The 115,343-nt window shown below is 70.6% G+C and carries 101 protein-coding genes (1 of these 101 only partly in view); 35 read left to right on the top strand and 66 right to left on the bottom strand.

All coding sequences use genetic code 11. The features are described 5' to 3' along the window. The 5 genes from ASE01_RS08325 to nrdR form a co-directional block, all read right to left on the bottom strand. Nucleotides 1-476 carry the 5' end (the start) of a Z1 domain-containing protein gene (locus ASE01_RS08325; protein WP_157537184.1) on the bottom strand. It extends 2,167 nt beyond the left edge of the window, so only the first 476 of its 2,643 coding nucleotides appear in the window; it begins with the start codon at nt 474-476; its stop codon lies off the left edge, out of view. 121 nt (nt 477-597) lie between these two features. Beyond that, complete coding sequence (locus tag ASE01_RS08320; protein WP_268788665.1) at nt 598-984, bottom strand: very short patch repair endonuclease; 387 nt, start codon at nt 982-984, stop codon at nt 598-600. A gap of 37 nt (nt 985-1,021) precedes the next feature. Next, the gene (locus tag ASE01_RS08315; RefSeq protein ID WP_200958782.1) at nt 1,022-2,533 is read right to left on the bottom strand and encodes a DNA cytosine methyltransferase; all 1,512 of its coding nucleotides are present in this window, start codon (nt 2,531-2,533) and stop codon (nt 1,022-1,024) included. Nucleotides 2,534-2,748: 215 nt separating this feature from the next. Next, nucleotides 2,749-5,643: a vitamin B12-dependent ribonucleotide reductase gene (locus ASE01_RS08310; RefSeq protein WP_056749702.1), complete on the bottom strand. Its 2,895-nt coding sequence runs from the start codon at nt 5,641-5,643 to the stop codon at nt 2,749-2,751. A 126-nt stretch (nt 5,644-5,769) separates the two neighbouring features. Then, nucleotides 5,770-6,252, bottom strand: a complete 483-nt coding sequence (nrdR, locus tag ASE01_RS08305) for a transcriptional regulator NrdR (RefSeq protein WP_056749701.1) — start codon at nt 6,250-6,252, stop codon at nt 5,770-5,772. A 369-nt stretch (nt 6,253-6,621) separates the two neighbouring features. On the opposite strand from nrdR, the gene ASE01_RS08300 reads away from it, so the two are divergent. Then, complete coding sequence (locus ASE01_RS08300) at nt 6,622-7,107, top strand: hypothetical protein (protein WP_056749700.1); 486 nt, start codon at nt 6,622-6,624, stop codon at nt 7,105-7,107. A gap of 79 nt (nt 7,108-7,186) precedes the next feature. Continuing rightward, nucleotides 7,187-7,516: a hypothetical protein gene (locus tag ASE01_RS08295; RefSeq protein ID WP_157537182.1), complete on the top strand. Its 330-nt coding sequence runs from the start codon at nt 7,187-7,189 to the stop codon at nt 7,514-7,516. Nucleotides 7,517-7,602: 86 nt separating this feature from the next. Here ASE01_RS08295 and ASE01_RS08290 read toward each other — a convergent pair whose 3' ends face one another. Next, on the bottom strand, nt 7,603-8,010 hold the full coding sequence (locus tag ASE01_RS08290; protein WP_056749698.1) for a LysM peptidoglycan-binding domain-containing protein: 408 nt from the start codon (nt 8,008-8,010) through the stop codon (nt 7,603-7,605). Nucleotides 8,011-8,274: 264 nt separating this feature from the next. On the opposite strand from ASE01_RS08290, the gene lexA reads away from it, so the two are divergent. The 3 genes from lexA to ASE01_RS08275 are packed head-to-tail and all read left to right on the top strand — an operon-like array spanning nt 8,275 to nt 12,139. Further along, entirely contained in the window at nt 8,275-9,009 is a 735-nt protein-coding gene (lexA, locus tag ASE01_RS08285; RefSeq protein WP_056749697.1) for a transcriptional repressor LexA, read from the top strand. A 43-nt stretch (nt 9,010-9,052) separates the two neighbouring features. Next, a complete protein-coding gene (locus tag ASE01_RS08280) occupies nt 9,053-10,696 on the top strand; it encodes an MXAN_6640 family putative metalloprotease (RefSeq protein WP_056749696.1) in 1,644 nt (547 codons plus the stop codon). Nucleotides 10,697-10,744: 48 nt separating this feature from the next. Then, entirely contained in the window at nt 10,745-12,139 is a 1,395-nt protein-coding gene (locus tag ASE01_RS08275) for an MXAN_6640 family putative metalloprotease (RefSeq protein ID WP_157537180.1), read from the top strand. Here ASE01_RS08275 and ASE01_RS08270 read toward each other — a convergent pair. Together ASE01_RS08270 and ASE01_RS08265 are read right to left on the bottom strand one after the other, a co-directional pair. After that, nucleotides 12,117-14,078 carry an ATP-dependent DNA helicase gene (locus ASE01_RS08270; RefSeq protein WP_056749694.1) on the bottom strand — a complete coding sequence of 654 codons (1,962 nt, stop codon included), beginning with the start codon at nt 14,076-14,078 and terminating at the stop codon, nt 12,117-12,119. The two genes, ASE01_RS08275 and ASE01_RS08270, sit on opposite strands and share 23 nt — an antisense overlap. A 53-nt stretch (nt 14,079-14,131) precedes the next feature. After that, nucleotides 14,132-14,806, bottom strand: a complete 675-nt coding sequence (locus ASE01_RS08265; protein ID WP_162260281.1) for an SGNH/GDSL hydrolase family protein — start codon at nt 14,804-14,806, stop codon at nt 14,132-14,134. A 132-nt stretch (nt 14,807-14,938) separates the two neighbouring features. On the opposite strand from ASE01_RS08265, the gene ASE01_RS08260 reads away from it, so the two are divergent. After that, nucleotides 14,939-15,973 (top strand): hypothetical protein, encoded by a 1,035-nt coding sequence (locus ASE01_RS08260; RefSeq protein WP_235535914.1) that lies wholly within the window; start codon nt 14,939-14,941, stop codon nt 15,971-15,973. A 57-nt stretch (nt 15,974-16,030) separates the two neighbouring features. Here the strand turns inward: ASE01_RS08260 and hflX are convergent, their stop codons facing one another. Next, nucleotides 16,031-17,539, bottom strand: coding sequence for a GTPase HflX (hflX, locus tag ASE01_RS08255; RefSeq protein ID WP_056749692.1), 1,509 nt, complete (start codon nt 17,537-17,539; stop codon nt 16,031-16,033). Between the two features lie 128 nt (nt 17,540-17,667). On the opposite strand from hflX, the gene ASE01_RS08250 reads away from it, so the two are divergent. Both ASE01_RS08250 and ASE01_RS08245 read left to right on the top strand, forming a co-directional pair. Then, entirely contained in the window at nt 17,668-18,075 is a 408-nt protein-coding gene (locus ASE01_RS08250) for a hypothetical protein (protein WP_056749691.1), read from the top strand. A gap of 33 nt (nt 18,076-18,108) precedes the next feature. Continuing rightward, nucleotides 18,109-18,759 (top strand): vWA domain-containing protein, encoded by a 651-nt coding sequence (locus ASE01_RS08245; RefSeq protein WP_056749690.1) that lies wholly within the window; start codon nt 18,109-18,111, stop codon nt 18,757-18,759. A 3-nt stretch (nt 18,760-18,762) separates the two neighbouring features. Here the strand turns inward: ASE01_RS08245 and ASE01_RS08240 are convergent, their stop codons facing one another. The 8 genes from ASE01_RS08240 to ASE01_RS08205 form a co-directional block, all read right to left on the bottom strand. Beyond that, on the bottom strand, nt 18,763-20,358 hold the full coding sequence (locus ASE01_RS08240) for an alkaline phosphatase D family protein (RefSeq protein WP_200958781.1): 1,596 nt from the start codon (nt 20,356-20,358) through the stop codon (nt 18,763-18,765). A gap of 93 nt (nt 20,359-20,451) precedes the next feature. Then, nucleotides 20,452-21,228, bottom strand: coding sequence for an SDR family NAD(P)-dependent oxidoreductase (locus tag ASE01_RS08235; protein WP_056750138.1), 777 nt, complete (start codon nt 21,226-21,228; stop codon nt 20,452-20,454). 73 nt (nt 21,229-21,301) lie between these two features. Then, nucleotides 21,302-22,138, bottom strand: a complete 837-nt coding sequence (gene dapF / locus ASE01_RS08230; protein WP_056749688.1) for a diaminopimelate epimerase — start codon at nt 22,136-22,138, stop codon at nt 21,302-21,304. Beyond that, nucleotides 22,125-22,757, bottom strand: a complete 633-nt coding sequence (locus ASE01_RS08225) for a pyridoxamine 5'-phosphate oxidase family protein (RefSeq protein ID WP_056749687.1) — start codon at nt 22,755-22,757, stop codon at nt 22,125-22,127. Before ASE01_RS08225 ends, dapF begins: the two co-directional genes overlap by 14 nt. 138 nt (nt 22,758-22,895) lie before the next feature. Further along, entirely contained in the window at nt 22,896-23,240 is a 345-nt protein-coding gene (locus ASE01_RS08220; RefSeq protein ID WP_056749686.1) for a GIY-YIG nuclease family protein, read from the bottom strand. A gap of 402 nt (nt 23,241-23,642) precedes the next feature. Next, on the bottom strand, nt 23,643-24,197 hold the full coding sequence (locus ASE01_RS08215; protein WP_056749685.1) for a dihydrofolate reductase family protein: 555 nt from the start codon (nt 24,195-24,197) through the stop codon (nt 23,643-23,645). Next, complete coding sequence (locus ASE01_RS08210; protein ID WP_056749684.1) at nt 24,194-25,090, bottom strand: helix-turn-helix transcriptional regulator; 897 nt, start codon at nt 25,088-25,090, stop codon at nt 24,194-24,196. The genes ASE01_RS08215 and ASE01_RS08210 overlap by 4 nt, the downstream gene beginning before the upstream one ends. A 19-nt stretch (nt 25,091-25,109) precedes the next feature. Then, nucleotides 25,110-26,390 (bottom strand): PucR family transcriptional regulator, encoded by a 1,281-nt coding sequence (locus ASE01_RS08205; protein WP_056749683.1) that lies wholly within the window; start codon nt 26,388-26,390, stop codon nt 25,110-25,112. A gap of 175 nt (nt 26,391-26,565) precedes the next feature. Between ASE01_RS08205 and ASE01_RS08200 the strand changes: the two genes are divergently transcribed. From ASE01_RS08200 to ASE01_RS08190, 3 genes are read left to right on the top strand one after another with little or no spacing between them, the layout of a single operon-like run. Beyond that, the gene (locus ASE01_RS08200) at nt 26,566-28,056 is read left to right on the top strand and encodes a class I adenylate-forming enzyme family protein (RefSeq protein ID WP_056749682.1); all 1,491 of its coding nucleotides are present in this window, start codon (nt 26,566-26,568) and stop codon (nt 28,054-28,056) included. A 3-nt stretch (nt 28,057-28,059) separates the two neighbouring features. Continuing rightward, nucleotides 28,060-29,919 (top strand): DUF3556 domain-containing protein, encoded by a 1,860-nt coding sequence (locus ASE01_RS08195; protein ID WP_056749681.1) that lies wholly within the window; start codon nt 28,060-28,062, stop codon nt 29,917-29,919. Continuing rightward, on the top strand, nt 29,916-31,340 hold the full coding sequence (locus tag ASE01_RS08190) for a phytoene desaturase family protein (protein ID WP_056749680.1): 1,425 nt from the start codon (nt 29,916-29,918) through the stop codon (nt 31,338-31,340). Before ASE01_RS08195 ends, ASE01_RS08190 begins: the two co-directional genes overlap by 4 nt. Nucleotides 31,341-31,501: 161 nt before the next feature. Here ASE01_RS08190 and miaA read toward each other — a convergent pair whose 3' ends face one another. Beyond that, on the bottom strand, nt 31,502-32,422 hold the full coding sequence (gene miaA / locus ASE01_RS08185; protein WP_056749679.1) for a tRNA (adenosine(37)-N6)-dimethylallyltransferase MiaA: 921 nt from the start codon (nt 32,420-32,422) through the stop codon (nt 31,502-31,504). Nucleotides 32,423-32,493: 71 nt separating this feature from the next. On the opposite strand from miaA, the gene ASE01_RS08180 reads away from it, so the two are divergent. The 3 genes from ASE01_RS08180 to ASE01_RS08170 all read left to right on the top strand — a co-directional run bounded on the left by ASE01_RS08180 (nt 32,494) and on the right by ASE01_RS08170 (nt 33,505). Continuing rightward, nucleotides 32,494-32,697: an antitoxin gene (locus tag ASE01_RS08180; RefSeq protein WP_056749678.1), complete on the top strand. Its 204-nt coding sequence runs from the start codon at nt 32,494-32,496 to the stop codon at nt 32,695-32,697. Between the two features lie 7 nt (nt 32,698-32,704). Further along, on the top strand, nt 32,705-33,187 hold the full coding sequence (locus ASE01_RS08175) for an NUDIX hydrolase (protein WP_056750135.1): 483 nt from the start codon (nt 32,705-32,707) through the stop codon (nt 33,185-33,187). Between the two features lie 63 nt (nt 33,188-33,250). Next, on the top strand, nt 33,251-33,505 hold the full coding sequence (locus ASE01_RS08170; protein ID WP_056749677.1) for a hypothetical protein: 255 nt from the start codon (nt 33,251-33,253) through the stop codon (nt 33,503-33,505). A gap of 19 nt (nt 33,506-33,524) precedes the next feature. On the opposite strand, the gene ASE01_RS08165 is transcribed toward ASE01_RS08170, so the two are convergent. Further along, nucleotides 33,525-34,256, bottom strand: a complete 732-nt coding sequence (locus ASE01_RS08165) for a peptidase E (protein WP_056749676.1) — start codon at nt 34,254-34,256, stop codon at nt 33,525-33,527. A gap of 27 nt (nt 34,257-34,283) precedes the next feature. Next, the gene (gene miaB, locus ASE01_RS08160; RefSeq protein WP_056749675.1) at nt 34,284-35,783 is read right to left on the bottom strand and encodes a tRNA (N6-isopentenyl adenosine(37)-C2)-methylthiotransferase MiaB; all 1,500 of its coding nucleotides are present in this window, start codon (nt 35,781-35,783) and stop codon (nt 34,284-34,286) included. Nucleotides 35,784-35,854: 71 nt separating this feature from the next. On the opposite strand from miaB, the gene ASE01_RS08155 reads away from it, so the two are divergent. The 6 genes from ASE01_RS08155 (at nt 35,855) to ASE01_RS08130 (ending at nt 43,606) form a co-directional block, all read left to right on the top strand. Next, the gene (locus ASE01_RS08155) at nt 35,855-36,244 is read left to right on the top strand and encodes a hypothetical protein (RefSeq protein ID WP_056749674.1); all 390 of its coding nucleotides are present in this window, start codon (nt 35,855-35,857) and stop codon (nt 36,242-36,244) included. Between the two features lie 79 nt (nt 36,245-36,323). Further along, nucleotides 36,324-37,064: an amino acid ABC transporter ATP-binding protein gene (locus tag ASE01_RS08150; RefSeq protein WP_056749673.1), complete on the top strand. Its 741-nt coding sequence runs from the start codon at nt 36,324-36,326 to the stop codon at nt 37,062-37,064. Nucleotides 37,065-37,101: 37 nt separating this feature from the next. Next, nucleotides 37,102-37,995: a glutamate ABC transporter substrate-binding protein gene (locus tag ASE01_RS08145; protein WP_056749672.1), complete on the top strand. Its 894-nt coding sequence runs from the start codon at nt 37,102-37,104 to the stop codon at nt 37,993-37,995. A gap of 119 nt (nt 37,996-38,114) precedes the next feature. After that, entirely contained in the window at nt 38,115-38,798 is a 684-nt protein-coding gene (locus ASE01_RS08140; RefSeq protein ID WP_056749671.1) for an amino acid ABC transporter permease, read from the top strand. After that, complete coding sequence (locus tag ASE01_RS08135; RefSeq protein WP_157537175.1) at nt 38,795-39,664, top strand: amino acid ABC transporter permease; 870 nt, start codon at nt 38,795-38,797, stop codon at nt 39,662-39,664. Before ASE01_RS08140 ends, ASE01_RS08135 begins: the two co-directional genes overlap by 4 nt. A gap of 171 nt (nt 39,665-39,835) precedes the next feature. Further along, the gene (locus ASE01_RS08130) at nt 39,836-43,606 is read left to right on the top strand and encodes an Ig-like domain-containing protein (RefSeq protein WP_082605909.1); all 3,771 of its coding nucleotides are present in this window, start codon (nt 39,836-39,838) and stop codon (nt 43,604-43,606) included. Nucleotides 43,607-43,682: 76 nt separating this feature from the next. Here ASE01_RS08130 and ASE01_RS08125 read toward each other — a convergent pair whose 3' ends face one another. Genes ASE01_RS08125 through ASE01_RS08110 form a run of 4 tightly spaced genes read right to left on the bottom strand, consistent with a single transcriptional unit; the run spans nt 43,683 to nt 46,276 of the window. Beyond that, nucleotides 43,683-44,162 (bottom strand): hotdog fold domain-containing protein, encoded by a 480-nt coding sequence (locus tag ASE01_RS08125; protein WP_056749668.1) that lies wholly within the window; start codon nt 44,160-44,162, stop codon nt 43,683-43,685. A gap of 10 nt (nt 44,163-44,172) precedes the next feature. Beyond that, nucleotides 44,173-44,595 (bottom strand): VOC family protein, encoded by a 423-nt coding sequence (locus ASE01_RS08120; RefSeq protein ID WP_056749667.1) that lies wholly within the window; start codon nt 44,593-44,595, stop codon nt 44,173-44,175. Next, nucleotides 44,592-45,368, bottom strand: coding sequence for a methyltransferase domain-containing protein (locus tag ASE01_RS08115; RefSeq protein WP_056749666.1), 777 nt, complete (start codon nt 45,366-45,368; stop codon nt 44,592-44,594). The genes ASE01_RS08120 and ASE01_RS08115 overlap by 4 nt, the downstream gene beginning before the upstream one ends. Beyond that, nucleotides 45,365-46,276 carry an alpha/beta fold hydrolase gene (locus ASE01_RS08110; RefSeq protein ID WP_056749665.1) on the bottom strand — a complete coding sequence of 304 codons (912 nt, stop codon included), beginning with the start codon at nt 46,274-46,276 and terminating at the stop codon, nt 45,365-45,367. Before ASE01_RS08110 ends, ASE01_RS08115 begins: the two co-directional genes overlap by 4 nt. A 66-nt stretch (nt 46,277-46,342) precedes the next feature. On the opposite strand from ASE01_RS08110, the gene ASE01_RS08105 reads away from it, so the two are divergent. Further along, nucleotides 46,343-46,831 carry a MarR family winged helix-turn-helix transcriptional regulator gene (locus tag ASE01_RS08105; RefSeq protein ID WP_056749664.1) on the top strand — a complete coding sequence of 163 codons (489 nt, stop codon included), beginning with the start codon at nt 46,343-46,345 and terminating at the stop codon, nt 46,829-46,831. 42 nt (nt 46,832-46,873) lie between these two features. Here the strand turns inward: ASE01_RS08105 and ASE01_RS08100 are convergent, their stop codons facing one another. The 6 genes from ASE01_RS08100 to rsmI all read right to left on the bottom strand — a co-directional run bounded on the left by ASE01_RS08100 (nt 46,874) and on the right by rsmI (nt 53,644). After that, nucleotides 46,874-48,694 (bottom strand): ABC-F family ATP-binding cassette domain-containing protein, encoded by a 1,821-nt coding sequence (locus ASE01_RS08100; RefSeq protein ID WP_056749663.1) that lies wholly within the window; start codon nt 48,692-48,694, stop codon nt 46,874-46,876. Continuing rightward, on the bottom strand, nt 48,687-49,604 hold the full coding sequence (locus tag ASE01_RS08095; protein ID WP_056749662.1) for a 4-(cytidine 5'-diphospho)-2-C-methyl-D-erythritol kinase: 918 nt from the start codon (nt 49,602-49,604) through the stop codon (nt 48,687-48,689). The genes ASE01_RS08100 and ASE01_RS08095 overlap by 8 nt, the downstream gene beginning before the upstream one ends. Beyond that, complete coding sequence (rsmA, locus tag ASE01_RS08090) at nt 49,597-50,475, bottom strand: 16S rRNA (adenine(1518)-N(6)/adenine(1519)-N(6))-dimethyltransferase RsmA (RefSeq protein ID WP_056749661.1); 879 nt, start codon at nt 50,473-50,475, stop codon at nt 49,597-49,599. The genes ASE01_RS08095 and rsmA overlap by 8 nt, the downstream gene beginning before the upstream one ends. A 75-nt stretch (nt 50,476-50,550) precedes the next feature. Next, the gene (locus ASE01_RS25235) at nt 50,551-51,711 is read right to left on the bottom strand and encodes a transglycosylase family protein (RefSeq protein WP_321164120.1); all 1,161 of its coding nucleotides are present in this window, start codon (nt 51,709-51,711) and stop codon (nt 50,551-50,553) included. Between the two features lie 225 nt (nt 51,712-51,936). After that, nucleotides 51,937-52,815 carry a TatD family hydrolase gene (locus ASE01_RS08080; protein ID WP_056749660.1) on the bottom strand — a complete coding sequence of 293 codons (879 nt, stop codon included), beginning with the start codon at nt 52,813-52,815 and terminating at the stop codon, nt 51,937-51,939. Further along, nucleotides 52,808-53,644, bottom strand: a complete 837-nt coding sequence (gene rsmI, locus ASE01_RS08075) for a 16S rRNA (cytidine(1402)-2'-O)-methyltransferase (protein WP_056749659.1) — start codon at nt 53,642-53,644, stop codon at nt 52,808-52,810. Before rsmI ends, ASE01_RS08080 begins: the two co-directional genes overlap by 8 nt. Before the next feature lie 45 nt (nt 53,645-53,689). Here rsmI and ASE01_RS08070 point away from each other — a divergent pair, with 45 nt between their 5' ends. Beyond that, a complete protein-coding gene (locus tag ASE01_RS08070) occupies nt 53,690-55,465 on the top strand; it encodes a dolichyl-phosphate-mannose--protein mannosyltransferase (RefSeq protein WP_235535913.1) in 1,776 nt (591 codons plus the stop codon). A 19-nt stretch (nt 55,466-55,484) separates the two neighbouring features. Here the strand turns inward: ASE01_RS08070 and ASE01_RS08065 are convergent, their stop codons facing one another. From ASE01_RS08065 to ASE01_RS08030, 9 genes are read right to left on the bottom strand one after another with little or no spacing between them, the layout of a single operon-like run. Next, entirely contained in the window at nt 55,485-55,754 is a 270-nt protein-coding gene (locus ASE01_RS08065) for a hypothetical protein (protein ID WP_056749658.1), read from the bottom strand. A gap of 37 nt (nt 55,755-55,791) precedes the next feature. Then, nucleotides 55,792-56,469: a hypothetical protein gene (locus ASE01_RS08060; RefSeq protein WP_056749657.1), complete on the bottom strand. Its 678-nt coding sequence runs from the start codon at nt 56,467-56,469 to the stop codon at nt 55,792-55,794. Then, nucleotides 56,469-57,701: an NRAMP family divalent metal transporter gene (locus ASE01_RS08055; RefSeq protein ID WP_056749656.1), complete on the bottom strand. Its 1,233-nt coding sequence runs from the start codon at nt 57,699-57,701 to the stop codon at nt 56,469-56,471. The genes ASE01_RS08060 and ASE01_RS08055 overlap by 1 nt, the downstream gene beginning before the upstream one ends. A gap of 3 nt (nt 57,702-57,704) precedes the next feature. After that, nucleotides 57,705-58,160 carry a hypothetical protein gene (locus tag ASE01_RS08050; protein WP_157537173.1) on the bottom strand — a complete coding sequence of 152 codons (456 nt, stop codon included), beginning with the start codon at nt 58,158-58,160 and terminating at the stop codon, nt 57,705-57,707. A gap of 3 nt (nt 58,161-58,163) precedes the next feature. Continuing rightward, nucleotides 58,164-58,631, bottom strand: a complete 468-nt coding sequence (locus ASE01_RS08045) for a DUF6328 family protein (RefSeq protein WP_056749654.1) — start codon at nt 58,629-58,631, stop codon at nt 58,164-58,166. Further along, nucleotides 58,628-58,786, bottom strand: coding sequence for a hypothetical protein (locus ASE01_RS24355; RefSeq protein ID WP_157537171.1), 159 nt, complete (start codon nt 58,784-58,786; stop codon nt 58,628-58,630). Before ASE01_RS24355 ends, ASE01_RS08045 begins: the two co-directional genes overlap by 4 nt. A 23-nt stretch (nt 58,787-58,809) precedes the next feature. Further along, complete coding sequence (locus ASE01_RS08040) at nt 58,810-59,049, bottom strand: hypothetical protein (protein ID WP_056749653.1); 240 nt, start codon at nt 59,047-59,049, stop codon at nt 58,810-58,812. 35 nt (nt 59,050-59,084) lie between these two features. Then, complete coding sequence (locus ASE01_RS08035) at nt 59,085-59,948, bottom strand: glucose 1-dehydrogenase (RefSeq protein WP_056749652.1); 864 nt, start codon at nt 59,946-59,948, stop codon at nt 59,085-59,087. A gap of 56 nt (nt 59,949-60,004) precedes the next feature. Beyond that, nucleotides 60,005-60,670, bottom strand: a complete 666-nt coding sequence (locus ASE01_RS08030; protein ID WP_157537169.1) for a PAS and ANTAR domain-containing protein — start codon at nt 60,668-60,670, stop codon at nt 60,005-60,007. A gap of 258 nt (nt 60,671-60,928) precedes the next feature. Between ASE01_RS08030 and ASE01_RS08025 the strand changes: the two genes are divergently transcribed. From ASE01_RS08025 to ASE01_RS08015, 3 genes are read left to right on the top strand one after another with little or no spacing between them, the layout of a single operon-like run. Continuing rightward, entirely contained in the window at nt 60,929-61,969 is a 1,041-nt protein-coding gene (locus tag ASE01_RS08025) for an iron-containing redox enzyme family protein (protein WP_056749650.1), read from the top strand. Continuing rightward, on the top strand, nt 61,966-62,211 hold the full coding sequence (locus ASE01_RS08020; RefSeq protein WP_056749649.1) for a CDGSH iron-sulfur domain-containing protein: 246 nt from the start codon (nt 61,966-61,968) through the stop codon (nt 62,209-62,211). The genes ASE01_RS08025 and ASE01_RS08020 overlap by 4 nt, the downstream gene beginning before the upstream one ends. A gap of 1 nt (nt 62,212) precedes the next feature. Beyond that, the gene (locus ASE01_RS08015) at nt 62,213-63,388 is read left to right on the top strand and encodes an alcohol dehydrogenase catalytic domain-containing protein (protein ID WP_056749648.1); all 1,176 of its coding nucleotides are present in this window, start codon (nt 62,213-62,215) and stop codon (nt 63,386-63,388) included. A gap of 56 nt (nt 63,389-63,444) precedes the next feature. Here ASE01_RS08015 and ASE01_RS08010 read toward each other — a convergent pair whose 3' ends face one another. Then, entirely contained in the window at nt 63,445-64,281 is an 837-nt protein-coding gene (locus ASE01_RS08010) for a sigma-70 family RNA polymerase sigma factor (protein ID WP_235535912.1), read from the bottom strand. Nucleotides 64,282-64,509: 228 nt separating this feature from the next. On the opposite strand from ASE01_RS08010, the gene ASE01_RS08005 reads away from it, so the two are divergent. Beyond that, nucleotides 64,510-64,869, top strand: coding sequence for a hypothetical protein (locus tag ASE01_RS08005; RefSeq protein WP_056749646.1), 360 nt, complete (start codon nt 64,510-64,512; stop codon nt 64,867-64,869). A gap of 111 nt (nt 64,870-64,980) precedes the next feature. After that, nucleotides 64,981-65,676, top strand: a complete 696-nt coding sequence (locus tag ASE01_RS08000) for a response regulator (RefSeq protein WP_082605908.1) — start codon at nt 64,981-64,983, stop codon at nt 65,674-65,676. A 141-nt stretch (nt 65,677-65,817) separates the two neighbouring features. On the opposite strand, the gene ASE01_RS07995 is transcribed toward ASE01_RS08000, so the two are convergent. From ASE01_RS07995 to rplM, 9 genes are all read right to left on the bottom strand, one after another. Beyond that, nucleotides 65,818-67,785 carry a methyl-accepting chemotaxis protein gene (locus ASE01_RS07995; RefSeq protein WP_235535911.1) on the bottom strand — a complete coding sequence of 656 codons (1,968 nt, stop codon included), beginning with the start codon at nt 67,783-67,785 and terminating at the stop codon, nt 65,818-65,820. Then, nucleotides 67,782-68,270, bottom strand: a complete 489-nt coding sequence (locus tag ASE01_RS07990) for a chemotaxis protein CheW (protein ID WP_056749645.1) — start codon at nt 68,268-68,270, stop codon at nt 67,782-67,784. The genes ASE01_RS07995 and ASE01_RS07990 overlap by 4 nt, the downstream gene beginning before the upstream one ends. After that, nucleotides 68,267-70,543 (bottom strand): chemotaxis protein CheA, encoded by a 2,277-nt coding sequence (locus ASE01_RS07985; RefSeq protein ID WP_056749644.1) that lies wholly within the window; start codon nt 70,541-70,543, stop codon nt 68,267-68,269. The genes ASE01_RS07990 and ASE01_RS07985 overlap by 4 nt, the downstream gene beginning before the upstream one ends. Nucleotides 70,544-70,704: 161 nt before the next feature. Continuing rightward, the gene (locus tag ASE01_RS07980; protein WP_056749643.1) at nt 70,705-71,763 is read right to left on the bottom strand and encodes an HNH endonuclease signature motif containing protein; all 1,059 of its coding nucleotides are present in this window, start codon (nt 71,761-71,763) and stop codon (nt 70,705-70,707) included. Between the two features lie 645 nt (nt 71,764-72,408). Further along, nucleotides 72,409-74,109 (bottom strand): serine/threonine-protein kinase, encoded by a 1,701-nt coding sequence (locus tag ASE01_RS07975; RefSeq protein WP_056749642.1) that lies wholly within the window; start codon nt 74,107-74,109, stop codon nt 72,409-72,411. A 10-nt stretch (nt 74,110-74,119) separates the two neighbouring features. Beyond that, complete coding sequence (locus tag ASE01_RS07970; protein ID WP_157537167.1) at nt 74,120-76,276, bottom strand: hypothetical protein; 2,157 nt, start codon at nt 76,274-76,276, stop codon at nt 74,120-74,122. A gap of 96 nt (nt 76,277-76,372) precedes the next feature. Then, nucleotides 76,373-77,734, bottom strand: a complete 1,362-nt coding sequence (gene glmM, locus ASE01_RS07965; RefSeq protein WP_056749640.1) for a phosphoglucosamine mutase — start codon at nt 77,732-77,734, stop codon at nt 76,373-76,375. Nucleotides 77,735-77,834: 100 nt separating this feature from the next. Beyond that, nucleotides 77,835-78,335, bottom strand: a complete 501-nt coding sequence (rpsI, locus tag ASE01_RS07960; RefSeq protein ID WP_056749639.1) for a 30S ribosomal protein S9 — start codon at nt 78,333-78,335, stop codon at nt 77,835-77,837. A 32-nt stretch (nt 78,336-78,367) separates the two neighbouring features. Continuing rightward, nucleotides 78,368-78,811, bottom strand: a complete 444-nt coding sequence (gene rplM / locus ASE01_RS07955; protein ID WP_056749638.1) for a 50S ribosomal protein L13 — start codon at nt 78,809-78,811, stop codon at nt 78,368-78,370. Between the two features lie 325 nt (nt 78,812-79,136). On the opposite strand from rplM, the gene ASE01_RS07950 reads away from it, so the two are divergent. Genes ASE01_RS07950 through ASE01_RS07940 form a run of 3 tightly spaced genes read left to right on the top strand, consistent with a single transcriptional unit; the run spans nt 79,137 to nt 82,572 of the window. Beyond that, nucleotides 79,137-80,027 carry a bile acid:sodium symporter family protein gene (locus ASE01_RS07950; protein ID WP_056749637.1) on the top strand — a complete coding sequence of 297 codons (891 nt, stop codon included), beginning with the start codon at nt 79,137-79,139 and terminating at the stop codon, nt 80,025-80,027. Between the two features lie 22 nt (nt 80,028-80,049). Next, nucleotides 80,050-81,339 (top strand): citrate synthase, encoded by a 1,290-nt coding sequence (locus ASE01_RS07945; protein WP_056749636.1) that lies wholly within the window; start codon nt 80,050-80,052, stop codon nt 81,337-81,339. A gap of 33 nt (nt 81,340-81,372) precedes the next feature. Continuing rightward, nucleotides 81,373-82,572, top strand: coding sequence for an FAD-dependent oxidoreductase (locus ASE01_RS07940; protein ID WP_056749635.1), 1,200 nt, complete (start codon nt 81,373-81,375; stop codon nt 82,570-82,572). Between the two features lie 14 nt (nt 82,573-82,586). On the opposite strand, the gene ASE01_RS07935 is transcribed toward ASE01_RS07940, so the two are convergent. The 3 genes from ASE01_RS07935 to ASE01_RS07925 form a co-directional block, all read right to left on the bottom strand. Continuing rightward, on the bottom strand, nt 82,587-83,663 hold the full coding sequence (locus tag ASE01_RS07935) for a GDSL-type esterase/lipase family protein (RefSeq protein WP_056749634.1): 1,077 nt from the start codon (nt 83,661-83,663) through the stop codon (nt 82,587-82,589). Nucleotides 83,664-83,777: 114 nt separating this feature from the next. Beyond that, complete coding sequence (locus tag ASE01_RS07930) at nt 83,778-85,085, bottom strand: M1 family metallopeptidase (RefSeq protein WP_056749633.1); 1,308 nt, start codon at nt 85,083-85,085, stop codon at nt 83,778-83,780. Between the two features lie 10 nt (nt 85,086-85,095). After that, nucleotides 85,096-88,962: a Pls/PosA family non-ribosomal peptide synthetase gene (locus ASE01_RS07925; RefSeq protein WP_157537165.1), complete on the bottom strand. Its 3,867-nt coding sequence runs from the start codon at nt 88,960-88,962 to the stop codon at nt 85,096-85,098. 92 nt (nt 88,963-89,054) lie between these two features. Here ASE01_RS07925 and ASE01_RS07920 point away from each other — a divergent pair, with 92 nt between their 5' ends. Then, entirely contained in the window at nt 89,055-90,680 is a 1,626-nt protein-coding gene (locus ASE01_RS07920) for a long-chain-fatty-acid--CoA ligase (RefSeq protein WP_056749632.1), read from the top strand. On the opposite strand, the gene ASE01_RS07915 is transcribed toward ASE01_RS07920, so the two are convergent. After that, a complete protein-coding gene (locus ASE01_RS07915; RefSeq protein ID WP_056749631.1) occupies nt 90,677-91,843 on the bottom strand; it encodes an ATP-grasp fold amidoligase family protein in 1,167 nt (388 codons plus the stop codon). The genes ASE01_RS07920 and ASE01_RS07915 overlap by 4 nt on opposite strands. A 157-nt stretch (nt 91,844-92,000) precedes the next feature. On the opposite strand from ASE01_RS07915, the gene ASE01_RS07910 reads away from it, so the two are divergent. Next, nucleotides 92,001-94,589, top strand: a complete 2,589-nt coding sequence (locus ASE01_RS07910) for a tetratricopeptide repeat protein (RefSeq protein WP_056749630.1) — start codon at nt 92,001-92,003, stop codon at nt 94,587-94,589. A 24-nt stretch (nt 94,590-94,613) separates the two neighbouring features. Here the strand turns inward: ASE01_RS07910 and ASE01_RS07905 are convergent, their stop codons facing one another. Together ASE01_RS07905 and pseF are read right to left on the bottom strand one after the other, a co-directional pair. Then, a complete protein-coding gene (locus ASE01_RS07905; protein ID WP_056749629.1) occupies nt 94,614-95,699 on the bottom strand; it encodes a putative sugar O-methyltransferase in 1,086 nt (361 codons plus the stop codon). Continuing rightward, the gene (gene pseF / locus ASE01_RS07900) at nt 95,696-96,424 is read right to left on the bottom strand and encodes a pseudaminic acid cytidylyltransferase (RefSeq protein WP_200958779.1); all 729 of its coding nucleotides are present in this window, start codon (nt 96,422-96,424) and stop codon (nt 95,696-95,698) included. The genes ASE01_RS07905 and pseF overlap by 4 nt, the downstream gene beginning before the upstream one ends. Nucleotides 96,425-96,553: 129 nt before the next feature. Between pseF and ASE01_RS07895 the strand changes: the two genes are divergently transcribed. Next, nucleotides 96,554-99,133: a tetratricopeptide repeat protein gene (locus tag ASE01_RS07895; RefSeq protein ID WP_056749627.1), complete on the top strand. Its 2,580-nt coding sequence runs from the start codon at nt 96,554-96,556 to the stop codon at nt 99,131-99,133. A gap of 2,151 nt (nt 99,134-101,284) precedes the next feature. Here the strand turns inward: ASE01_RS07895 and pseI are convergent. Genes pseI through ASE01_RS07845 form a run of 8 tightly spaced genes read right to left on the bottom strand, consistent with a single transcriptional unit; the run spans nt 101,285 to nt 109,459 of the window. Further along, entirely contained in the window at nt 101,285-102,337 is a 1,053-nt protein-coding gene (gene pseI, locus ASE01_RS07880; RefSeq protein WP_056749624.1) for a pseudaminic acid synthase, read from the bottom strand. Further along, nucleotides 102,289-103,437: an acyltransferase family protein gene (locus tag ASE01_RS07875; protein ID WP_056749623.1), complete on the bottom strand. Its 1,149-nt coding sequence runs from the start codon at nt 103,435-103,437 to the stop codon at nt 102,289-102,291. The genes pseI and ASE01_RS07875 overlap by 49 nt, the downstream gene beginning before the upstream one ends. Beyond that, complete coding sequence (locus tag ASE01_RS07870) at nt 103,430-104,308, bottom strand: NAD-dependent epimerase/dehydratase family protein (protein WP_056749622.1); 879 nt, start codon at nt 104,306-104,308, stop codon at nt 103,430-103,432. The genes ASE01_RS07875 and ASE01_RS07870 overlap by 8 nt, the downstream gene beginning before the upstream one ends. Next, nucleotides 104,305-105,429 carry an ATP-grasp domain-containing protein gene (locus ASE01_RS07865; RefSeq protein WP_056749621.1) on the bottom strand — a complete coding sequence of 375 codons (1,125 nt, stop codon included), beginning with the start codon at nt 105,427-105,429 and terminating at the stop codon, nt 104,305-104,307. The genes ASE01_RS07870 and ASE01_RS07865 overlap by 4 nt, the downstream gene beginning before the upstream one ends. A 51-nt stretch (nt 105,430-105,480) precedes the next feature. Then, complete coding sequence (pseG, locus tag ASE01_RS07860; RefSeq protein WP_056749620.1) at nt 105,481-106,734, bottom strand: UDP-2,4-diacetamido-2,4,6-trideoxy-beta-L-altropyranose hydrolase; 1,254 nt, start codon at nt 106,732-106,734, stop codon at nt 105,481-105,483. A gap of 58 nt (nt 106,735-106,792) precedes the next feature. After that, the gene (locus ASE01_RS07855; RefSeq protein WP_056749619.1) at nt 106,793-107,557 is read right to left on the bottom strand and encodes an ABC transporter ATP-binding protein; all 765 of its coding nucleotides are present in this window, start codon (nt 107,555-107,557) and stop codon (nt 106,793-106,795) included. A 10-nt stretch (nt 107,558-107,567) separates the two neighbouring features. Continuing rightward, nucleotides 107,568-108,620 carry an ABC transporter substrate-binding protein gene (locus ASE01_RS07850; RefSeq protein ID WP_082605906.1) on the bottom strand — a complete coding sequence of 351 codons (1,053 nt, stop codon included), beginning with the start codon at nt 108,618-108,620 and terminating at the stop codon, nt 107,568-107,570. Nucleotides 108,621-108,625: 5 nt separating this feature from the next. After that, entirely contained in the window at nt 108,626-109,459 is an 834-nt protein-coding gene (locus ASE01_RS07845; RefSeq protein ID WP_235535910.1) for an ABC transporter permease, read from the bottom strand. Between the two features lie 141 nt (nt 109,460-109,600). Between ASE01_RS07845 and ASE01_RS07840 the strand changes: the two genes are divergently transcribed. Beyond that, on the top strand, nt 109,601-110,818 hold the full coding sequence (locus tag ASE01_RS07840; protein WP_056749617.1) for a S1C family serine protease: 1,218 nt from the start codon (nt 109,601-109,603) through the stop codon (nt 110,816-110,818). Between the two features lies 1 nt (nt 110,819). Here the strand turns inward: ASE01_RS07840 and ASE01_RS07835 are convergent, their stop codons facing one another. The 3 genes from ASE01_RS07835 to ASE01_RS07825 all read right to left on the bottom strand — a co-directional run bounded on the left by ASE01_RS07835 (nt 110,820) and on the right by ASE01_RS07825 (nt 113,805). Continuing rightward, nucleotides 110,820-111,002, bottom strand: coding sequence for a DUF5302 domain-containing protein (locus ASE01_RS07835; protein ID WP_056749616.1), 183 nt, complete (start codon nt 111,000-111,002; stop codon nt 110,820-110,822). Between the two features lie 65 nt (nt 111,003-111,067). After that, entirely contained in the window at nt 111,068-112,108 is a 1,041-nt protein-coding gene (locus tag ASE01_RS07830; RefSeq protein ID WP_056749615.1) for a GNAT family N-acetyltransferase, read from the bottom strand. Beyond that, nucleotides 112,105-113,805, bottom strand: coding sequence for an ABC-F family ATP-binding cassette domain-containing protein (locus ASE01_RS07825; protein ID WP_056749614.1), 1,701 nt, complete (start codon nt 113,803-113,805; stop codon nt 112,105-112,107). Before ASE01_RS07825 ends, ASE01_RS07830 begins: the two co-directional genes overlap by 4 nt. Nucleotides 113,806-114,400: 595 nt before the next feature. Between ASE01_RS07825 and ASE01_RS07820 the strand changes: the two genes are divergently transcribed. Then, nucleotides 114,401-115,343: hypothetical protein (locus ASE01_RS07820; protein WP_082605905.1), on the top strand; the 943-nt coding region annotated here is incomplete at its 3' end.

Raw genomic sequence — 115,343 nt, 5'->3', positions numbered from 1 at the left:
GAAAGCACGATGACCATGCGATAGCCGACGTCAGCAGCTTTCGCGGCCACGGACATGAAGCTGGTCGTCTTGCCGCTCTGGACGTGCCCGAGGACCAGGCCACGCGTGCGGATCGGTGACGCACCCGGCGGCCTCAGCAGACCGACGACCCTGGTGGACGACCGGTCGATCTCCCTGAGCGCCTCGTCGGGAAGGCCCTTCGCCAACTTTGCCTCCAACGCGGGCCAAAGGACGTGCTCCGGCGAGGGCCCGGCGTACCACTTGCCCTCAACCACCTCCCTGTCGACCAGCGCGCCCGGATCTTTGAGTTCGATGATCTGGTTGACAGCCACCAAGTACTGCCGGCGAGCTTCGTCGACGATCTCAGCGGGCGCCCCCAGCGACTTCAGGTCCCGAACAGCTCCATCGATTGAGCCGCCACCCGCGACATTCCGCTCGATGTTCCGCTTGGCCATTGCAACGGCGTCAGTGTTCATTTCACTCCCCAGATCGACCTCTCGCCCGAAGTGAACCACCTGCGTGACGGGTCATCGATGAAATCTTCGGATTGGTCACCAGAAACCGAGCCGAGGTTGACCTGGAGGTCCGACGGATCCCTCACCCGCGCTCGGCCCAGGCGGCCGAGACGCGTTCCGCGGCCGTGCGGACGGGTTCGTGCTCCCAGACCCTCAGGACGAGCCAGCCGTCTGATTCCAAGACGGCTGAGGTCTCGGCGTCCCGAGCCACGTTGCCGTCGAGCTTCGCAGCCCACCAAGAAGCGTTGTTCTTCGCCGGAACCGAGTGCACAGGACAGCGATGCCAGAAGCAGCCATCGACAAAGACCGCGACCTTTCGGGCCGGAAATGCAATGTCGATCGTCCTCCGGGGCCGACCGGGGACCCTCAGCCCGACGCGGTACCGCAGGCCGCGACGATGCAGTTCTCGCCTCAACTCCAGCTCGGGAGCGGTGTCTGAGCGCGCTTGGGATCGCATCCGCGCACGCACATGTTCTGACGGCTCCTGCACGGCACCTCCGACGGACCTACAAGCGCTGGGTGTCCACCTTTCGGCCAAACATACGGGCCACGACCTCACCGAGCTGCCGAGCAAGGAGCGGTGGCACGGCGTTGCCCACCTGGTGGTACTGCTGGGTCCGCCCACCGACGAAGAAGTAGTCGTCGGGGAAGGTCTGAAGTCTCGCTGCCTCACGCACGGACAGACTTCGCATCTGCACAGGGTCCGGGTGGATGTAGTAGTGGCCATCCTTGGAGATGTGAGAGACGACCGTGGTGCTCGCCTGACCAGAGACCTGAACCCGGAAGCGATCCGTGAATGGGGCGTTCACGTCACGTGCGTTTTTGTGATTGGGGACGAGCTCGTCAGGCAGATCACCGAGCTTCGGCCGCTCACCCATGACTGCCTTCTGCGCCAGGTATCCGTACCTCATGAGGTCCTTCGTCATGTGAGCTCGGCTCTCGTGGAGAGTGACCCCGCCAAGTCGGTCATCGAGGAGCCAATCGCCCAGCTCCCCCACGATGTCGCCCGCAGGCTCGTCAAGGTAGGCGGCGCCAATGTCCGGAGTCGGCGCAGTCCTGCCGCCGCTGCGGCCGGCGATCAACCATGCCGTGTCCCGGGCTCGTCGCCACTCGACCTCGGAGTCCCGATTCCGGGGACTGACCATGGAGCGGATCCGCGGAAGTCCGCCGATCGCCTGCTCCACTGTCACGGGCGCCATCGCCTCTTCGAGCACGCCTGCAGAATCCAGAGTCGTGCCATGTCGGACTCCGAGCAGGATGACGCGATGACGCCGTTGCGGGATGCCGTAATTCTCCGACCGGATGATGAAGTCCGACGGCGAAGGGTCGGACCCTGGAATGACGAAGGACCTGAGGTCGTAACCGGCCGATGAGAGGTCGTCACGGATCGATTGGAAGATCGCCCCGCCCGCATGCTTCGAACTGAGCATGCCCTTGACATTTTCCATGACGAACACAGAAGGCCGGAAGCGCTCAAGGATTGCCAGGTACTCCTTGTAGAGCACATGCTTGTGATCGTCGGCGAAAGTGGGATCACCCTTGCGTCGTGAGCGCCCGGCAAGCGAGTAGGCCTGACAGGGCGGGCCGCCAATCAGCACCCAATCGTCCTTGCCGCCGTGGCGCTGGAGCGCACTCTCGATGATGTGGTCGGACTCAGGTCGCGTCTGAGGTCCGAGGGCCATGCAGACCACCTCGGACTCCGCCTCCTTGAAACCAACCGCCATCTCGGAGTGCACCTTGAGGTCGGCCAGTCCTCGACCGCCGCTTCGCAGGAACTCGTAGTACGAAGACGGGGCGACCCGGTCAATCCGTCGGTAATGACGAACAGCGGACCTCAGCTTCAGGGTCTCGCATGCCCACGGATCCAATTCGAAGGACGCCACGGTCTGGAAAATCGGCTCGCCAGCAGCGTCGATGAGCGAGGAAAAGCCCTCGTTCAGGCCGCCCGGACCCGCAAACACATCGATCAAAGGGATGGGCATCGCTGATGGCTCCTTGGGCGTCGTGTCCTGCAACATCGGCGGCGGATTCTCGCCAGGTTACCAGGCAGCATCGACACAATCGGCGCGAATCGCTGGACGCTTGGCGGCGGGAACGGACCGCCGACGGCCCGGTGCCTCCGAAGAGGAACCGGGCCGTCGTACGTTGCCTCGGTCTCGATACGCCCTCGCCTGGCGGCTCGGACTACTCGACCAGCGGCGGTCGACCAGCGGCGGTCGACGCGGCAGGTGGATCAGCTGCAGCCGCTGGTGCTTCCGCAGCCCTCGCACACGTAGCACGAGCCGGCGGGCCGCATCTTCGTCCCGCACGTCATGCACAGGGGCGAGTCGACGGCAGTGCCGGTGAGCTTCTCGAGGAGCTCGGCGGTGGTCTTGGCGACCTTGGGAGCACCGGCGAGCGGGTCCTCGGTGACCTCGGCCTCGACGACGTCCTCGACCACCGGGGCGGCCTTGGCGACGGGCGTCGCGATGTCGAGCAGCTCGGAGGCGTTGCCGGTCTCCTCCATGGGCTCGTAGGAACCCGTCTCGAGGTGGCGCTGGCGCTCCTCGGCGGAGTAGATGCCCAGGGCGGAGCGGTCGTCGAAGGACAGGTAGTCCAGCGCCAGGCGGCGGAAGACGTAGTCCATGATCGACTGCGCCATGCGGACGTCCGGGTCGTCGGTGAGACCGGCGGGCTCGAAGCGCAGGTTGGTGAACTTCGAGACGTAGGTCTCCAGCGGGACGCCGTACTGCAGGCCGATCGAAACCGCGATCGAGAACGCATCCATCACGCCGGCCAGGGTCGAGCCCTGCTTGCCGAGCTTGAGGAAGATCTCGCCGAGCTCGTTGTCGTCGTGGGCACCGGAGGTCATGTAGCCCTCGGCGCCGGCCACTGAGAACGAGGTGGTGCGGGCCTGGCGGGACTTCGGCAGGCGCTTGCGGGTAGGCGCGTAGACGACCTTCTCGACGACCTTCTCCACGACCTTGGCTGCGTCAGCAGCATCGGCAGCGTCGGCGGCGTCCTTCTTGGCCTTGCCGCCACCGTCGGCCAGCGGCTGGCCGACCTTGCAGTTGTCGCGGTAGATCGCGGTCGCCTTGAGGCCGAGCTTCCACGACTCCAGGTAGATCTCCTCGATCTCCTCGACCGTGGCCGTCTCCGGCAGGTTGACCGTCTTGGAGATCGCGCCCGAGAGGAACGGCTGGCAGGCCGCCATCATGTTGACGTGGCCCATCGGCTTGAGCGAGCGCTCGCCCATGGCGGTGTCGAAGATCTCGTAGTGCTCCGGCTTGAGGCCGGGGGCGTCGACGACGTGACCGTGCTCGCCGATGTAGGCGACGATCGCCTCGACCTTCTCGGCGTCGTAGCCGAGCTTGCGCAGCGCGCGCGGGATCGTCTGGTTGACGATCTGCATGGAGCCGCCGCCGACGAGCTTCTTGAACTTCACCAGGGAGAAGTCGGGCTCGATGCCGGTGGTGTCGCAGTCCATCATGAAGCCGATGGTGCCGGTCGGCGCGAGCACCGAGGCCTGCGCGTTGCGGAAGCCGTTGGTCTTGCCGAGCTCGACGACCTGCGCCCACTCGGCGGTGGCCAGCTTGTGGACCTCGCCGTCGGCGATGTGCAGGGTGCGCACGTCGTCGTTGGCCGCCTGGTGCTTGCGCATCACGCGGTTGTGGGCCTCGGCGTTGCGGGCGTAGCCGGCGTACGGACCGACGATCGCGGCGAGCTCGGCCGAACGGCGGTACGACGTGCCGGTCATCAGCGAGGTGACGGTCGCCGCCATCGCGCGGCCGCCGTCGGAGTCGTAGCCCAGGCCCATCGCCATCAGCAGGGCGCCGAGGTTGGCGTAGCCGATGCCGAGCTGGCGGTAGTCGCGGGTGGTCTGGGCGATCGGCTCGGTCGGGAAGTCGGCGAAGCAGATCGAGATGTCCATCGCGGTGATGATGAACTCGACGGCCTTGGCGAACAGCGGGGCGTCGAACGAGTCGTCGTCGCGCAGGAACTTCATCAGGTTGAGCGAGGCGAGGTTGCACGAGGAGTTGTCGAGCGACATGTACTCCGAGCACGGGTTGGACGCGGTGATCCGGCCCGTCTCCGGGTTGGTGTGCCAGTCGTTGATCGTGTCGTCGTACTGCAGGCCCGGGTCGGCGCAGGCCCAGGCAGCCTCGCTGATCTTGCGGAACAGGCCACGGGCGTCGACGGTCTCGATGACCTCGCCGGTGGAACGGGCGCGCAGGCCGAACTGGCCACCGGCCTCGACGGCCTTCATGAACTCGTCGTTGACGCGCACCGAGTTGTTGGCGTTCTGGTACTGCACGGACGTGATGTCCTTGCCGCCCAGGTCCATGTCGAAGCCGGCGTCACGCAGGGCGCGGATCTTGTCCTCCTCGCGCCACTTCGTCTCGACGAACTCCTCGATGTCGGGGTGGTCGACGTCCAGCACGACCATCTTGGCCGCTCGACGCGTGGCGCCGCCCGACTTGATGGTGCCGGCCGACGCGTCCGCGCCGCGCATGAAGGAGACCGGGCCCGAGGCGGTGCCACCGGACTTGAGGAGCTCCTTGGAGGAACGGATCCGGGAGAGGTTCAGGCCGGCACCGGAGCCGCCCTTGAAGATGAAGCCCTCCTCCTTGTACCAGTTGAGGATCGAGTCCATCGAGTCATCCACCGACAGGATGAAGCAGGCCGACACCTGCTGGGGGGACTGCGTACCGACGTTGAACCACACCGGGGAGTTGAAGGAGAAGTACTGGTTGACCAGGAGCCAGGTCAGCTCGTGCTCGAAGAGCTCGGCGTCCGCAGCGGTGGCGAAGTAGCCGTGGGTGGCACCGGCATCGACGTAGCGCGACACCACGCGGTCGATCAGCTGACGCAGGCCCGTCTCCCGCTGCGGCGTCCCGACAGCGCCGCGGAAGTACTTGGTGGTGACGATCGTGGAGGCGTTGAGCGACCAGAAGTCGGGGAACTCCACACCGAGCTGCTCGAAGACGACCGCGCCGGTCTTCCAGTTGGTCTGGACGACGTCGCGACGCTCCCAGGTGATCTCGTCGTAGGGGTGGATGCCCTCGGTGCTGAAGACGCGCTCGATCTTCAGTCCGCCCTTGGTCCCCTTTGTCGTTGCAGCAGTCTGGTTGCTGGCCGTCTCGGTCATGACTCTCCTGGTGTCGGTGGTGCGTCGGTGTCGTTGCTGGTGGTGCGGGGTCATGCATCGTCTCGGGAAAACAGGGGAAGTGATGGCCCGGCAGGCGGCTTCCCCACCACCTGCCGGGCGTCTGTGTCAGCCCGTGGGGGCTGGTTCGCTCTGCAACTGGCGCTCGGCGCGCAGGAGAGCGATCTCGTTCTCGAAGTCCGCCGCGGAGTCGAACCCGCGGTAGACCGAGGCGAAACGGAGGTAGGCCACCTCGTCGAGGCGGCGCAGGGGGGACAGGATCGCCAGACCCACCTCGTGGGCGGCGATCTCGGGGCTGCCGGCCAGCCGGAGCTGGTCCTCGACCTCCTGGCCCAGCAGGGCCAGGTCGTCCTCGCCGACCGGACGGCCCTTGCAGGCCTTGCGGACGCCGGACACGGCCTTCTCCCGGGTGAAGGGTTCAGTGGCGCCGGAGCGCTTGAGCACCGTCAGCTGCATCAGCTCGACGGTGGTGAACCTCTTCTCGCAGGTCGAGGCCTGGCAGACCCGCCGACGGCGGATCGAGCAGCCGTCGTCGGAGACCCGGGAGTCGAGGACCTTGGTGTCGTTGTGCTTGCAGTACGGACAGTGCATGGGTCCTCCTCCCCGGGCTCGGGCGGCTGGTCGAGATGCTGTGGACAGACAGGGCGCCGGCTGTGCACAACTGGTCGTGAACTGTGGATCTCCACCCCCTGTCCTGTGGACTAGATGTGGAGAACTACATGGTTGTAACTACTAGATGTAGTGGTAACCGTACGCCTCGGCCACCACAGGTGCAAGACCAGGAGCAGAGGAGTCGCCGGAACTTTTACCTGCACCTGCGTTTGCGCAGGTCACGGGCGCGGAGAGGGTGCTCGACAGTAGTTTTCTCCCCGGCGTGTCTCGGGCTCCGGCCACCCCGCACGACCTGTGCAGAACCACGTTGTCGGTACCCCACCGCACCAGATGAACCCAGGAGCCACCATGACCATCCTGCGCACGCGCCCCCACCTGCGCCGCGGACTCGTCGCCGCCGCAGCAGCCGTCGCCCTCCCCTTCACGCTCGCCGCCTGCGGCGACGGCGCGGAGGACCTCTCGGAGAAGACCTCCGAGGAGCTCGCCGAGAAGCTCATCGAGGAGGGCGGCAACGGCAACACCGACGTCGAGCTCAACGATCTGCCCGACGGCTTCCCCGAGGGCGAGGTCCCGATCAGGGGCGATGTCACCTCCGGCGTCGCGACCGAGACCCCCGAGGGCACCGGCTGGTCGGTGACCACCACCAGCGACAAGAGCGTCGAGGCCGCCTTCGCCGAGGCCAAGTCGGCCCTGCTCGAGGCCGGCTTCGCCGAGAACGTCGAGACGGGCGGCACCACCGCCCTGCTGCGCGGCGAGAAGTACGGCGTCACGTTGGTCGCCACCGACAGCGGCGGCCCGACGACGCTCGGCTACACCGTTGTGCCGTCGAGCTGACGCCTGAACCACGAGGGAGTGGGCGCGTTCGGGCGGGTCGTCCGGGCGCGCCAACCACGGATCGGACACAATGACCGCCGTGACAGGAGGAAAGCGATCCGGCGACCGGACCAAGGCCCGGTTGCGGCCTGATCTCCTGGCACTGGCGTTCGGGATCACCTTCGCGCTCGTCGCGTGGGGATACCTCGTGCTCGCCGCCATCGACTTCGGCGCGAACGCTCGACACGACGGCAAGACCAGCGCCTGGTTCTTCCTGGTGGTTGCTGCCTTCGGCGGCATGCTGTGCCTCTTCCTCGCGTTCATGCTCGCAGTCCGGCTCTCCCGCTCGCTCGGTCTCTCGGCAGCGCCCGAGCCCAAGCAGAAGCGGGACCCGGGAACGCCGAAGGGTGGCAAGCGCGCCGCTCGCTGAGCGGGGTGCCTGCCACCCTTCGTCTTTCCCCTACTCCACCGGGGTCGAGGCGGTGGAGAGTCGATGCGCCCCAACGGCGCCAGCCGTCAGTTGGACGGGATGCGCAGCTGCTGGCCGGCGTACACGAGGCTGCCGTCGAGCGTGTTGAGCTGCTGGATCTCCTCCATCGCTCCCCGCACGTCGCCACCGGTGGCGGCCGCAGCGGTGCTGGCGATGTCCCAGAGGGTGTCGCCCGGCGCCACCGTGATCACGTCGATCGCGGGCGCACCACCTTCGTCGCGGGTCGCGGCCGAGCCGGCGGCCAGGCCGACCACGACGGCGGCGACCAGGGCGAAGGCGAAGAGGAACACGACCACACGACCGCGCCGGGTCAGGCGGATCGGACCGCCGTGCTGGCGGACGGCGGGCCGGGCGGACCCGACACTGCGGGCAGTCCGGACAGCGGCACGCTGCGGAGCGGTGACACGGTGCGGGGCGATGGTGATCGTGCTCATGGGGAGACCTCCGGGGAAGGGAACGGACCCTGTCTATCGACGAGGTCCGACGGAAGGCGTTCGACCAGACGTTCGATCGAACATGTGTACGAGAGTAGATCACCTGTTCGAACAAATCCAGCACCAACTCGAAATCCTGTTCGAACGGCGCGTCGCGACACGCCCTTCGAACAGGTGTTTGAAACAGCGCGCCCCGATCGGTTAGCGTCAGACCATGACCCCGGGGCAGCGTCTCGGGCCCCACCCGGCGAACTGGAGGCACCCATGGCTGACCGCAAGGCAGGATCCAAAGGATCCAAGGTCACCGAGCTGCCCGACGGCCCGGCGGACGCAACCGGGCTGACGCCGCGCCAACTGCGCGTGCTCGCCCACATCAAGGACAGCATCGAGAAGCGCGGCTACCCGCCCAGCATGCGCGAGATCGGCCAGGCCGTCGGCCTGACCAGCACCTCCAGCGTCGCCCACCAGCTGCGCGTGCTCGAGGAGAAGGGCTACCTCAAGCGCGACCCGAACCGTCCCCGTGCACTCGAGGTCTTCCTGCCCGAGGTGATGGCCGCCCGGCGCGCCATGGGCAACGCCGAGGAGACCACCTACGACGAGACCGGGATCGGCGATGCCGCGCCCGTGCCGGCCAACGTGCCGGTCCTCGGCCGGATCGCGGCCGGTGGCCCGATCCTCGCCGAGGAGCGCATCGAGGACGTCTTCCCGCTCCCCCGCCAGCTCGTCGGCGACGGCCAGCTCTTCCTGCTCGAGGTCAGCGGCGAGTCGATGATCGAGGCCGCGATCTGCAACGGCGACTACGTCGTCATCCGTCAGCAGCCCACCGCGGAGAACGGCGAGATCGTCGCCGCGATGATCGACGGCGAGGCCACGGTCAAGACCTTCCAGCGCAAGAACGGCCAGGTGTGGCTGCTGCCGCACAATCCGGCCTTCGAGCCGATCGACGGCACCCACGCCACCATCCTCGGCAAGGTCACGGCGGTCCTGCGCCGCGTCTGACGTAGGGTCAGGGGGTCCCATTGCTCGAACGCAAGGTACCCCCATGACCTTCCGGAGCCGTGCGTCCGTGTTGACGCGACTCCTGCCGCTGCTCGCGGCGCTGCTGGTTCTTCCCTTCCTCACCTCGCCCGCCCAGGCGGACCCCGACGGGTCGGGCGACCAAGGCGACCCTGCCGCGGTCACGACCCCGCAGGAGGTCGCCGAGGAGGCGCTGGCGGCCGTCGAGGAGATCATCGAGGCCGCGCCGGAGCTGACCACCGACGCACCTGCGGACGGACTGCGCCCCGCCGGAAAGGACCTCACCCTCGCGCTGCGCGACCTCTCGGTCAGTCAGGCCGACCTGCCCAAGGGCAAGCGCGCGGCCGCCGCCCGCCTGCTCGCGCGACCCACCGACACCAGCAGCGAGTGCTTCAACGACCAGGACCTCGCCTGCTACGGCGCGCGCCCCGACAAGGTCGAGTGCAACGCCGCTGTCTGCGTCCACTGGGTCGAGGAGGGTCCGCACCGGATCCCCACCGAGAACGACGACGCCGGCGGCTCGTGGGCCGGCAGCAACCCGGCGATCCCCGACTACGTCGAGTTCACCCTCAACACGATGAAGACCGTCGCCACCAAGTACGTCGGCGCCGGCTACCGCCCGGTGGTCAGTGACGGCGGAGCCGACGGCACCCCCCAGATGGACATCTACCTGGGCCAGCTCGGCAACGTCGGTGCCTACGGCTACTGCACGATCGACGACAACTCGATCAGCGCGCACGTGCCCGCCGCGGCGTACTGCGTGCTCGACAACGACTTCGCCGAGTTCGGCGTCTCGCCCCGGCTGGCGCTGCGGGCCACGGCGGCCCACGAGTACTTCCACGCCGTCCAGTTCGCCTACGACGTCAACGAGGACGCCTGGCTGATGGAGGCGACCGCCACGTGGGCCGAGGACGAGGTCTACGACACGATCAACGACAACTGGAACTACCTGCCGTTCGGCTCGCTGGCCATCCCGACCCAGTCGCTCGACATCTTCAACGACCTGGGCCAGTACGGGAACTGGATCTTCTTCCGGTTCCTCTCCGAGCGCTACCCGAGCGCCCAGGGCGGCATGTCGACCGTCGTCCTGGACATCTGGAAGCGCACGCCGACGCAGTACTCCGTCCAGGCGATCCGCAACGCGCTCGCGCTGCGCAACACCACGGTGCCCACGCAGTTCGCGCTGTTCACGGTGTGGAACCGCCGCCCGAGCACGTACTACGACGAGGGCTCGGCCTACAAGGCCTCCCCGATCCGGGCGGGCTACCGGTTGACCCCGGCGAACCCGAAGAAGGTCGTCAGCGTCCGGCTCGACCACCTCGCGTACTCCACCTACCGCTTCACCCGTCCCGCCACCGGCGCCCAGCAGCGGCTGAGCGTCAAGCTCAACCTCAACAGCCTGAGCACCGGCGGTGCCGCGGTCGTCACGACCAAGGTGAAGGGCTACCTGCCGACCAGCAAGGTCGTCACGCTGAACAGCAACGGTGACGGCGCGCCCAACTTCCCGTTCCGGCTGAACATGGAGTGGGTCGACGTGACCGTCATCAACGCGAGCACCCGCTACAGCGGTTGCGGCGACCCGGACCGCGACGCGACGTACACCTGCCAGGGCTTCGCGCTCGACGACGAGCGGCTCCAGACGATCAGCGTCAGGGCCTACCGCGGCTGATCGGTCCCACCACGCGACACGACGCATCCTTCGATCTAGCATCGGAGGATGCGTCGTCTGCTTGTGGCTGTCGCCACCACGCTCGCCCTCGGTCTCCCGCTGAGTCTCGTCGCGGCGACGACGTCCCCCGCCCAGGCGGCGGAGCCACGTCCGACCGAGACCATCTACGAGGCGGCCGAGGCCGCGCCCGTGTGCCTGGACGGCATCTGCGTGCACTACGCCCAGGACGGCACCAACGACGTACCAGCCGAGGACGACGGCGGCGCCGGCGCCTGGAAGGGGTACGCCGGCAACGGGATCCCCGACTACGTCGACCTCATGTCCGCGGTGCTCGTGCCCAAGGCGGCCGACACCTTCGCCGCGGCGGGCTATCGCTCGCCCGTCGGTGACGGTGTCCTCGGCGGCGGGAGCGACCAGGTCGACATCTACCTGGCTGACCTCGACGACGTCGCGGGGGGCGCCCACTGCGTGCAGGACGAGCCCGCCGCCGGACCCACGTCCGGCTTCTGCGTGCTCGACAACGACTACTCACCCGCGGAGTACGGCACCCGGCTGAGTCGCGCAGCCAACGCCGGGCTCGACGCGGTGCACCAGTACTTCCTCCTCGTCCAGTGGGCCTACAGCGGGACGAACAGCTGGCTCAACAGCGCATCAGCAGCCTGGGCCGAGGACGAGATCTACCCGACGCTGAACCGCAACCGGGCGGTCCTCCCCTACGGGCCGATGGGAAGCCCGCGCAAGGGCTTCGCCAGCGAGCTGGCACCGCGTGCGCGCGCCGAGGGCACGTGGATCTTCCTGCGGTTCCTGTCCGAGCGCTACCGCGCCGAGGTCGGCGGGCTTCCCGTCGTCCTGCGCCACATCTGGGAGCACACCACCGATCCGGGCGCCGCCGGCCCCGTCGAGGACACCGGACTGCGGCAGATGAACGGTGCGCTGACCGGCGCCCTTGCCGAGCACGGGACCACGCTCACCAACGAGTTCACGCGCTTTGCCTTCTGGAACAGGGACCCCGCCCGCTTCTACCGGGAAGGCGCGACCTATCAGGCCGCCGCACCCGCCACGACCACCCGGCTGTCGCGGGCCTCCCGCTCGAAGGTGTTCAGCCCCGCTGCTCTCGAGACGCTGTCCTCGAAGACCCACCGCTTCACGCGCGGGAGCGGATTCCGCGGAGCGTGGAGGCTCAAGATCGCCGCGGGCCTGATCAACGAGCTCGCGACGCTCGACCTGTCCCTCGTGACCCGGGTGAAGGTGAAGGGCCGCGCGCCCACTGTCACGATCCTCGGCACCGCGTCCCACGAGCTGCGTCGCACCGTCACGCTGCCGTTCAGCGCGTCCGTGGAGTGGGTCGAGGTCACCTTCGTCTCGGGCCAGCTCAGGGCGATCCCGGCGACGCCGTGGCCACAGGTGCCGACGGCGACCCTCAGGGTGGCGGCGGTGCGCTGAGCCGCTTGAGCGCCGAGCGCACCAGGGCGGGATCGGTCGTCGTCCACATCGGCGGCAGGCTGGCCTTGAGGAACGAGCCGTAGCGCGCGGTCGCCAAGCGGGGGTCAAGGACCGCCACGACCCCCTTGTCGGAGGTGGTGCGGATCAGTCGCCCCGCTCCCTGGGCCAGCAGCAATGCCGAGTGCGTGGCCGCGACCTGCATGAAGCCGTTGCCACCGGCCTTGTCGGCTGCCTTCTGGCGCGCGCTCATCAACGGGTCGTCCGGCCGCGGGAACGGGATCCGGTCGATGATCACCAGCTGGCAGGTGTCGCCGGGGACGTCGAGGCCCTGCCAGAGCCCCAGCGTGCCGAACAGGCAGGTGTGCGGGTCGTCGACGAACTGGCGCGCGAGCTCGGGCAGCTGCGCCTCCCCCTGGGCCAGGGTGGTCAGGTGCGGCAGGGCCGCACGGACGTGCTCGGCGGCCGCCTCGGCGGCGCGTCGGCTCGAGAACAGGCCGAGGGTACGGCCGTCGGCGGCGTCGACGAGCTCGGTGATCTCGTCGAGCTGCGCCTTGACCAGACCGTCGCGTCCCGGCGGCGGCAGGTGGCGGGCGACGTACAGGATGCCCTGGCGGGCGTAGTCGAACGGGCTGCCGACGTCGAGCCCGCGCCAGGGCTGCTCGGCGTCGGGCATCGGCTTGAGACCCACCGAGCGGGCCAGCGAGTTGAAGTCACCGCCGAGCATCAGCGTGGCTGACGTCATCACGACGGTGTTCTCGCTCAGGAGCTTGTCGCGCATCTGGCCCCAGACCTGGAGCGGAGCGACCGCGAGCGTGGGCGGCAGGCGGTCGTTGCCCTCGGTGCGCCACAGCACGTCATTGTCCGACCCGGCTGCCATCCGCTCGGCGGTCGCGAAGACCTCCTGGACCATGCCCTTGGCCTGGGTCATCGCCGCGTCCGGCTCGCTGCCCGACTCGGCCTTCGGGAAGGCGGAGATGCAGGCCCGGGCGGCGTCGCGCACCAGGATCAGGGCGTCGGCGAGGTCCGGAGGCAGGCGTTCGAACCGGCCGGCGGGCGCCTCGCTCACGGCGGCACGCAGTGCGTCGGCCGCGTCGGCCAGGTCATCGGCCTCGTTGCCCTCGACGTGACGCACGCTGCGCCGCGCCGAGCGCTCGACCTCCGCCGCCCACAGCTCGTCGGTGGCGGCCTGGGTCACCCGCGCAGCGAGCTCGTGGGCCTCGTCGATGACGACGGCGTCGTACTCCGGGATCATCGGGATGCCCTCGATCGCGTCGATCGCGAGGAGGGAGTGGTTGGTCACGATCAGGTGGGAGCGATGGGCCTTCTCCTTGGCCCGCTCGGCGAAGCACTCCTGGCCGAACTGGCACTTGCTGGCGCTGAGGCACTCGCGTGCCGAGACGCTGACCTGGCGCCATTCCTTCTCGGTGTGGCGAGGGGCCTCGTCACGCTCGCCACTCTTGCCGTCCTCGGAGGCGGACTCCGCCCACTTGCGCAGCTCGAGGACCTTGGCGCCCATGGAGCCCTCGGGCATCTGGACCAGCTCGCCCTGGTCGTCGGGCGCGCCCTCGCGGATCCGGTGCAGGCAGGCGTAGTTGGAGCGGCCCTTGAGCACGGCATAGCTGGCATCGACGCCCGGCATCGAGCCGACTGCCTTGACGAGCCGCGGCAGGTCCCGCTCGACGAGCTGGTGCTGGAGGGCCAGGGTCGCGGTCGCGATGACGACCCGCTTGTCGTGCAGCAGCGCCGGGACGAGGTAGCCCAGCGACTTGCCGGTGCCGGTGCCGGCCTGGACGAGCAGGTGCTCCTTCTCGGCGAAGGACGTCGCGACGGCCTCGGCCATCTCCACCTGCCCGGACCGCTCCTGACCACCGAGCGCGGTCACCGCGGCCGCGAGCAGGTCGCGGACCGGGTGGGACTCGGCGGCTGGATCGGTGCTCACTGCCAGAACCCTAGAGGGTCGACCCGACGATCCTGCGCGCCCCTCCACAGGCGTCAGCGGGCAAGGAGCGCCTCGACCCGCTCGCCCACCACGTCACCGAAGCGACGGTGTCCGGCCCGGTCCGGGTGCAGTCGGTCCTCCAGCAGGCTGAGGTCGACCTCGAGCATCGACAGGTAGGGCACGCCGCGCTCGGAGGCGACGCGGGCCAGGGTGGCGTCGATCTCCTGGACGGCCGCGCGCGAGCGGTCCGGCACCACGGGCGGACCGACGAGCAGCGCGGGGGTCGCCCCGATCCGGTCGAGCAGGCGCTCGGCGCCCGCCTCGACGTCGGCGATCGGCTGGTCATGGTCGTTGAGCCCGCCCTCGACGACCACCAGGTCCGTCGTACGACGCAGCGAGCGCTCGACCCGGCTGGCGTAGGACAGGTCGCCGCAGGCGCTGGCGCCGACACTGAAGCCACTCCCGGAGAACCCGTCGACGCGCACCCGACCGGGAAGTCGCACCGGCCACGAACGGGCCGAGCCCACGCCGACCCCGACGGAGTAGGAGTCGCCGACGACCAGCACCTCGGGGCCGGTTCCGGTCACGAGCTCGGCGCGCTGGGCGGCACGGTCGGCGCGCACACCGCACCGGTCCGGACCCGCCCCGGCGCGCGCCAGCACCGTCGTGGTCACCCCGACAGAGGCGAGGACCACGAGAACAGCAAGAAGGAGGCGGCGCCGAGTCACGAAGGAATCATCCGTCGTACCGGGCGAAAGTGCTTGGTTTTCGCGTGAGTTCGAGCAATCCCGCAGGTGATGCCGCCCACGGCCTGTGGAGAACCGCCCTCCGTGCGGCCATCAGGACGCATCCTGTCGGGCATGTCCTGGCTCACCGTGACGCGCTCCGGCATCGTCGTGCCCGTGCGCCTTGACCCAGCCGGGGTCACCGGACCGACGGTCGGGCAGGCCCGCGGACGCACGTGGCGCAGCGCCGGCCCGGCACACCGCGTGCCGTCGTCCGTCGACGGCAGCCGAGTGCAGCAGCGGATCGTGGAGGCGGTGGCCTGCCTGCCCGAGGGGAGTGCGGCGACCGGATGGGCTGCGCTTGCCTGGCTGGCGCCCAGATGGTTCGACGGCGTCGCCGACGACGGTCGTACGATGCTCCCCGTTCCCGTCGCGGTCGGCGACCGGGGCACCGCACGACCACGCAAGGGCGTCACCCTCTCGGAGGACTGGCTCTTCGACGACGACGTGCTCACCGTCGACGGCCTGCCGATCACGGTGCCCGAACGATCCGTGAGCTACGAGGCACGCAAGGCTCGCACCGATCTCATGGCGATGACGCACGTCGACATGGCGGCCTTCCACGACCTCATCGACCTCGGCGCCCTCGCCTCCTATGCCGATCGGCTCGGTTCCCGCCCCGGCACGCTCCGCCTCCGGCGAGCCATCGCGGCCGGCAACGAGAACGCCTGGTCGCCGCAGGAAGTCCGGCTCCGCAAGCTCTGGGCAGACCATCGCCCGGCACGCCTTCTCTGCAATGCCGCCGTCTTCGACCATGCGGGCAACCACCTGTTCACCCCCGATGTCCTCGACCCCGTCAGCGGTGTGGCCGGGGAGTACGACGGGGACGTGCACGCCGGACGCGAACGCCGCAGGCACGACCTCGGCCGCCAGGAGTCAGCCCGGGGCGCCGGTATCGAGGTCGTCACGATGATCGGAGGTCACGGCGAGGACCAGGCCTTCCTGCGCCGACTCGACGCCGCTCACGACCGTGCTCGGGCGCGAACCGGACCCCGTCGGTGGACCCTGGACCAGCCGGCGTGGTGGGTCGACACGTCGACGGTGGCCCGTCGTCGCGCGCTCAGCGGCGAGCAGGCCGCGCGCTGGCTTGCCCATCGCCGACGTACCTGACGGGATTGCTCATTTCCGGCCGCAGAACGAGCAATCCCGCCCGGTGCGACGCGGCCGTCAGACGGCGTAGGCGGCCAGCTCCCCGGCGAGGGCCTCGGTGGCCCGACCGGAGATGTGCGTCCCGTCGGCGGTGTGCTCGATCTCGCTGATCTCGCCGTCCTTGTGGATGCGGTCGATCAGGTCGCCTCGGGCGTAGGGCACCAGGGCGGTGAACTCCACGCGCGGTCGCGGCAGGTCGTTCTCGATCGCAGCGATGGCCTCGGCGATGCCCTCGCCCGTATGGGCGGACACAGCCACAGAGTGCGGCTCGCGGCGACGGATCCGGTCGACCACGAGCGGGTCCGCGGCATCGATCTTGTTGATCACGACCAGCTCGGGGATCTTGCTGGCGTCGATGTCGGCGAGCACCTCGCGCACCGCGGCGAGCTGGCCCTCGGGGTCGGGGTGGGAGCCGTCGACGACGTGGACGATCAGGTCGGCGTCGGCCACTTCCTCCAGGGTCGAGCGGAACGCCTCGACCAGCTGGTGCGGCAGGTGCCGGACAAATCCGACGGTGTCGCTCATCGTGTAGATGCGCCCGTCCGAGGTCTGGGTACGACGAGTGGTCGGGTCCAGCGTGGCGAACAGGGAGTCCTCGACCAGGACCCCGGCACCGGTGAGCCGGTTGAGCAGGGACGACTTGCCGGCGTTGGTGTAGCCCGCGATGGCGACCGAGGGGATCTCGTGACGCCGACGCCCCTGGCGCTTGGTGTCGCGGGTCCCCTTCATCAGCTTCAGCTCCCGGCGGAGCTTGGCGATCTTGTCGTTGATGCGACGACGGTCGGTCTCGATCTTGGTCTCACCGGGACCACGGCCACCGATGCCGCCGCCGTCGGCGCCGACGCGGCCGCCGGCCTGGCGCGACAGGTTGCCACCCCACCCACGAAGGCGCTGCTTCATGTAGCTGAGCTGGGCGAGCTCGACCTGGGCCTGGCCCTCCTTGGACTTCGCGTGCTGGGCGAAGATGTCAAGGATCAGCGCGGTCCGGTCGACCACCTTGACCTTGACCCTGTCCTCCAGGTTGCGCAGCTGCGAGGGGGCGAGCTCACCGTCGCAGATCACGGTGTCCGCGCCACTCGCCTGCACGATCTCGCGCAGTCCCTCGACCTTGCCGCGGCCGATGTAGGTCGCGGGGTCGGGCGTCTGGCGGCGCTGGTAGATGGCGTCGAGCACCTCGGAGCCCGCCGTCTCGGCCAGCAGCGCGAGCTCGGCCATGGCGTTCTCGACGTCCTGGATCGAGCCCTCGGTCCACACGCCGACGAGGACGACCCGCTCGAGGCGGAGCTGGCGGTACTCGACCTCGGTGATGTCCTCGAGCTCGGTGCGCAGACCGGCGACGCGGCGCAGCTCGTGACGGGCGGCGAGATCCATCTCGCCGGTGGTCAGGTCTTCGGGGTCGTCGGCGGCGTACCCGGACTCCCAGGTGTCGTCCGGGTTGTCGGGGTCCACCAGGTCGTCGGGGTCGTCCCAACCCTCGGTGGCACGGAGAGCGGCAGCGAGCGTGAAGTCTTCAGCATGGTTCGTCATAGGCGTCTTCAGAGTAACGACGGCAGCCCACGGATGCTTCCCGTTTTACGCTCGCCGGACGCCAAGGCCGCAGTACCTGCGCTGCCGCACTACTTGCGTGTCCGCAGTTTGTGCGGCACCATGGCTCCATGAACGACACCACGCGAGGCGACCGGACAGGTCCGGAGGCACCGGGCAGCCTGACGGCGGTGCGCGCCACCCTGGACCAGGCCGAGGGTCTCGATTCCGTCGGAGCCCTGCCCTACCTTCGCCACGCGGCCGACCAGCTCGCCGAGCTGATCGACGAGGCGATGGCCACGGCGGTGCTGAGCGGCCAGGCGTCCCTGCGTGGGGCGGGGGCGAAGGCCGGTCTCACCGAGAACGCCGTCGGTCCTCGCCTGGCCCGCACCCGCAGCCTCGCCGCGTACGCCGACGAGCGGGGCCGGGTGACGGCCGCTGGTGTCGAACGTGCGAAGTACGACCTGGAGACAGGCCAACAGCGGCAACCCGCCGCGACCCCGGCGCCGATGCGGTTCAAGCCGCGTCGGACCACCTGAGTGGCGCCACCGCGCCCGGAAACGGAGGATCCCATGACCCGAGCCGACCTCACCCACCTCTACTTCCTGCTCGACCGCAGCGGGTCGATGCAGTCCATCAAGGCCGACACCGAGGGTGGCTTCGCGGCCTTCATCGCCGAGCAGCGTGCTGCCGTCGGCGAGTGCCGGGTCACCCTCGCCCAGTTCGACAACGAGTACGACCTCGTCTTCTCCGACCTGCCGGTCGAGGAGGTTCCGGCGCTGCAGCTGCAGCCGCGTGGCTCCACCGCCCTGCTCGACGCCATGGGCCGGCTGATCACCACGGCCGGCACCTCCCTGGCCGCCCTCGGCGACGACGAGCGCCCCGGCACCGTCATCGTCGCGGTGATGACCGACGGTCACGAGAACGCCAGCCAGGAGTGGACGCACCCGGCCATCAAGGCGCTCGTCGAGCAGCAGACCAAGGACTACGCCTGGCAGTTCCTGTACATGGGAGCCGACCAGGACGCCATCGAGGTCGGCGCCAGCCTCGGCGTCTCCGCCGACGCCTCGGTCACCTACGGCCGCGGCAAGAGCCAGGACGTGATGGCGATGTCCTCGCAGAAGCTGAGCAAGCTGCGGGGCGACCGCAGCGTCGCCGCCGCCGGAGCACCCGCCCCGATGATGGACGGCTACACCCGCGAGGAGCGCTCGCGCGTCGAGTGATGCTCAGGCCGGCTCGAGGGTGCGCTGCCACAGCACCGTCCCCCCGCCGTCGTACAAGCTGATGGTGAGCTCGCCGGAGGCAGCGATCGCGAGGTGGCCGATGTGCTGGTTGTCGGGTCGCGGCGCGATCATCACCGGCAGCGACTCCTCCTTGCCGTGGGAGAAGTGAACCAGCGGCCCGAAGGTCCGGTCGAGCTCGTCGGGACGCGCCGTGAACGGCGAGCAGTGGAGCGGCCCCGAGATGAACTCCCAGAACGGGTCGAAGTCGGTGAAGCCAGCGCGCTCGGGCGCGTAGTGGTTCGCCGCGGTGTAGTGGACGTCGGCGGTGATCCAGACGACATTGCTGATCGCGTGCTTCTTGATGGCCGAGAGCACCCGCCCGATCTCGGGCTCGCGCCCGACCGGCCGGCCGCCGTCGCCGTTCGACACCCCGTCGAGGTCGTGCAGGCGGCGGGCCGGAGCCGAGAGCGGCTGGTCGATGGAGATCACCTTCCAGGTCGCCGTCGAACGCCGCAGGCTCGCGATCAGCCAGTCCTCCTGCTCGCTGCCCAGCAGCCCCTGCGGCGCCCGGGCATCACGCGGGTCGGCGGCCGGGTTCGCCCCCCGGAAGCTGCGCATGTCGAGCAGGAACAGGTCCAGGTGCTGGCCGCGCGGGATCCGGCGGTGGAGCCGCTGCGGCACGAAGCCGTCGCCGCCGGCGGGAACCAGGCGTCGTACGGGAACGGGTTGGTACTCCTGCCAGGCCCGGCGACCCCGCACGGCCAGGACGTCGGCATGGCGCTCGGTGTAGCGGTCGTCGTCGATCACCTCACCCGGCCACCAGTTGTTGCAGGTCTCGTGGTCGTCCCACTGCACGGCCGAGGGCACGGCGGCGTTGAAGTCGCGGACGTTGTCGTCGCGCAGCGGGTAGCGGTGCCGGCCGCGGAACTGCTCGAGGGTCTCGGCGACGACCAGCACCTCCTCGGTCAGCTCGTTCTGCCAGGTGGTGCCGTTCTCGAGCAGCAGCTTGGAGGACTCCATCGGCTCGTCGGCGTAGATGGTGTCCCCGACATGGACGAACAGGTCGGGTCGCAGGTCGAGCATCGTGCGGTACGCCGTCATCCCGCCCCGCGACCGGTCGATCCCCCAGCCCTGCCCGTTGGTGTCGCCGGACCAGACGATCGACTGGGCGGCGGCGTGGATCGGCGCGGTGGAGAAGGTCAGCGACTGCGGCGCACTCCGCTCCCCCTCCGGCGTCTCGAACCACACCTCGGCGTCGTACTCGCGTCCGGGTGCGAGGTCGCGCAGGTGGAGGCGGGCGGTCAGGTCGGTGCGCGGGTCGGCCCACTGCCCACGCACCGTCCGCAGCACCCGGGTGTTGCTGGACAGGCGCACCATCAGCCGGCTCGGCACGAGCGCGCGCGACCAGATCACCGCGGAGTCCGTCGTCACCTCGCCGCTGCGGACGCCGGTGGTGAGGTCCCGTCGTCGCTCCACGAAGCTCGGCCACCGGTCGGCGAGGCCGAGGACGGAGACGCCGGACAGCCCGGCGACGATGGAGGTCCGGCGCCCGACCCGCAGCTCGCCGAGTCGGTCCTGGTCGTCCCAGAGCAGCGTCACGACCACCAGAAAAGCGCCGCGCGCCGACCGGCGAGGGTTCGCCGGCCGACGCGCGGGTGAAGTCCGTGCGACGACTTGGTCGTCGGAGCCGAACTACTTCGGGGGCATCCGGATGCCGCCGTCGACGCGGATGACCTCGCCGTTCATGTACGAGTTGGTCAGGCACTCCAGCACCATCGAGGCGAGCTCGTCGCCAGTGCCCAGACGCTTGGGGAACAGCACGTTCTGGCCGAGGTTGGCCTTGAACGCGTCGGCTGCCTCGCCCTCGCCGTAGATGGGGGTGTCGATCAGGCCCGGCGCCACCGTGTTGAGCCGGATGCCGGCAGCCGAGAGGTCGCGGGCGACCGGGAGGGTCATCCCGACGACGCCGCCCTTGGACGCGGAGTACGACGCCTGGCCGATCTGGCCGTCGAACGCAGCCACGCTGGCGAGGTTGACGATCGCGCCCCGGCAGCCGTCGGCGTCGGGCTCGTTCAGGCTCATCGCCGTCGCGGCCTGGCGGACCATGTCGAAGGTGCCGATCAGGTTGATGTGGATGACCTTGGTGAAGGCCTCCAGCGAGTGGGCCGACTCAACCAGGCCGTCGCGACCGATCGTGCGCTGCGCCCAGCCGATGCCGGCCGAGTTGACGACCGCACGCAGCGGCGCGATCTCGGCAGCGGCCTTGACGGCGCCCGCGATCTGCTCGGTGTTGGTGACGTCGACGAGCGCGAAGACGCCGCCGATCTCGGCGGCGAGGGCCTCGCCCTTGTCGGCCTGCAGGTCCGCGACGATGACGGTCGCACCCTTGGCAGCGAGCTGGCGGGCAGCGGCGGCGCCGATGCCCGACGCGCCTCCGGTGACGATGGCGGAAGATCCGGTGAGTTCCATGATCGGGAGCATAGGGGCGCGACGGGGACGGTGACACCAACGGTGTCACTGTCAGAGACGGGCCGGGGCCGGCTCAGAGGTCGGTGGTGCCCGACGCCACGACGACGGCCGGGCCCGTCATCAGGACCCGGTCCTCAGCGGTCCAGGAGATGCGCAGCGTCCCGCCGGGCAGGTCGATGCGGTAGTCGGTGTCGCGGTCAGCGTCGTCGGCGAGGGCCGTGGCGACCATGACGGCGCAGGCGCCGGTCCCGCAGGAGCGGGTCTCACCGGAGCCGCGCTCGTGGACCCGCATCGCGACATGGCGCGGCCCGCGTCGTACGACGAACTCGACGTTGACGCCGTGGGGGTAGACGCCCGGGTCGTGGACCGGCGCGTCGAGCAGGTGACCGACGTCGGCCAGGTCGTCGACGAACGCGACCGCGTGGGGGTTGCCCATGTCGACGTGAAGCGCGGACCACGTCCGACCGTCGATCGAAACCTCGGTCTGCTCCAGCACCTTCGGGATGCCCATGTCGACGGTGATCTCGCCGTCGGCGGTGCCGCCCGCGAAGCTCAGCACCTTGATGCCGGCGCGGGTGGCGACCGGCACGGGCGCGGACGGGTCGACCAGGCCCTGCTCGGCGAGGTGGCGACCGAAGACACGGACGCCGTTGCCGCACATCTCCGAGATCGATCCGTCGGAGTTGCGGTAGTCCATGAACCACTCGGCACCGCCGTCGCTCGAGTGGCTCGAGCGGACGACGCGCAGCACGCCGTCGCCACCGATCCCGGCACGACGGTCACACAGCGCCCGCACCCGCTCGGCGGGCAGGTCGCCGTGGACGCTGCAGTCGTGGTCGGGCAGCAGCACGAAGTCGTTCTCGGTGCCGTGGCCCTTGAGGAACGGGTACGACGCGTCAGGGCTGGACATAGAGGCGCTCCTCGTAGCTCTGGCCGTAGTAGTCGTCGAGCTCCTCGATGCTGGTCTCCGGACGCTCCAGGCGCTGTGCCAGCACGGCGCGACGCGGCACGATCGCCTCCGGCTCCCACGTCTCGGGGTGCCACAGCTGCGAGCGCAGGAACGCCTTCGCGCAGTGGAAGAAGACCGTCTCGATCTCGACGACGACCGCCAGGAGCGGCCGGTGGCCCTTGACCACGAGGTCGTCGAAGAAAGGCGCCTCGCTGACGAGCCGGGCGCGGCCGTTGATGCGCAGGGTGTCGCCGCGGCCCGGGATCAGGAAGTTCAGGCCGACCTGGCCGTTCGCGAGGATGTTGCGGTAGCCGTCGGCGCGACGGTTCCCGGGACGCTCCGCGATGGCGATGGTGGTCTCGTCGATCACGTGCACCAGCTGGCCCGCTGGATCGCCCTTCGGCGACACGTCGCAGCGACCCTCCGCGTCGGCCGTCGCCAGGAAGCAGAACGGCGTGGACGCGAGCCAGTCGCGATCGACATCGGTCAGCGTGGACCGCTCCTTGCCCCGCGCCGCGGCGGTGGGCTCACCGAGGAGCGCAGTCAGCGCCGCGTCGTCGGAGATCTCGGTCCAGGTCACCGCTCAAGCCTAGGCGGTGCGGGCCAGCACCGTTGGTCGAGGAGGCCGCCCGCGGCCGTCTCGAGACCACCCGCCACGGTGCACCCAACCCGCCGGGCMAGTACCGGCACCGGAGCAAGGGGTCTCGGGGCGGGCAGATCACTCGGCCGCACGAGACCTCGCGTCCTCCGCCTGCGCCTCACGCCGCAGCTGCGTCCCGGCGTGTCCACGACTGGCGAGCAACGGCAGCGCGTGCCAGCGGCCCTCGATCAGCGCGAGCCGCTTCGCCCTGCCCCATCCCTGCACCTGCTTCTCGAACCGGAAGGCGTCCTCGATGCGGTGGAAGTCCGCGGCCCACACCAGGTGAACCGGTCGACGGGACCTGCGCCGGGTGTAGGCCGCGCCGAGACCTTCGTTGTGCTCGCCGATGCGCCGCTCGAGATCCCAGGTGCTCCCGACGTAGAACGATCCGTCCGCGCACTCGACGATGTATGTCCATGGCATCTGGCGACCTTGCGCGTACGGCGCCGAAGGATCCAGCCGCTGTCGGGCACCCTGTGCAGAACTCGTCCCTCGTCGAGAGACGCGATCACGAGGGGACGAATCGGAGTCCTGTGGGGCCTGTGGGGTGCATCGGAGAAGGGGGCTCGAGACGGTCAGATGACTCGKCCCGTTGGTCGAGGAGGCCGCCCGCGGCCGTCTCGAGACCACCCGCCGCGGTGCACCCAACCCGCCCGTCCAGTACCGGCRCCGGAGCAGGGGGTCTCGAGACGGTCGCTGCGCGACCTCCTCGACCAACGGGTCAGGCTGCGCGACCTCCGCGGTGCACCCAACCYGCCSGKCMAGTACCGGCACCGGAGCAGGGGGTCTCGAGACGGTCGCTGCGCGACCTCCTCGACCAACGGGTCAGCGGTCCTCGAGCAGGATCCCGTCGACCTCGTAGCGTGCGGTGACGAAGGCACCGTTCTGCGCGGTCTCGACCAGCCGGAGCTCCAGGCGGCGCGGCAGGATCGGTCGGCCGGCGCCGAGCGCGACGGGGGCGATCGACACCACGATCTCGTCGAGGTGGCCGGCGTCCGCGAACTGCCCGGCCAGGTCCCCTCCACCGACCACCCAGATGTCCAGGTCGCCGGCAGCGGTGCGCAGGTCGTCGTACACGTCGGCGACGCTGCCCGACGCGAAGCGCACGTCGGCGCCCTCGAGGACGGGGAGCTCGCGGGTCGTCATCACCCACGAGGGTTGCGAGTAGAACCACGCCTCGCCGGACTTCTCGAGGTGCGCGAGGACCCACTCGTAGGTCGTGGAGCCCATCACGACGGCACCGACGCCCTTGATGAAGGATTCGTAGTTCTGTGCGCCGCCGTCCTCCTGGGCCTGGCGCATCAGCCAGTCCAGCGAGTCGTCCGGATCGGCGATGAAGCCGTCGAGCGTGGTGGCGGTGTAGTACACGGTTCGGGTCATCGGTCTCGTCGCATCCAGTTGATGGGGTCACCGTCGTCGAGGTCGACACCGGCGGTGCGCAGCCAGATCCGGGAGAGCTGGCGGCGGTAGGCACTGAAGGTCAGGACGTGCGTCACGATGCTGCTGAGCACGAACGACTCGGGCGGATCGCACAGTGCGTCGATGATCTGGTCGTCCCACGCACCGCGTCGGTCGATGTCGCGGACGACGGCGAGCCAGCGACCTGCGACCGCTTCCTGGCGGGCGAGGAGCGCGACCGGATCGGCAGCGTGATCGACGACCGGGAAGTCGGTGCCCTCGATCGCCGCGAGCCAGACCTCCTTGGCGAAGACCGCGCGTTCGAGGACAGCCGCGATCGACTCCTCCGGCCCTTCCCAGGCAGCGACCTGGTGGCCGGGCATCCGCACCGCCGACCAGTCCTCGACGCTCAGCGCCTTGGCGTGCTCGATCAGCTCACGCACGTCGTCGAGGTCATGGCGGACGAGCTGGTCGGTGACGGGGTTCATGGTCTGCTCCGTGCTGTGGACCCACAGGCTGATGGGCGGGTGGAAGTGGATGCCGTTGGGCGCGGGCAGCCAGACGTGGGCGTCGGTGTCCGCGCTCGGCGGGTGGCCGTAGGCCCGCGTGAACGCGCGGCTGAACCCCTCGAGGGACTCATATCCCGCCTCCCAGGCGGTCTCGGTGACCGTCGCTCCCCCACGCAGCCGCCAGGCCGCGCGCTCGAGCATCACCCGTCGACGCAGGGCCACGGGCGCCTCGCCGACGTCACGGGAGAGCAACCGGGAGAAGTGGTACGGCGACGCGAACGCCCCGTCCGCCATCTGCCCAAGCGTCCGGTTCTCCTCGTCGAGCACGGCATCCAGCAGCTCTCGAAGGCGATCGCGACCGGTCATGCGACCAGTCTGGACCGGATCAGTGCGCGGCTGCCTGACCGTTCTTGCGCAGCACGGCCGGACCGAGCCACTTGCAGGCGACCAGGGCCAGCTCGAGGTCGAGCCGCTCCTCGCCGAGGGGCCGGCCGCGGGCCTCGACGGCGCGATCGACGCGGTACTTCACGGTGTTCTTGTGCAGGTGCAGCCGCGCCGCCGTCGCGACATAGCTCTCCCGGTCCTCCAGGAAGGCGAGGAGGGTCTCGCGCATGCGCCCGGCCGCATCGGTGTCGACAGCCAGGTTGCCCAGGCTCCGGTTGACGATCCACCGGGTGGAGGACAGGTCCCGGGCCAGCAGCGCGGCGGCGCGGACCGAGGGATCGTTGAAGGAGATGACCGGTCCGGCATCCGCAGCACCCAGCAGGGCGACCTGGTGGGCGGCGAGCGCACCGACATGGGTCTCGCGGAAGCCGGGCTCGCCGGCCTCGGGTACGCCGACGGCGACGCGCACGTTGCCGCCGGCCGCGCGCACGGTCTCCTCGACCGCTGCGACGACCTCGGCGACGTCGAGGTCGCCTGACCGGCCGATCGGGAGCCACCCCCACGCGGTCTCCCGGTCGCGGGGCACGAAGAGCGCGTGGCCGCCGGGAGTGACACGTTCGGCGATGCGCCCCAGGATCCGCTCGCAGTCGGCCAGCCCTGCGTCCGCGTCACCGCCCCTGGCCCAGAGCACGACGCCGAGGTGGTGCTGACGCAGCCGGTGGCCGAGCGCCGCCTCGCTCGCCGCGAGGTCGACGCGCTCACCGCGCAGCAGCGCATCGACGGTCTCGCGCTGCACGGCACTGCGGTTGGCCAGCCACCGCTCGCGTTCGTCCTGATAGGCGCCGATGACGTCCTCGGAGACGGCGTCGACGTACTGGAAGGACGTCTCGGTGAGCAGCTGACTGGTGGCCAGCGCGACCGACGGGTCCAGCACCCGCGCCTGGATCTCGCCACCGGCCCAGCGCAGGATCAGCTGCTGGCCCAGTCGGTAGGCGCGCAGCAGCGCGCTCGGGGGCGTGCCGCGCTGGGCCAGGCGGCGGGCGTACTCGACGGCGGCGGCCGGTGCCCTGATCTCGCCGATCGGCACGTGTCCGCGCAGCAGATGCGCGAGCGTCTCGAGGTTGGACCCGGCGCTGCCGTTGAGCAGGTCGACCAGGTTGGGGTCGCGCGGGAGCTCGGGGATCCGCTCACCGAACTGCGCGACGAGGAACGCCGTCAGCTCGACCCGACGCTCGGCCAGGAGGCCCGCGATCGCCTGGAGCTCGGTCTCCGCGTCCGTCATGATCCGTCTCCCCCGGGTAGCCGACTTGGGGCACGGCACCAATCGGTGACGACCGTCACGCCATCCTCGCAGACTCACGTCGGGCTGTTCTTGCCACCACCGAGCCGAATCCGGCCACCGAGTTTGGTCTCCGGCACCAAGATCGCCGCGGATCCGCGGGCCTAGCCTCAGCGTCATGAGCACGATCGATCCCACCTGGCTCCCCTGGCACCGCCCGACGTCGTACGACGAGAGGCCGTGCGTCCGCGACGACCGCACCGCCCTGACCTATCGCGAGTTCGGCCAGCGGGTGGAGGCCGTCGCCGAGCAGTTCGCCGGCCTCGGCGTCAGCGCCGGTTCGGTCGTCGCCGTGATGCTCCCCAACCGGGTCGAGCTGCTCGTCTCGATCATGGCGGCCTGGCGCCTGGGCGCCGCGGCCACACCGGTCAACCCCACCTTCACCGCGACCGAGGCCGGCCACCAGATCGGTGACTCCGGCGCGACCCTGGTCGTCTCCTCCACCAGCGATCCCGGGGGCGCCGGGAACGCCGGCGTGCCGGTGCTCGCCGTCGACGACCTGGCGCGGACGCCCGCGGGCACCCTGCCGGAGCTGACGACGCCGATCAGCGACCTCGCGCTGCTCGTCTACACGAGCGGGTCGACCGGCAAGCCCAAGGGAGTGATGCTCGACCACGGCAACGTGGGCGCGATGATCGCCAGCATGGGTGAGGCCATCGGCGTCACCGCGGAGGACCACTGCCTGCTGGTCCTGCCCCTCTTCCACGTGAACGCCATCTGCGTCAGCTTCCTGACCCCGCTGTCCGTGGGCGCCCAGCTCACGGTGCTGCAGCGCTTCCACCCGGTCGAGTTCGTGCGGGCCATCGAGGAGTTCCGGCCGACGTTCTTCTCCGCGGTGCCGACGATCTACTCCCACCTGGTCGCGCTCCCCGCCGAGGTGCAGCCCGACGTCAGCTCGGTGCGGTTCGCGATCTGCGGCGCTGCTCCCGCGCCGCCCGAGCTCTTCGCCGCCGTGGAAAAGAGGTTCGGCTTCCCGATGGTCGAGGGGTACGGGCTCTCCGAGGGCACCTGCGCCTCGACCTGCAACCCGGTCGACGGCCTGCGCAAGCCCGGCACCGTCGGACCTGCGATGCCCGGACAGCTGGTCGCCGTGATGGCGCCCGACGGGACGCTGCTCCCCAACGGCGAGCGCGGTGAGGTCGTGATCAAGGGCGACAACGTCATGCGGGGCTACCTCAACCGGCCGGAGGCGACCGCCGAGACGCTCGGTGACGGCTGGCTGCACACCGGCGACGTCGGGATCCTCGACGACGACGGCTACCTGCGCATCGTCGACCGGATCAAGGACATGATCATCCGCGGTGGGGAGAACATCTACCCGAAGGAGATCGAGAACGTCCTGCACAGCGATCCCTCCGTGCTGGAGGCGGCTGTGGTCGGCGGAGCCCACCCCGTGTACGGCGAGGTGCCCATCGCCTTCGTGGCCCCGGAGCCGGGCGCCACCATCGACACCGATGCGCTGCTGGCGCGCTGCCGGGAAGACTTGACCAAGATCAAGGTTCCCGTGGCGGTCCATGTGCTGGAGAGTCTCCCCAAGAACCCCGTCGGCAAGATCGACAAGCCCGGCCTGCGCACCCGCCTCGCCGCCACCGCAGGAAAGGGTGCCTGAGCAATGGGATTCCTCAAGCCCGCAGAGCAGCCGGTGCCGCCGGCCGAGTTCGTCCGGATGTCCTTGAGCGACCGGCTCCGGGTCCTGACGACCAACTGGGTCGACGACGGCTTCGGCACGCCCCGTGCGCTGACGCTGATCTACATCATCAAGATGCTCGGGCTCTACTTCGCCGTCGGCCTGGCCATCACCTCGATGACGACCGAGTACGTCCACTTCACCGAGCCGGGCACGTGGTTCGACTCGATCGTGGTCTACCAGAAGCTCGCCGTGTGGCTGATGCTGCTGGAGGTCATCGGCCTCGGCGGCGCGTTCGGCCCCCTGTGCGGTCACTTCATGCCGTTCCTCGGCAACATCCGGTACTGGCTGCGCCCGGGCACGATCCGAATGGCGCCCTGGGGCGACAAGGTCCCGCTCACCGGGGGCGACACGCGCACCGTCGTCGACGTGCTCCTGTACGTCGCCGTCCTCGCGGCCCTGGCGCTGCCTCTGCTGGTGCCGGCCGAGGTGGTCGCCCACCTCCCCCTCGGCACCGGACCGCAGGAGCTGGTGCCGCCGATCGCGTTCGTGCCGATCCTCGTGCTGATGCCGCTGATGGGTCTGCGCGACAAGGTCGTCTTCCTCGCGGCCCGCTCCGAGCAGTACCTCCCGATCATGCTCTTCTCCGCGACCTTCGGCGCCCTGGTCATGGCGGAGGGCGCCACCGATGCGGACTTCGTCAACCTCGTCATGGTGTTCAAGATCGTCATCTGCGTGGTGTGGATCGGCGCGGGCGCGTCCAAGCTGGGCCTGCACTTCGAGCACGTCGTACCGCCGATGGTCTCCAACAGCCCCGGGGTGCCGAGCGCGATCAAGCACGCCCACTACCGCGACGTCGCCAACGGCGACCTCCGCCCGGGCCGGCTCGCCTGGTTCATGGCGCACGTCAACGGGACCGCCGTCGAGATCGGCATCCCGCTGGTGCTGCTCCTGACGACGAACACGACGATCGCCGCGATCGCCGCCGTGGCCATGCTCGTCTTCCACATCTACATCACGTCCACGTTCCCCATGGCCGTGCCGTTGGAGTGGAACGTCTTCTTCGGCTTCATCGCGATCGTGCTGTGGGGCGGCTTCGGTGACGGGTTCGACGCGAGCACCTACAACATCTGGGAGTTCTCCGAGCCGCTGCTGCTCGTCCCCGTGTTCGTCCTGCTCACCGCCTCGCCGATCCTGGGCTCGCTGCGGCCCGACCTGGTCAGCTTCCTGCCGAGCATGCGCCAGTACGCCGGCAACTGGGCGACCGCGGTGTGGGCGATGCGCCCCGGCGTCGAGGAGCGGCTCAACGAGATCAAGTGCGTGGAGACCCAGCTCGACCAGCTCCAGCGGATGCTCGGGATGCCCTACGAGAAGGACGACGCCGAGATGACCCTGCAGAAGGTCAACGGCTGGCGCGCACTGCACAGCCAGGGGCGCGGCCTCTTCTCGGTCCTCTACGAGCACCTCGACGACATCGAGGGCCGCAACGTCCGCGAGGGCGAGTTCATGTCCAACATCCTGCTCGGCTGGAACTTCGGCGACGGGCACCTCAACGACGAGCGCCTGGTCGCAGCGGTGCAGAAGCGGCTGAACCTCGCCCCGGGCGACCTGGTCTCCGTGTACGCCGAGGCGCAGGCCACCCCGTGGCGGACCGGGACCCCGCAGCACTACCGGGTCATCGACGCGGCCCTCGGCGTGGTCGAGCGGGGGACGTGGGACGTCCGCGACGCCGTCAAGGAGCAGCCGTGGCTGCCGAACGGCCCGATCCCGCTGCAGGTGACCTGGACGGCCGACGGCTACCGTCGCAAGGGAACGCTGACCACAGGGAAGGATCCCGTGTCGTGACCTCTGCCGTCGTCGTCGGAAGCGGACCCAACGGGCTCGCCGGCGCGATCCGACTGGCCCAGGCGGGCGTGGACGTGACCGTGCTCGAGGCCCACGACCGCTTCGGCGGCGGGACCCGCACCAGCGAGCTGACGCTGCCCGGCGTCCTCCACGACGACTGCGCGGCGTTCCACCCGACCGGTGTCGCCTCGCCCTTCTTCAACTCGCTGGGCCTGGAGCGACACGGCCTGAGGTGGATGTGGCCCGAGGTCGAGGTGGCCCATCCGCTCGACGACGGTCGCGCCGGCTTCGCCACCCGCGACCTCGCCGCCTCGGCCGCCGCCCTCGGGGTCGACGAGGCCCGCTGGCTGCGGCTGTTCGAGCCGGCGGTGCGCAACTTCGACGACCTGATCACCGAGGTCCTCGGGCCCGTCGTGCACGTTCCGCGCCACCCGGTCACGATGGCGCGCTTCGGCGCCAGGGCAGTCCTGCCCGCCACCACGCTCGTCAAGGGCTTTCGGGACGAGCCCGCGCGGGCCCTGTTCATCGGCGTCGCGGCGCACAAGTTCGGCCGCCTCGACACCCCGCTCACCGGTTCCATCGGCATGATGCTGACCGCCGCCGCCCATGCCGTCGGCTGGCCGGTGGCGCAGGGCGGCACCGAGGCGATCACCCGGGCGCTGCTGGCCGAGCTCGCGTCGTACGGCGGCAAGGCGCAGGCGGGCGTGCGGGTGACCTCGCTCGACCAGCTCCGCGACCTCACCGGCAGGGCACCCGACGTCGTCCTGCTCGACACCGCCCCGACCGGGGTCCTCGAGATCGTCGGCGACCGGCTGCCGGCTCGGATCCAGCGGGCCCTGCGACGCGTCACCTACGGACCGGGGTCCTTCAAGGTGGACTTCGCGATCGAGGGCGACGTCCCGTGGACCAACCCGGACTGCCGACGCGCGGGCACCCTGCACCTCGGCGGAACCGCGGACGAGCTGGTCGCCACCGAGGCGATGACGCTGCGCGGCGAGATGCCCGAGCGGCCGTTCGTGCTGTTCGGCCAGCAGTACGTCATCGACCCGTCACGCTCCAGCGGCACGGCCAACCCGATCTACGCCTACGCCCACGTCCCGCACGGGTGGACCGGCGACGCCACCGAGGCGGTCATCGCGCAGATCGAGCGGTTCGCCCCGGGCTTCCGCGACCGCATCCTCGCCGTCTCGACCCGGGGTCCTGCCGAGCTCGAGGCCTACAACGCCAACTACGTCGGCGGCGACATCGGTGCCGGCGCCAACACCGCCCGGCAGATCGCGTTCCGTCCCCGCCCCGCTCTCGACCCCTACACGCTCGGTGTGGACGGGGTCTACCTCTGCTCCTCGGCCGCACCGCCCGGCGGCGGCGTGCACGGGATGGCGGGGTTCAACGCTGCGGAGTCGGCGTTGAAGCGGCTGTGAGGGGCGGCCGTGTCACCGCGGGGAAGTCATACGAACTGGTCGCTCGAGCAGCCACATCGCATGACGTCCGCCGAGGTCGGCCCGGTCACCGCGGGGAAGTCATACGAACTGGTCACCCGAGCAGCCACATCGCATGACATCCGCCGGGAGACGGGAGCAGGTCAGCCCCGCTGAACGACGTCCAGCGCCTTCGCGACGCGGTCCGGGTCGTCGTGCTCCACCCAGGTGATGCGCGGGTCGATCTTCCACCACGCCATCTGACGGCGGGAGAACTGCCGGGTCGCGATGACGGTCCGATCGACGGCCTCGTCCAACGTCATCGACCCATCGAGCACGGCCCTCGCCTGGCGGTACCCGATCGCCATCGAGGCGGTCCGGGCCTCGGCGAGACCCTCGCCGAGCAGACGCTCGACCTCGTCGAGCAGGCCGGCGTCGAACATCTCCCGCACGCGCAGGCGGATCCGCGCCTCCAGCACGTCGCGCTCGATGGCGACGCCGATCTGGACGGTCGCCGGGTCGGCGTACTCCGGTTCGGGCAGGCCGGTGCTGAACGGCTCGCCCGTGATCGCGATGACCTCGAGGGCGCGGACGATGCGCCGCCCGTTCTCGGCGGGAATCCGCTCCCCCGAGACCGGGTCGAGGTCGAGGAGGCGTCGGTGGAGCACCGCGCTGCCGACCTCGTCGAGCTCGGCCTCGAGGCGCGCGCGGACCTCGGGGTCGGTGGCGGGGAACTCGAAGCGGTCGAGGATGGCCCGGGTGTAGAGCGCCGATCCGCCGACGAGCACGGGCGAGGCGCCGCGGGACCTGATGTCGGCGATGGCGGCGCGCGCCCAGGCCTGGAAGTGCGCCACCGTCGCCGGGTCCTGCACGTCGAGGGTGTCGAGCAGGTGGTGCGGGATGCCCCTGCGCTCCTCGACCGGGAGCTTCGCCGTACCGATGTCCATGCCCCGGTAGACCTGCATCGCATCGGTGTTGACGATCTCCCCACCCAGCGCCTGGGCGAGGTCGAGTGAGAGCGAGGTCTTGCCGCTCGCCGTGGGTCCGACGATCGCGATGATCGGCGGGGACGACGGATCGGACATGGCACTAGTCTGGCAAGGTGTTCGTGGTGGCCCGGAGCGGGTCGCCCACATCCAGCAACGGGGGTTTTCTCGTGGGATTTCTCGATGACGCCAAGGACAAGCTGAGCGACGCCGTCGACAGCCAGGGCGACAAGATCAGCGACGGTCTCGACAAGGCCGCCGACTTCGCCTCCGACAAGACCGGCGGCAAGTACGACGACAAGATCGACACCGGCGTCGACAAGGCCAAGGACGCGCTCGACGGCCTCGACGGCAAGGACGACGACATCAAGTGATGTGCCGATGAGTGTGGCCGACCCCGTGACCGGCCAGGTCCGGTTCGTCGTCGTCCCCGCCTCCTACGTCTTCCTCCTCCGCGAGGGGGAGGAAGGCACGGAGGTCCTCCTTCAGCTGCGTCAGGGCACCGGCTACATGGACGCCCACTGGGCGGCTGCGGCCGCGGGGCACGTCGAGCGCGGCGAGACGGCCGAGCAGGCGGCTCACCGCGAAGCCCTCGAGGAGATCGCCGTGAGCGCGCTCGACCTCGTCTTCGCGACCGCCATGCAGCGCACGGCCCGCGACCTCCCGATCGACGAGCGGATCGACTTCTTCTTCACCGCCCGCTCCTGGACCGGCGAACCGCGGATCGTGGAGCCGGCCAAGTGCGCCGGCCTGCGCTGGTTCCCCCTCGACGACCTCCCCGATCCGGTCGTCCCGCACGAGCGGATCGTGCTCGATGGCCTCCGCCGGGGTGACCTCCCCGCGCTGAGCCACGCGGGGTTCTGAGAGTTCGTCCGACACGCCGTCGACCCGCCGGTTGAACGCTCCACCAACGGGCACCACCCGTGCATGAGCGAGGACCAGAAGCTGCCCCCTCCCCCGGAGCCCGTCGCCGAGCCGCAGGCACCGCCTCCGGGTGGGCCCAACGCGATGGAGGGTGTCGGTGGCGACGGCGCCTATTCGACCGAGCCCCACGACCCCGACCCGCGTACGAACCCGGCGACCGACGAGATCCCGGTGGAGGCGCTCGAGGGCGAGGACACCGAGACCGAAGCGACCAAGGGCAACCCCGAGCCGCCTCCGACGCAGGAGTCCCCCGCCTGAGCAGACGGCGGATGGGGACTCAGCGGATCCGGCGGGTCGCCAGCCTGGTCTCGACCACGCCGCCGTCAGCGGTGCGCTCGACGAAGTACGCCGCCTTGCCGTCGGTCTCGGTGAGCGCCTCCGCGAACGACGAGCCTCGGTAGAGCACGCCGACGCCGTCGTCGGTGGCGTAGCCGGACGGGAGCACGCCGTCCCCGATGAGCTTCTGGAACAGCGGACGTCGCTGCTCCTCGGAGTCGTAGTGGACGCCGTTGGAGAAGGGGACCAGTCCGAGCCCGTTGGTGATGGGGCGCAGGTCCGGGCCGAATGAGTCCGTCGTGCCACCGGTGTGCCAGCAGATCGACCCTGCGGAGACGCCCGTCAGCACGACGCCGGACTCCCAGGCCTCGCGCATGACCTGGTCGACGCCGTGCAGCTCCCACATCGCGAGCAGACCGGCGACGCTGCCACCCCAGACCCAGATCACGTCCTGGGCCAGCAGGTGGCCGCGGACGTCCTCGATGTTGGGCATCGTGAACAGCTGCAGGTGGCTGGCCCGGAAGCCCGCGACCTGCGCCATGTCGTAGAAGTCCCGGATCACCGAGGGCGCGTCACCGCACGCCGTCGCGAGGAAGCACACCCGTGGCGCCCGCCCGTTCACTCCGGCCAGGTCCACGGCATGACGGGTCAGCGGGCCGACCGACCAGCGCGTTCGTGCGCCGGGAACGATGCCGCCCGAGGTTGCGAGAATGGTTGGTTCATCCGCTGGCATCGCATCGAATCTAGCCCACGACGGGGATCAACCGCAGGACGGAGCCTCGGGGAGCGCGTCGGGAACGCCGATCGCGGGCATCCCGAGACCCACGCTCGCCGAGGTCGCCGCAGGCTCGGCCGTACGTCGTTCCCACGCGTCACCGGAGCGGGTACGACGCAACGCGCGCACCGGTCCGTCGGCCACCAGGTGGTGCGGGGCGGCGTGGGTGATCTCGACGGTCACCATGTCGCCGGGACGGGGTGCGCCCTCGACGGCGGAGAAGTCGGCCTCGAAGTGGACCAGCCGGCTGTCCGGGGCGCGACCCGAGAGGCGGTGCGTCGCGGCGTCCTTGCGTCCCTCGCCCTCGGCCACCATGAGCTCGAGCTCACGGCCGAGGAGCTTCTGGTTCTCGGCCCAGGTGATCTCGTTGACCAGCTCGACGAGCCGGTTGTAGCGGTCGGTCACCTCGGCCTTGGCGACCTGGTCGGGCAGGGTCGCGGCGGGGGTGCCGGGGCGCTTGGAGTACTGGAAGGTGAACGCGCCGGAGAAGCGGGCCTCGCGCACGACCTTCAGGGTCTCCTGGAAGTCCTCCTCGGTCTCCCCGGGGAAGCCGACGATGATGTCGGTGGTGATCGCGGCATCGGGCATCGCGGCGCGTACCCGCTCGATGATGCCGAGGAACTTCTCCTGCCGGTAGGACCGGCGCATGTCCTTGAGGACCTTGGAGGAGCCGGACTGCAGCGGCATGTGCAGGCTGGGCATCACGTTCGGCGTCTCGGCCATGGCCTCGATGACGTCGTCGGTGAACTCGGCCGGGTGCGGGCTGGTGAACCTGACCCGCTCCAGGCCCTCGATCGCACCGCAGGCCCGCAGCAGCTTGGAGAACGCCTGCCGGTCGCCGAACTCGACGCCGTACGCGTTGACGTTCTGGCCCAGCAGGGTGATCTCCGAGACGCCCTCGGCGACGAGCGCCTCGATCTCGGCGAGGATCTCGCCGGGGCGGCGGTCCTTCTCCTTGCCGCGCAGCGCCGGGACGATGCAGAACGTGCACGTGTTGTTGCAGCCGACGCTCACCGAGACCCAGGCGGCGTACGCCGACTCACGCTTGGTCGGCAGCGTCGAGGGGAACACGTCGAGCGACTCGAGGATCTCGACCTGCGCCTCCTCCTGCACCCTCGCCCGGTCGAGCAGCGCCGGCAGGGAGCCGATGTTGTGGGTGCCGAAGACGACGTCGACGTACGGCGCCTTCTCGGTGATGGTGGCGCGGTCCTTCTGGGCCAGGCAACCACCCACCGCGATCTGCAGACCGGGGTTCGCGGCCTTGATCGGCGCCAGGTGGGACAGGTTGCCGTAGAGCTTGTTGTCGGCGTTCTCGCGCACGGCGCAGGTGTTGAACACGACGACGTCCGCCTGCTCGCCCTCGGTGGCGGCGGCGTAGCCCGCACCCTCGAGCAACCCGGAGAGGCGCTCGGAGTCGTGGACGTTCATCTGGCACCCGTAGGTGCGGACCTCGTAGGTCCTCGGCTGCGTCGGAGTGCTGGTCATGACCGCTCAAGGTTACGGCTCCCGGGGCTGCCCACCCCAATCGAATGGGAGCGGTCGAATAAGGTCGGCCCATGGCTGACACCGCTCCCTCAGGCTTCGTCGCCCGCAACAACGAGGTCATCGGCAGCATCCTGAGCATCCTCGCCCTCGTGGTGGCGGTGCTCCTCGGTGCCGGACTCATGTTCGGGACCGACACCCGGGGCGTCCGCGCGATCCTCACCGTCCTGACCGTGGCGGGCGGGACCTTCACCCTCTTCCTGCAGGCGATCGGCGCCACCCTGCGCGCCGTGACGCCCGAGACGCAGTGGGAGCTCGAGGAGGCCGAGTGGCGCAGGGACATGGACCTGACGGCCGAGGACCAGCCCGTCGGCCCCACGACGGCCGGCCGGCTCGTCGTGCCGCTCGCCGTCGCGGCGATCGTGCTCGGCCTCTCGCTGAGCCTGCTGCCCGCCATCGTCTGAGCGCACGAACGGTCACGAATTGGTCTCGTAGGACCGTGGTACTAGCCGATCCAGTCCTTCAGGACTAGGTTCGGCCAGCATGACGGTGCCGCTGGTCCAGATGGTCGACGTGCAGAAGTGGTACGGCGAGCTGCACGTGCTCCAGGACATCGACCTGGAGGTCGCGCGCGGCGAGGTCGTCGTGGTCATCGGCCCGTCCGGTTCCGGCAAGTCGACCCTGTGCCGCACGATCAACCGGCTCGAGACCATCGACAAGGGCGACATCCAGGTCGACGGCGCCCCGCTGCCGCAGGAGGGCAAGGCGCTCGCCGCGCACCGCGCCGACGTCGGCATGGTGTTCCAGAGCTTCAACCTCTTCGCCCACAAGACCATCCTCGAGAACGTCACGCTCGGACCGATCAAGGTCCGCAAGCAGTCGAAGGCCGAGGCCGAGACCCGGGCGCAGGAGCTGCTGGACCGGGTCGGGGTCGGCCACCAGGCCTCGAAGTACCCCGCCCAGCTCTCCGGCGGCCAGCAGCAGCGCGTCGCGATCGCTCGCGCGCTCGCGATGGAGCCGAAGGTGATGCTCTTCGACGAGCCCACCTCCGCGCTCGACCCGGAGATGATCAAGGAAGTCCTCGACGTCATGGTCGACCTCGCCGAGCGCGGCATGACGATGATCGTGGTCACCCACGAGATGGGCTTCGCCCGCACGGCCGCGAACCGTGTCGTGTTCATGGCCGACGGCCGGATCGTCGAGACCGCCGACCCAGAATCCTTCTTCACCAACCCCCAGAGCGATCGGGCCAAGGACTTCCTCGGCAAGATCCTCAAGCACTGACCGCTCGTTCCCTCGGGCCAAAGCAAAGGAGCAGTAGATGCGCATCAGGAAAGCATTCGCAGCAACGGCGGTGGGACTGTTCGCCGCCACCGCGCTGGTTGCCTGCGGTGACGCCGGCAGCGACGACAAGGAAGGCGTCGAGGTCGAGGCCAAGGACGACTGCGACGACAAGTTCGAGGAGGGCTCGCGCATGGCTGAGCTCGCCGCGGCCGGCAAGATCAACGTCGGCCACAAGGACGACCAGCCCGGCCTGGGCTTCGAGGGCGCGACCGACGATCGGCCCAGCGGCTTCGACATCGAGATCGCCAAGCTCCTCGTCGCCGACCTGTGCATCGACCCCGAGGGCGACGGCGTCAATTGGGAGGTCACGATCTCCGACAACCGCGAGCCGTTCCTCGAGCAGGGCAAGGTCGACCTCGTCCTCGCGTCCTACTCCATCACCGAGGACCGCCGCCTCAAGGTCGGCCAGGCCGGTCCCTACCTCGTCACCGGCCAGCAGCTGCTCGTGAAGGCCGACAGCGACGTCGAGAGCATCGAGGACCTCAAGGGCAAGGAGGTCTGCTCGGTGACGGGCTCGACCTCGATCGAGCGGATCGACGAGAAGGGCGCCAAGGGCGTCGGCTTCGACAGCTACTCCGAGTGCGTCGCGAAGGTCCTCGACGGGACCGTCGAGGGCATGTCCACCGACGGCACGATCCTCGCCGGTTTCGCCGCCGAGAACGAGGGCCAGCTCAAGGTGGTCGGCGAGACCTTCTCCGAGGAGAACATCGGTGTCGGCTACAGCAAGGCCGAGCCGGAGATGTGCGAGTGGATCAACGACGTGCTGACCGCCTCCTTCGACGACGGCGGCTGGGCGGAGGCCTTCGAGATCACCCTCGGGCCCTCCGGCGTCGAGGTGCCGGACCCGCCGGCCCTGGACCCATGCGCCTGATCTCCTGCGCCTGACCTGAGCACCATCCGCGGATGCGGGTCCCGAGGCCACCCGGCCCGGGGCCCGCAACCGCGGCACGACCGACCCGACGAGACCGACGAGCTGGGAGGAGGCACCGCGTGGACGCCATCACCGAGAACTGGGACCTGTACTTCCGCAGCTTCGGCTACACGGTCACGCTGTTCGTGATCGCCGCCGTTCTCTCGATGCTCTTCGGGACCCTGCTGTGCGCACTGCGCGTGGGCCCGGTCGCCATCATGCGGGCCGCTGCGACGACGTACGTCACGCTCGTGCGCAACACCCCCCTCGTCGTCGTGTTCGCCTTCTTCTCCTTTGCGGCGCCGATGTTCGGACTGACCTTCAGCTTCCTCGACGTCCACATCGGGCAGTTCGACTTCACCGAGGCCTTCGGTGCCGCGGTGGTGAGCATGACGCTCTACACGTCCGCCTTCGTGTGCGAGGCGCTGCGCTCCGGGATCAACGCCGTGCCCCTCGGCCAGGCCGAAGCGGCCCGCGCCGTCGGGCTGACCTTCGGCGGCACGATGACCCAGGTGGTCCTGCCGCAGGCCATCCGGGCGTCCGTACCTCCCTTGGCGAGCGTGCAGATCGCGATGCTCAAGAACACCTCGGTGGCAGCCGCCTTCGGCATCCTCGAGGCGGTCGGTCAGATGCGCCGCTTCACCAACAACTTCAGCTCGCAGCGCACCGAGATCTTCATCTTCTTCGCGCTCGGCTACGTGATCCTGGTCCTGCTGCTGTCGTTCGCGGCCAGCCGGCTCGAGCGGAAGTGGCGGATCGCATGAGCAACAGCGTTCTCTTCGACGCGCCCGGCCCGAAGACGGTCGTTCGCCACCGCCTCTACGCCCTCGGCACCGCCGTGGTCCTGCTCGGACTGGCGTGGTGGATCTACGACGGCTTCAACGACGCCGGACAGTTCGACTACGAGAAGAAGTGGGAGGTGTTCACCACCCCCGACTTCATCCGGGCGCTGCTGGTGGACGGCCTTCTCAAGACCCTGCAGATGGCCTTCGGCGCCATCCTCGGCGCCATCGTCTTCGGCGTCGTCTTCGGCGTCGCGAAGCTCTCCGACCACGCCTGGATCCGTTGGCCGGCGACGATCGTCGTCGAGTTCTTCCGTGCCGTCCCGGTGCTTCTCCTCATGGTCTTCACCTGGTTCAGCCTCGGCATCAAGCAGGACAACAGCTCGTTCTGGGCGGTCGTCATCGCGCTCACCCTCTACAACGGTGCCGTGCTCGCGGAGGTGCTGCGCGCCGGCATCAACGCCGTGCCGAAGGGGCAGGGCGAGGCGGCGTACGCCATCGGCATGCGCAAGACCCAGGTGATGTCGTCGATCCTGCTGCCTCAAGGCGTGAAGATCATGCTGCCAGCCCTGGTCAGCCAGTGCATCGTGGCACTCAAGGACACCGCACTCGGCACCTTGGTGCTCGCGCCCGGCCTGACCAAGGTCGGGACGCAGATCTACCTCGAGTTCAACAACCGGGTGCCGACGATGTTCGTCGTGGCCGCGCTGTACATCACCGTCAACCTGCTGCTCACCCTGCTCGCCAACTGGCTGCAGAAGCGCTACGTCGGCGAGAAGAAGCCGCTCGAACTGACGGCGGTCGGCAACCTCAACGGTGGCGCCGGCGGCGCCGGCGGGACCATCTGACCCGTTCTCACGACGGTCGCGAAGACTTTACTTTCGGCGACCCCTCGGCAACCTCGGGGGTCGCTTGCTTGAAACGATTCAGAAACACTTGGCGGCGAGGGTGAGCGGGCGCCGGGTCACCTGAAGGGTGACTTCTCGGGCGTGCAGGCCCGCCAAGGAGAAAAGTCCCCCATGTCACCAGTGTTCCGCCGGTCCCGGCGGTCGGTGGCTTCGGTCGCGCTCGCGTTGCCGTTGTCCCTTGCCGCACTCGTCCCGCTCTCGTCCCTCACCCCGGCGGCCTCGGCCGCCCCTGATCCGGTCGCCGACGGCGACGGGTGGTCGGTGACCACCGCACCCGGTGGCTACGAGGTGACGGTGGAGCTGGACAAGGAGCTCCCCGTCGTCTCCGACGCCCCGACGATCGAGGTCGACGGCGAGAGCATCGGTCTGGCGACCGAGTCGGCTGACGGACGGTCGCTGACGGTCTTCACCACCGACCGCTCGGTCGCGAACGCGTCCTCCATCGAGTCCGGCTGGGCCAGTCGGTCCGACTCGGGCTCGACCAGGACGGCGGCCGCCGTGCTGCCGGAGGAGAGCAACGCCGCAGCACTCGAGGCCGACCCGTCGGCCTCCGGGAACTTCGAGTGGACCGAGTCGATCTACAAATTCGGCGACCAGTCCATCGACCTGGCCGCCATCGGCGGCATCCGCGGCGAGGTCGAGGGCAAGCTCTACCTGCCCACCACCGGCGGCGAGCGGCCCGTCGTCCTCCTCCTGCACGGGCGCCACACCTGGTGCTACGGCAGCGGTACCGGCAGCTCGAACACCTGGCCCTGCGCTGGTGGCCGCAAGTCCGTCCCCAGCTACCTTGGCTACGACGGCACGGCACGCGCGCTGGCCAGCCGCGGCTACTCGGTCGTGTCCATCTCCGCGAACGCCGTCAACGCCAACGACAACCAGCTCGCCGCCGACCAGGGCGCCCAGGCCCGCGGACAGCTGATCCTGGACACCCTCGACCTGCTCGAGGACGCCAACACCGGCACGTCCGTCGTGCTGCACGACGACGCAAGTGACGCCGACGTCAGCCTGGCCGACGCCCTCACCGCCGGCACCCAGGCACTTGCCGAGCGCGCCGACGGCTTCGTCACCGCACCGGAGCCCCTCGACACCGTCACGCCGGCCGGCCTGGTCGGCAGGTTCGACCTCGACCACGTCGGCATGATGGGTCACTCCCGTGGTGGCGAGGGCGTGACCTACGCGGCTGTCCTCAACACGCAGCGCGAGGAGCCGATCGGCATCGAGTCGATCCTGCCGCTCGCACCGGTCGACTTCGCGCGGATGACCGTGCCGGACGTCGCGATGAACGTGATCCTCCCCTACTGCGACGGTGACGTCTCCAACCAGCAGGGCCAGCACATGCTGGACGACTCGCGCTACGCCTTCGGCGACAACTCGCTGCGCACGGGCACCTGGGCGATGGGCGCCAACCACAACTTCTACAACACGGTCTGGACCCCGGGCGTCTACACCAACGCCGTCAGCGACGACTGGAGCAACAGCACCGCACGTCGTACCGAGCCGACCTGTGGCACCGATCCCACGGTCGCGGCCACCTCGATCCGGATGACCCCGCAGGAGCAGTACGACCAGGGCACCGTCTACATGACCGCCTGGTTCCGGATGACCCTCGGCGGCGAGGACCAGTTCCTGCCGATGTTCGACGGCACCGGCTCGGTTCCGGAGGTGCTCGGCGACGAGGACATCCGCACCCAGGCGACCGCCCCCTCCTCGGCACGCTCCACCATCGCGACCTTCGAGTCGACCAGCTCCCTGATCCGCACCTCGGGCGCTGCCACCGCCACCGTCTGCGCCAGCCTGGCCGGCCGTACGGTCTCGCAGTCGCTGCCGGCGTGCGCCACCTCGGCGATGGCCTCCTCCACGGTCCCGCACTGGACGCCTGCCAGCAACGGCGGCAACGTCCCGGCGACGCCGGTCACCCAGCTGACGTGGACCACTCCCACGGACCAGCTGCGCGTCGCGATGCCCACCGCGGGTCGCAACGTCAGCCGCTTCGACCGGCTCTCGCTCAAGATCGCCGCTGCTGAGTCCGTCGCCACGGACGCCGACCTCACCCTCACCGTCCTGGACGGCAAGGGCGGGACGTACAGCTCGCTGGTCTCGGCGATCAACCCGCAGGCCCTGCGACGCCTGCCGTCCTCGGCCACCGCCACCAGTACCTCGACCCTGAAGAAGCTGGTCCTCCAGCAGGTCGTCGTGCCCAACGAGGACCTCGCCGCGGCCGGCATCGACCTGACCGACGTGCGGGAGATCCGGTTCACCGGTGCCGCTGCCTCTGACGCGACGACCACCGGCGCGGCCTACCTGTCCGACCTGGCCTTCGAGTCGTCGTCGGTCGGCACCCCCGCCGCCGGCGCCGAGCCGGCCCTGGGCGTCTACGCACCCTTCGTCGACGAGGGGAACGGTCCCGGCACCTACGACATCGCCGTGACCCTCAGCAAGCCGTCCAGCACCCGCGCCACCGGCTACGTCTCCCTGCTCGGCTCCACCACGGGCCGGGCGGGCGTTGCCATGGAGAAGGTCGTCCTCGAGCCCGGCGAGACCTGCAAGGTCGTCACCGCGACCCTCAACGGCGACCTCGCCGCCAGCGCGACCAACGGCACCACCATCAAGGCGAGCGTCATCAACACCAGCGGCGCCGTCATGGGCCCGAAGGCGGTCGTGTTCACCACGGTCCGCGAGGACGACGGCGTGACCAGCGGCAGCCCGCTGCCGGCGTACGGCGTCCCGGGCGACGTGTGTGCCGAGCTCGCCTCGCTCGGCGAGACCGGCTCGATCACGGCCAGCGACAGCACCCCGCTGCCGGGCGACGTCATCACGCTCACCGCGGGCGGCTTCCGTCCCGGCGAGTCGGTCGCCTTCACCCCTGAGGGCATCGCGAGCGTCTCCGCGATCGCTGACGCCGAGGGCATCGCCACGGCCACCCTGACGGTTCCGGCCGACGTGACCCGCGGTGCCACCGCGGTGACCGCGGTGGCCGCAGCCACCGGCCTGCGCGCCGAGGGCGATTTCTCCGCCCTGGACGCCACGACCACGACTTTGACCTGGTCGCCGGACGAGGTCGCGATCAACCGGCCGTTCGACCTGGTCGCAACGGTGGGCGGTCCCGACACCGCGGGCACGGTCGAGTTCTTCGACGGCACCACCTCGCTGGGCACGGCCTCCACCGAGGACGGGGTCGCCACCCTGACGGTTCCCGGCCTCAAGGCAGGCACCCACGAGCTGACCGCGGTGTTCGGCCAGACCGACACGGCTCAGTCCTCGACGTCGAACGTGATCACCTTCGCGCTCAGTCGAGGCGAGTCCGCGATCGCGCTGTCCGTCTCCGCGGGCACGGCGAGCTTCGGGACGAAGTCGACGGTCAAGGTCTCGGTCCCGGGCGGCGAGGGCGGCACCGTGACCGTCGACATCGACGGCACGGCCACCGACCACCCCGTCCCCGCTGACGGCACCGTCGTGGTCGCCCTGTCGGCGAAGCTCGCGGTGGGCACCCACACGATCACGGCGCGCTACTCCGGGACCGATGAGCTCGCCGCCGGCGGACCCATCTCGACGGAGTACGTCGTGACCCGCAAGGCGATCGTGCTCCGGGCGACCTCGACCAGCTCCGTGCGTCGAGGAGCCAGGATCACCGTCGGCGTGCGGGCCAGTGGCTCCGTCGCGGCGACGCCGATCACCGGCAAGGCGGTCGTGCAGATGGCCGTCGGAAACGGCACCTTCCGCACCGTCGGCACCGTGAACGTCGTGGGCGGCAAGGCCAACCTGGTCGTCACCGCCACGGCGCCGAGGAGCGCGTCCTTCCTGCGGTTCCGCACCGTGCTGCCGGCCAGCGCGACCTACCAGCGGGCATCCTCCCCGATCAGGGTGGTGAGCCTGCGCCGCTGATCCACACCGGCGAATGCAGGACGGGCGGGGCCGATGGCCCCGCCCGTTCTGCATGTCCGGCCTCACGGCCGCGAGGTCACTTCTTCTTGCTGGTCACCCAGAGCGTGATGGTGCCCTCGATGACGACGGTCCCGTCGGCGAGCACTCCCCTGACGCGCACTGGGAGGTCGCCCTCGGCGGCGTCCCACTGCGCCTGGTCGGTCTCGGCGATGCAGGTGACGTCGCCCGTCGCCTTGGCCGTGTAGGAGATCGACATGCCCTTGGGGATCCAGCGCTTGTCGCCGGGGATCGTGGACTCCGCCAGCCCGCCCATCGCCATCTCGAGGCCGTTGCACATCGCGATCGCGTGCACCGTGCCGATGTGGTTCTGCACGCTGCGGCGCTTGGGGATCACGACCTCGCAGCGGTTGGGGCCGAGCTCGGTCACCCGCGGGTGGATGGTCGCGAAGTAGGGCGCCTTCTGGGCGAACGCGATCGAGAACACGCGCTTGCCGAGGGTGCTGCCGACGACGGGAAGGCCGGTCGTCGTCTTCCAGAGGTTGTGGACCTGAGTCATGGGCCAGACATTACTCGTGAGTAACAACGTCCGGCAAGGTGTCCTCCGGCACGCTGGCCAGCAGCTCGACCCGGTTGCCCGCCGCGTCGAAGGTGTGACACCGCTCGTGACCCTCGAAGGTGTGTCGCTCGCGCCAGTCCACCTCGAAGCCCGCGGCTGCCAGCCGCCCACCGACGCTCTCCAGCTCCGCGACCGACGCGAGCAGGAACGCGGGATGAGCCTTGCGCGCCGGGGCGAAGGCCTCCTCCACGCCGACGTGGATCTCGGCGGTGGTCGAGCCGTCGGCGTCGTGGGACCGGAACCAGCAGCCGCCGCGCCCGGCCAGCTCGGCCGGCTTGGCGACCTCCGTCATCTGGAGGCCTCCGGCATAGAAGCTGCGGGCGTCGTCCTCGCCGCCGCGCGGGCAGGCGACCTGGACGTGGTGGATCCTCATGCGGGCCTCCGGGCGACGACGAAGATGCGACGGAACGGGAGGACGACGCCGTGGCCGTCGTCCGGGTAGGCCGCGCGCAGGCGGGCCTTGAGCTCCTCGACGAAGCGCGGGCGCAGGTCGTCGGGCAGCGCCGCCAGCGTCGGGCGCAGTCCGGTGCCCGACACCCAGGCGAAGACCGGGTCCGGGCCCTGCAGGACGTGGAGGTAGGTCGTCTCCCACGCCTGGACCTCGCAGCCGAGGCCGCGCAGCGCCCGCAGGTAGGTCTCGGCGTCGTGCGCCGCGACATGGGCCGCCCCGGCGGCATGGGTGGCGTAGGGCTCCTGCGCGACCAGCTCGTCGCGCAGCGTGTGGCTGGGCGCGTCCTGGTTCCCCGGCACCTGGAACGCCAGCCAGCCGCCCGGCGCCACCGCACGGACGAGATCGGACAGCAGCTCGAGATGGCCCGGGACCCACTGCAGGGTGGCGTTGGAGACGAGGACGTCGACCCCGCCCGGCGCGGCGGCAGCGAGCCAGTCGCGGAGATCGGCGACGGCGAAGCCCACCCCGGGCTCGTCCGCACTGGCGCGATCGATCATCTCCGGACTGGAGTCGATGCCCACGACGCTCGCCTCCGGCCACCGCTGGGCGAGCAGGGCGGTGAGATTGCCCGGTCCGCAGCCGAGGTCCACGACGACCGCCGGAGCGGCCGCCTCGACGCGGGCGAGCAGGTCGACGAACGGGCGGCCACGCTCGTCGGCGAAGGTGAGGTAGCGCGCCGGGTCCCAGGTGCTCACCGCTGCGCCTGCTGCCGCTCGCGGAGGTGGTCGAGCACCAGCGCGTTGAGCACGTCGGGGCGCTCGAGCTGCACGAAGTGCCCGGCACCCTCGATCACCGCCACCCTGCTGCCCTCCGGCAGGCTGCCCTCGACCCGCCCCGCCCAGCGTGCGTCGAGGCAGCCGTCGTCGGCTCCCTGCAGGTAGAGCAACGGGACCTTCGGCTCCGCGACCCAGTCACGGGCGAGAGGCTGGTAGCGGGCGGGGAGCCGCCAGGCGCGGGGCTGGGCGCGGTAGTAGCCGATCGCAGCCGAACGGTGGGCGTCGTCGGGCAGGGCAGCCGCCAGGTGCGCGAGATCGACGGTGGCGTCGTACCCGGGCGACCAGTGCCGCCAGAGGTGCGCGACGAGACGGTCGAAGGTGCGCTCGGGCAGGTGCGGGACCTGGTTGAAGAGGGTGTACCAGCTCATCCCCGCCTGGCGCGGCAGGATCCGCAACCAGCGGCCGAGGTCGTCGCGGCGCGGATTCATCGTGGTGAACGGCGGAACCGAGATGGACACGATCGACGCAAACGGGTTGGCATCGGAGGCGGCGATGCCGTTGGCGGTGATCGCGCCCCAGTCGTGACCGACGAGCACGGCACGGTCGTCGCCGTCGTGGGCCCGGTGCAACGCGAGGACGTCGTCCATCAGCGCAGGGACGTGGAAGCTGCCGTCGGCGGGGAGCCCGCTCGGCGCATAGCCGCGGGTGAAGGGGGCGATGACGCGATACCCCGCCTCCGCGAGGGCCGGTCCGAGGTGCCGCCACGTGTGGGCGGTGTCGGGGAAGCCGTGGACCAGGACGGCCAGCGGCCGCTCCGCGTCGTCGATCCCTCCCCAGACGAGGCTGGTCAGGACGACCCGGTCGAGTTCCGTCGTGCACTGGCTCACGGGGTGACCCTACGACTCCCACTATCTCGACATCAAGATTCTCGACCGGACCGCTAGACTCGCGCCATGCGGGACGAGGTGGACGAGCTGGTCGAGGCGTGGGCGCGCGAGCGCAGCGACCTCGACCTCGGCCCGATGTCCGTCTTCAGCCGGATCTCGCGGCTGGCCCACCACGTGGACCGGGCCCGGCGCCAGGCATTCACCGCCCACGACATCGAGCCCTGGGAGTTCGACGTGCTCGCCGCGCTGCGTCGCGCGGGTGAGCCCTACGAGCTCTCCCCCGGCCGCCTGCTGCGCGAGACGCTGGTGACGAGCGGGACGATGACCAACCGCGTCGACCGACTCACCATCCGCGGGCTCGTCGAGCGCCACCCCGACCCCAACGACCGCCGGGGCGTGCTGGTCCGTCTGACCCCGGAGGGCAAGGACGCCGTCGACGGCGCCTTCGCCGCCCTGCTCGACGCCGAGCGGGACCTGCTCACCGGGCTGTCGACCCGGGACCAGAAGGAGCTCGCCGACCTGCTGCGGCGCCTGCTGCTCCCGTTCGCCGACTGACTCGCCGACTGATTCGCCGACTGATTCGCCGACTGAGGCGTCCTACTCGAGGACCTCGGCGGCCTCGAGCCACTCGAGCTCGGCCACCTCCCGCTCGCCGTGCAGCTCACCCAACGCGCGGGAGACCTCGGTGAGGCGGTCCGGGTCGCTCGCATGGGTGGTCAGCTCGGCCGTGAGCTCGACCTCGCGGGCCGTGAGCCGGGCGAGGACCTTGTCGAGGCGCGCCACGGCCTTCCTCGCCGCGCGCTCCTCCGCAGATCCGGCCTTGGCCTTCTTCGAGCCGGCACCCGAGCCGCCGCCGGCCGACGCCCCGGTGGTCGCCGTGGTCGCCGTGCTCGATGCCGACGGGCTGACCGTGAGGTGCATCGCCGCGCTGCGCCGCTCGAGGTACTCATCGACCCCCCGCGGCAGCATCGAGATCTGGCCGTCTCCGAGCAGCGCCCACACCGAGTCGGTGACGCGCTCCAGGAAGTACCGGTCGTGGGACACCACGACGAGCGTGCCGGGCCAGCCGTCGAGGAAGTCCTCGAGCACGTTGAGGGTCTCGATGTCGAGGTCGTTGGTGGGCTCGTCGAGGAGCAGCACGTTGGGCTCGGTCAGCAGCAGCCGCAACAACTGGAAGCGGCGCCGCTCGCCACCCGACAGGTCGCCGATCCGGGCCGTCAGCTTGTCGCCGGTGAAGCCGAAGCGCTCCAGCATCGAGGTCGCGGTGATCTCGCCGTCGACCGTCTTGGTGACGCGCCGGATCGATTCGACCGTGGCCAGCACCCGGGACTCCGGGTCATCGAACTCGACGTCCTGGGTCAGGTGCTCCAGGGCCACCGTGCGGCCCCGCTTGACCTTGCCGACCGAGGGCGTGGCCGCACCCGCGATCAGCGACAGCACCGAGGTCTTGCCGGCACCGTTCACGCCGACCAGGCCGACCCGGTCACCGGGACCCAGGCGCCAGGTGGCCTGCTTCAGCAGCGTGCGCTCACCACGGACGAAGTCGACGTCCTCGAGGTCGACGACATCCTTGCCGAGCCGCTGCGTCGCGAACTTCTGCAGCTCGAGCCGGTCGCGCGGCGGCGGCACGTCCTCGATCAGGGCGTTGGCGGCATCGATGCGGAACTTCGGCTTGGCGGTCCGGGCCGGAGCTCCGCGACGCAACCAGGCGAGCTCCTTCTTGACGAGGTTCTGGCGACGCTGCTCGGAGACACCGGCCTGGCGCTGCCGCTCGGCCTTGGCCAGCACGAAGGCGGCGTACCCGCCGTCGTACAGGTCGACGACACCGTCGTGGACCTCCCACGTCTGCTGGCAGACCGCGTCGAGGAACCAGCGGTCGTGGGTGACGACGACCAGCGCGGAGGACCGGCCGGCCATGTGGGCGGCCAGCCAGGCCACCGCTTCGACGTCGAGGTGGTTGGTGGGCTCGTCGAGGATGATCAGGTCGTGGTCGCCGAGCAACAGGCCGGCCAGGGCACACCGACGGCGCTCACCACCGGACAGGCCCGCGATGGTCCGGTCCAGCTCGACACCCGCCAGCAGGACCTCGACGATCTCGCGCGAGCGTCCGTCGGCCGCCCATTCGTGGTCGGCCATGCCGCCGAGGACCACCTCACGCACCGTGTGGGAGTCCTCGAAGTCGTCGCGCTGGGTCAGGACCCCGACGAGCAGTCCGCGCTGGCGCGAGACCCGACCGGCGTCGGGCTCCTCGGTGCCGGTCATCAGGCGCAGCAGCGTCGTCTTGCCGTCACCGTTGCGTCCGACGATGCCGATCCGCTCACCGGCCCCGATGCCGAGGGAGACCTCGGTCAGGAGCGGGCGGACGCCGTACGACTTCGAGACCCGCTCCAGGTTGAGCAGGCTGGTCGGTTCAGGCATAGGTCACCACGTGCGCGCCGGCCACCGGGCCGGGAGCGATCGTGCATCGGAATCCGCGTTCGCGCAGGTCGGCCACAGCCACCCGAGCCTCCTCGACATCTTCATGGAGCATGAGCAGGGTGGGCCCCGATCCGGAGAGCAGCACTCCGTCGGGGGCGAGCAACCGGAGCTGGTCCTCGACGTCGACCAGGTCAGGTCGCAGGTCGCGGGCAGCCGGCCACAGGTCGTTGGCCAGCAACGCACCGACCTCGTCGGTGTAGCCGTCGGCAAGGGCAGCGACCAGGGCCTGCGGCACCGGCGGCTCGGCCGCGGCGTCCGGGGTGACCTGGTCGAAGTGCTGGTAGACGGCCGGGGTGGACAGGCCCTCGTCGGAGAGCACGACCACCCACCAGACCGAGGTGTTGTCGGCGATCGGCGTGACGACCTCGCCGCGACCGGTGCCGAGCGCGGTGCCACCGACGAGTGCGAAGGGGACGTCGCTGCCGAGCTCGCCGGCGATCCGGAGCAGGTCCTCGTCCGAGGTCTGCAGGTCCCACAGCCGGTCCAGCGCGAGCAGGGTGGCGGCCGCGTCGGCGGAACCGCCGGCCATCCCACCCATCACCGGGATGCCCTTGGCGATGGTGATCCGGGCGGCGAGGTCCAGGCCGTGGTGGGCAACGAGCGCCCGGCCGGCGCGGATCGCGATGTTCTCCTCGTCCAGCGGGACGCCGTCGATGGGAGCAGTGAGTCCCACCGACCACGCCGGGGCGTCGGTGACCGTGACGTCGTCGTACAGGCCGACGGCCTGGTAGATCGTCGCCAGCGGATGCATCCCGTCGGGGCGGCGAGCGCCGACGCCGAGGTGCAGGTTGATCTTGGCGGGCGCGCGCACGGTGACGCGCTGGGTCGGCTCGACCCTCGCCTCACTCATGGCCGGCCCCCTGCTCCTGGAGCGCGATCGTCAACGCGACGAACTCGTCGATGCCCAGCGCCTCACCACGGGTCAGCGGGTCCAGCCCGATGGAGCGCAGGGCCGCCTCGGCCTGCTCGGGACCGCCGGCGATGCCGCGCAGCACGCCGCGCAGGCCCTTGCGTCGCTGGGAGAAGGCGGTGTCGATGACCGTGAAGACCTGCTCGCGGGTGACCCGGTCCGTCGGCGGCTCGCGCCGCTTCCAGGCCACCAGCCCGGAATCGACGTTGGGCGCTGGCCAGAAGACGTTGCGACCGATCGAGCCCGCCCGCCGGACCTCTGCGAACCACGCGGCCTTGGCCGACGGCACGCCGTACGTCTTCGAGCCCGGGGGTGCGGCCAGCCGGTCGGCGACCTCGGCCTGGACCATCACGAGCCCGTGCTCGAGCGAGGGCAGCAGTGCCATCAGGTGCAGCAGCACGGGCACCGACACGTTGTAGGGGAGGTTGGCGACGAGTGCCTGCGGCGGCGGACCGGGCAGCTCGGCGACGCTCATGGCGTCGGCCAGCACCACCCGGAGGCGGTCGGCGTGGTCGGGCGCGAAGGCTGCGACCGTCGCGGGGAGCTCGTCCGCGAGGACGCGGTCGATCTCGACGGCGGTGACGCTGGCGCCGACCTCCAGCAGGGCCAGGGTCAGCGACCCGAGCCCGGGACCGACCTCGACGACGACCTCGCCGTCCACGACGCCGGACTCGCGCACGATGCGGCGCACGGTGTTGGCGTCGATGACGAAGTTCTGGCCGCGCTGCTTGGTCGGGCGCAGGTCCAGCCGGGCTGCCAGCTCCCGGATCTCCGACGGACCCAGCAGACGCGGGGCGGAGGTGTCGGGCATGCAGTCAGGCTATCGGCACGGCAGTGCAGGGACCGCTTCGCAGCGGTCCCTGCAGCCGTGATCGATGAGGTGCGATCAGCGGGGAAGGCCGAGGACCGAGGCGCAGTGCGGCCAGGCGCCGTAGCCGCCCGAGGCGTTGCGGACCTTGGTGGCGATGGCGATCTGGGTCTCGCGGGAGGCCTGGTGGGGCATGCCCGGTCCGCCGTTGCCGCGCCAGGTGCCGAGGCTGAACTGGAGACCGCCGTAGTAGCCGTTGCCGGTGTTGATGGCCCAGTTGCCGCCGGACTCGCACTGGGCGAGGCGGTCCCACACGGAGTTGCCGCCGGCGAAGTTGGCGGCCGGCTCCTTGGTGCCGACCCGCACGACCTCGGTGGTCGGCTTCTTCGTGACGTCCTGGGTCAGCACGACCCGGTCGACGACCTTGCCGTTGCGCACGATCACCTTGTAGGTCACGTCGCGCACACCATCGGCGCCGTCGGTGACGACGGTGCGCTCGCCCTCGAACATCGAGTCGTCCTCGACCTCCTTGACGGGGGCCCTGACGACCTCGCCGTCGACGACGCGCTTGCGGACCGCCATGTCGGTGAAGACGATGCGGGCGCCGTCAGCAACCTCGGTGCTGCGACCGGGGCGGACCTTGTCGTACTCGTCGAGCTCGACCCCGACCTCGGCCAGGGCGTCCTGGACGGTCAGTGCCGCGACCTCACGCTTGACGGCCTTCTTGCCCGCGAGGGCGAAGACGATCGTCTTGGGCGTGACGACCTCGATCTCGGTGCCGCCACGGCTGATCGTCATGCTGCGGCTGGTGGAGAGCCGGCTGTCGGCGTACAGGAAGCCGATCTGCGAGAGCGCGCCCTGCACGCTCGTCGCGGTCACCCAGTGCGTGCTGGTCTCGCCGTCGACGGTCAGCTCGATCGGGCGACTGAACCGCACCGCGATCCTGTCGCCTCCCTCGATCGTCTCCTCGACGCCGGGCTGGACGACGTCCCGGTCACCGAGCTCGATCCCCTCGGCCTGCAGGACGTCCTCGACGGTGTCACCGAAGACGCTGACCGTGCGGTCCTTGCCGTCGACCGACAGGGTGACCTCGGTGCTGAGCGAGGAGTAGCCGTAGGTCACCGTGGACACGGCGACGAGGACTCCGACGATCGTCGCCACGAGGGCGACGCGACTCTGGGCCAGCTGCTGGACGAGCGCCTTCAGGCGCCGGGCAAGGGTGGGGTGCGCAAGTCGCACGATTCTCCGAACGTCGTACTGTCCGGGCCTCGGCCGACCAGTTCGACCCGGACCCTGCTCCACTGCTGAAGCGTGGTCCGGACCCCGTGGGAACTGGTCGAGATGATGCTTCCGATCCCGGCCGTCACCTCCACCAGAACAAGCGCACCCACCGAAAAGCAACTCGTCGGGACCTTGTCCCGGGTCGGCCCCCGCCTGCGACGTGACCTGTTTCACGCCGTGGTGCTAGCTCTTGTTAGCACTCTCCGGATGCCAGGAGCCGCCGAAGGCCACCTCGGTGTTGGCGTCGATCGCGGCGCAGAGGACCTCGAGGTCCTCGCCCCGGACCGCTGCCATCGCGCGCACCGTGAGCGGGATGAGGTACGACGCGTTGGTACGTCCGCGATGGGGCGATGGGGTGAGGTACGGCGCGTCGGTCTCGACCAGGATCCGGTCCAGCGGCGCGATCCGGAGCGCCTCGCGCAGCGGCTCGGCGTTCTTGAAGGTCACCGTGCCGGCGAAGGACAGGTGCGCGCCGCGGTCCAGGCAGGCCCGGGCGAAGTCGGCGTCACCGGAGAAGCAGTGCATCACCCACCGGTCCGGTGCTCCCTCCGCGTCGAGGACCTCGAGGATCTCTGCATGGGTGTCCCGGTCGTGGATGACCAGGGTCCGGTCGCGCCGGCGGGCGATGTCGATGTGGCGCCGGAACGACTCGACCTGGACGGCCCGTCCCTCCTCGCCGGTGCGGAAGGCGTCGAGTCCGGTCTCCCCCACGGCACGCACCTTGTCGTGCGCGCCGGCCAGCAGGTCGATCTCGTCCCAGGCGGCTTCGAGCGCCGCCCGTCCGCCGCGCTCGAGGATCCGGGGCGCCTCGTTGGGGTGCAGCGCCACGCCGGCGACGAGCTCGGGGTGCGCGGCAGCCGCCTCGACCGCCCACCGGGCGCCGGGCAGGTCGCAGCCGATCTGGACGATCCGGGTCACGCCGACCGAGGCTGCCGTGGCGATCGCCTCGCCGACGGCCCACGGCTCGCCGTCCCGGCCGATGTCGAGGTGGCAGTGGTTGTCGACGACGGGGTGCGGCAGCGGCTCGGGCACGGGCGGCCGCTCGGTCCTCTGCTCACTCATCGACGTGCACCACCTGGTAGACCTCCCGCTTCGGGATCCCTGCCTGTACGGCGACGGCGGCGATCGCGTCCTTGCGCCTCATGCCGGACTCCTCGAGTCCCGCCACCGCCGCGCGCAGGCTGTCCGGGTCGTTCTGGACGGCCGTTCCCGGCGTCGCTCCCGACACGACGACCGTGACCTCGCCCCGGATGCCCTCGGCAGCCCAGTCGACGAGCTCGGCGAGCGGACCACGGCGTACCTCTTCGTAGGTCTTGGTCAGCTCGCGGCAGACCGCGGCGGCGCGGTCGGGACCGAAGGCGTCCCGCATCGCGGCCAGCGCAGTCGCAGTGCGGTGCGGTGCCTCGAAGAAGACCATCGTGCGCTGCTCGGCGGCAAGGTCGGCCAGCCGACGGGACCGCTCCCCCGCCTTGCGGGGCAGGAACCCTTCGAAGCAGAAGCGGTCGACGGGCAGGCCCGACACGGCGAGGGCGGTCAGCACCGCCGACGGCCCGGGGACCGCCGTGACGCGGATGCCGGCCTCGACGGCGGCGGCCACGAGTCGGTAGCCGGGGTCCGAGACGCTCGGCATCCCGGCATCGGTGACGAGCACGACGCGCTCCCCCGCGAGCAGCGCCTCGACGAGCGTCGGGGTGCGCGCGGCCTCGTTGCCCTCGAAGTAGGAGACGACCCGACCGCTCAGCTCGATGCCGAGGTCGCTCGTCAGGCGCCGGAGTCGCCGCGTGTCCTCGGCGGCCACGACGTCGGCGCCGGCCAGCTCCGCAGCGAGTCGCGGCGGCGCGTCGCCGACCTGGCCGATCGGCGTACCTGCCAGCACGAGGACTCCAGTCACCCGACCATCCTCGCAGCCACCCGGCTCCGCGTAGGCTTCCCCACCGTGACCGTCGTCGACCGGGAGACGCCCAGGACCTCAGGCCCCAGCAGCCTGACGACCCTGTCCACGACGGCCGACGGCCGCCGGGTGCCGCACGCGATCGACCGGGCCCTGGGCCCGCTCCGTCGCCTGCGAGGCCACCAGCGCCTCGTCGGCTGGCTGGGCCCGATCGCGATCACGCTGCTGGCGTTCGGCCTGCGGGTGATCGACCTCGACAACCCGAAGCGCTTCGCCTTCGACGAGACGTACTACGCCAAGGACGCCTGGTCGCTGCTCAACAACGGCTTCATCCAGACGTACCTGAAGGACGCCGACGGCAATCCCAAGAACGAGATCAACGACGACATCCTCGCCGGGCACACGCAGGGCGTCTGGACCGGAGACCCGTCCCTGGCCGTGCACCCCGACGTCGGCAAGTGGCTGATCGCGCTCGGCGAGAAGGCGTTCGGCATGGACCCGTTCGGCTGGCGGATCGCCTCCGCGGTCGCCGGTGCCCTCATGGTGCTGGTGATGTGCCGGCTGGTGCGGCGGATGACCGGCTCGACGATGCTCGGCTGCGTCGCCGGCGTCCTGCTGATGCTCGACGGACTCCACTTCGTGCTCTCCCGCCTGGCGCTGCTCGACATCTTCCTGGCGCTCTTCCTGCTCTGCGGCGTCGCCTGCATCGTCGCCGACCGCGACTGGCTGCGCGGACGGCTCGCGAAACGCGCCCTCCGCGCCGAGGACGGCACCCTGCAGGGCTGGGGCGGGCGCGTCCTGTTCCGTCCGTGGCTGCTCGCCGGCGGGATCTGCTTCGGCCTCGCGATCGGGACCAAGTGGACGGCCCTCTACCCCCTCGCCGCGTTCGGCGTCCTGTGCTGGCTCTGGAGCGCCGGGGCACGCCGCTCGCTCGGGATCCGCTGGGCGGTCCTCAAGGGCGCCGTCGCGGACGGCCTGCCCGCCTTCGTCCACCTCGTCGTGATCGGCGGTCTGGTCTACGTGGCGACCTGGACGGGCTGGCTGCTGCACGCCAACGAGTACGAGGACGAGCTCAGCTCGACGCAGTACCGCCAGTACACCGGCCAGGGCCAGTGCGCGAAGGACGACGACTCCTACCAGGCGACCGATCTCGACGACTCGAAGAAGTGGCCGACGGCCGACGAGAAGGACGCCACGGGCATCGGGGAGGCGTGGCAGTCACTGCGCTCGCTCTGGTACTACCACCAGGACGTCTACACGTTCCACACGCACTTCCTGAACTGCTCGGAACACTTCTACGAGTCCAAGCCGTCGAGCTGGCTGCTCGTGAACCGCCCGGTCGGCGTCGCGGTCACCAACGACATCTCGCCGGACGCGAAGGGCTGCGACGCGCCCGCTGACAGCGACTGCATCAAGCAGGTCGTGCTGATGCCGACGCCGGTGCTCTGGTGGGGCGGCATCATCGCCCTGCTCTTCTCGGTGGTGATGTGGATCGGCGCCCGGGACTGGAGGTACGGCGTCGCCGTCGTCGGCACGCTCTCCACCTGGCTGCCCTGGATGTTGTACGACGAACGGCCGATCTTCATCTTCTACGGCATCGCCATCCTGCCGTTCCTCGTGCTCGCCGTGACCCTGTCCATCGGCCACCTGATCGGGCCGTCCCGGCTGCCGTCGGCGCGACGGACGACCGGTGTGATCGTGGGCGGCGCCTTCGTGGTGCTGACCCTGGTGAACTTCGCGTGGTTCTGGCCGATCTTCACCAACCAGATGCTCACCCACAGCGAGTGGCTCGACCGCATCTGGTTCTCCCGCTGGGTGTAGCGCTCGTGCGCGCGACGCGTCAGTGGTCGCGGAGCGCCTTGATCAACCGATCCTTCTTCATGTAGGAGCGTCCCTCGATGTCGAGCTCGCTCGCCCGCTTGCGCAGGTCCTTGACGGTCCACTCGTCGTAGGGCTCGGACTCGCCTCCGCGCCGCGCCACGGTGGAGGCGCCCTCGGACTTCATCGCGTTGGAGATCCGGGCGGCCTTCTCCTTGCTCGCGCCGTCGTCGCGCAGCGCCTCGTAGACGTCGGGGTTCGTGATGCCGTGGCCGTGCTGCTTGGCGGGCATGTCTTCCTCCTCGGTTGACCGGGTGCTTTGTCCATCGCTACCCGCGCAGCGGGAGGAAAGACGCCCCCGCTCCGATCCGCACCCGCCCCGCGGCGCAGTCGATCTCGACCTCTGGGCCGAGCTCCACCACCCGAGCGTGTCGATGCATCCACCTCACGACAGCGGCGATGAGCGCCGGGCCCAGGTCGCTGGTGCGGTCGTAGCCGAGCAGTGCGCCGGAGCGGCCCGGGCCGACGACGAGCGCGGCAACGCGGTGCTCACCACTCTCGCCCGGCCGCCCTGAGATCCGCACGTCCAGCACCACCGACTTCCGGTGCAGTCCGGGCCCGGCGGCCGGCGTACCCAGGAGTTCGCCCAGTCGCCACCGGTCGCCGGCCGCAGCCCGGTCGGCGGACAGCCGGCGGAGGCTGCCCCGTCCGTCGCCCGAGAGCCTCACCTCGCTCGTCAGCGACGCGATGCGGTCGATGTCGACGACCAGCGGACGTCCCCGGTCCTCGGCGGCCGGGCGCAGCTCGACGTGCAGCCGGGTCAGGCGGTGACCGACCCGACGGCCCAGGCGCGGCAGGACGGCGGGCATTCCCACCAGCAGGCCGCTCGGCCGGATCGATCCGTCGGGATCGACGCGGAGCTCGACGTCGTCGACCTTCGCGAGGAGCCGACCTTCCTCGTCGACGATCTGCCTGTCCAGCAGGTGCAGCGCGGCGTCGTAGGTCATCAGCCCTGTCCCATCGAGGTGATCACGAGCAGCGGGATCGCGGCGAGCGAGGCGAGGACGATGATGACGAGGTAGGCGACGCCGAGAACGTTGGCCAGCCGCCCGTTGCGGTGCTCCCCGACGTAGTCCGGGTCGTTCGCGACGACCAGGATCGGGAAGTAGGTCAGCGGCAGGGCGATCGCGGAGAAGACGACGGAGATCTCGGTGACCATGATCGGATCGACACCGGTGAGCAGCACTCCGGCGGCGAGCACGGTCGCGACCAGCAGGACGACGTGGAACGCGGCGGCATCGCGGACCCGGACGTACTTGCCCCACTGGAAGCCGGCGTACTGCGCGAGGCTGTAGCCCACGGACAGTCCGGTCTCGCAGGCAGCACCGAAGGTCGCAGCGAAGAAGCCGAGGACGACGACGGCCAGCCCGATCTTGCCCAGGGCGACGCCGACCGGCAGCCCCACCTGGCCGAGGGTCTCGACCGTGATGCCCTGCGGCAGGAACACCACGGCGGCACACCCGGCGATCGCGATCGACAGCAGCCCACCGAGCGGGAACCCGATGAACACGTTGGCCCGCATCACGCCGATGTCCTTGTGGGTCCAGCGTTCCTCGACCCCGCCGCTGGAGAAGAAGAACACCTCGTACGGCGTCATGGCGGCTCCGAACAGGGCCACCCCGAAGTAGGCGTAGGTGAGCCAGCTCTCCGCTCCGGGCTTCTCCGCCGGGGAGAGCTGGGCCACCAGGTCGCCCCAGTCCGGTCCGAGCTGCCACAGCGCGACCGCGAAGCCGATCAGGCTCAGGCCGAGCAGCCCGAGCACGTTCTCGATCGAGGAGAACCGTGCGCGCCAGAGAACGATCCAGACAGCGGCCGCGACGAAGGGCACCAGCAGCACGTGGTGCACCGAGCTGACCAGCTGCAGCGCGAGCGCGACACCGCCGATCTCCGCGATGAAGGTCAGGAAGGTCACCAGCATCGAGCCGACCAGGTTGAGGAAACCCATCCGTGGTCCGAGCCGCTCGCGCACCAGGTCGAAGGTCGCCCGGTGGCTCACCGCCGCGATCCGTCCGGACATCTCGGCGAACACACAGATGCCGACGACGCCGACGACCACCACCCACACCAGCGACCAGCCGAACCGGGCGCCCACCTGGGCGTTGGTCACCAGGTCGCCGATGTCGACGAAGCCGCCGATGGCGGTGAGCACGCCGAGCAGGACGGCGAAGTAGCGCTTCACCGCTCACCCGCCGTCCGTCGCGCGGTCGAGCTCGGCCGCCACCTCGTCGAGAGCGCCCAGCGTCGCGTCGTCGTCGAGCTCTCCCTCGACGGCGGACGCGCGCGCGTCGCTCACAGCCGATGCCGCGGACTCCAGCACGGCCAGCACCTCCTCGGCCCGCTCGGAGCGGCCCGTCGGCACCTGGAGGCGGGCCAGGTCGTCCTCGACGGTGGCCATGGCCTCCTCGGCCTGGGCGAGCACCACCACGGCGTACGACGACCAGGTGCGCTCGCGCGCAGCCGTGTCGAGCGCGAGCCTGGAGGTGGCCACCTCGCTCGATGCGTCGGTGAGGGCCTGGTCGGCCCTGGTGTCCCAGTCAGTGGCGTCGGGCCGGTCCACCACCGAGCAGCTGGTCCCCGCCGAGGCGAGGACCAGCCCGACCGCGACGACGGTCCTGCGCCAGGGCACTTCCCATTCCACCGCTCACGATCCCTTCCCGAGGAAGGGGACCGCGGCCCACACGGTGAGGGAGGCCAGCGCGACCGCCGCCGCGGCGATCATGGCCGACGCACCGCCGCTCACGACGTCGAAGACGAGGAAGACGACGGCTGTCGAGACCAGGCACATCCCCACCAGCCCGGCGATGCAACACAGGTGTGCCGCGGACACCAGCCAGTCGCGCTCCCCCTGCCGGAACAGGGCCCGGTGGTAGCTGACCGGCGCAACGATGACCAGCGTCGTCAGGACCGACAGCACCAGGATCCCGAGGTAGACGTCGTGCTGGGTGCCGGTCAGCTCCTCGAAGCGCTGGGTGAACGGCACCGTCAGCAGGAACCCGGTGAGGATCTGGACGCCCGTCTGCATGACACGCAGCTCCTGGAGGAGCTCGGCCAGGTTGCGGTTGAGCTGCTCCGGCGGGCGCGATCCTTCACTTCGGGCGGGGGAGGTCACGCCCGGTCCTCCTCCTGGTCCTCGAGGTGGGGGTAGGCGTCGTCCTCGTCGTCCTGGACGTCGATGGATCCCGCGTCGTCCTGCTCGTCGACCACGGCTTCGACGTCGCCATCGGGGACGTGGTACTCCTCGGCGCTCGGCTCCTCCTCGACCACGACAGGTTCCTCCGGGTCCGGAGTCACTGCTCCACCTCCCGGTCGAGGTCCTCGTTGCCGGTTCGCGCGTTGGGCCCCGCAGCACCCTCCTGGATGCCTGCGCCGCCCTCGTCGTCGTCGAGCGGATAGCCCGCGACGGCGTCCTCGGGGAACACGACTCCGGCGTCCTCGAGGTTGCCGACCTCGGACCGCTGGCCGCCCTCGTCAGCGTGACGGGTCTCGTCCTGCTCGTCCGGTCCGGTCTTCCCGTTCTCCTCGGTCATGGAGGAGTGGTACCCCCGCCCCGGGGCGGCATCCGTCAGAAGACGGGTTTGCCTCCCGTGACCCCGAGAACGGTGCCCGAGACGTACGACGCGTCCGCCGGCGAAGCGAGGAAGACGAACGCGGGTGCCACCTCGGCGGGCTGTCCCGCTCGGCCCAACGGCGTGTCGGCACCGAACACCTCGATCTTCTCCGTCTCCTGCGTGGCGGGCTGCAGCGGCGTCCAGATCGGGCCGGGTGCGACGGCGTTGACCCGGATGCCGTCAGGCCCCAGGGAGGCGGCGAGGTTGACGGTCAGGTTGTTCACCGCGGCCTTGGTGGCGGCGTAGTCGAGCAGGGTGGTGGACGGCTCGAACGCCTGGATCGAGGCGTTGTTGATGATGCAGCCGGGCCGCTTGCGCAGGTGCGGCGCAGCAGCCCGCACGAGCCACAGGACCGAGTAGAGGTTGGTCTTGAAGGTCCGGTCGATCCGGTCGTCGCTCAGGTCGTCCACGGCATGGTCCCGGGCCATCTGGTAGCCGGCGTTGTTGACCAGCACGTCGAGGGATCCGAGCTCCTCCACGGTGCGCCGGACCGCTTGGTCGCAGGCCGCGCTCTCAGTCAGGTCGAGCGCGAGTGCCAGCACCCTGCGGCCCTCGGCCTCGACCAGCGCCACGGTGGCGTCGGCATCGGGCTGCTCCTCGGGGAGGTGGGTGAAGGCGACGTCGGCGCCCTCACGGGCGAACGCGATCGCCACCGCCCGCCCGATCCCGGAGTCGCCGCCGGTGATGAGCGCGACCTGCCCCTCGAGGCGGCCGTGCCCGACGTAGCTCTGCTCCCCGTGGTCCGGAACCGGGTCCATCTCCCCCGTGAGCCCCGGCGGAGTCTGCTGCTGGGCTGGGAACTGGATGTCGTCACTCATCCACCCCGGATACCCGGATGGGCTCCGGCGATCCGGGTAGAACCCGGGCGCTCGGCTCAGCGAGCGCGGTGCGCAGTGAGGTCGTCGAGCAGTGCGTCAAGCAGTCGGCGCAGCCCCGGGTGGCTCACGTGACCCTCCCGGGCCACCTGGATCAGGCGATCGGCGACCTCACGCACCTTCACGTTGCGGTTGCGCGACCACCACTTCAGCATCGCGAAGGCCGCATCGGGGTCGAGCCCGTAGCCGAGCATCAGGATGCCCTTGGCCTGCTCGATGGTGTCGCGGGCCTGCGCAGAGGCGGCGACCGCGGCGTCGGCTGCCGCGCTGCTCTCGGCCTCCATCTCCGGAGTGAGGTCGAGGTAGTAGCCGACCAACCGGTAGACGGGCCCGGACCGGTCCTCGCCGTCGTACTCGCCCTCGCCGACCAGGACCACCCGGCGCACGTCACTGCCGACCACGATGCGGTAGTAGATGTTGAACGGCGTGCCGTCCTGGATCGCAGCCTCGAACGTCTGCTCGACGAGCTCGCGGTCCTGCTCGTGCTTGTGACTCATGATCAGCTCGGTCGTGAGCTCGACCTCGCCCGGCTGGTAGCCGTGGATGGCGTAGACGTCGTCGTCCCACTCCCAGGTGCCCTCGGCGATGTTGAACACGAAGCGACCCGTCTGTCGCCCGACCCCGGGATCGACCAGCGGCGCGATCGTCATCGCATCGGCACTCACCACGACTTGTTCCACTGGACCTCCAACCTCTCAGCACTCGATGACGGCCCCCCGGGTCCCGCCCGTATGCCGGCAGCGGGCCACGGGTACCACGACACCACCGGAGGAGGTCGCCATGGGTGAACCGGCCAACTGCGAGGACAACTATTCCGAACCCCCCACACAGTGCACAACACCGGCTTCAATTCGGCTGCTCCGGCGCCTCCGCCGCGCCGCGGTCCGGATCGTGCTCGGCAAGCTCTGGGAAGGATCACGTTGATGCGACTACCCGAACCCTGCGGCCCCCTGAGCGAGGGCGTCGTGCGGGCACTCGTCGCCCAGCCCGACGGCCCGCACGCGGTGAGCGAGACCCGAGCGATGGGCGACGTGTCGGATCCCCTCACCGACCGCGACCTCCAGCTCGCCCTGTGGACCCTGTACGAGCTGCACTACCGCGGGTTCGACGGCGTGCCCCCCGAAGCCGAGTGGGACCCGCTGCTCATCGTGAGCCGGGCAGCCCTCGAGCGGACCTTCGAGCACGCGGTGCGCCAGCTGGTCGCCGACAGCCCGCCCGCCGACGAGCTCGGGCATCTCGGCGATCGGCCCTCGGACCGCGTCACCGCCGCGCTCACCCGGATGACGGTCGGATCGGGCCCCTCGGAGGTCGCGAAGTTCCTCCACCGCCGCGCCACCCGCGAGGAGTTCTGCGGCTACCTCGGGCAGCGCGCGGTCCATCACCTCCGCGAGTCCGACCCCTACAGCTTCGTGCTGCCGCGCATCGGCGACGCCGCCAAGGTCGCCCTCGCCGAGCTGCAGTACGACGAGTACGGCGGCGGGCGCCCCGACCGACTGCACCAGGAGCTGTTCGCGCGGGCGCTGCGGTCCCTGGACATGTCGACCGACCTGACGTCGTACGTCGACGAGGCGGAGGGCGCGACGCTGGCCTCGGTCAACCTGCTGTCGCTGTTCGCGCTCAACCGTCGTCTGCGCGGCGCGGCAATGGGCCACCTGGCGGCGTTCGAGGCCACCAGCTCGCTGCCCTGCGAGCGGATCCTGCGCGGAGCCCAGCGACTCGAGCTGCCCCCGGAGGTCGGTGACTACTACGAGGAGCACGTCGTCGCGGACGCCGTGCACGAGCAGCTGGCGATCCGCTCCATCTGTGGCGCGCTGGTGGACGCCGAGCCCGACCTGGCCGACGACGTCCTCTTCGGCGCCACAGCCTGCCTCGCGGTCGACGGGCTCGCCGGCGAGGTCCTCCTCGACGGCTGGAGGTCGCGCCGGACCCCGTCGCGGGGTCGCGACGTCAGGGCTGCCGGGTGAGCGCCCGTCGGGTCAGCGTCACCGAATGTCCCGGCGGCCCGCTGCTGGTCCGCGGCGCCGACGAGATCGAGGGCCCTGACGGGACGATCACCGCGACCGATCGCAGTGTCGTGGCGCTGTGCCGTTGCGGCAGGTCCGACCGGCTGCCGTGGTGCGACGCGAGCCACCGCGACCGCAAGCGCCGTTCGAAGAACCGAAGGACCGAAGGGGACGGCGAGGACCGCGCCCCGGAGGCGACCTGAGATGCGAGCAGTGACCTGGCACGGCCAGGGATCGGTCGCCGTGGAAGAGGTGCCCGACCCCCGCCTGCTCCTGCCCGACGACGCCATCGTCAAGGTCACCTCCAGCGGACTCTGCGGGACCGACCTCCACCTGTACGGCCCCCTCGCGCCGTACATGGAGGTCGGCGACGTGATCGGCCACGAGCCCATCGGACTCGTCGAGGAGGTCGGACCGGCCGTGACGTCACTGCAGGTCGGCGACAGGGTGGTCGTGCCCTCGACCGTCAGCTGCGGTGCGTGCTGGATGTGCGAACAGGGCCTCCAGAGCCAGTGCGAGACGACGCAGAACCACGAGCACGGCACCGGAGCGAGCGTGTTCGGCCACAGCAAGCTCTACGGCCAGGTGCCCGGTGCGCAGGCGGAGTACCTCCGGGTGCCCTTCGCCGACACGCTGCCGATCAAGGTCCCGCACGGGCCGCCGGACGACCGCTTCGTCTTCCTCTCCGACGTGCTGCCAACGGCGTGGCAGGCCGTGGAGTACACCGGCCTACGCGCCGGTCAGACGTTGCTGGTCCTCGGCGCCGGGGCGATCGGGGACATGTGCGCCCGGATCGCGGTCATGCGGGGTCTGCGGGTGCTGGTCACCGACCCCGTTGCGGAGCGACGCGAGCGCGCCGCCCGCAGCGGCGCCATCCCGCTCGAGGACACCGTCGAGGTCTCGGTCCTCACCCAGGTCCTCGAGCTGACCCGGGGGCGCGGGGCTGACGCCGTCATCGACGCCGTCGGCATGGAGGCACGCGCCTCACCCGACTCCGGCGCGACGGTCGTGGGACTGCTCCCCCCTCGGCTGGCCCGTCCCGTCCTGCGCCGCGCCGGTGTCGACCGGCTCGCCGCGCTCCACCTCGCGCTCGACGCAGTGCGGCGCGGCGGCACCGTCTCGGTCGTCGGCATCTACGGCGGCGCGATGGACCCGATGCCGTTGATGGAGATCTTCGACAAGCAGGTCCAGCTGCGGATGGGTCAGGCCAACGTGGGTCGATGGAGCGAGGAGATCCTCGACCTGCTCCTCCAGCCCGACGACCTCCTCGGCGTCGAGTCGTTCGCCACCCATCACCTGCCGCTGGAGGACGCGCCGACGGCGTACCGCTCCTTCAGGGACAAGGAGGACGGCATGGTGAAGGTCCTGTTCCAGCCGTGAACAGGTGGACCGCCCCACGGGGGATGGGTGGGCGGTCCACCTTGGTCACGGGCTCCTCAGGCAGCGTGCGACGTCGGGTCCTCGCCGATCGAACGACGCAGGTCGGTGAAGATCCGCTGGAGCAGGCGCGACACCTGGACCTGGGTGACTCCCAGCTCGTCGGCGATCTCCTGCTGCGTGAACTGCTCGTAGAAGCGCATCCGCAGGATCTTGCGATCGCGTGCCTTCAGCCCACGGCACGCGGGACCGAGCATCGCGACGGCCTCGCTCTGCTCGAAGCCGGGGTCGATCGTGGGCAGGAGCTCGCTGCGCGGGCTCCCGTCAGCGACGACGGGCTCGTCGAGGGAGGCACCATGGGCGAGGTCGCCGCACGACATGGCCTCCTCGACCTCCTCGATGGGCGCCTCCAGCTCCACCGCGAGCTCGGCCGCGCTGGCCGGGCGACCGAGTCGCTGGGACAGGTCCTCCTCGGCCGCGACCAGGCGCGGGCGGAACTCCTGGATCCGGCGGGGCGGGCGCACCACCCACGCCGCGGAGCGGAAGTGGCGCTTGAGCTCGCCGAGGATGCTCGGCACGGCGAACACCAGGAGGTCGTCACCGCGCTCCGGGTCGAAGGCCTGCACGGCCCGGGTGAGCGCGAGGCAGGCGACCTGCTCGAGCTCGTCCTGGCTCTGACCGCGGTTGCGGTAGCGGGCGGCGAGGGAACGGGCGACCGGGATGTTGATGACGATGACCTCGTCGATCAACACGTCCCGCTCGGGCCCGGTGAGGTGGATGGCCCGGTCGAGCAGCTCCGCAGTGCGGGCTTTCCTCTCGGCCGGCGGGATGGGCGCCGCCTTGATGGTGGCGGTGTGGGTGACAGGGACGGTCTTCTCTTCGGTGACGATGGACACGGAAACTCCCGGGATCGGAAGCGGTGTGGCGGTGGGCTTGGCCACGTGTTCGTCATGCGTCTGTGCTCAAGGTAGCGTGAAGTGATCACCACCGCCACCCCAAGTAGTCACCCGGACTAGTCATTTGTGACCAAGCGCGAGAGGACGGGCCCGGCCATAACGACGGTGGCGCCCAGCGGTTGAACTGGTGTCGGGAACGAACCCGGCACCAAGCGCCGGGAGGCCGTGATGGAGCAGATCGTGGTGGCACTGAGCCCCTTCACCCGGGCCTGCCGCTCGCTGGCCCTCCGCCACGGCGACCTCGACCTCGCGCACGGCCTGGACCAGGGTGAGCACGTGCTGGTCCACGACCCGATCGCCGACGAGCACTTCAGTGCGATCGTCGCCGACGTCTCCTTCGAGCTCACCGAGACGTCGTACCGACTCGAGATCGGTGGCCGGATCACCGCCCAGGAAGCCATCGACTGGAGCGCGCCGGCCCTGGAGGAGGACCACCTCACGACCGGCGACCTCGTCGCCCTGCTGTCCGAGCTGCGCCGCAGCGAGCGCGACATCTCCACGGCCCTGGCCGACCTGCGCGCCCGCTGAACGACCGATCGACCACCCCGGCATGGTCCGTTCGGGCCACCTTTTCAAATCCTCTGGTCGGTCCTGTCCCGTTCGGTGTCCCGGGGCCTCGATTGGGCCGACAATCGAGAGGTGGCTGAGAACCGGATCCGTGTCTACCTCGTCGACGACCATGAGGTCGTGAGACGAGGCGTTGCCAGTCTGCTCGCGACCGACGACTCCATCGAGGTCGTCGGGCAGTCGGGGAGCGCCACCGTCGCGTTGCGCGAGATCATCGCGCTGCGCCCCGACGTCGCGATCCTCGACGCCCACCTGGGCGACGGCACCGGCGTCGACATCTGCCGTGAGATGAGGTCGGTGGACCCGTCCATCAAGGGCCTGATCCTCACGACGTACGACGACCCGGACGCCATCTCCGCGGCGATCCTGGCCGGCGCGTCCGGCTACGTGCTCAAGCGCATCGAGGGCAACTCGCTGCTCAGCGGCATCAAGCTCGTCGCCGGCGGCCACTCGTTGATCGACCCGACGGTCGCGACCCGCGTGGTCGAGCAGATGGAGATGCAGCGCAAGTCGCTCGACGTCATCTGCGAGCTCACCCCGCAGCAGCGCAAGATCTTCTTCCTCATCGCCGAGGGCATGACGAACCGGCAGATCGCCGAGGAGCTCTTCCTCGCCGAGAAGACCGTGAAGAACCACGTCACCGGCCTGCTGTCGCGTCTCGGTCTCCAGCACCGCACCCAGGCGGCCCTGCTCGCCGTACGGCTGCGCGGTGGCGGCGAGTCCACCAGCAGCACCAGCCCGCCGGCCCTGGACCGTCGGGTCAGCTGACACCCACCACGCACGACGAGAGCCCCCCGCCTGTCGGCGGGGGGCTCTCGTTGCTTCGTGGCCACTACTGACGCTTCCTGCCCGTTGCAACGGGCAGGGAGTGCAGGGATCCCCGCTGGAGCGGGGATCCCTGCACCCACCTCACAGGGTGAACTTGCCGACCAGGTCCCGCAGCTCGCCTGCGATGCCGGTCAGCTCGGTGGCCGACGTCAGCGTGTTCTGGGCACCCTCGCGGGTGTCCGCGGCTGCGGTGGCAACCTGGGTGACGTCCTCGGCGATGCCGTTGGCACCGGCCGCCGCCTCGGTGACCGAGCGCGCGATCTCGTTGGTCGTCGCGGTCTGCTCCTCCACGGCCGAGGCGATCGTCGACTGGATGTCGTTGATCTTCGCGATGACGTCGGCAATCCGGCTGATCGCGGAGACGGCACCCTGGGTGTCGCTCTGGATGGCCTCGATCTTCTGGCCGATCTCCTCGGTGGCCTTGGCGGTCTCCTTGGCCAGCTCCTTGACCTCGTTGGCGACGACCGCGAAGCCCTTGCCGGCGTCCCCGGCGCGTGCTGCCTCGATGGTCGCGTTCAGCGCGAGGAGGTTGGTCTGCTGGGCGATCGAGGTGATCACCTTGATGACCTGACCGATCTCGGCACTGGACTCGCCCAGCGACGCGACGGTGCCCTGCGCCTCGGAGGCGACGGTGACCGCGTCGGTGGCCACGGTGGCCGCCTCGGTGGCGTTCTTGGCGATCTCGCGGATCGAGGCCGTCATCTCCTCGGCGGCCGTGGCCACCGTCTGGATCGAGGCCGAGACCTGGACCGAGGCGCTCGAGGCAGAGGCTGCGCGGTCGGACGTCATCGACGCCCCCTCGCCCATGCCCTCGGCCAGCGAGGTGAGCTGGCCGGCAGCGGCGGCCAGCGTCTCCGCCGTACCCCCGATGTTGCCCATGCTCGTGCGCAGGGTGGTCAGGAGCGAGCGCAGTCCGTCGGCAACCCGGCCGACGGCGTCGTCGCCCTCGATGGCGAGCTCGCGGGTCAGGTCACCCTCGGCCGCGGCGGAGACCACGTCGAGGATCATCTGGACCTTGGCGGTCATCTCGGCAGCGGCCTCGCGGTCCGCGGTCTCCCGGTTGATCCGGCTCATGGCCTGGGAGACCAGACGGCCCACGTTGCGCAGGGCCTCGAGGCGCTGCGGGCTCGGGTCGAGGGTGACGGTCGCGAAGAAGTCCATCGTGCCGACGACCTCGCCGTCGACGATGACGGGGAAGCAGACACCGGACTTCACGCCGACCTGCTGGGCGATCGGGGCCCGCACGCAGTCGGTCATCTCGCCGATGTCGGGCGTGAAGAACAGGTCGCGCTGCGCCCAGGCTCGGCCGGAGAGGCCGACGCCCTCGGCGAAGGACGCCTGCAGGGTCACTCGACGAAACTCGGGGCCGGCGTCGCCGGACTCGCGGTCGAACTTCAGCAGGCGGTCCGCCGGGTCGACCTTCCAGAAGGATCCGTAGACCCAGCCGAACTCGCTGCGCACCGTGTCGAGGGCGTCCTGCACGGCCACGTCGATGTCCGATGCGGACGACAGCGAGGACAGGACCTTGTTGACCGCGGTCGTGTCGGCGGCCGACTCGGCGCCCTCGCGCTCGGCGCGCAGCCGGTCGGTGACGACCTCCCACGTCGCCATCGCACCGATGTAGGCACCGTCGGCGTCGGTGATCGCGCTCACGAGGAGATCCAGGGTCTCGTTGCCGACGCTGATGTTGGCGCGACGCGGCAGGTGCTCGGCGGTGGCCAGCAGACCGCGCTGGTAGGCCGGGTTCTTGTGGAACACGTCGAGGCTCGATCCGACGACCTCGTCGGCGCGGACCGGCAGCACTCCTTCGAGGCTGCGCAAGGTGTCGAGGGAGGCCGGGTTCATGTAGCGGATGACGTAGTCACGGTCCGCGAACATCATGTTCGTCGGGCTGTTCTCCATCATCGACAGGGCGATCGACTCGGCGCTGGTGTCGACCTCCACCTGCTCGACGGGTGCAGGAGCAGGGGCTGTCGTCCGCGGGCGCACAGCGCGCGCAGACTTGGCGGGCCCGGTGCCGTTCACCGGCACGTCCAGGGTCTCGGTCACGGGGTTCCTCCGGTGTTGTAGGGCGTGGTCGCTACGTCGACCGCGCGATCTGCGTCGAGGACGAGAAGGATGGCGTCGGGCAGCGGGCGAACCTCGCGCACGACGTCCTGGACGTCCCTCGGCATGTTCGATGGGGCCGGCTGGGCATCCACGCCGGCGGTGTCGATCACGTCCCCGATGTCGTCGACGAGGAGGCTGACCACCTCGCCGCGACTGCGGACGATCACGTTCATGGGGACCTGGCCCTCGGGGCGGGCCGGGAGGCGGAGCCGCTTGCGCAGGTCCACCGCGGTGACGATCTGGCCACGCAGGTTGATCAGGCCGGTCACGGCCTCGTCAGCGCGCGGGACCGGGGTCATCGGCTGGTGCCGCAGCACCTCCTGCACCTCGTCCACGGCGACGCCGAAGTAGAGGTCGGCGACCCAGAAGGTGCAGTACTGCTCGGCCGTACGCGTCGAGGCGACGGTGCTGGCGCTGGTGCTCATGCCGGCATCCCCGAACGGGCGACGACTGCTTCGAGGTCCACCAGGTCGGTGACCCGGTCCTGCACCACGGCGCTGCCGGTGACACCGGCACGCCGCCCGACCTGGCTCGCGGTGACGACGACGTCGACCACGTCGAGGACCCGGTCGATCACGATGCCGATTGCCCCGCCGGCCGCATCACCCGTCTCGTGCACGACGACGCTGAGCTGCTCGCCTCGATCGCTGGTGTCCGTGAGGCCGATCGCGGTCGCCAGGCGCACCAGCGGCAGGATCCCGTCGCGGTACTGCACGACCTCGGCCGTGCCGCTCCGCTCGATCCGGTCGCGGCCGAACTCCTCGAGCCGCGCGACCGCCGTCAACGGCAGTGCCGCACGCCGGCCGTCGGCCACCTCGAGCACCAGCAGGGCGGTGCGGTCGTCGACCACACCCTGCCGCGCGTCGGTGGTCTCGGCCTGGACTGCACCGACACCCGCCATGGAGGCGATCCCGGCCACGTCGAGGATCAGCGCGACCCGTCCGTCGCCCATGATCGTCGCGCCGGCGTACATCGCCAGTGACTTCAGCTGGCGCCCGATCGGCTTGACCACGATCTCCTGGGTGTCGTGGACATCGGCGACGCAGAGCCCGAACCGGACGTCGTCGGACTGGAGCACGACGACGGTCAGCGCCTGGCCGTCCATCGGCGGTCCACCGAGGGCCTCGGCGAGCGAGACCAGCGGCAGCAGCTTGCCGCGCAGGCGCAGGACCGGCGCACCAGCGAGGTCCTCGACCTGGCGACGCAGGTCGTCACCCTCGATGCGGACCAGCTCGACCAGGTTGGCCTGCGGGATCGCATAACGCTCACCGCCCTCCCCCACGACCAGTGCCGGGATGATGGCCAACGTCAGCGGGATCCGGACCCGGGTGGTGGTGCCGCGACCGACCTCGGAGGTCACGTCGACGCTGCCGCCGATGCGCTCGATGTTGGTGCGCACGACGTCCATGCCGACGCCGCGACCGGAGATGTTGGAGACGGCGGCAGCGGTCGAGAATCCGGGGCGGAAGATCAGGCCGAGGATCTCCCGGCTGTCCATCCGGGCCAGGCGGTCGGCGGTGACGACGCCGCGCTCGAGGGCGACCGCAGCAATGCGCTGGGGGTCGATGCCCTTGCCGTCGTCGGCGATCTCGACGACGACCTGTCCGGACTCGTGATAGGCCCGCAGGCTCAGCGTTCCCTTGGCCGGCTTGCCTGCCGCGACCCGGTCCTCGGGGCGCTCGATGCCGTGGTCGAGGGAGTTGCGGACCAGGTGCGTCAGCGGGTCCTTGACCGCCTCCAGCAGGCTGCGGTCCAGCTCGGTCTCGTGACCCTCCATCACCAGCTCGACCTCGCGGCCCAGCTGGTGCGACAGGTCGCGGACGACGCGCGGCAGCTTCGACCACACCTGGCCGATGGGCTGCATGCGGGTCTTCATCACCGACTCCTGCAGCTCGCTGGCCACCAGGTCGAGGCGCTGGCTGGCGCGGACCAGCTCGATGTCCTCGGAGGTGAGGCTGCGCTGCAGGAGCTGGTTGCGGGTGAGCACCAGCTCGCCCACCAGGTCCACGAGGTCGTCGAGCAGGTCGACGTCCACGCGGACCGAGGCCTCGACCGCCGTACGACGCTCGCCGACATCGGCCACGGTCGCCTCGGCAACGGGCTCCGGGGTGGGCTCGGGGTTGAGCTCCGGGGTGGGCTCGGGAGCCAGCTCGAGCGTGGGCTCGGGCTCCGGGACTGCTTCCGGAGTGGGCTCGGGCTCACCCAAGGGCTCGGCAAGGGACTCGTCCTGCGGAGCCGCGGAGGAGGCCGCCGGGGACACGACCGGCTCCTCCGCAGCTCCGCCGAGGGCCCCGCTGTCGTCGGAAGGGGACGACAGCAGGCCTTCGAGCACCGAGACGACGGGCACGACGTCGACCGACGGGTCGGTGTCGCGGCTCGTGCGCTCGATGAGTTCGAGGAGGGCGCGGACGGTGTCGACCATCGAGAGCAGGCCCTCGGTGATCGGCGGGGTCATCTCCGCCTCGCCGTCGCGCAACCGCGACAGCAGGGTCTCCCCCACGTGGGTCAGCTGTTCCAGGCGGTTGAAGGCCAGGAACCCGCTGGTGCCCTTGATCGTGTGGATCGTGCGGAAGATGCTCGAGAGCCGGTCCCTTGAATCGGGCTGCTGCTCGAGCTCGACCAGGTCACGGTCCAGTTGGTCCAGGTTCTCGTGAGACTCCACGAGGAACTCGGCGATGATCTCTGCGTCGTCGTCCATCGGTCCCTCCCTTCCGCGCTGTCCATCGGCGCCGGCAGGGAGCGGATGAGGCGGGTTGCAGGAGTCGGGACCAGGTCCCGGGCACGGGGCCTGGTCCAGGACCTGGCCCAGGGCGCGCCACCACCCCGCCGATGGTGATCACTCGGCGGGGACTGTCGTTCTCAGTGGTCGATGACGCGGGGTGGGTCGAGGGCTCTCGTGCCGCCGGGTCCGACGAGGAAGAGCCGCCCGTGCGGGCTGGTCCAGAGGAAGTGCCCGGGTGCGAGGCTCAGATAGCGCCATTCACTGAAGGTCTTGGCGCGGTGATGTCGTCTGCAGAGTGGGTGGAGGTTGCAGGGGCAGGTGGGTCCGCCCTTGCGATGTGGGATCTCGTGGTCGATGTCGCACTTGACGGCGGGGGTGGTGCAGTTGGGGAAGCTGCAGGTGTGGCGCCGCGACCTGACCCGGTGCTTGTGCCGGTCGGGGATCTCGTAGGAGTCCACCGGGACGCAGTCGGCCAGGTTGATGACCGGGCGCACGATGATGCTGGTGGTCTCCCGTGAGCGGAGCCACTGCTTGATCTGTGCGGTGGTGACCGGCTTGTCGCCCCACCTGCCGACGGGGTTCTCACCGGTGAGGGTGGTGTCGGTGATGTGGAGATCCATCACGACCTTGCGACCGGCGGAACGGACGGTGACCTCACCGGTGGTCTCGTCGGTGGTCAGCAGGTCCAGTGCCAAGTCACGACGCGCGATCGCACCGACTGCCTGTGCTCGGCGGGCGTCGAGGGAACCCTCGTCGCCGAGCCGTCCTCGAACTTCTGCCTCGCGGGCGATGGCGGTGTTGAAGTCGTGGCCGTCCGCGACATCGACCACTGCGGTGATGAGGGCGTTGCCGTGCTCATCGACCTCGGAGACCTCGCAGAACCGGTGCTCCTGCGCCTTCTGGCGCTCGGCCTCGGCTCGTTCGGGGTCGAACCGGATGATCGCTTCGGTGATGAGCCGGTCGAGCTGCGCCCAGCCCACATTCCCCACAGCCGCGAGCTGGCGATCCACGAACGCGGCCGCGTCTGGTGTCAGTGACCTGGTCTGGTCGGCGATGCGGTGGGCCTTGTACGGCGGGATCCGGCCCGCGATGACGGAGGCGTAGACCGACGGGAGGCGCCAGGCGCACTCGATGATCCGTCCGACGTGCATCCGACCACCGTCAGGGGTGCGGCCCAGGACGGCGATGAGCTCCATCAGCTCGAACTCGCTGACCAGTGGGGCGCGGGGCCGGCGATCGAAACACCCGGGTGCCCCACAGCCAGAGGTCTCGAGACGGCCGCGGGCGGCCTCCTCGACCAACGGGCCACGACAGCGCGACCCGGCCGTCCGCCGTACCCATTCGTCRTTGTCGGCGGCGTCCCCGGTGGTCGAGGAGGTCGCGCAGCGACCGTCTCGAGACCAGGCGACCCGGTGCCGGAACCCGCCCACAGGCAAGCAAGTGCACCACGGCCAGAGGTCTCGAGACGGCCGCGGGCGGCCTCCTCGACCAACGGGCCACGACAGCGCGACCCGGCCGTCTGCCGTACCCATTCGTCATTGTCGGCGGCGTCCCCGKTGGTCGAGGAGGTCGCGCAGCGACCGTCTCGAGACCTGGTGACCCGGTGCCGGGACCAGGCGTGGGGAGGCGGGTGCATCGGAGCGGGTGGTCTCGAGACGGCCGCGGGCGGCCTCCTCGACCAACGGTGGACGACAGCCCGTCGCCGTACCCACTCGTCGCTGCTCCACGGAACGCAACCCCCGACCGACCCGGCCGACGGACGAGTCCCTGCACCGGAGCCGAAGGCCTCGATACGCCGCTCGTTCCTCGCGGGGTACTCGACCAACGACCGAGCTGCGGTGTCAGCGGAGGTCGGCGACGACGAACCGGCGCTCGAGCGAGGGTGAGCCGATGACACTCATCGTGAGGACCTCGGTGGAGGCGCCGATGTAGATGCCTCCGCCGTAGCGGGTGCCGTCACGAAGGCCGGCGGTGAGGCTGAAGCGGCCGTCGGCGTCGCTGGTGAAGAGCTCTGGCTTGGGAGCGAGGTCGTCCTCCTTCAGCGTGATCCGGTAGTCCTGGTTGGCGCGCAGGCCGGTGACGCTGACGTTGATCCAGACGCAGGGACGGCCTGCGAACTCCTTGCTCGGGTTCTCGCAGTCGGGCTCGCCGCGCTGGAGAGAGATGGCGGGGGCGGCGGCGCGACCGCAGACCTCGTCCTCCTGACCCGGGGTGCGGAGCCCGTCAGCAACGGCGACCAGTCGCAGGGTGGCGCAGGCGCGCCCGCGCCCGACGGCGGTGGGCAGCTCGATGACGGACTCGGCGGGCACCCACTGCGCGTCGACCTGCTGCTCGACCACGACCTGCACACCGGGGTCGCTGGCCGGCAGGTCGACGTCGATGGTGACCGTGCGCTCACCCCGGGTGACCTCGGCATCGACGGCGGAGGGTGCAGCCGGCGCCGTCGGCTCGGTCGTCGACGATGAGTCGTCGGCGCTCGGTCCGGTGGGGGTGTCCTCGTCCCGGCTGATCCACCAGGCCGCTCCCGCGATGGCAGCGACCACGGCGACCACGGCCGCCAGGGAGGCCGCGACCCGGCCGGTACGACGCGGGCCGGTCGCGGCGACGGGACGGGCAGCAGTGGTCGGCGCCGTGCTCGATGCCGGCACTCCCGGCGACGGGGGCGGCGGTGGAGGCGGCAGGCTGGGGTCGATCGCCGGGGTGGCGTACTTCGTCACGACGGCCCGGAGCCGCTCGGCCAGGGCGGCAGCCGTGGCAACCCGGTCGCCCGGCTCCTTGGCCATGCACTCGGTGATGATCGCGTCGAGCTCGGGCGCCGCAGGGAGGCCGCGGGGCAGGCTCGGCACCGGTGCGTTCAGGTGGGCGTTGGCGGTCTGGAACACCGTGCCCTCGAAGGGCGCGCGGCCGACGAGCACGTTGTAGAGCAGGCAGCCCATCGCGTAGATGTCGGAGGCGACGGTGGCCGGCTGACCGAGGTGGCGCTCGGGGGCCATGAAGTGGGGGCTGCCGATGACCCCGCCGGTCGCGGTCAGCGAGAGGTCCTCGGTCACCGCGATCCCGAAGTCACCGAGGACGGGCTGCAGAACGCCGGCCCGGCGCCAGAGCAGGACGTTGCCCGGCTTGATGTCACGGTGGATCACACCGGCGGCATGCGCGTCCGCGAGTCCCTCGGCCAGCTGCGCCATCAGTCCCGCCGCCTGCAGTGGTGACATCGTCGAGTGCGAGACCAGCCACTCGGCGAGGTCGCCGTCGCCGAGGAAGTCGGTGACGAGGTAGAAGGTGCCGTCCTCGTCGCCGTAGTCGTAGACGACGACGATGTGCGGCGAGCGGAGCCGGGCGAGGATCGCGGCCTCACGCTCGAAGCGACGCACGAAGTCCTCGTCGGCGAGCTCGGCGCGGATCATCTTGACCGCGACGGTGCGGTCGAGCACGCGGTCCCGGCCGCGGTACACGACACCCATGCCGCCACTGCCGACGACCTGCAGCAGCTCGTAGCGGCCCGCCACGACGCGCAGAGGTTCGCCCGCCCCGGGACCGGTCATGCCCGAGACCTCATCGCACGTAGTAGGCGCAGGTCACGGCGGACGCACGCGTCCAGCCGCCCTCGGCGACCGGCGCGGGCTGGTTGTTCCTCGTCGAGACCAGGTCGGTCGACACGGTCGGCACGACCGGCGGCGGTGCCGGCTGCGGGCGCACCACCTTGACCCGCACGGCGCGGTCCGACATCCCGGGGCGCATGGCACCGGAGCCGGAGATGCGGATCGCGAAGCGCCACGTGCCGAGCGTGGCCGCGCGCGGCACGCGGTAGGACACCGAGAAGGCACCGGAGGACGTCGTACGACCGGTGACACCGGTGGCGCGCAGGAAGCCCGAGCCGGGGCTCTTGGCGTAGAGCGCGAACGATCGGCTGCCCGGGGAGTCGACGTCGCCACGCAGCGTCACGACCTTGCCGCGGGGGACGGTCCGGGTGAGTCGGGTGAAGTCGACGGCGCCCGTGGCGACGGCCGCGTAGTACTGCGAAGTCTGCCCGGTCGTCGTGTCGCGGACGTGCAGGTAGCCCGTGCTGCGCACGGGAACCTTCGTCACCGAGGACGGACCACCCGGGACGGTGGCCGACCGCAGTGCGGTACCGACCCCCGTGGCAGTCGAGGAGTAACGGATGGTGATCGGTCCGGTCGAGCGACGCCACACTCGAAGGCTCGCGTAGGGATAGGTGCGCGTCGTGACGGCGCAGTTGCGATCGCCTCCGACCAGCGGTGTCGTGGCCCGGTAGAAGTGCGGGCGCGCCTGCGCGCGCCACAGCGCCTCGAGCCCGGCCGCTCTCGCCAGGATCACTGCACGGGCCGCCCGGTCTGTCCTCGAACGGCCGAGAACGCAAGCCACGACCTCCACGTCGTCGGGGAAGCCTCCGTTGACGCAGTCGCGGACCAGGGTGTCGTTGCGGAAGATCTCGACCTTCTTGCTTCCCGCCAGGTCCACCACGGACCGGTCGTAGTGGAGCGTCAGCTGTCCGCTGGTCGGCACGTGGGCCGTGTCGACCTCGACCTGCGGCTGCAGGTCGCCCGCCTGGTCGATCACGAGCTCCTCGGAGACCGAGACCGTCGCGGATTCCTGATCCACCTCGACGGTGGCGTTCTGTTGATCCGTGGCGGTCGTGGACGGCAGGCACACCCCGCCCACCTTGTCCTCCACACAGGTGCCGGTGCCGAGCGAGGCACCGGCGGCCAGGGCCGCCCGGGCCGCGTCGCCGTTGGCGATGTTCAGCGTGCCGGAGTCGACCAGCACGGCACCGTCCCCGCTGTACGACGCGTTGATCGAGCTGACTCCGGCCCCGCCGTCCTTGTGCACCGTGCCGTTGTTGACGAAGTCGGCCAGGGTCGAGGTGGCGTTGGCCCGGCCTTCGAACACGTTGCCGTCACTGGCGAAGGTGAGCGTGCCGTTGTCGTCGATCTCGATCGTGGTGTCGCGGTCGGCCGCGACGTACCCCTTGCCGGTGATGTCGAGCGCCCCGCCCGAGGCGATCTGGACGGTGTAGCCGTCGAACAGGTTCGTGCCCCGTCCCAGGACGTCGAGGTCGCCACCAGAGGTGACCACGAGGCGGCCACTCGTCGAGATGCCTGCGCAGGCATCGATGACCTCGCCGACCGGGAAGTTCGCACAGAAGTCGTTGTCGAGCGCGCCGACCGGGGAGGACGACTCACCCCACACCACGGTGCCGGACACGTCGATCTGGCCGGGCCCGCCCAGGGTGCCGCCGCGCAGCTTGACGGTCGCGGTGCTGCCGATCGTCGACACGGCCGTGCCCTCGGGGGCATAGACCATCACCCGCGAGCCGGTGCCCGCCACGAGGGTCGCCCCGCTGACCTCGATGGCCTGCATGTGGACGTGCACGTTCGAGTCGAGGGTGATCGTCGGGTTGTCGAGGGGAGCGATGCAGATGAAGCCGGTCAGGCTGTCATCGGTGGTCGCATCCGCGCCGTAGTAGGTCGGGATCCCGTCCTCGTCAGGCGCGCCCGCGACCTGCCAGTTCGCCGCGGTCATCCACTTGCCATCGGCTCCGCCGCCGGTCCAGGTGAAGAGGGTCTGTCCTCCAGTCGGCGTGACTGCACACGCCGACACGGCACCCGCCGGCGAGGCCGACAGCGCAGCGAGCACCGGGACGACCACCGCGGTGGCCACGACAATCGAAACGATCCGACGAACGGTCATGGCGCTGCTCCCCCAGAGTCTGTCCCGAGACCCACCAGGAGGATAGGTCCGCCGCAGCTCCGACGGACAGCAGTTCCGGGGTTTGGCCGAGCCGGTCTAGCCCAGCGCCAACCGTTCGCGTACGACGTCCGCGAGCCGGTTCGCGACCGCGTCGGCCTGCTCGGCGGTGGCGGCCTCCACCATCACGCGCACGAGCGGCTCGGTGCCCGAGGGACGCAGCAGGACGCGGCCCGACTCACCGAGCTCGGACTCCGCCTCGGCCACCGCTGCGAGCAGGGCGACGTCGTCGGTGCGGGTGCGGTCGACGCCACCCACGTTGACGAGCACCTGCGGCAGGCGGGTCATCACGGCGGCCAGGTCGGCGATGCTCGAGCCGGTCGCGACCATCCGGTGGACGACCTGCAGGGCGGTCAGGACACCGTCGCCGGTGGTGGCGTGGGCGCTCATGATCACGTGACCGGACTGCTCGCCCCCGAGGGAGTAGCCACCGGCCTTCATGTCCTCAAGGACGTAGCGGTCGCCGACCGCGGTCTGCCGCACGACGACGCCGGCAGCCGTGAGGGCCTGGACGAAGCCGAGGTTGGACATCACCGTCGCGACGACGGTGTCGTCGACGAGCAGTCCCTGCTCACGCAGGGAGAGCGCGAGGATGGCGAGGATCTGGTCGCCGTCGACCACGTTGCCGCCGGCGTCGACGGCCAGGCAGCGGTCGGCGTCGCCGTCGAGCGCGAAGCCGACGTCGGCGCCGTGCTCGACCACGGCCTTCTGGAGCACCTCGAGGTGGGTCGAGCCGCAGCCGTCGTTGATGTTGAGGCCGTCGGGCTCGGCGCAGATCGCGACGACGTCCAGGCCCGCGTCGCGCAGGGCCCGGGGGCCGGCGACCGAGGCCGCGCCGTGGGCGCAGTCGACGACCACCTTCAGCGCAGGCCGGCCCGCCGCAGGGGCGAGGTGGCCGACGGTCGCGACCAGGTGGGCGACGTACTCGTCGATCGCCGTCGGGTGCGGGGTGACCCGGCCGACGTCGCCACCGACAGGGCGCTCCCACGGCTCCTCGAGGCGCGCCTCGATGGCGTCCTCGATCACGTCGTCGAGCTTGAGGCCACCGCGCGAGAGGAACTTGATCCCGTTGTCGGGCATGGCGTTGTGGGAGGCGGAGAGCATCACGCCGAGGTCGGCGCCGAGGGCACCGGTCAGGTGGGCGACACCGGGTGTGGGCAGCTCACCGAGGAGCAGCACGTCCACACCTGCCGAGGCGAGGCCGGCGACGACGGCCGCCTCGAGGAACTGCCCGGAGATGCGGGTGTCACGGCCGACGACCGCCAATGGCCGGTGGCCGGCGAAGGCGCCGCGCTCGGCCAGCACGTGCGCTGCGGAGACCGAGAGGTCCAGCGCGAGCTCGGCGGTCAGGTCGGCGTTGGCGAGGCCACGGACGCCGTCGGTCCCGAAGATGCGGGCCACGTTCACTCCTTCGAGAGGGAGGCGAGGAAAAACGCAGCGACGGAGCCACGGACCGCAGCAGCGGTGCGTGGCCCCGTCGTCGATTCGCCGTAGGGCGAGATCAGCGCTTGCTGTACTGCGGAGCCTTGCGGGCCTTCTTGAGACCGGCCTTCTTGCGCTCCACCGCACGGGCGTCGCGGGTCAGCAGACCGGCCTTCTTCAGGGTCGCGCGGTTGGCGTCGAGGTCGATCGCGTTGAGCGAGCGGGCCACGCCGAGGCGCAGCGCGCCGGCCTGGCCGGTGATGCCGCCGCCGTGGATCCGGGCGATCACGTCGAAGCGGCCCTCGAGGCCGAGAGCCGCGAACGGCTCGTTGACGACCTGCTGGTGCAGCTTGTTGGGGAAGTAGTCGTCGATGGTGCGGCCGTTGATGGTCCACGTGCCGGTGCCGGGCACGAGGCGGACGCGGGCGACGGCCTCCTTGCGACGGCCGGTGGCAGCACCGGGAGCAATGGTCGCGGGAACGGCGGAAGCCTCGGCGGAGCCGGAGGTCTCGCTCGTGTAGGCGACACCCTGCTCGTCGCTCTCGAAGGTCTCCTCGACCTCGGTGGTGTTCTCAGTCACTTGAATAAGTCCTAGTCAGCTCGGTCGAGAAGTCACTGGGAGATCTGGGAGATCTCGTAGGGCACGGCCTTCTGGGCCTCGTGGGGGTGAGCCGGGCCGTTGTAGACCTTCAGCTTCTTGATGATCTGTCGACCGAGGCGGTTCTTCGGCAGCATGCCCCAGACGGCCTTCTCGACGGCCTTGCGGGCGTCCTTGTCGATGACGTCGCCGATCGGGGTGGCGGTGAGGCCACCCGGGAAGCCGGAGTGGCGGTAGACCATCTTGTTGGTCCGCTTGTTGCCGGACAGCGCGACCTTGTCGGCGTTGATGATGATGACGAAGTCACCGGTGTCGGCGTTCGGCGCGAAGATCGGCTTGTGCTTGCCGCGCAGCAGGGTGGCGGCGGTCACCGCGAGCCGACCGAGGACCACGTCCGTCGCGTCGATCACGAGCCAGGCGCGCTCGACGTCACCGGGCTTGGGAGCGTAGGTACGCATGATGCGTTCCCTCTCTCTAGTTCGTACCCTCCAGCGGACACTGGCGGGTGGTGCTCCCCGGGATGAACCGGGGGGCGACGTCCTCTGACGAACTCAGCCCGGCCCACACATGCTCGTCTCACGACGATCCATGGGCGATCCGGGACTGCCCCGGGTTCGATGTGACGCGAACTCCGGAGCGGCAGGTGACGCGACCTATGAGGGTACGGGCGGCGTTCGGGCACGGTCAAAACGCCGTACGACCTCGCGGGGCCGCCTCGTCGACCGCGTCGTTGTGACCTGTGCCACACTCTGCCACCCGGGGGCGGGCATCGGAGGAGGAGACATGGACTCAGGGCTGGTGTCGGTGGGTCTGCCGGCCGCGCTGGCGATCATCATGTTCGGGCTCGGGATGTCCCTGACCCCGGCGGACTTCCGTCGGATCGGCACCGCGCCGAAGCCGGTGGCGATCGCCCTGGCGGCGCAGCTGCTGCTGCTCCCCCTGGTCTGCTTCGGCCTGGTCGTGCTGCTGGACCTGGACCCGCTGCTGGCCGTCGGGATGATGCTGCTCGCGGCCTCCCCGGGAGGTACGACGGCCAATCTCTTCAGCCACCTGTTCCGCGGCGACGTCGCGCTCAACATCACGCTGACCGCGGTCAACTCGCTGATCGCCGTCATCAGCCTGCCGTTGGTGGTGAACTTCGCCGTCGGCTGGTTCGAGCCCGCGGGAGCCGACGACATCGGCCTCCAGCTGGGCAAGACCGCTCAGGTCTTCGCGATCGTCCTGGTCCCGGTCGCGATCGGGATGGTGGTGCGGCACACCCGCCCCGGCTTCGCCGACCGCGCCGACCGTCCGGTGCGGATCGCCTCGGCGATCGTGCTCGCCGCCGTCATCGTCGGGGCCCTGCTCGGCGAGCGGGAGAACCTCGGCGACTACCTCGCCGACGTCGGGCTGGCCACCTCTCTCTTCTGCGCGATCAGCCTGGCTGTCGGCTACGCCCTGCCCCGACTGGCCGGTGTGGCCGAGAAGCAGGCCCTGTCCTCGGCGTTCGAGGTCGGGATCCACAACAGCACGCTGGCCATCGCGGTCGCCCTCAGCGTGCTGGACAACGACACCCTGGCGATCCCCGCAGCGGTGTACGGCGTCCTGATGTTCCCGCTCGCACTGCTGGCCGGCTGGTTGCTCTCCCGAGGGCACCGAACTCACGCTTCGGGACACCGGGTTTCGGCCGATTGACGTCTCCGACTAGGTTGGCAGGGTGACTGAATCCCTGACCGTACGCGACAACCGGACGGGCGCGGAGTACGAGATCCCGATCGTCGACGGCACCATCAAGGCCGCCGACCTCGGGCAGATCAAGCTCAACGACGAGGAGCCGGGTCTCGCGACCTACGACCCCGGCTTCGTCAACACCGCCTCGTGCCGAAGCTCCATCACCTACATCGATGGAGAGAAGGGCATCCTCGAGTACCGCGGCTACCCGATCGAGCAGCTCGCGGAGAAGTCCAACTTCCTCGAGGTGGCCTATCTCCTGATCCACGGCGACCTGCCCTCCAAGGAGCAGTACGAAGCCTGGGTCCACGAGATCACCTTCCACACGTTCGTGCACGAGAACGTGAAGGGCTTCATGCAGGGGTTCCGGTACGACGCGCACCCGATGGGGATGCTGATGGCGTCGGTCGGGGCCCTTTCCACTTTCTACCCCGAGTCGAGCCGCATCGACGACCCGGACAACCGCCACATCCAGATCGTGCGGATGATCGCCAAGATGCCGACCCTCGGCGCCTGGTCGTTCCGCCACGCGCAGGGCAAGCCCTACGTCTACCCGGACAACGAGCTGTCCTACGCCGAGAACTTCCTCTCGATGCTCTTCAAGATGAGCGAGACGAAGTACGCCGCCGACCCGCGGATCGCGAAGGCGCTCGACGTGCTGTTCATCCTGCACGCCGACCACGAGCAGAACTGCTCGACCAACGCCGTCCGCTCGGTGGGCTCCTCGCAGGTCGACCCCTACTCCGCCGTCGCCGCCGGCATCGGCGCCCTGTTCGGCCCGCTGCACGGTGGCGCCAACGAGGCCGTGCTGAAGATGCTGCGCCGCATCGGCACCGTCGAGAACATCCCTGCGTTCATCGAGGGCGTCAAGAACGGCGAAGAGCGCCTGATGGGCTTCGGCCACCGGGTCTACAAGAACTTCGACCCGCGCGCCAAGATCATCAAGAAGGCCTGCGACGACGTCTTCGAGGTCACCGGGGTCAACCCGCTCCTCGCCGTCGCCAAGGAGCTCGAGAAGATCGCGCTCGAGGACGAGTACTTCATCAAGCGCAAGCTCTACCCCAACGTGGACTTCTACTCCGGCCTGATCTACGAGGCCCTGGAGTTCCCGCCCGAGATGTTCACCGTCCTCTTCGCGATCGGCCGGGCTCCCGGCTGGCTCGCGCAGTGGCTGGAGCTCGTCCAGGACAAGGAGCAGAAGATCGCTCGCCCCAAGCAGATCTACACCGGCCCGCGGACGCTCGACTTCGTCTCGGCCGAAGAGCGCTGGGCCTGAACCTGACGACGCGTCGGTCCTGAGGGGCGCCAGATGCGTGTGGCCGTGGTCGGCCTCGGTGCTGCCGGGGCCGCCACGGCCTGTCTGCTTTTCGACCGCGGCCACGACGTGTGCCTCGTCGAGCAGGCCGAGGACCCGCGGCCCGTGGGTGCCGGGATCTGGTTGCAGGCCCTCGGCCAGCAGGTGCTGGACCGGCTCGACCTGCTGGCTCCCCTGCACCAGGTGTCGCGCGAGGTCAGCCGGGTGCGGATGGAGGGCCGGGGCGGGCGCCTCCTCGCCGACATCGGGTACGACGCCCTGCCGGGCTCCACACCGGCGCTGGGCCTGCACCGCGGCGACCTGTTCAGCCTGATGTTCGCCGCCGTCAGGGAGCGCGGGATCCGGCTGGAGCTGGGGGCTCGCGTCACCTCCGTCGAGCCCCGCACCGGCGGCATCGCCATCACGGTGGAGGACCCGGGCGGACCCGATGCCCGCGACCTGGGCCGCTTCGACCTCGTCGTCGGCGGCGACGGCGCCCGCTCCCGCGTGCGGGACTCGCTGGGGCTGACCGCCCGGGACCGGCCCTACGGCTACGGCGCGCTCTGGGCGGTGGTCCCGGACGCCGGGCAGTGCGGCGACACGCTCTACCAGCGGATGGACGGGACCCGCCGCTACCTGGGAGTCCTGCCGACCGGGCGCGACCGGGCGTCGCTGTTCTGGTCCGAGCGCGTCGAGGAGATGGACGGCGTGCTCGCCGCCGGGCTCGACGCATGGCGGGAACGGGCCCGCCCGCTCGCCGGGCCGCATGCCCCGCTCCTCGATGCGGTGACCGAGCTGCTCCCGGCGACGTACCGCTCGGTGAGGGTGCGCTCGTCGTACCGCATCGTCGGCGGCGGCCGCAGCGCCGGCGTGCTCCTCGGCGACGCGGCGCACGCGATGAGCCCGCAGCTGGGCGCCGGCACCTCGCTGGCCCTCGCGGACGCCTGGACCCTCGCCGCAGCCCTGGACCGCGGGAAGGACGGTCTCACGGCCGCCCTGGAGTGGTACGACGACCAGCGCCGCGCGCACGTGCGGTGGTACCAGTGGTGGACGCGCCTGATGATGCCGGTCTTCCAGAGCGACCTGAGTGCCCTCGCTCTCCCCCGCGACGCACTCGCTCCGCTGGTGGCGCGCACCCCCGGCGTGCCGCGACTCCTCGCCGGCACGCTCAGCGGCGACCGGACCTCACCGCGACGGGTGTGGCGACTTCCCTGACCCCGCAGCCGAGGTCAGCGGCGACGCGCGACCCGGACGGCCGGACTCCACTCGCTCGACCCGGCGTAGAGGTTGGTGGCACGGACCCGGCAGGTCACCGCTCCGTTGTTGCGCATCGTCACCGAGACTCGGGGATGGGCGTAGGTGCGGTCGACCCCGTTGCACCGCAACGTGTACGACGTCGCGCGGGCCCGCTCGCTCCAGCGGGCCACGACGTGGGAGCCGTCGCGCCGCAGCCGCAGGGTGGGCGTGGCGGGTCGACGGGCGGGGGCGAAGATGTTGCCCGCCAGGATCGGGTTGGCCTGGATCGAGAGGCCCAGCGCCTGCAGGGAGGACGCCATCATCGAGGCGATCTTCTCCTCGCCGCGGCGGATCGGGTGGAGGTCGTCGTAGGTGTCGGCCCGGCTGTAGGGGTCACGCATCTGGGCGAGCACGATCCTCGAGCGTGAGGTCGAGTAGGCCGCGGCGAAGCGCGGCAGCAGCTCGTTGAGGCGGGCGACGTCGCGCGACATCCACGTCCAGGCCAGTCGCCCGATCACGATGTCCACGTCGGGGTTCTGCGCCCGCGCCTGGAGCAGCCAACGGGTGTAGGAGGCGATCACCTGGGCCGGCGTGCGGCCCTCGCGCAGGTCGTTGGTCCCCCACAGGGCCACGATGATGCCGGGCTGGTAGCGGTGCACGAGCGTGCCGATCGACAGGTAGCCGATCGACGGGTCGGGCTCACCCAGGGTGGCCCCGGCGACCCCGGCGTGGTTGTAGTCGAAGTTGGGGTCGGTGTAGCGCGACGGGTCCTGCGAGGCGGCGGTCATCGACAGTGCCGGTCCGGTCTTGTTGCCGACGAGGTCGACCGTGCCCTGGGCACCGGCGGCGACGAACCGCTTCCAGAGGAAGTAGCGCCAGGAGTAGCCGCCCGACGGGCCGGACTTCCCGCGCCCCTGGGTGATCGAGTCGCCGACGATCAGGATCCGGGTCGGGCTGGCCGCCTCGGCAGCCACGGCACCCGAGGCAGCGGGCGCAGGCGTGACGGGAGCCGTCGAGGCCAGGAGCGCCAGAAGCGCTCCCGCCGCCGCAATGGAGAAGCGATGCCACATCGTCCCAGGTCCCCCCTGATCAAACGCCCTGCTCCAGCGCCACGATCGAGGGCATTCAGAGGACTCGGTGATGTTAGGTGATCCGGATCGGCTTCGCGGCCTTTTCGCGTCAGGTCACCCTGCCGGGTACGCCGGCAGCCCGGTCTCGAACAGCCACGGGTGGAGCAGCGCCGCGACGTCGGTGCCGGTGCGTTCCGAGGCGAAGGTGAGGAACTCCTCGGTGGTGGCCGACCGGCCGTCGTACGCCGCCACCCAGGCCTGCAGCAGGTCGAAGAAGGCGTCGTCGCCGAGATCGGCGCGCAGCGCGTGCAGCGTCAGCGCACCGCGCTTGTAGACCCGGTCGTCGAACATCAGGGCCGCGCCGGGGTCGGCGAGCAGCAGGTCCTGCTCGTCGTCGGCGAGCCGCTCGTGGTGGTGCCGGGCCCAGCCGTCGCAGCTGCGCGGACCACCGGACTCCTCGGACCAGAGCCATTCGCTGTAGCAGGCGAATCCTTCGTGCAGCCAGATGTCCTGCCAGCGCGCGAGGGTCACGGCGTTGCCGAACCACTGGTGCGCCAGCTCGTGGGCCACCAGTCGCACATGGGACCAGTCGGCCGTGCAGAAGTTGCGGCCGAAGGTCGACAGACCCTGGCTCTCGAGGGGGATCTCGAGCTCGTCGTCGGTGATGACAGCGGTGTAGGCGTCGAACGGGTAGGGCCCGAAGACGGTCTCGAAGTAGGCGAGCATCGCGCCCTGCTGGTCGAAGGACCCCTCCAGGTCGACGTCCGGCGGTGCCACCGTGGCGACCGGCGGGCGGGTGTCGTGGTCGGTCACGACGTAGCGCCCGATCTGCGCGGTGGCGAGGTAGGTCGCCATCGGCCGGTCCATCACGTAGGTCCAGGTCTCGCCGCTCGCCCCGCGCCGCCGGTCGACCAGGAGACCGTTGGCGACCACCGTGTAGCCCGAGGGCGCGGCGATCGCGGTGCGGTAGGTGGCCTTGTCGTCGGGCCGGTCGTTGCAGGGGAACCAGGTCGGCGCACCGTGGGGTTGGCCGGCGACGATGACGCCGTCGGTCAGCTCCTCCCAGCCGGCGTCCTCGTGGTGCTCGTCCATGGTCGGACGGGGCACGCCGGCGTAGGCGATGGTGACGGTGAGCTCGGTGTCGGCCGCGACCGCGCGGTCCAGCTGCAGCACCAGGCGGTCCTGGCGGGCCGACCACTTCTTCAGCCGCGCTCCGTCCACGCGCACCTTGGTCGCCTCGAGGTGGGCGAGGTCGAGGACCAGGCGCGCGGTCTCCTCGAGGACGGTGACCTCCAGCGTGGCCGTGCCGCGCAGCCGGTTGCCCTCCAGGACGTAGGCCAGGTCGAGGTCGTAGTGACGGACGGCGTACGACGGGTCGCCGTGTCCGGGGAGATAGGGGTCTGCTGTCGGCAGATGGGGCACGGCACTCTTCCTAGTCGGCCCAGGGGCCGATCGGGTTGCCGATCCAGCGCGTCTTCTCGGGAACGGTCTCGCCCCTCATCACCAGTGACACCGGGCCGACGGTAGCGTGCCGGCCCAGCGAGGCGGCAGGCAGCACGACGGAGTTGGGCCCGAGGGTCGCTCCCCGGTGCAGGCGGACACCGTCGGTCGCGAGCAGCCGGTCGTGGAAGAGGTGGGTCTGCACGACGCTGCCCTGGTTGACGGTCGCGCCGTCGCCGAGCTCGACGAGGTCGGGCTCGGGAAGCCAGTACGACTCGCACCACACGCCGCGACCGACCCGCGCCCCCATCGCCCGGAACCACGCGGTGATCCAGGGCGATCCGGTCGCCAGTCCGGCGAACCACGGCGTCGCGAGCACCTCGACGAAGGTGTCGGCGAGCTCGTTGCGCCAGACGAACGAGCTCCAGAGCGGGTGGGTGCCGGCCCGGACCCTGCCGACGAGCAGCCACTTGGCCGCGATCGCCACGACGGCGGCGAGGGCGCCGGCCACCCAGAGCAGGAGGGGTACGGCGACCAGGCCGGCCACGACGCCGTGCTCCTGCCACGCGGCGAGTGCTCCGAGGAGCACCAGCGCGTGCAGGGCCACGGACAGCGCGACGGGGAGGAGTCGGGCGATCTCCCAGCACGCCCGCGCCACCTTGAGCCGCGTGGGCGGCGCATAGGTGCGCTCGTCGGCCGAGCCCTGCTCGGCGCGGCGCAACGGGGCGGGCGGGCTGCCGAGCCAGGACTCCCCCGCCTTGACGGTGCCGCGCGCCGGTGCGGCCGACAGCACGGCGACCAGTGAACGCTTGGGCACCTTGCGGCCGGGCGCGGCCATGGCCGAGTTGCCGACGAAGGCCCTCTTGCCGACCTTGACCCGCTCGGCGCGCAGCCAGCCGCCGCCGAGCTCGTAGCCACCGATGAGCGTGTCGTCGGCGAGGAACGCCTGGTCGCCGACCGTGGTCAGCGACGGGATCATCAGCACCGTCGATGCCTCCACGTCGGCCCCGATCCGGGCGCCGAGCAGTCGCAGCCAGATCGGCGTGAGCTGCGAGCTGTAGAGACCGAAGAGCCAGGTCCGCGCCTCGTCCAGGACCCTCGTCGTCGCCCAGATGCACAGTGCCGCACGGCTCTGCAGGGAATGGGCACCGGCCCGGACCCCCCGGCCGAGCAGACGCACCACGAGCAGGACCAGGACGGCGAGCAGGACCGCACCGAGCGCGACGGCGGGCAGCAGCCACGGCAGGAGTGCGCGCGCGGCCTCGGCGGGACCGTCGGCGTCCTCGACCCCCGACAACAGCAGGACCGGCAGCATCGCGAGCAGGATCGCCGCGGAGGGGAGCAGCGCGAGGCCGGCCGCCACGGCGGCGTACGACACGGTCCAGGCGCGCAGCGCGCCGCGCGTCGCCAGCGGGCGCTCGGCCCACGGGCCGCGCGCAGCCGAGCTGGCACGGGTCGCGGGCGCACCGGACCAGAACTCACCGGAGGGCACGGTCCCGAACACCGCCGATCCCGGCGCCACCTCGGCGTCGTCCCCGACGACCGCGTCGGGGCAGAGCATCGACCGCGTGCCGACCCGGGCCCGTCGACCGACCCGGATGCCGCCGACGTGGAGGGTGTCACCGTCGATCCAGTAGCCGGTGAGGTCGACCTCGGGCTCGATGGAGGCGCCCTTGCCGACGGTGAGGTGTCCGGTGATCGGCGGCAGCGAGTGCAGGTCGGCTCCGCGCGCGACCTTCGCGCCGAGGAGCCGGGCGTACCACGTGATGTACGGCGCCCCGGCGAGCCTGGTGGCACCGAGCTCGTCGGCCAGCCGCTCGGCCGCCCAGATCCGCAGGTGCACCTTGCCGCCGCGCGGATAGGAGCCCGGCTGCACCCCGGCCAGCACGGCCCGCGCCAGCTTGGCCGCCACCAGCATGCGGCCCGGGGGGCTCACGAACACCGCGAGCAGGAGCAGCACCACCCACCAGGGCGGCGCCGGGACCCAGGCCATGTCGAGCAGGTCGTGGGCGAGGCGGGAGACGACCAGCAGCCCGGCGATCCAGCGCGGGGCGGCGAGGGCGCGCAACAACGGCACCGCGACGACCTGGCCGAGCTGGGTCTTGCGCGGGATCGGCATCACCTTGCGGGTCTGCTCGGTCAGCGCGGTCGGGCCGAGCGCGTCGAGGAAGGAGGCGAGGGCGCCCACGCTCGAGTGCTCGTAGAGGTCGGCCACGGTCAGGTCGGGGTGATCGGCGCGCAGCAGCGTCACCACCTGCGCAGCGGTCAGACTGCCGCCGCCGAGGTCGAAGAAGTCCGACGCGGCCCCGTCGGGTGCCGATCCGATCACCTTCTGCCAGACCTCCGCGATCACTGCGGACGTCCCGTGCAGCCCGACGTCGGCCGGGTCGGCGGAGGCCAGCGGCCAGGGCAGCGCGTCGCGGTCGACCTTGCCGGAGATCCGGGTCGGGATGTCGTCGACGACGGCGAGGCGCGGCACGAGCGCGGCCGGCATGGTGGCCCGCAGGTGGGCGGTCGCGGCCGCGGCGTCGTACCCGTCGCCGGCCGTGAGGTAGCCGACGAGGAGCTGGTTGCCCGTCGTCGTACGACGCACGGCTGCGGCCGCGGCGGTGACGCCGGGCAGCGCGAGCAGGGCCGAGTCGATCTCGCCCAGCTCGATGCGACGGCCACCGAGCTTGACCTGGTCGTCGGCGCGGCCGGCGAAGAGCAGGCCCACCGGGTCGTTCACGACGATGTCGCCGCTGCGGTAGGCGCGGTCCCAGCCGAGGGTGGGCATCGGGGCGTACTTCTCGGCGTCCTTGACCGGGTCGAGGTAGCGGGCGAGGCCGACACCGCCGATGATCAGCTCGCCGCGCTCGCCCTCGGCAACCGGGTGGCCCGCGGCGTCGACGACGACGAGGTCCCAGCCGGCGAGCGGCAGGCCGATCCGCACCGGTCCCTCGGCACTCACCAGCGCGCCGCAGGCGACGACGGTGGCCTCGGTCGGACCGTAGGTGTTCCAGACCTCGCGGCCCTCGCGGACCAGGCGGGCCGCGACCTCCGGCGGCAACGCCTCGCCGCCGAGGATGACCATCCGGACCCGTTCCAGGGCGTCGTCGGGCCACAGGCTGACCAGGGTGGGCACGGTGGAGACGATGGTGATCGCGTTGGCGGTGAGCCAGGGGCCGACGTCGACACCGCTGCGCACCAGCGCCCTGGGCGCCGGGACCAGGCAGGCGCCGTACCGCCAGGCCAGCCACATCTCCTCGCAGCTCGCGTCGAAGGCGACGCTGAGACCGGCCATCACCCGGTCGGCGGGGCCGATCGGATCGTCCTGGAGGAACATCCCGGCCTCGGCGTCGACGAAGGCCGCCGCGCTGCGGTGGGTGACCGCGACGCCCTTGGGCGTGCCGGTCGAGCCGGACGTGAAGATCACCCAGGCGTCGTCGTCGACCGTCGGGTCGCGGCGGGTGATCGGCGCGGCCTCGCGGCGCGACTCGATGGCCAGGCCCGTCCCGATGATCGCGGCGACGTCCGCCTCCCCGAAGACCAGGCGGGCCCGCTCCTCGGGGTCGTCCGCGTCGACCGGGACGTAGGCGGCACCGGCGAAGAGGATGCCCATGATCGCCACGTAGAGGTCGGTGGTGCCGGACGGCAGTCGTACGCCGACCGTGCTGCCGGGACCGATGCCGAGTTCGGCGAGGTCGCCGGCCACCACCGTCGCGGCCTCCGCGAACTCGGCGTAGGTCACGGTGTCGTTGCCGCTGTCGAGCGCGATCGCGTCCGGGAGGTCCGCCGCCGTACGACGGAAGACGTCGACGAGGGTCCGTGGATCAGGTGCCTGGTCTCCGCGGAGCAGGGGGGAGACAGGGCCATTCACCTCTCCATCGTTGTCGATGCAGGTGAACGGAGGGTGGCCGGAGCGCGAGTGCTCCGTTGTGCGGGCTTGTGATGTGGGCCACAATCGGCGGGGTGAGCGCGACAACGACGCCCCCGTCCACCCACCGAGCCTGGCCTCCGGCGAACCCGCCCGAGCCGACGTACGTCGAGGACCGGCTCAACTACTGGGCCGAGGCCACGCCCGACGCCGAGGCGATGACCTACCTCGAGCGGTCCTGGACCTGGGCGGAGTGGCACGACCGCGTGCACCGGGCCGCCGGCGGCCTGCGCGACCTCGGCATCGCTCGAGGCGACGTGGTGTCCTTCCTCGACAAGAACCACCCTGCGTGCGTGGAGATCAGCCTCGCCGCCGGGTCCATCGGCGCGGCCAACGCGATCATCAACTGGCGCTCCGCCGGAGACGAGATCGACTACGCCGTCAACGACTCGGGTGCCAAGGTGCTCTTCGTCGGCCGCGAGCTGATGCCGACCATCGAGGCCATCCGCGACCGGCTGCCGAACGTCCACACGATCATCGAGGTCACCCCCGACGGCGCCGAGGGCGACGCCTACGAGCAGTTCCTGGCGGCCGCGACACCGTGCGACGACGGCCCCGACGTGGTCGAGGACGACGTCTGCCTGGTGATGTACTCGTCCGGCACGACCGGCCGCCCCAAGGGGGTCATGCTGACCCATCGCAACATGGTCAGCCACACGATCAATGCCCATGACGGCTGGGGATTCGATCCCGGCGACAAGTCGATGGTGGCGATGCCGCTCTTCCACGTCGGCGGCTCGTCGTACGTCCTGTTCGGCATCCACGACGGCATCCCCAGCGTGATGACCCGTGAGCCGGACGCCGCCTCGCTCGTCGGCGCGATCCTGGCCGGCGCGAACCGGACCTTCCTGGTCCCGGCGGTGCTCGCCCAGGTCCTGCAGCTCGGCGGCGATGCCGTGAAGCTGTTCGGTGCGCTCAAGACCTACACGTACGGCGCCGCACCGATGCCGCCGCCGCTGCTGCGCGCCGCGATGGAGGCGTGGCCCGACACCGACTTCATCCAGGTCTACGGACTGACCGAGGTCTCCGGTGTCGCCACCCACCTGATGCCCGAGGACCACCGCAACGCCGAGGCCGACGGCCACCCCGAGCGCCTGGTCTCGGCGGGTAAGCCGGTGCCCGGCTGCGAGGTCCGGATCGTCGATCCGGCCACGATGGAGGACGTCGACCAGGGCGAGCACGGCGAGCTGTGGCTGCGCACCCCGCAGCTGATGAAGGGCTTCCTCAACAAGCCCGAGGCCACCGCCGAGGCGATCACCCCCGACGGCTGGTTCCGCACCGGCGACATGGGCCACGTCGACGAGGACGGCTACGTCTTCGTCTCCGACCGGCTCAAGGACATGATCATCACGGGCGGCGAGAACGTGTACTCACCCGAGGTCGAGCGGGTCCTCTCGGAGCACCCGAGCGTCCTGGAGGTCGCCGTGATCGGTGTGCCCGACGACACCTGGGGCGAGTCGGTCAAGGCCGTCGTCGCGCTCAAGGAGGGCTGCGACACCAGCGAGACCGAGCTCATCGAGTGGACGCGCGAGCGCCTCGCCCGCTTCAAGGCGCCGCGCAGCATCGACGTCATCGAGGCGCTCCCCCGCAATCCCACGGGCAAGATCCTGAAGCGGGAGCTGCGCAAGCCGTACTGGGAGGCGCGGGAGCGGCAGGTCTAGCGCGTCCCGGCCTGCTCGGCCTGCTCGGCCGCGAGACGGCGCACCTCGAGCTGGTCGGTGTGGAAGGCCTGCCAGTGCGGGAAGTCCTTGCCGGCCAGGACGTCGTTGAAGAGCTCGATCTCGGCGCGGTGGTAGAGCCGGCCCAGGCTGGCGTCGAAGCCCTTCGGCATCAGGTCGGCGCGGCCCGGACCGGCGGAGAACTCGCAGAAGACGAGCTCGTCGGCCCCCGCGTGGAAGTCGATCCGGACGAACGGCGCCGGGATCTGCCTGCTCAGCGTCCGCACCCGCTCGAACATCTCCTCGCTCACCCCACCGGAGTCGGTGAGCGTGCCCAGCGCCGGCGAGATCCGCGGACGCCCGGGGTTGCCGCCGCGGACCGGTCGGAGCGTCGCGCCGCTGAAGTAGGCGTAGCCGACCTCGGGGTAGCGGGCGATCTCCATGATCAGCCCGATCCGCCCGTAGAAGCAGAAGAACTTGAGGTCCCGGGCCGGCAGGCCGTCACGCCCCAGCACCAGGTCCTGGACCTGCCACTGGTCGGTCGCCGGGCCACCCCAGCGCTCCAGCTGGACGGTGGCGACGGCCAGCATCTCCTCCACCGAGCCGAGCCGCTCGGAGGTGGCGATCGAGACGATGTGGTCGAGGTCGAAGACGTAGAAGGCGCCGTTGGCCCCGGCCGCGCCGTGGGGCTTGACCACGCTGCCCGGGCGCACGTGGTCACGCAGGCCGTCGTACGGCCCGTCGTAGCTCACCCGGGCCGTCGGCAGGCCGAGCCGGTTGACGAAGTCGAGGTCGCCGGACTTCGTGAGGCCGAGGTACTTCTCCGGCAGCGTGCCGAGCTGCTTCTTGCGCCGCCGCTCGACGACCTTGCGCCAGAAGGAGTCGGCGGCGACGAGTTCCTGGCGGCGGGCGAGGTGGTTGACGTCGGGGTGGCTGAGCTCGTCCGGACCGAGCTCGGCGATGAAGGCGTAGTAGCGATCCGGATCCTCGCCGCGGGCGGCCCCGAGGTCGGCAGCGGCCTGCTGGACGTCACGGCGCGCGTCCTTCAGGCGGCGCAACAGCGCGAGGTCGGCCTGCGCCGGCGTCGGCGGGTCGACCCTGCGGCGCAGCACCGGCCGGACGGGTCGCCGCTCGGGTCTCGCACCCGCGGAGCCACGGACGCTCATCAGCTCTCCTTCGTCGGCCTGGAACGGGACCGAGTATGGCCGGAGCGGCCCGCTCCCGCAGAAGGTTCACCAGAACGGCACTCCTCGGACGCTCTCCCGACCGAGCGGGGATATCCTGACGCGGCCCGTGGTCATCAGCGGAAGGACCCCACGAGACATGTCGTCCAGGCGATCGATCCGGGAGTTCGCCGGACGGGTCAAGCAGCGCGTCCGGCCTCCTCAGGCGACACCTGTCGACGAGGTCGACGAGGATCCCGAGCGCACCGCGGCGCTGCAGCTGACCCGCGACCTGGTCGAGGCAGGCTCGCTCGACGAGGCACAGCAGGTCATCGAGCAGGCGCTGTCGACCCGCGCCGGCGACACCCAGCTGCTCGCGACACTGGCCCGCATCGACGGCAAGCGCAACGACTGGCCCGCCGCGGTCGCCCGGTGGCAGCAGATCATCGGCACCGCACCCCAGGACCTGTCGCCCCGTGACTGGGCCAGTGCGGCCAACGCGCAACGGCGGATCCGTGACATCGACGGCGCCGCGGCCACGATCGCCGAGGGCATCGAGCGGTTCCCGGCCCGGCCCGCAGCGCTGTGGGAGGGCGGCCACGTCGCGATGGCACACGGCGACTGGGAGGCCGCGGCCATCCGGTGGTCGAGGTTCTGGCGCGGACAGGAACGGCGCGACCCCACCAACCTGCGCGAGCTGCCGGTGCGCTCCGGCCTGGCCGACTGGTACGAAGCGGCCTGGCACGACGTCGCCGCCCACCTCGACGCCGCCGAGGCCCGGACCGGCGAGCAGATCACCGCAGGCTTCCACCTCGCCCTGGCCATGACGCTCGCGGTCGCTGGACTTCCGGACGACCGCAGGGCGGTGCTGGAGCGCGGCACCCGCGAGCACCCCGACAGCCGCGAGCTCGCACACCTGCTGGCGGCCGCGCGGCTGGGCACCGTCGGCGACGACGGCCAGCTGCCGGTCACGCCGGAGGACATCTCCGCCGTCGTGGGGGCACTGCCGTCGTACACGCCGCCGGCCGACGGGGGCCTGGGCCCGGTCCGCCTGATCCGCGTGCCCGAGCACTCCTCGATCGACCTCGTGCTGCGCTCGGGGCTGTACGTCGACCAGCACACCGTCGGCCCGCTGGTCCAGGAGATCAGCGAGCGGGACCGCTGGCCCGAGCCGCTGAGCCTCACCAACGACCTCCTCGCCGCGGCCCGGCAGCGCGCCGACGCCTTCGCCGAGACGTACGCGGCACCGCCGCACCTCCCGGCCACGACGCTCGCGGACGCGCTGGTCATCAGCCTCTACCAGGAGTCGGCGCTCGTCGTCCCGATGGTGCGACTGGCCGCCGACCTGGCCGGTCGTGCGGGCGAGGCGCCCGTCATCGTCGCTGTCCCGGAGCTGACCGGGGTCTACCTCGGCGGCTACAACGAGGGCCACGCGGACCTCGTCATCCTCTACTTCGCGCTGCTCGAGCTCGGCTGCAACGCCTTCCTGTGCCACACCGAGGCCGCGGAGCCCGACGACGAGCCCGCCACCTTCCGCCTCGTTCCGGGCTGGCGCGCCATCGCGCCGCGCATCGACCTCGCCGAGGACCCAGCCCCCCACGCGCGGGCCCTGGTGCCGGCCGGCATCCGGCGGGCCGGGGTGCTCGCTGCCAAGCTCGACGACCTGGTCGTCTACCAGTCCGGCTCGGTCGTCAAGGACTTCGCCTACGACCGCTCGATCAAGCAGGACTTCTCGATCGTCGCGACCGCCCGCCTGCACCCCGAGGCCGAGCTGCTGCCCACCGTGCCGTTCCCGCTGAGCCGGGTGGCGCGCATCGAGGGACGCGACCTCGGCAGCGCCGATCCCCGTCCGACCCACGCGAGCGTCGAGGTCGGCGAGCCGCTCGGCGGCACCTGGGAGACCTGGCTGGCCCGGGTCGCCCTCCCGCTCCTCGAGCACCTCGCGACCACTGCCAGCGCTGACCTCGAGCAGCGCGGCGTCACCGAGGCCCACATCGGCGACCACCTGTACGCCGAAAGCGTGATCGTCGGCGACGCGGTGAAGCGTGCCGGCGGCCGGGTCGTCGTCTGGCCGCACTCGACCAACCCGGTGCACATCGGTCTGCGCCGCGAGGAGTCCTTCGACGAGGTCCACGCCGTCACCCGCACCGGCGTGGAGATGTGGCGCGAGGCGTTCCCCGACAAGCAGGTGCTGCACACACCGGACGCGATGCTCACCCTGTCACCGCCGCGTGCGTTCGACCCCCAGGTGCCGCTGTCGCTGGTGATCTTCGGCGGCCGCTCCACGCTCGGGGACATGCCGGTCATGGACACCAAGGCGCACCGCGACCAGTACCAGCGCCTGTTCGACGCCCTGGGCGAGCTGCGCTCGACCCACCCGGTCAACGTGTTCTTCAAGCCGCGCGGCTACACCGGCGAGCACGAGCAGTGGCTCTTCCAGACCGTCGGCAAGCGTGCGGACTGGAAGCCCGTCTACGAGCACCCGATGCGTCTCGAGCTGCCCAACATGGTCTTCGCGTCGACCTCGATGGGCACCTCGGCGCTGATCGAGGGCATCGCCCGCGGGATCCCCGGCTTCATCGTCCGCGAGTTCCACGTGCGTGACTACACGACCTTGAGCGAGGACTCGTTCCCGATCCTGTCCGTCGCCCGGGCGATCGACCTGCTCAAGCGCGCGAGCACCGCGGAGGGCTACACCGGCCTCATCGAGGAGGAGCAGCGCGGCCACCGCGACGAGCTCGGGCTCTGAGAGCCCGGGCCCTTCCCGGTCAGGTCACTTCCGGCGCAGCACCACGAGCTCGCCGGCCGACTGGACGAGCGGCTCGCCGTAGCGGCCAGCCACCTCGAACCCGTGCTCGGCGAAGCTGTCCACGATGAACTGCGAGGTGACGGGCTCGATCGCGCCGCCCTCGGTGCCGGCCGTCGCCCGACGCTTGCCGCCGCGGGAGTTGAGCGAGACGACGTACTCGACGCCGCGGGACGCGACGATCCGGGCGTAGTTGGCCACCACGTCCGGCTCCATCTCCTGGAAGGAGAAGGAGTTGACGAAGACCTCGAAGTCGGTGCGCAGGTCGGGCAGGCGCCAGCTCGGCAGGGTGCCGACAGCGTCGATCTCGAAGGGCCCCTCGGGCAGGTCGTTCGGCATCGTCACCGCGCCGGGACCGACCTGGTCGAGGTACCACGCAGCGATCACGACGAGCGGCGGGATGTCGGCGTCGACGTAGCGCGCCTCCGGGTCGCGCTGGGTGACGATCTCACCCAGGACCCCGAAGCCGCCGCCGATCTCCAGGAAGGAGCGGGGCGGCGCCTCGACGTGGCGGCTCAGTGCGGTGAGGCAGAGCAGGTAGTTGAGGTAGGGGCGGGTCCAGCCGACGTCGGTCTTGGCGAGGCGGAACCGCTGCGGGCCACCGATCTCGCTCTCGCCGAAGGACAGCAGGTCGAAGGGCCAGCGCTCCTGGTCCCACGCCAGCTGGACGGCGTGGAAGTCGCGACGCGCCTCGAGGGAGCCGCCGAGGATCGTGCGGACGCGGTTCTCGGTGATGTCGGGACGGAGCTCGGCGAAGGCCGCCATCATCTCGTTCATCCGGGCACCGGCGAACCCGTCGCCGTAGCGCGGGTAGAACCAGCTCGCGGCCGACGGCCACGCCTTGAAGCGCTCGAAGCCGCGGTCCCGGATGTCCCCGAGGATCCGGTCGACCCCCGGGCCCCAGAAGTTCGTCGGGCGGTACAACGGGTCGCAGTCGTCGATGCCCGCCAGGACCTGCTCGGTCATCGTGGCCCAGCGGTCGTCGCCGTCCTCGCGCTTGGCCACCGGCCACCCCATCTTCTTCCTGAGACCCTTCACGGCGTTGTCCTTCATCGAGTGAGTCCTTCGGCGAGCTGGTGGATCAGCTCGGCCCGTTCCCAGTCCTCCGGGGTGTCGATGTCCTGCACCTGCCAGTGCGGCAGGACGTGCAGGACGGTGCGCGCGGTCAGCACCGACGGTCCGGTCTGCCAGGCGTCGCGCGTGCCCCAGTAGAACTGCCCTGCGTCGTGGTAGACCTCGCCGAGGTCCTGGCTGCGGCTCAGCGCGAACTCGGGCCAGAGCATCCGCGCCAGGCCGTCCTCGCCAACGGTGAGCGCCCGCTTGACCGGCGCCGGGAACGACGCGGCCGTCATCACGAACTGGGCGTCGGAGGAGCGCAGCAGGTCCAGCCCGGTGGACAGGTCCTGGCCGGAGACGAACACGGCGGCCGGGTAGGACACGCAGAGCTCCTCGACGGCGACTCCGGCTGCGATGAGCTCGTTGATCGCGTGCTGGATCACGGGTCGGGTCCCCGCGTGGTCGCCGGACAGCTCGGGCGGGCGCCGGAACGGCACCTGGGCACCGGCCTCCTCGGCGATGGCCGCGATCTCGTCGTCGTCGGTCGACACGACGACCTGGTCGAAGAGCCCGCTGCCGACGAGCGTGTCGACGACCCGCGCGATCAGGGGCGTGCCGCGGAACGGCTTGATGTTCTTGCGGGGGATGCGCTTGCTGCCACCACGGGCCGGCACGAGTGCGACCACTCCCGACGCACTGACGTCTCCGACGGCTTCCGACACCCGAGCGATGCTAGGGCATGCCGGTCCGACGGCTGTGCTCGCCGCGGCCGCCGACCGGTCCGATCGGGCCCCACTCCGATATGCTGACGCGGCATTTTCACGGTCGGCAACGGAAGGTTCCCACTCAGCATGACGTCCGCGCGACGCCGTTCCCTGCGCCCCCTCGCCGGCCGGGTCAAGCGCGGCATCCGCCGCCGCCTCCGCCCCCCGACGCCGGATCCCGATCCGCAGCGCACCGCGTGGCTGGACGGCGCCCAGCAGCTCGCCGCCGAGGGTGGGTACGACGACGCCGAGGCCATGCTCGAGAAGGCACTGGCCGCCCGTCCCGGGGACCTGATGGTGCTCACCGCCCGCGCCCGCCTGGACGGCCACCGCGGCGACTGGGCCGCGTCGGCGGAGCGCTGGCGCACCCTCGTGGACGAGCGCGCCGACGAGCTCGGCGCCCTCGGCTGGGTCTCGGCGGCCCACGCCCACCGTCGCATCCGCGACACCGACCAGGCGGCCGCACTCATCGGTCGCGGTCTCGAGCTCTTCCCGCGCCGCAAGATGGTGCTGTGGGAGGCCGGGCACACCGCCATGGCCCGGGCCGACTGGCCGCTGGCCGCCTCCCGCTGGGCCACCTACAGCCAGGTCCAGGCCGCCAAGGGCGCCTCGGGCGAGCTCCCGCTCCGCGCGGGCATGGCCGACTGGTTCGAGGCGGGCTGGCACGACGTGGCCGAGAGCCTAGAGGGCGCAGAGTCGGACGCCGGTCCTCTCGGCGCCGCGTTCCACCTCAACCTCGCCGACGTCCTGTCCCGCGCAGAGCTGCCCGACGACGAGATCCAGGTGCTGCGGCGCGGCGTCGCGGCGCACCCCGACGACATCGACCTCGCCCTGGCACTCACCTCGGCGCGGATGGCGCGTGGCGAGACGGACGTCCCGCTGCCCATCGACGCAGCAGAGATCGCGCGGGTCCTCGGTGCCCTGCCGTCGTACCCCGCCTCGACGGGTGCGGGTCTGGGCCCGATCCGCCTGCTCCGGGTGCCCGAGCGCTCCTCGATCGCGCTGGCGCTGCGCACCGGCCACTACGTCGACCGCCCTGCGGTCGGACGCCTGATCCAGGAGCTCAGCGAGCGCGACCGCTGGCCCGAGCCGATCAGCAAGACCAACGAGCTGCTCGCCCAGGCGCACGCGTGGACCCGCCGCTACGGCGCGAAGTACGCCGAGCCGCCGCACCTGCCCGCCGAGACCCTGGGCGACGCCCTGCTCGCCAGCGTGCACCACGAGATGGCGCTGTTCGTCCCGATGCAACGACTCGCGGCCGAGCTGGCCCGGCGCGCGGGCGAGGCGCCCGTGGTGATCGAGACGCCGGAGCTCAGCCCCGGCTACCTCGGTGGCTACCTGGACGGCGAGTTCGACCTCGCGGTGCTCTACTTCGCGCTGCTCGACCTCGGTTGCAACGCCTTCCTGTGCCACGTCGAGCCGACCTCACCCGGCCGCGCGGCAGCGACGTTCTCCTTCTCGCCGCGGTGGCGCTCGGCCAAGTCCGACCTGACCGTCGTCGACGACCCGTCCCCGCACACCCGTGGTTTGGTCCCGGCCGGCATCCGCCGCGTGGGCCAGCTGGCCGCGAAGCTGGAGGACGTCGTCGTCTACCAGTCGGGCTCGGTGATCAAGGACTTCGCCTACGACCGGTCGATCCACCAGGACTACCCGATCGTCGCCACGGGTCGCCTGCACCCGGACGAGACGCTGCTCCCGACCTTTGCGTTCCCGCTGACCCGGCAGGCCCAGATCAAGGGCCGTGACCTCGGCTCCTCACGGGGCCGCAGCACGCACGCCACGCTCGAGGTCAGCGAGCCCGTCGGCGGCACCTGGCCCGAGTGGCTGCACCGCGCGACCGCTCCCCTGCTGCGCCACGTCGCGACGGTGGCGACCGAGGACATCGCCCGGCGCGGGATCACCGAGCTGCACGTCGGCGACCACCTGTTCGTCGAGAACGTCATCGTCGGCGACGCCGTGAAGCGGGCCGGTGGCCGCGTGGTCATCTGGCCGCACTCCACCAACCCGGTCCACGTGAAGCTCCACCGTTCCGAGTCCTTCGACGAGGTGCACGCCATCACCAACCGCGGCGCCGACCAGTGGCGCGCGGCCTTCCCGGACAAGCTCGTGGTCCACTCCCCCGACTCGATGCTCACCCCGGCACCGCCGCGCTCCTTCGACCCCGCGCACCCGCTGTCGCTGGTGCTCTTCGGGGGCCGTTCGGTCCTCGGCGACATGCCGATCCTCGACACGCACGCCCACCGCGACCTGTACCTGCGCCTCTTCGACCTGCTCGAGGAGCTGCGCGAGACCCACCCCGTCGACGTCTACTTCAAGCCGCGCGGGCTCACCGGCGAGCACGAGCAGTGGCTCTACACGATGGTCGGACGCAAGGCCGGCTGGCGCCCCGTCTACGAGCACCCCCTGCGCCTCGAGCTCCCCAACATGGTCTTCGCGTCCGTCTCGATGGGCACCTCGGCGCTGATCGAGGGGCTGGCGCGCGGCATCCCCGGCCTGATCGTGCGGGAGTTCCCGGTGCGCGACTACGTCACCCTCAGCGAGGACTCGTTCCCGATCCTGCCCGCGGCCAAGGCGATGGACCTGCTGTCCGGGATCACCTCACCCGAGGGCTACCGCGACCTGATCGAGACGGAGCTGCGGGACCACCGCGACGAGCTCGGGATGTGAGCCCGCCGGCCCCGTTGGTCGAGGAGGCCGCCCGCGGCCCCGTTGGTCGAGGAGGCCGCCCACGGCCGTCTCGAGACCCCTCTCCGTGGTGCCGGGAGCTGCGTCGCGTAGCGGCAGCAACGAGTCGGTACGGCGGAAGGCGGGTCCGCGCTGCCGTCCCCCGTTGGTCGAGGAGGCCGCCCACGGCCGTCTCGAGACCCCAGGCCGTGATGCACCCACCTGCCCACGCCCGGGTTCCCGAATCGACCCACCAGGTCTCGAGACGGTCGCTGCGCGACCTCCTCGACCAACGGCCGGCCGCCGACAACAACGAGCCGGTACGGCGGACGTCCCCCGTTGGTCGAGGAGGCCGCCCGCGGCCGTCTCGAGACCCCAGGCCGTGATGCCGGGAGCTGACATCGGGCTGCGGTCGGTCGGTAGCTGCCTCGCGTAGCGGCAGCAACGAGTCGGTACGGCGGAGCGCGGGTGTCGCTGTCGGCCTGCGGTTGGTCGTGGGCTCGATACGCCGCCTCGCCTGCCGTTGGTCGAGTAGCCCGCGAGGAACGAGCGGGCGTATCGAGACCACCCGGCCGATCACTTCGTGTCCACATCCCCGTACTTTCGGGGTTTTCTCCACAGCCGGTGACGGTTCGTTTGGAACTGTCGGACCTCCATGATCCAATATGGGTATGGATCTCGGTCGGCCGCTACGACGGCTGCTCGGTCGGTGAGCTGTTGACCGAGCTCGGTGCCAATGTGAAGGGCCGACACCAGCTCGAGATCGATGAGTGGATCGGCATCGTGGCATGGGCCGATCAGAACGTCGTCGAGACCGTCGAGGGCGCCGCCACCGTCCTCGCGGGCGTGGTCGACTCCGGTGTTCCGATCGCCGGGCCGGGTGCCCCACTGGTCAGTGAGTTCGAGCTGATGGAGCTGATCGCGGTCCTCGGCAGAACTCCTGACGGGGGTCGGATGCACGTCGGGCGGATCATCGAGTGCGCCTGGCGCCTCCCGTCGGTCTACGCCTCGGTGATCGCTGGGCGGGTAATGCCATGGAAGGCCCATCGCATCGCCGACCAGACCAGGTCACTGACTCAGGAGGCGGCAGCGTTCGTGGACCGCCAGCTCGCGGCTGTGGGGAATGTGAGCTGGGCGCAGCTCGACCGACTCATCGCCGAAGCGATCATCCGGTTCGACCCCGAACGAGCCGAGGCAGAGCGCCAGAAGGCACAGGAACACCGGTTCTGCGAGATCTCCGAGGTCGACGAGCACGGCAACGCCGTCATCACCGCCGTGGTCGACGTCGCGGACGGACACGACTTCAACACCGCCATCGCCCGTGAGGCAGAAGTCCGGGGCCGGCTCGGGGACGAGGGCTCCCTCGATGCTCGACGAGCACAGGCAGTCGGTGCGATCGCGCGACGTGACCTCGCCCTGGACCTCCTGACCACCGACGAGGACACCGGTGAGGTCACCGTCCGCTCCGCCGGTCGCAAGGTCGTGATGGACCTCCACATCACCGACACCACGCTACGAGGTGAGAACCCGGTCGGCAGGTGGGGCGACAAGCCCGTCACCACCGCACAGATCAAGCAGTGGCTCCGCTCCCGCGAAACCACCTCCATCGTCGTGCGCCCGGTCATCGACCTGGCCGACTGCATCCCCGTGGACTCCTACGAGATCCCCGACCGCCACAAGCACCGCGTCAGGTCGCGACGCCACACCTGCAGCTTCCCCAACTGCACCACCCCCGCCGTCAAGTGCGACATCGACCACGAGATCCCACACGCCGAGGGCGGACCGACGTGTCCGTGCAACCTCCACCCGCTCTGCCGCAGGCACCACCGCGCCAAGACCTTCAGCGAGTGGCGCTACCTGAGCCTCACACCCGGGCACTTCCTCTGGACCAGCCCCCACGGCAGGCTCTTCCTCGTCGGACCCGGCGGCACCNCACCGCGCCAAGACCTTCAGCGAGTGGCGCTACCTGAGCCTCACACCCGGGCACTTCCTCTGGACCAGCCCCCACGGCAGGCTCTTCCTCGTCGGACCCGGCGGCACCCGAGCACTCGACCCACCCCGGGCGATCGAGCCCTGAAAACCGCTGCACCCCGCCGAAGGAGACCTTCGGCGGGGTACAGGCACGCCCAGACAAACGGCGCGTCGTGGGGTCGGCTACTCGACGGGCTCCAGCAGGTCCCAGGCGAGCGGGGTGCCCCGCGTCGCGGCCTCATGGATGCGGCGGCCGAGGACCTCGTCGAGGTGCTTGGGCGGCAGACCGGAGCCGGGACGGATGCTGCGCACGTTGGCCTCGGTCAGCACCTCGCCAGCGGCGACGTCCTCGACGAGGTAGAGCGAGCGACGGCGTCCGCGCGCGCCCTCCTCGGCGGCGGTGGGCTGGTAGCGCACCTCGCCGAGCGCGACCCGCGCCGCGGCGGTCTCGGAGACGAGCTGCTTGAACTCGGGCGGCTCGAGGGAGAACGGGCTGTCGACGGCACCGTCATTGCGATCCAGGGTGATGTGCTTCTCGAGCACGACAGCACCGAGCGCGACCGCGGCGACCGCGACGCCGATGCCGAGACTGTGGTCGGACAGGCCGACCTCGCAGCCGAAGCGCTCGCGCAGGTCCGGGATGGTCAGCAGGTGGGAGTCCTCGGGTCGGGCCGGGTAGCTCGTCGTGCACTTGAGCACGACGAGGTCCTCGCAGCCGCCCTCGCGGGCCGCGGCGACCGCCTCGTCGATCTCCTCCAGGGTCGCCATGCCGGTGGAGATGATCAGCGGCTTGCCCTGGCTGGCGGTGTAGCGGATGAGCGGGATGTCCACGATCTCCGAGGACGCGATCTTGAAGCAGGGCACGTCGAGGCTCATCAGGAAGTCGACGGCGGTCTTGTCGAAGGGCGAGCTGAAGCAGACCATCCCGTGCTCACGGGCGCGCTCCATGATCGGCGCGTGCCACTCCCACGGCGTGGATGCCTCGGTGTAGAGCTCGTACAGGCTGCGACCGAACCACAGCGAGCCCGGCGTCTGGATCGTGAACTCCTCACGGTCGACGTCGAGCGTCATCGTGTCCGCGGTGTAGGTCTGCAGCTTGACCGCCTGCACGCCGGAACCGGCGAGCGAGTCGACGATCTGCAGGGCACGATCGAGCGAGCCGTGGTGGTTGCCGGAGATCTCCGCAATCACGAAGGGGTCGGCGTTGCGCCCGACTTCGAAGCCACCGATGTCCATCGATCATCATCCTTCTTCTTGAGGAACCACGTCTCGACGACGTGGTACGACAGGGCTGCCACCACGAGGGACAGCACCACTTCCAGCACCAGGCGGGTCAGGACCTGCTCGGTCTCCGGCCCCCTGAACTCCCGCTTCACCACGAAGTAGACCGTGTAGTGGTACAGGTACAGACCGTACGAGATGCGCCCCAGATAGCTCAGCGGCCACCAGCCGAGCACGGCCACGATCCAGGCCGGCTTGTGCCCGTCGCGGGCCACGACGGCCACCGCCACGACGGCGGCGACGGTGATCGCCGGGACCATGACGGAGTACGTCGCCATGCTCTTCTCCTCGATACCGCTGGCGAGGATCGCGGCCAGGGCCACGAGCAGCGCGGTGCCGCCGAGGACGCGGTAGCGGGTGGAGGCGATGGTGACGGCGAGCAGGCAGCCGGCGAGGAGCGAGAAGGCCACCACGAACGGGTCGTTGTGGAGGCGCTGGAGGTCGGCACCGGCGGCAACGAGGGCGTAGCGGTAGGCCAGCGACGCCGCGATGGCGGCCACCAGCACGAGGGCCAGGCCGCGGCGTCCGAGGCGCAGCCGCGACACGAGGAGGATCAGCAGGACCGGCCAGACGAGGTAGAACTGCTCCTCCATGGCGAGGGACCAGGTGTGCGGCGTCAGGGTGATGAACTCGCCGAAGGACCGCACGACGTTGGTGAGGTAGAGGCCCGCCCACACGATCTGGGACAGCGGCTCGCCGTACCGGACGGCCACGACGGCCGTCATCGCCAGGTAGATCACCATGGCCGGCACCAGGCGCAGCGCCCGGCGCACGTAGAAGCGCGGCAGCGAGATGCGGTGGCCGCGGTCCCACTCCTCGAGCAGCAACCGGGTGATCAGGAAGCCGGACAGGACGAAGAAGGCGACGACGCCGACGGTGCCGGCGGTGCCGCTGTAGGGCAGGGCCGTGTGGTTCCACAGCACGAGCAGCACGGCGATCCCGCGCAGGCCGTCGAGCCCGGGACGTCGGCCGAGCCGGTAGCCGTCGGCGGTCGTGGGGGCAGCGGCGGGCGCGGCGGGCGCGTCGAGGTCGGCGGCGGTCCGGGACTCAGGCACGGCTGACCCGATCGCGCACCATCTCGGCGAGCCCGAAGTCCGGCGTCCAGCCCAGCACGGTCCGGGCACGGGTGCAGTCGAGCCGGTAGACCGAGGTGTCCTCGTCCTCGACCGGACGCGAGGTGACGGCGTCGTCCGGGAGTCCGCACTGGCGGGCGATCTCGTCGGCCATCTCGCGGACACTGAACCCGCCGGTGCCGATGTTGGCGACGAGCTGGCCGTCTCCCGGCAGGGTCGCGGTGAGGGCGAGGGCGATCGCCCGGGCCACGTCGCGGACCTCGACGAAGTCGCGGACCATGGCGCCGGCGCCGTTGAGGGTGACCGGTCCGCCGGCCAACGCCAGCTCGACGAGCCGGGGCAGCGCACCGCGTCCGCCGTCGCCGTCGCCGACGACCTGGGCGACCCGCAGGGACACCGTGGTGAGGTGGGTACGACGTCCGTGGAGCGCCAGCACCTCCTCGGCCATCCGCTTGCTGAGACCGTAGAAGGAGTCGGCCGGGGCGGCGAGGTCCTCGTGGAGCGGTGCGGTGAGGTGCCCGGGGTAGACCATCCGGGACGAGGTGAACACGACGCGGCCCACACCTGCCTCGGCGGCGGCGACGGCGATCTCCTCGCTCAGCGCGACATTCGGACCGAGGTAGGACGCGAGCGGTGTGCTCAGGCTGTCGACGCTGCGGCCGGCGAGGTGCACGACGGCGTCGCAGCCCGCGAGGACCTCGGCCAGGGAGGCGCTGCCGTCGGCAGCGTCCAGCGGTCGCTGGCACCCGTCGTCGCCGCGCCCGAGGGCGAGGGCGTCGTGACCGAGCTCCGCGAGGAGCCGCAGGACGTGACCCCCGAGGAACCCGCGTGCTCCGGTGACCGCAACCCTCAAGCGCGGTCCTTCGTGATGGCGTACCCGAGCCGCGCGACGTGACCGTTGGTGTCACGTGCGAGCTCGCCCGGCTCGACGTGGAACTCCTCGAACACCACCTCGCCGTACTCGGCGAAGCTGTGGGCGTCCGGGTCGAACGGGATCGCGGGATCGGTCAGGTGGAAGCGCAGGGTGTGGGACACGCCGGTCGGCACCTCGGGGTCGCCCGGCCAGGCGTCGCCCATCATCTGGGTGAAGCAGGCGCTGATGATGTCGAAGCCCGTGTGCTCCTCGAGCAGGCGCCACAGGTGGCACCCGTCCAGGCGCGGGGCGACCTCGACGATCCGGGGACCGTCGGCGGTGAAGATCAGCTGGAAGTAGAGGGGACCGTCGGTGACGCCGAGCGCCGTGACGAAGCGGCGGATGAGCTCGCCCATCTGCTCGGTCTGCTCGGCGTCGATGGTGCGCGGCGGCATCGTGTGCGCGGCGGGGATGCCGGTCAACGGCCCCTCCCACACGATCCGGTCGGAGGCGGGCAGGATCGTGACGGCGCCCCCGACGACGAACACGTGCACGGTGACCTCGGGCCCGATGAGGAGCTCCTCGAGAACCGCGCGGCCGGAGTGGGACGCGTCGAGCGCGGCGGGCAGGGCCGCGACCGCCTCGGCGTGGTCGGCGACGATCGTGATGCCGCGCTGCCCCTGGCTGTCGACCGGCTTCACGATCGCGGGGTACGTCGGGAAGTCGGCGAGGTCCTCGACCGAGAGCACGATCCGGTGCGCCACCGGGCTCAGGTCCGCCTCGGCGAGGAAGGTCCGCAACAGGTCCTTGCGGTGCAGGATCTGCGTGGTCGCCGAGGAGTGGAACAGCGGCAGGCCGAGTCGCTCACTGACCGCGGCCACCGTCGGCATCGCGATGTCAGAACCGACGGAGTAGACGATGTCGACGCCGAGTCGCTCGGCCAGGTCGGCCACGCCCTCGGGGTCCAGGATGTCGACGACGAAGAAGTCGTCGGCCGCCTCGACCCCGGCGCCTTCGCGCTTGTGACCGCAGGCGTAGACCTTCCAGCCAGCGGACCGGAGCCGGTGCATCGCGTCGGCCTGGCCCGGGAGGGCACCGAGGATGAGCGCCGAGCGCGACATACAGCTCCTTTGATCGGGATTCAGCCCTGCAAGGCTATCCGATCGGTGGCCTCATCCCCCTGTCGGCGAGCCCCCGCGCAGGCGTCGTACGACGTCGACGGGCACGCCGTCGACCTCGGCCACCAGCAGGTCCACCGACGGGTCGGTGAGATCGGCCGCGAACTGCTCCGCAGCAGCCACCCAGGCCTCGGGGTCGTCACCGCGGGCCACCTCCACCGCAGCGTCCCTCCCGGTCGCGGCCCGGAAGGTGCGTTCCCCCGGTCCCGGCAGTACCTCCGCGGCCACCCGGGCGGCGCCGTGCCCGTCGACCAGCGGCGGCGCGAGCCGCGGGCCCTCGGCGAGGAGCTCGGCGACCAGGGTCCGGTAGCCCTCGGCGCCGACCTCGCCGCTCAGCCCGGCCCAGGTGGTGAACCCGGCCTCGGCGAGGGCGCGGGTGACCCCGGACTGGTGCGGTGCCGTGGTGGTCACGACGGCGGGCACGTCGAGGCACATCCGCTCCCAGGTCGCCGTGCCGCTGGCGCCGAAGGCGAGGTCCGCAGCGGCCAGGCTCGGGACCAGCGAGGGCAGCGCGACCCGCAGGCTCGCGCCGGGCAGGGCGTCGACGGCGGCGCGGAGCTCGTCGGTGGCAGCGGCCGCCGTCCCGACGACCACGTCGACGTGGAGCTCGAGCCCGGTCCCGCGCAGGGCCTCGACGACGGCACGGGTCTCGCCGCCGGGGTCGGTGCCGCCGAAGGAGACCAGCACCCGTCGGGGCGGCCACTGCCGTGGCGCGGACGTACGACGCGCGGCGGCGTAGTCGTGGTGGAGCAACGCGTGACGCGGGCCGATCAGCCGGCGCGCGCCGTCGGGGACGACACCGTCGTAGCGGGCGTCGCTGCCGGCGCCGTACCAGTTCTGGTCGACGACGACGTCGACCTCGCGGCTGCGGTCGGCGAGGTCGTCGACGGCGACGATGCGGCCGGTGATGGCGCGGACCTCGGACTCCCAGGTGCGGTCCAGGCCGTAGGAGTCGACGACCACGGTGTCGACAGCACCGCCGGCGAGGGCGATCGTCGCGCGGGCGTCGGCGACCTGGTCGCCCGCCGCCCAGGGGCGGGTGGCCTCGGGAGCGGGCAGGTCCAGGGCCAGGCAGCGGAAGCCCGCCGCCTCGACGCGCGGCTCGGCGGTGCGGGTCACGAAGACGACCGCCGCCCCGCGCGCGGCGAGCTCGCGGGCCAGCGCGAGCTGGCGCACCAGGTGGCCCATCCCGATCCGGGGACCGGAGTCGGCACGGACCAGCACCAGACCCGAGCCACCGTTCGTCACGTCGGCGATCGTATCGGCGCAGATCGGATCGGCGCAGCCGCCGGGAACGGGCCCGGTGTCAGTGCGAGATCGCCTCGCGAACGCGGCCGGCGACCTCGGCGAACTTCGGCAGCGCCCGGATCTCCTCGGGCGCCAGGTCGGCGTCAGCGGAGAAGGGGACGAACTCGTCGAACACGATGCGGCCCGGCCGCGGACTCATCACCAGCACCCGCGAGCCGAGGAAGACCGCCTCGTCGACGCTGTGGGTGATGAACAGGATCGTCTTGCCACTCGCCCGCCACAGGGACAGCAGCTCGTTCTGGAGACGCTCGCGGGTGAGGGCGTCGAGGGCGCCGTACGGCTCGTCCATCAGCACGACCTCGGGGTCGCCGGCCAGCACCCGGGCGATCTGGGCGCGCTGCTGCATGCCGCCCGAGAGCTCGTAGGGGCGGCGATCGGCGGCGTCGGAGAGCCCGACCAGCTCGAGGTAGCGGCCCGCCGTCGCGAGACGCTGGGCCTTGCCGACACCCCGCAGCTTGGGCCCGAGTGCGACGTTGCGGCGTACGTCCAGCCAGGGGTAGAGCGTGGGCTGCTGGAAGACGACACCTCGGTCGGGACCGGGCCCGGCGACGGGGACGTCACCGACCGTGATCGTGCCCGAGGTCGGGGCCGCGAAGCCCGCGACCAGTCGCAGGAGGGTGGTCTTGCCGCAACCGGACGGGCCGGCCAGCGTGACGAACTCCCCCGGGGCGATGTCGAGGTCGATCCCCTCCAGCGCGGGGACGGCACCGCCGCGAGCCCGGAACTCGTGTCCCAGGCCCGCGACGGTGATGCCCTTGCTCACGGCTGCTGGCTCACTTGCCGGCCGACGCCGCCACGGACGCGTTGACGCCCTGGGCGTAGACGTCGGCTGCTGCGACCGCCTCGATGCCGTCCTGGGTGAGCAGGAACTGCGCGGTGGCGAGCAGGTCGGTGCCGAGCTTCTTGCCCAGCCAGTCCGCGCTGGCCTGGTCGGAGGCGCGGAGGTAGGTCAGGCCGGCGAACTGCGCCTTGGCCTGCTCGGTCGTCACGCCGACCTCGATGGCGACGCTCTCGGCAGCCTTGTCGGGGTCATCCAGCAGCTGCTCGACCGCGAAGTCCTGCGCCTTGGCCCAGGCCTCGAGCACCTTCGGGTTCTTCTCGATGAACTCCGTGCTGCCCAGTCCGAGGTCGTACGTCGGCTTGCCCGCCTCCGCGGTGTCGGCGCTGGACAGGATCACGGTGCCGCCCTGCTCCTTGAGGGCCGACAGGGTCGGGTCCCAGATCCAGGCGGCGTCGATGTCGCCGTTCGCCCAGGCCGGGGCGACCTGCTCGGGCTCGGTGTTGATCAGCTTGTAGTCCGCCGGGTCCTCACCTGCGTCGGCGATCGCCTGCAGCAGTGAGTAGTGCGCGGTCGACCCGAACGGGGTGGCGATGGTCTTGCCCTTGAGGCCCACGATGTCGGTGACGGCCTTGTCCTTCACGACGAGCGACTCGGCCTCACCGATGACGTCGTGGATCCAGATGACCTGGACCGGCAGGTCCAACGGCGCGGACAGGGCCCGCGTCGAGGGCGAGGAACCAGCCAGTCCGATGTCGAGGCTGCCGGCACCGAAGGCCTGCACGACGTCGCCGCCCGAGGCGAAGTTGCTCCACTCGATGGTCGCGTTGGGCAGGCAGTTCTCGAGGATCTTCTGGTCCTTGACGACGACGTCGCCGTTGGGGATCTTCTGGTAGCCGATGCGCACCGTGGCGTCGACCGACTCGTCGGCCTCCCAGGGGCAGTCGCTCGCGGTGGCTTCCGCGTCCTCGCCCAGGCTGCAGGCCGAGAGCGGCAGGGCGAGGGTCACGAGGGTGGCGCCGACGGCGCTCCAGCGGTTGAGCTTCATGGTTCTCAGGCCTTTCCTCGCCAGGGGACGACGAGCTTCTCGATGGTGCGGATGACAGCGTCAAGGGCGATCGCAGTGAGGCCGATGACGAGGATGCAGGCGACCGACAGGGCGATCTTGTTCTGCGTTCCCGAGAGATAGGCCAGGCCTCCGATGCCCGGCAGTCCGTTGACGAGCTCCGCGGCCACCACGGTGGTCCACGCGAAGCCGACGGCGACCCGCAGTCCCGACAAGATGTCGGGCAGGGTCGCGGGGAGGGTCACAGCGGTGGTCAGCTGGAGCCCGCTGGCGCCCAGGCTGCGCGCCGCGTTGAGCTGGTCCTGACGCACGCCGCGCACACCGTTGATCGTGGCCAGGGTGATCGGCGGGAAGGCCGCGAGGAACAGCAACCAGACCTTCGAGGTGTCGTAGATGCCGAACCACGCGACCAGGAAGCCGATGTAGGCGAGCGGCGGGAGCGAGCGCAGGAAGTCGACGTAGGGCCCGACGAGGTCGCCGACCCAGCGAACGCTGCCCATCAGCAGGCCGAGGGGAACACCGACCAGCACGCCGAAGAGCAGGCCGAGACCGATCCGGCGCAGGCTCACCACGAGGTGCTCCCACAGGAAGTAGTTCTCCTCGCCGCGGACCACGCGGTCGATCCCGCCGCCGACCGCGTGGTGGCTGTTCGCGCGGATGAACGCGTCCCAGACCTGCAGCGGGCTCGGGGTCAGGTAGTGCGGCTCGACGAGATCGGCCGCAGCGACCACCGACCAGGTCGCGAGGAGCACGACCAGGCTCAGCGCGAGGCCGACCCAACGGCGTACGCCGCGCGGGGGTTCGAGGACCGTGGAGGACACGATCGGGAAATCTACAGTGTGTTGATCGACTTTGTTTATTTGGGTCCGTGGATCGGACTCCCCTTCCCGTGGAGGTCAGTCAGGGCAAGTCCTCAACCGCGTCTCAGCAGGGTCACAGGGACGGCGAGCACAGTGGAGGACATGACCCAGGTCCTGCCTCCGATCCCGCCGGCGCAGCCGCCCACCCCGCCCGCACCGCCGTACTTCCCCGCACCCCTGGGAGCGCCCCAACGCTCCCGTGGTCCCCGGCGCGCGGGATTCGCGGCGCTGGTGCTCTCGGGTGCGCTGCTGGTCGGAGGCGGGGCCGGGATCGGCGGCGCCGCGATCTACGACGCGGCGAACTCCGACCCGAGCGCATCGGGCGGCGCAGGTCCGCTGCAGGTGGCCGACAACGACGACCGCCCGGCTGCGTCGGGCAGCGTCGAATCGGTCGCATCCGCGGTCCTGCCGTCGGTCGTCGCCCTCGAGGTCTCCGGGTCCGGCTCGGCCGGCAGCGGTTCCGGCGTGGTGCTGGACGCGGACGGCACGGTCCTGACCAACGACCACGTCGTGACCCTGGGCGGCACGATCGAGGCCGACCAGGCCGAGATCACCGCGTCGTTCAGCGACGGCACCCGGGCCCGGGCCACCGTCATCGGCACCGACCCGCTCACCGACACCGCGCTGGTGAAGGTCGAGGACGTCGACGGGCTGACCCCGGTCACCGTCGGCAAGTCGGGCAACCTCGACGTCGGCGAGCAGGTCGTCGCGATCGGCTCCCCCTTCGGGCTCGACGCCACCGTCACCAGCGGCATCGTCAGCGCCCTCGACCGACCGGTCGAGGTCGCCCGCGACCAGCAGGGCAACGTGACGGCGTACCCCGCCATCCAGACCGACGCCGCGATCAACCCCGGCAACTCCGGTGGCCCGCTCGTGAACATGGACGGTCAGCTGGTCGGGATCAACGCCTCCATCCGCTCCACCGCGTCAGGACAGGGCTCCGAGTCCGGCTCGATCGGCCTCGGCTTCGCCATCCCGATCGACGAGGTGCTGCCGATCATCGAGCAGCTGCGCGCCGGCGAGGCCCCGACCCATGCCCGGCTCGGGATCCAGGTCCAGGACGTGCGCGGCACCGCCGGGTCCAGCGACACCACCCTCTCCGGCGCGCGGATCGCCGAGCTGGAGAAGGGATCGGCGGCCGCCGACGCGGGGCTCGAGAAGGGTGACGTGATCATCTCGATCGACGACCACCGCATCGACGACACCGAGTCGCTGATCGCGACCGTGCGGGCCTACCGTCCCGGCGACACCGTCGAGGTGACCTACCTCCGCGGCAGCACCGAGGACACCACCGAGCTCGAGCTGGGCTCGGACGGCTGACTCAGGATCCGCCGCCACCCGCCTTGCGGCGGTGCATCTTCGGGGCTCCACCGACCACCTCGGAACCGTGGGCCTTCTCCTTGCCCGGAGCGTCCTCGTGAGGACTCGCACCCTTGTTGTTCTTGCGGTCGAGGGCCTCGCGCATCTTGGCCTTGAGATCGTCGTTCGCGCCGCTGGCAGCCATGGGCGTTCCTTTGCTCGCAGGGGTGTCGTACCACCGTTGCACGTCCTGCCAAGCCGACCAAGCGATTAACCGGGAGCGTCGAGGTTCTTCTGCAGCTCGGCGAGGCGTGAGGTCGGAACGAACCCGAGCCGCACGTTGATGCCGATCATGTGGTCGTTGACCTCGGCGTTCCACGTCACCAGGCGACGCCCCCTCACCTCGGAAGCGGCCTGGAAGGCGCGGAGGTTGGCCACCTTGATCGCGGTGCCGAGGCGGTGCCCGCGGTGGTCGCGTCGTACGAGGGTCCCCCACTGGTAGGCGAAGCTGCGGTCGTGCTCGGGCAGCATGAGTTGCGTGTAAGCGACCACGTCGCCGGCTGCGTCGAGGGCGACGGTGTGCCAGGCGGTGCGTCCCTGGGCGACCTCGATCTGCTCCGCCGTGCGGTGGGCCTCGACGTCGAGGGACTCCGCCTCGCGCTCCATCGCGCCCAGCGGGGCCTCCAGGTTGAGGGTCGCCGCGACGCCGAGCCAGCTCTCGACCAGCTCGTCCGGCACCGTCCCCGAGAAGGTCCGCAGCTCGTACGCCGTGTGGTGGTCCGCCGTCTCGGCAGCGATCTCGTCGAGGAGCTGGTCAGGGATCGGCAGCGGGAGCATGCGCTGCACGTCACCGAGCCCGAAGCGGTAGCCGTGCCGGCGGGCGAACTCGCACCCCGGCGTTCCCTCGCCCTCGGGTGGGCCGTCGTAGGGCCACATCGCCTCGGCGTTGAACAGGGTCCGGCCCGCGGCGCTCGCCAGCCGCTCGAGGTGCTCGAGCAGCTGGGTGCCGATCCCCCGGCGCCGGAGGTCGGGGCGCACGTTCACGTCGATCTCGGCCGAGGTGAGGTTGTCGAGCAACGGGAGGCAGAGCCAGCCGGTGCCGACGATCTCGCCGTCCATCCGCGCTGCGAAGAACCGACCCCGGCGTTGCCTGTCGTGGTGGCGCGCGACCACGAGCAGCTCCTCGGCGGCCCACGCGGTGGCGTTCGCACCGAGCTCGTGACGCGACGAGCCAGCTGTCACCTCCGCCCAGGTACGCAGGTCTGCCTCGTCGACGCCGGTGAGCTCGACGATGTCGATCTGCCTGCTCATCGGCTGCGGACCACCCGTCCCTCGTCCCACACCGGATCGTCCGACTCGTAGACCGAGCCGTCGGAGCCGAACACGCAGAACCGGTCGAAGCCGCGGGCGAACCACCGGTCGTGGGTCACCGCGACCACGGTCCCGTCGAAGGCCGCCAGTCCCTCCTCCAGCGCCTCGGCCGACTGCACGTCGAGGTTGTCGGTGGGCTCGTCGAGCAGCAACAGGGTGGCGCCGGAGAGCTCGAGCAGCAGGATCTGGAAGCGTGCCTGCTGGCCGCCCGAGAGCGACTCGAAGGGCTGCTCCGAACCCGCCGCCAGCTCGTAGCGGTCCAGCACCCGCGCCGCCTGCTCGCGCCCCATCCCCTTGCGGCCGTGCGGCGAACCGTCACCGCGGTGCAGGATCTCGAGCAGGGTGCGTCCGACCAGCTCCGGGTGGTCGTGCGTCTGGACGAACCAGCCCGGCCGCACCCGCGCGCCCAGGCGGGCGCGACCACGGTGAGGCACCGGCACGATCTCGACCTCGCCCACCGGCTGGTGCTCGACGTCGGGGTCGCTTCCTCCGGCCGCGAGCAGGCGCAGGAAGTGGGACTTGCCGGAACCGTTGGAACCGAGCACGGCCAGCCGGTCGCCGTACCAGACCTCGAGGTCGAACGACTTCATCAACCCGGTCAGCTCCAGGTCCTCGCAGACCACGGCGCGCTTGCCGGTGCGTGCACCGGAGAGCCGCATCGTCACCTGCTGCTCACGCGGCTGCTCGGTGGGCGGGCCGGCCTCCTCGAACTTCCGCAGGCGCGTCTGCGCCGCGCGGTACTGCGAGGACATGCCGTCGTTGTACTCCGACTTGATCTTCAGCCGCAGCACCAGCGCCTTGATCTTGGCGTGGTCCTCGTCCCAGCGCCGCCGCAGCTCGGCGAAGCGGGCGAAGCGGTCCTGGCGGGCCTCGTGGTACGACGCGAAGCCACCGACATGAGTCCACGCACTGTTGCCGCTGCCGCCCGCCCCGAGCTCGACGGTGACGACGTGGGTGGCCGTGTTGGCGAGCAGCTCGCGGTCGTGGCTGATGAAGAGGATCGTCTTGTCCGAGGCCGCGATCCGCTGCTCCAGCCAGATCTTGCCGGGCACGTCGAGGAAGTTGTCCGGCTCGTCGAGCAGCAGCACCTCCTCCGGTCCGGCGAGCAGGTACTCCAGCACCAGCCTCTTCTGCTCGCCTCCCGACAGCGTGCGCAGCTCGCGGTACTTCGCCCGGTCGTAGGCGACGGCGAGCGCCTTGACGGTGCAGACGTCCCAGACGACCTCGATGTCGTAGCCGCCGGCATCGGCGTACTCCGCGAGCGCCGTCGCATAGGAGAGCTGCGTCGCCTCGTCCTCGGACTCCATGAGCGCGAGCTCCCAGCGCTCGACCTCCGCGGACGCGCGACGCACCCGCTCCGGCGCCAGGCCGAGCAGCAGGTCGGCGATCGTCGGCTCCTCACCCATCCCCCGGTCGACCATCTGCCTCATGATCCCGAGCCCACCCGAGCGCGTCACCACGCCGGCATGCGGCGCGAGCTCCCCGGTGATGATCCGGAACAACGTCGTCTTCCCGGCGCCGTTGGCACCGACCAGGGCGACCTTCGCCCCCTCCCCGACACGGAACGACACGTCCTCCAGGAGCACGCGCCCGTCCGGGAGCTCATACCTGACACCTGCGACCTCGACATGACCCACAACCGAGGATTGTCCGCCACCCGCCGGGCAGGTGCGAGTTCATTACGGAGACGGTGGGTCGAGGACGCTCCCGCCGTTGGTCGAGGAGGCCGCCCGCGGCCGTCTCGAGACCCCTGGCCACGATGCACCCACTGCCCGTGAACAGGTTCCGGCACCGACTCGCCAGGTCTCGAGTCGGTCGCTGCGTGACCTCCTCGACCAACGAGGTGATCACCGGTCCCACCGTTGGTCGAGGAGGCCGCCCGCGGCCGTCTCGAGACCACCCGCCACGGTGCACCCGCCCGCCCACGTCTGGGGTTCCGGCACCGGGTCACCAGGTCTCGAGACGGTCGCTGCGCGACCTCCTCGACCAACGGGGACACGGCCGACAGCAACGAATGAGTACGACGGACGGCCGGGTCGCACTGTCGTCCCCCGTTGGTCGAGGAGGCCGCCCGCGGCCGTCTCGAGACCCCTGGCCACGGTGCACCCACTGCCCGTGAACAGGTTCCGGCACCGACTCACCAGGTCTCGAGACGGTCGCTGCGCGACCTCCTCGACCACCGGGCTTCCGCCTGCCGGTGGTTGTGTCGGTGGGCCGTGATCCAATATGGGTATGGATCTCGGGACCGCTTCCACCGCACTGATCGGCCGCTACGACGGCTGCTCGGTCGGTGAGCTGTTGACCGAGCTCGGCGCCAATGTGAAGGGCCGACACCAGCTCGAGATCGACGAGTGGATCGCCATCGTGGCATGGGCCGACCAGAACGTCGTCGAGACCGTTGAAGGTGCTGCGACGGTCTTGGCCGGCGTCGTGGACACCGGTGTTCCGATCGCCGGACCCGGTGCCCCACTGGTCAGCGAGTTCGAACTGATGGAGCTCATCGCGGTCCTGGGCCGCACCCCTGACGGGGGTCGGATGCACGTCGGGCGGATCATCGAGTGCGCCTGGCGACTCCCGTCGGTCTACGCATCGGTGATCGCTGGTCGGATTCCGCCGTACAAGGCCCACCGCATCGCCGACCAGACCAGGTCACTGACGCCGGACGCGGCCGCGTTCGTGGACCGGCAGCTCGCGGCTGTGGGGAATGTGGGCTGGGCGCAGCTCGACCGACTCATCACCGAAGCGATCATCCGGTTCGACCCCGAACGAGCCGAGGCAGAGCGCCAGAAGGCACAAGAGCACCGATTCTGCGACGTCTCCGAGGTCGACGAGCACGGCAACGCGCTCATCACCGCCGTGGTCGACGTTGCCGACGGTCACGACTTCAACGCTGCTGTCGCCCGCGAAGCAGAAGTACGGGGCCGGCTCGGTGATGAGGGCTCCCTCGACGCCCGCCGAGCGCAAGCAGTCGGTGCGATCGCCCGACGCGACCTGGCCCTGGACCTGCTGACCACCGACGAGGACACCGGTGAGGTCACCGTCCGCTCCGCCGGCCGCAAGGTCGTGATGGATCTCCACATCACCGACACCACCCTCACCGGTGAAAACCCCGTCGGCAGGTGGGGAGACAAACCCGTCACCACCGCACAGATCAAGCAATGGCTCCGCTCCCGCG

It is taken from the genome of Nocardioides sp. Root190 (assembly GCF_001428565.1).
GTDB lineage: Bacteria > Actinomycetota > Actinomycetes > Propionibacteriales > Nocardioidaceae > Nocardioides.
Note: the sequence above shows the minus strand (reverse complement) of the source record. Positions and strands in the feature narration are given on the sequence as shown.

Excerpts from the sequence above, each read along its gene's own strand:
- ASE01_RS08315 (WP_200958782.1), bottom strand. The coding sequence starts at position 2,533 with ATGTTGCAGGACACGACGCCCAAGGAGCCATCAGCGATGCCCATCCCT.
- ASE01_RS08310 (WP_056749702.1), bottom strand. The coding sequence starts at position 5,643 with ATGACCGAGACGGCCAGCAACCAGACTGCTGCAACGACAAAGGGGACC.
- nrdR (WP_056749701.1), bottom strand. The coding sequence starts at position 6,252 with ATGCACTGTCCGTACTGCAAGCACAACGACACCAAGGTCCTCGACTCC.
- ASE01_RS08300 (WP_056749700.1), top strand. The coding sequence starts at position 6,622 with ATGACCATCCTGCGCACGCGCCCCCACCTGCGCCGCGGACTCGTCGCC.
- ASE01_RS08290 (WP_056749698.1), bottom strand. The coding sequence starts at position 8,010 with ATGAGCACGATCACCATCGCCCCGCACCGTGTCACCGCTCCGCAGCGT.
- lexA (WP_056749697.1), top strand. The coding sequence starts at position 8,275 with ATGGCTGACCGCAAGGCAGGATCCAAAGGATCCAAGGTCACCGAGCTG.
- ASE01_RS08280 (WP_056749696.1), top strand. The coding sequence starts at position 9,053 with ATGACCTTCCGGAGCCGTGCGTCCGTGTTGACGCGACTCCTGCCGCTG.
- ASE01_RS08275 (WP_157537180.1), top strand. The coding sequence starts at position 10,745 with ATGCGTCGTCTGCTTGTGGCTGTCGCCACCACGCTCGCCCTCGGTCTC.
- ASE01_RS08260 (WP_235535914.1), top strand. The coding sequence starts at position 14,939 with ATGTCCTGGCTCACCGTGACGCGCTCCGGCATCGTCGTGCCCGTGCGC.
- hflX (WP_056749692.1), bottom strand. The coding sequence starts at position 17,539 with ATGACGAACCATGCTGAAGACTTCACGCTCGCTGCCGCTCTCCGTGCC.
- ASE01_RS08250 (WP_056749691.1), top strand. The coding sequence starts at position 17,668 with ATGAACGACACCACGCGAGGCGACCGGACAGGTCCGGAGGCACCGGGC.
- ASE01_RS08245 (WP_056749690.1), top strand. The coding sequence starts at position 18,109 with ATGACCCGAGCCGACCTCACCCACCTCTACTTCCTGCTCGACCGCAGC.
- ASE01_RS08235 (WP_056750138.1), bottom strand. The coding sequence starts at position 21,228 with ATGGAACTCACCGGATCTTCCGCCATCGTCACCGGAGGCGCGTCGGGC.
- dapF (WP_056749688.1), bottom strand. The coding sequence starts at position 22,138 with ATGTCCAGCCCTGACGCGTCGTACCCGTTCCTCAAGGGCCACGGCACC.
- ASE01_RS08220 (WP_056749686.1), bottom strand. The coding sequence starts at position 23,240 with ATGCCATGGACATACATCGTCGAGTGCGCGGACGGATCGTTCTACGTC.
- ASE01_RS08215 (WP_056749685.1), bottom strand. The coding sequence starts at position 24,197 with ATGACCCGAACCGTGTACTACACCGCCACCACGCTCGACGGCTTCATC.
- ASE01_RS08210 (WP_056749684.1), bottom strand. The coding sequence starts at position 25,090 with ATGACCGGTCGCGATCGCCTTCGAGAGCTGCTGGATGCCGTGCTCGAC.
- ASE01_RS08205 (WP_056749683.1), bottom strand. The coding sequence starts at position 26,390 with ATGACGGACGCGGAGACCGAGCTCCAGGCGATCGCGGGCCTCCTGGCC.
- ASE01_RS08200 (WP_056749682.1), top strand. The coding sequence starts at position 26,566 with ATGAGCACGATCGATCCCACCTGGCTCCCCTGGCACCGCCCGACGTCG.
- ASE01_RS08195 (WP_056749681.1), top strand. The coding sequence starts at position 28,060 with ATGGGATTCCTCAAGCCCGCAGAGCAGCCGGTGCCGCCGGCCGAGTTC.
- miaA (WP_056749679.1), bottom strand. The coding sequence starts at position 32,422 with ATGTCCGATCCGTCGTCCCCGCCGATCATCGCGATCGTCGGACCCACG.
- ASE01_RS08175 (WP_056750135.1), top strand. The coding sequence starts at position 32,705 with ATGAGTGTGGCCGACCCCGTGACCGGCCAGGTCCGGTTCGTCGTCGTC.
- ASE01_RS08170 (WP_056749677.1), top strand. The coding sequence starts at position 33,251 with ATGAGCGAGGACCAGAAGCTGCCCCCTCCCCCGGAGCCCGTCGCCGAG.
- ASE01_RS08165 (WP_056749676.1), bottom strand. The coding sequence starts at position 34,256 with ATGCCAGCGGATGAACCAACCATTCTCGCAACCTCGGGCGGCATCGTT.
- miaB (WP_056749675.1), bottom strand. The coding sequence starts at position 35,783 with ATGACCAGCACTCCGACGCAGCCGAGGACCTACGAGGTCCGCACCTAC.
- ASE01_RS08155 (WP_056749674.1), top strand. The coding sequence starts at position 35,855 with ATGGCTGACACCGCTCCCTCAGGCTTCGTCGCCCGCAACAACGAGGTC.
- ASE01_RS08150 (WP_056749673.1), top strand. The coding sequence starts at position 36,324 with ATGACGGTGCCGCTGGTCCAGATGGTCGACGTGCAGAAGTGGTACGGC.
- ASE01_RS08145 (WP_056749672.1), top strand. The coding sequence starts at position 37,102 with ATGCGCATCAGGAAAGCATTCGCAGCAACGGCGGTGGGACTGTTCGCC.
- ASE01_RS08135 (WP_157537175.1), top strand. The coding sequence starts at position 38,795 with ATGAGCAACAGCGTTCTCTTCGACGCGCCCGGCCCGAAGACGGTCGTT.
- ASE01_RS08130 (WP_082605909.1), top strand. The coding sequence starts at position 39,836 with ATGTCACCAGTGTTCCGCCGGTCCCGGCGGTCGGTGGCTTCGGTCGCG.
- ASE01_RS08125 (WP_056749668.1), bottom strand. The coding sequence starts at position 44,162 with ATGACTCAGGTCCACAACCTCTGGAAGACGACGACCGGCCTTCCCGTC.
- ASE01_RS08120 (WP_056749667.1), bottom strand. The coding sequence starts at position 44,595 with ATGAGGATCCACCACGTCCAGGTCGCCTGCCCGCGCGGCGGCGAGGAC.
- ASE01_RS08105 (WP_056749664.1), top strand. The coding sequence starts at position 46,343 with ATGCGGGACGAGGTGGACGAGCTGGTCGAGGCGTGGGCGCGCGAGCGC.
- ASE01_RS08100 (WP_056749663.1), bottom strand. The coding sequence starts at position 48,694 with ATGCCTGAACCGACCAGCCTGCTCAACCTGGAGCGGGTCTCGAAGTCG.
- ASE01_RS08095 (WP_056749662.1), bottom strand. The coding sequence starts at position 49,604 with ATGAGTGAGGCGAGGGTCGAGCCGACCCAGCGCGTCACCGTGCGCGCG.
- rsmA (WP_056749661.1), bottom strand. The coding sequence starts at position 50,475 with ATGCCCGACACCTCCGCCCCGCGTCTGCTGGGTCCGTCGGAGATCCGG.
- ASE01_RS08080 (WP_056749660.1), bottom strand. The coding sequence starts at position 52,815 with ATGAGTGAGCAGAGGACCGAGCGGCCGCCCGTGCCCGAGCCGCTGCCG.
- ASE01_RS08065 (WP_056749658.1), bottom strand. The coding sequence starts at position 55,754 with ATGCCCGCCAAGCAGCACGGCCACGGCATCACGAACCCCGACGTCTAC.
- ASE01_RS08060 (WP_056749657.1), bottom strand. The coding sequence starts at position 56,469 with ATGACCTACGACGCCGCGCTGCACCTGCTGGACAGGCAGATCGTCGAC.
- ASE01_RS08040 (WP_056749653.1), bottom strand. The coding sequence starts at position 59,049 with ATGACCGAGGAGAACGGGAAGACCGGACCGGACGAGCAGGACGAGACC.
- ASE01_RS08035 (WP_056749652.1), bottom strand. The coding sequence starts at position 59,948 with ATGAGTGACGACATCCAGTTCCCAGCCCAGCAGCAGACTCCGCCGGGG.
- ASE01_RS08025 (WP_056749650.1), top strand. The coding sequence starts at position 60,929 with ATGCGACTACCCGAACCCTGCGGCCCCCTGAGCGAGGGCGTCGTGCGG.
- ASE01_RS08015 (WP_056749648.1), top strand. The coding sequence starts at position 62,213 with ATGCGAGCAGTGACCTGGCACGGCCAGGGATCGGTCGCCGTGGAAGAG.
- ASE01_RS08005 (WP_056749646.1), top strand. The coding sequence starts at position 64,510 with ATGGAGCAGATCGTGGTGGCACTGAGCCCCTTCACCCGGGCCTGCCGC.
- ASE01_RS07990 (WP_056749645.1), bottom strand. The coding sequence starts at position 68,270 with ATGAGCACCAGCGCCAGCACCGTCGCCTCGACGCGTACGGCCGAGCAG.
- ASE01_RS07985 (WP_056749644.1), bottom strand. The coding sequence starts at position 70,543 with ATGGACGACGACGCAGAGATCATCGCCGAGTTCCTCGTGGAGTCTCAC.
- ASE01_RS07980 (WP_056749643.1), bottom strand. The coding sequence starts at position 71,763 with ATGGAGCTCATCGCCGTCCTGGGCCGCACCCCTGACGGTGGTCGGATG.
- ASE01_RS07975 (WP_056749642.1), bottom strand. The coding sequence starts at position 74,109 with ATGACCGGTCCCGGGGCGGGCGAACCTCTGCGCGTCGTGGCGGGCCGC.
- ASE01_RS07970 (WP_157537167.1), bottom strand. The coding sequence starts at position 76,276 with ATGACCGTTCGTCGGATCGTTTCGATTGTCGTGGCCACCGCGGTGGTC.
- rplM (WP_056749638.1), bottom strand. The coding sequence starts at position 78,811 with ATGCGTACCTACGCTCCCAAGCCCGGTGACGTCGAGCGCGCCTGGCTC.
- ASE01_RS07950 (WP_056749637.1), top strand. The coding sequence starts at position 79,137 with ATGGACTCAGGGCTGGTGTCGGTGGGTCTGCCGGCCGCGCTGGCGATC.
- ASE01_RS07940 (WP_056749635.1), top strand. The coding sequence starts at position 81,373 with ATGCGTGTGGCCGTGGTCGGCCTCGGTGCTGCCGGGGCCGCCACGGCC.
- ASE01_RS07935 (WP_056749634.1), bottom strand. The coding sequence starts at position 83,663 with ATGTGGCATCGCTTCTCCATTGCGGCGGCGGGAGCGCTTCTGGCGCTC.
- ASE01_RS07915 (WP_056749631.1), bottom strand. The coding sequence starts at position 91,843 with ATGAGCGTCCGTGGCTCCGCGGGTGCGAGACCCGAGCGGCGACCCGTC.
- ASE01_RS07910 (WP_056749630.1), top strand. The coding sequence starts at position 92,001 with ATGTCGTCCAGGCGATCGATCCGGGAGTTCGCCGGACGGGTCAAGCAG.
- ASE01_RS07905 (WP_056749629.1), bottom strand. The coding sequence starts at position 95,699 with ATGAAGGACAACGCCGTGAAGGGTCTCAGGAAGAAGATGGGGTGGCCG.
- ASE01_RS07895 (WP_056749627.1), top strand. The coding sequence starts at position 96,554 with ATGACGTCCGCGCGACGCCGTTCCCTGCGCCCCCTCGCCGGCCGGGTC.
- pseI (WP_056749624.1), bottom strand. The coding sequence starts at position 102,337 with ATGGACATCGGTGGCTTCGAAGTCGGGCGCAACGCCGACCCCTTCGTG.
- ASE01_RS07865 (WP_056749621.1), bottom strand. The coding sequence starts at position 105,429 with ATGTCGCGCTCGGCGCTCATCCTCGGTGCCCTCCCGGGCCAGGCCGAC.
- ASE01_RS07850 (WP_082605906.1), bottom strand. The coding sequence starts at position 108,620 with ATGAAGCTCAACCGCTGGAGCGCCGTCGGCGCCACCCTCGTGACCCTC.
- ASE01_RS07840 (WP_056749617.1), top strand. The coding sequence starts at position 109,601 with ATGACCCAGGTCCTGCCTCCGATCCCGCCGGCGCAGCCGCCCACCCCG.
- ASE01_RS07835 (WP_056749616.1), bottom strand. The coding sequence starts at position 111,002 with ATGGCTGCCAGCGGCGCGAACGACGATCTCAAGGCCAAGATGCGCGAG.
- ASE01_RS07830 (WP_056749615.1), bottom strand. The coding sequence starts at position 112,108 with ATGAGCAGGCAGATCGACATCGTCGAGCTCACCGGCGTCGACGAGGCA.